The following is a 113,801-nucleotide window of genomic DNA, read 5'->3' as shown; positions in this document are numbered from 1 at the left end:
CCGCCGTCCTCGACCAGCTCCAGCGGCAGTCCGGCGACCCGGGCCGACGCATCCTCTTCACCGGCGCGACCATCGTCACCATGGATCCCGGACTCGGTGTCCTGAACAAGGCCGATCTGCTCGTCGAGGGCGACACGATCGCCACCGTGGGACCGGACCTGAGCCGGGACGGCGCGGTGGTCGTCGACGCGGGCGGCAGCATCCTGACGCCCGGCTTCGTCGACACCCACCGCCATGCCTGGCAGTCCCAGCTGCGGCGGATCATGCCGGACGTCGACGACCTCGGCGCCTATGTCATGTCCACCCTGGCCGGTTACGCCACCGTCTACCGGCCCCACGACATGTACGTCGGGACCCGACTAGCGGCACTGACCGCGATCGACGGCGGGATCACCTGCATGCTCGACTTCTCCCACAACTCCCGCACACCCGAGCACTCCGACGCCGCCGTGCAGGCCCTGATCGACACCGGCATCCGGGGCGTCCACGCCTCCATGGCCCCGCACTTCGGCGACTGGGACAAGCAGTGGCCCGGCGATCTGGCCCGGCTCAGGTCCACGTACTTCAGCAGTGACGACCAACTGCTGACGTTGCGGCTGGCCGCGCTCGGCACCGCCGAGGTCGCCGGCCCCGCTCTGGCCTACGGGCCCGAACTCGCCCGCTCGGCAAGGGAGTTGGGTATTGGTGTGAGTGTGGACGCCGTGTTCGGTGCCGCCTCCTCGCAAGCCATTCTCGGCTGGGCCGAGGACGGTCTCCTCGGCCCCGGCCTCACCCTCATCCACGCGACAGGTCTCACCCCCGAGGCGTGGCGGGCGATAGGGGAGACCGGCACGACCATCGCGCTCGCGCCGACCTCGGACGCGCAGATCGGCCTGGAGACCGCGATCCCCGCGATCGACGAAGCCCTGTCGGCCGGAGTCCGTCCCGGCCTGAGCATCGACGTCGAAGTGGCCCTGGCCGGCGACATGTTCACGCAGATGAGAGCCCTGCACACCATCCAGCGGATGCGCGCGGCCAACGCAGTCTTCGGCACCGAGCGGGAGCCGGAACGCATCACCACCCACGACGTCCTCGACTTCGCCACGCTCCAGGGCGCCCGTACCAACGGCCTGCGGACGACCGGCTCCCTCACCCCGGGCAAGAAGGCCGATCTCCTGGTCATCCACGCCGAGGACCTCAACAACATGCCGCTCAACGATCCGATCGGCACGGTCGTGCTGGGCTCCGACGCCCGCAACATCAGTGCCGTACTCATCAACGGCGAACCCCGCAAGTGGAACGGCCAGGTGCTCGACGTCGACCTGCCCACCCTGCGCGCCGAAGTCCACGCCTCGCGCGAGTACGTGCTGAACGCCACTGCGCGCTGAGTACCGGTCACCTGCCGCCCGCGGAGGCCGCCCGTTGAGCGCGAATCCGTGTCCGGCAACATCGCCGTCGCCCGGATCGACGCCGCGGACCTCGGCCGGTCCTGGACGCTGTCCGCGACCGGCCCCGCGTCCGTGGCAGCGGCGACTCCTGACAACGTATCTGCCCTCAACCGGCGGCTATGGAAGGACGGTCTGCGCGCCGCAACGGTGTGCGACCAGCTCGGCGAACGCGAGGGCCAGCGGGGAGAGGTCGTCCCAGTGACGTACGGCCCAGCCCGCCGTGAGCGCCGGGAGCGCGGGGATCGGGATCAGCCGCAGGTCGGGGTGGCCGGGGCCGCTCCAGGCGGGCAGGGCCGGGACGACGGCATGGCCCAGGCCCAGCTCGGCCAGCAGGATCGCGGTGTCCCAGTCCGTGACGCTGGTGTCGAACACCGGCCGGACCCCGGACTCCGCGAGCCAGGCGCTGAGTTGGAGGCGGGACGTCGAGTTCTCGGGAAGTCCGATGAGCCGGGCGTCCTGGAGGTCGGCCGGTTCCAGGGAGGCCTTGGCCGCCAGCGGATCAGTGGCCGAGACGGCCAGCGACCAGGGAATCTCGACGACGGGATGCTGCTCGATGGCGCGCGTCGCGGGCCTCAGGGTGATCCATGCGAGGTCGACGCCGCCCGCGGCGAGCGCGTCGAAGCAGCCGCGGCTGGAGGTTTCGGTCTGGAATTCGAGGCTGGCCCGGGGAAAGCGCCGCCGGAAATCGACGACGGCCGCCGCCATGAAGTGCCGTACGGTCGTGGCTCCCGTGGTGACCCGGACCGAGCCGCCTTCCGCGCGCGCCACTTCCTCTATTCGGCGCAGCGCTTGGTCGATGCACCCCAGGCCTTCGGTGACCGCCGCGTTCAGCATGCGCCCGGCCGGCGTCGCCACCACCCCGCGCGTGTGCCGTTCGAGCAGGCTCAGGCCCAGCTCCCGTTCCAGCCGCTTCACATGCTGGCTGACCGCGGACTGCGTACAGGACATGTCGCGGGCGGCCGCGCTCAGGGAGCCGGCCCGGCAGACCGCGGTGAAGACACGAAGATCGTCAAGAGTCACGGCAACCCAAGCTATCGCTTGGGTATTTGCCAGCAAACCCGTGGATTGACTTGGGTTTCCGGGATGCATGATCCTCGATGCAGGGCCCAGGGCGGCAACCCGCCCGCCGCTTCACCCGATCCGGACGCGGTGAACGGCGGGCGGGTGTCGACCCGCCTCATGGCCTGTGTCCGCATCCCGGCGGGACCGGATTGCGGCTCGCACACCGACCGGCAGAGCACCGCGGTCCGTCCGCACAGGTCCCTCAAGTACGACAGGAGCGCACGTGACCACAACCAACCTGACGGTGGCCATCCTCGGACCGGGCGGCGTCGGAGGTCTGATCGGCGGGCTGCTCGCCCGTGCCGGACACCGCGTCATCTGCATCGCGGGCGAGGAGACCGCCGCCACCCTGAACCGGGAGGGTCTGCGCATCGAGAGCGCCCAGTACGGGAACTTCACGGCGGAGGTGAAGGCCGACACCGAGCTGAGAGAGCCGGTGGACGCCGTCGTCGTGACGGTCAAGCAGACCGCGCTGGACCAGGCACTCGACCGCGTACCGGCCGCGGTCCTCGGCGATGCGCTCGTGGTCCCGCTGCTCAACGGGCTCGATCACGTCGCGGTGCTGCGCGAGCGCTACCCCTCGGCCAAGGTGGTCGCAGGCACGATCAAGGTCGAGGCCACCCGCACCGCACCAGGGCGCATCAGTCATACGAGCCCCTTCGCCCACCTCGAACTGGCCGCGCCGCTCGACGAGTTCGCGGACCGGCTGCGGCACGCCGGCCTCGGTGTGACACTGCGGACCGACGAGACCGCGATGCTCTGGGACAAACTCGCCTTCCTCGCCCCGTTCGCCCTCCTGACCACCCGGCACCGGACCGATGTCGGAACCGTCCGCACCGACCGGCGCCCGGAACTGCTCGCGGTGCTGGACGAAATCACCGCCGTGGCGCAGGCTGCGGGCACACCGGTGACGACCGACACCGTGCTCTCGTTCTTCGACCGGGCGCCGCACGCGATGAAGTCCTCGATGCAGCGCGACGCGGAGGCAGGGCGCCCGCTCGAACTCGACGCCATCGGCGGGGCGGTCCTCCGCGCCGGGGCCGTCCATGGGATCGGGACCCCGGCCACGGCCCGGCTGGTCGCAGAGGTGGCTCGACAGTCGAACCGGGAGGCCTGATGCGGCCGGACGATGCTCCGGACGAGGCGTGGCCCGCCGTCGAGGAGTTCCTGCGCGCCCGGGGCGCCGCCGAGATGTACCACCCAGGCGGAACCCTCCTGGAACACCTGCTCCGTGTCGCCCGCCTCCTCGGCGAGTGGGGCGCCGATCCGGACCTGCGGGCCGCGGGGCTGTGCCACGCGGTGTACGGAACCGACGGATTCGGCCAGGCCCTGGCGGACACCGCCGAGCGGGCCCTCCTCGTCGAGCTGATCGGCGAACGGGCCGAGGCATTGGTCCACCTGTACGCGAGCTGCGACCGCGGCGTCGTGTACCCGCGACTCGGGAGCGGACGCCCGGTGCTGTTCCGCGACCGCCTCACCGGCCGGGACCACACCCCCTCGGAGCCGGATGTACGCGCCTTCGTCGAAGTGACGGCCGCGAACGAACTCGACGTGCTCACGCACAACGCCGAACTCGCCGACCGTCATGGCCCCGCCCTGTACCGCCTGTTCGCCGCCTCCCGCGACCTGCTCTCCAGCGCGGCATGGGACGCCTGTGTCCGACAGCTCGGGCGGTACGCCCCCGACGCCGGACCGGCGATCCGGATCGCGGCCCTGGACCACCTGGTCCCGGCCGTCGACGGGGAAGACCACCCCCGCTAGCGCTCCTTGGACCTGCCAGGCGAGCCGTCGTCGAGCAGGGCGAGGAGGCGCGTGACCAGGGGGTTCGGGTCGTTCTTGGGCCAGGTGAGCCGTTCGCGCGGGAGCGCTGGGATCGCTGGCGGCGGGAGTCACTGCCGGACTTCCGGACCTGGCGGAGCCCGTTCGGCCGGTCCGGAGCGAGCGAGGCGGAAGCGCTGGGTTACCGGGCTGGTGCGGGAACTTCCTGCTCACCTCCGCCGAGGTGCGCGAGACCATGCCCGCTGTCGAACGGGCGCTGAGTTTCAGCCCGGAGGGGCGTGCCTCGGCGGAGGGCCAGGACTGGCTGTACTACGGCGACGACGAGGAAAGCGTCCTGGACGGGCCGCTGCGGATGTGGCGGCATGCCGGGAAGCACGGGCTCGGCCTGTGCGGGGTGTCTGTCGTCATCTACTGAGGAGGGGCGGGCGGGGCCCTCTGCGCGATGCGCGGCGGCTCTCCGGTTCCCGGTCGTTCACGGCGCGTCGGCCAGCTGCGGCCGGAGATGGTCGTAGGCCCATGCCGCGAGGGTGGTGGGGGTGGTCGTCCGGATGGTGCGGCTCTGTTCGGGGGTGAAGTTTTCGCGCAGGCCGGTCGACATTCCGAGCATCGCTTCGACCGTCGCGTCGGACAGCGCGGCCTGGTGGAGCTGTGTGCGCATGGCGTCGTCCGTGATCTGCTCGACACTGATCTTCCGGCCGGTGGCAGCGGTGAGGATGTCGGCCACCTGATGCCACGACAGGTCGGCGGGGCCATGGACCGCCTGGACGTGGCGTCCGGACCAGTCGGGGGACAGGAGGCGGGTGGCGGCCACCTCGGCGATGTCGCGGGGGGCCACCCAGGCCATGGGCTGGTCCAGCGGGAGGATCACCTGGACAACTCCTGCTCGTAGCGCGGGGAGTTGGGGTTCGAGGTTGGTGAAGAAATAGCCGCAGCGCAGGTGGGTGACGTCGATGTCCAAGTCGTCCAGAGCCGTCTCGGTGTGTGCCAGGCCGTCGATCTCCCCGGCACCGTGACGTTTCTCCGCTCCGATACTGCTCTGGAAGACGACCCGGCAGATCCGGTTCTCGGTGACGGCGCGGACCACACTGCCCGTGGCGCGGGCGCAGTCGGCGAGAGGGTCCTCGCTGTCGCTGGTCGGGTTCACCCAGTACAGGGCGTCGATGCCGTCGGTGGCGGCCACCACCGATTCGGCGTCGTACTGGTCGGCCCGCACCGCATCCACGTGGTGCCGGACCTCGGGAGCCAGCCGGCCGGGGTGGCGCGACAGGACACGTGGGCGGATCCCGGCGCGGATCAGTGTGGCGACGACGTGGTGGCCCACGTTGCCGGTCGGCGTCGTGACGGCGATGCGCATGGCTTCCTCTCCTTCGGCGGCTCCGTTCGGGATCAGGCTAGGAGCAGAGGCGGCCCGAAGCTGTCCTCCTCTCCCGGAAGGGGGAAGGCTGACCCCATGGATCTCGACCCGACGCTCAGGACCCTGACGATGCTGACCCTGCTGCAATCCGGGGGCGAGTGGACGGCCGCCCACCTGGCCGAGCGGCTCGGCGCGAGCATCCGTACCGTACGGCGTGACGCCCAGCGGCTCCGGCGGCTCGGGTACACCGTCGAGGCCCGCCCGGGGCCGGGCAGCGCCTATCGGCTGAGCCCCGGAGTCAAGGTGCCGCCGCTGCTGTTCAGTGCCGACGAGATCACCGCGCTGGTCGCCGGGCTGCACCTGATCCGCGCCTGGCTCCCCGACGACGCGGTCGCATCGGGTGCGCTGCTCAAGCTCGACCAGATCCTGCCCCGCCCGCTGCGCCGGCGCGCCGCGGCCACCGATCTCGCCACCGAGGTGCTGGGGCAGCCCGGCGCCGGCGTGGCGGCGGCAACCGTCGGGGTGATCGCGGACGCGGTGGCGGCGGACGGCCGGCTCCGGTTCCGCTACGCCGCCCAGCACGGCAGGCCGTCGACCCGGCTGGTCGAGCCGTACCGCCACTGCCTGCGCGCCGGGCAGTGGTACCTCGTGGCCTTCGATATCGACCGGGACGACTGGCGCCTCTTCCGGCTCGACCGGATCAGCGACATCTCACCGGTGCCGGGCGCCCATCGGCCCCACGCATTCCCCGATGAGTCCATCGAGCACTGGTTGACCACCGACTTCGGCCGGGCTGCCGGACGCCCGTCACCTGCTGCTCCCAGGTCGGCCGGGTGAGGTGAACGGGCTTATTCTGTCGGCCTGTTGTGTGGGGATTATGGTGATGCGGCTCGCCTGCACGACCTGGGGCCGAGTCGTGGGACGGCGAGTGCGGGAGCAGGCGCGAATGACCGATGTGCTCGGCGGAACCGGGACGGAAGCGGACGGTACGGCGGAGGAGGCGGAGCGGCTCCGCCGGGAGATCCGGGATCTGCGCGCGCAGGTGCGGTCGCGGCCGCTGATCGCCCAGGCTCAGGGGCTGCTGACGGAGCGATACCGGCTGCGCGGGGCCGAGGTGGCGTTCGCGTTGATGCAGCAGGCTTCGCAGCGCTTCAACATCAAACTCCGTGCCGTGGCCGAGGCCGTGATCGCCGTGCCCCGGCCGGACACGGACCAGAGTCTGTGGTTCCCGGGCCGCACCCGGCACGGCGCCCCGCCGCTGGACACGCTGGGGATGGACGGCGCCGACCGTGCCCATCACAGCGAGGTCCTGAGCGCCGTCCTGACGCAGGCGCTGGCCATCACCAGTGCGTCCATGGGCAACGTCCAGCTCGCCGATCGCGCCGGGCGGGTCCTGCGGATGGAGAAGCACACCGGCCTGAGCGCCGAATTCGTCGACTTCTTCGCCGTCGTCGGCGACCGGGGAACGTCCTGCGCCCAGGCCGCCGCGGACGTCGCGCAGACCACGGTGCGCGATGTCGCCACCGACCCCGTCTTCACGCCGCAGGCGAGGGAGACGATCCTCAAGGCGGGCAGCCGCGCCTGCCACAGCATCCCCCTCGCCACCTCCGACGGGACCTGTGTGGGCATGGTCTCCGCCCACCTGGACCGCCCCATCCAGGACCTGCACCCGGCTCAGCTCGCGGCCCTGGAGCAGACCGGCCGGCAGGCCGGCGCGTGGTTGTCCTGGCACGAGCGCACCATCGTGCTGGACGCCCTTGAGTACCTGCACGCCACCGCCCGCGACCCCGCCGCCACGCCCTCTGCGCGCCGCCGCTGAGGGCACTCATGGGGTGGACGTACAGCGGTCCCGCACATCCGGGAGAGGGGTGGATGCGCGGGACCGCGAGCCCGGGCCAGGCCGGGGGTACCTGGCCCTGAGGGGGCTTGGGATCCGAGTGCCCCCGACTCGCCGCCCCATGCATGCGTGCCGCGCGGGACGTCGAATCCGGACAGATCTGCTGCCTTGCGGCGCCTTGACGCCCGCCGCGTCCGATCAGGTGCGGGAGCTTCACGTGCCTCCTCGTGCCCAGGCAGTGGCCACCGGGATCCGGCCAGCGGCACTCGTCCCTGTTTGCCCGCATGCGGCAGGCTTCCCGGTGCAAGGTTCAGCACGCTTTTCATCCAGTAAGCGAGGAATCGTATGCAGTTCATCGTCCGTACGGGTATGGCCGCCGCGTTGGCGGTCGGCGCGCTTGCCGCGGTCGTCGCGCCCGCCTCCGCCTCCGCCTCCGCCGTCGTCGCCGACGGTGCGCACGCGGTGAGCGGCGCCCACCCGGTGGCGGCCAACCCGAAGACGATCAAGCCTGCCGCGTACAACCAGGCGCGGAGCATCCTGGCCAATGCCGGGAGTCAGACGGCGGCCAAGTCGCATCCCGTGCACGGAAAGGACGACGTGCCCGTCAGCTACGGCACGAGCCTGCTCGCGGCCGCGCGCGACGAGTTCCGGCACACGGACCGGAACCTGCCGGCGAAGCAGAAGAAGTCCGACATGTCGATCCCGCACTACAACGCCATTCACAGCGCGGCGAAGACGATGGGCATCGACCGCTGGTGAGTCCGTAGGCGCCTCGTGCCAAGGGCCGCCGGTCGCGGCCGGCGGACCGGGCTCAGGCGCCGCGCGCCCGCTCGAAGCGGGCGCGCCCCTCGGCGAGGTCCACGACCGGGTCCGGGTAGTCGAGTCCGGCCCGGTCCGCCGCCTTGAGCTTCCAGGGTTCATGGAGGAACTTCCGCTCCAGGCCCGCGAGTTCGGGCACCCACCGGCTCACGTAGCTGCCGTGCGGATCGAAGCGCTTGCCCTGGACCACCGGGTTGAGGACCCGGTTGGGCCGGGTGTCCGTGCCGGTCCCGGCCACCCACTGCCAGTTGAGCTGGTTGTTGGCGACGTCCCCGTCGACCAGCAGGTCCAGGAAGTGGCGGGCGCCGATCCGCCAGTCCGCGTACAGGGTCTTGGTGAGAAAGCTCGCCACCAGCATCCGGCCCCGGTTGTGCATCCACCCTTCGTGGGTGAGCTGCCGCATCGCGGCGTCCACGAGTGGATAGCCGGTGCGCCCCTCGCGCCAGGCGGCGATCTCCCGTTCGTCGTCGCGCCACCGGTCGCCGCGCGGCCGGTAGTCCTCGTGCGCCGATTCCGGACGGGCCGCGAGCACCTGGTGGTGGAAGTCCCGCCAGGCCAGCTGCCGGACGAAAGCCTGCGCGCCCGGGGAGCCCTTGTGCCGGGCCAGATGGACGAGTTCGGCGGCGGACAGCGCGCCGAAGTGGAGGAAGGGCGAGAGCCGGGACGTGGCGTCGCCCGCCAGATCGTCGTGTCCGTCCTCGTACCCGGCGATGCCACCGGCGAGCCACCGCCGAAGCCGTCGCCGGCCCGCCGTTTCCCCTCCTTCCATGACGCCGGGCGACACCCCGCCCACGTCGGCGCGCCGGGGCAGGGAGCCGGGCGCCACCTCGGGCACGGAGACCTTTCGCGGCGCGGCCACCCGATCCCGTACGCCGGCTTCGGCCCAGCGCCGGAAGTACGGCGTGAACACCGCGTAGTGGTCGCTGCCCGCCGGGGTGACGGCCCCGGGCGCCAGCGCGGTCACCACCGTGTCGTGCACCGACAGGGTGCGGCCGGTCCGCTCCAGTTCCGCGCGCAGCCGCCCTTCGCGCCGTGCGGCGTACCCGCTGACGCCGCCCGCGAGGTGCACCCGGTCGGCCCCCACCGACGTCGCGAGCGCACAGACCTGCTCCACCACATCGCCGCTACGCACCACCAGATGCCCGCCGCGCGCCCGCAGGCCGGCGTCCAGGTCGGCCAGACAGTCGGCCAGGAACGCCCGCCGGTTCGGGGCGTCGAACCCGGCCGCCCGCACCCCGTCGTCGTCCACGAACAGCGGGACGACCTGATCGGCCCCGCGCACCGCGGAGTACAGCACGGGATTGTCGTGCAACCGCAGATCGGACGTGAACAGGGCTACGGAGACCGTCACTCGCTCGACTCCTCGGGTCGTACGTCATTCAGGGGGCCGGGCGGAAACCCGGCCGGTCCGATCCTCCTGGACGGCAGCCACCGCGGCGGTGATCCGGCGCGGGCGTGGCGAAAGGCCGGGCCGGTCGTCGGCACATCGATCCGGTGGCGCAGTACGTGACCGTTTGGGCCCGGCCCCGGCGGATACCCGACACGACACGACGAGCGGTCTCCGGCCCGCGTGGCCGCCGGAGGCGCCCCCGGGTGGCAGCACCGTCCGCCCGCTGATCCCGGCCATGCCCCACCGGCCCGCCGGACGGGCCGTCGAGCGCAAGGAGTGACATGCGACGCGAAGCCGCCCGTGAACTCGCCGATCTGGGCCAGCAGTTGAGGGTGGACGCGGTGCGCGCGGCCGCCGCGGCCGACTCGGGTCATCCGACGTCCTCGATGTCGGCCGCGGACCTGGCGGCGGTTCTGCTCGCCCGCCATCTGCGCTACGACTTCGACGATCCGGACCACCCCGGCAACGACCGGCTGATCCTCTCCAAGGGCCACGCCTCGCCGCTGCTGTACGCGATGTACCGGGCGGCGGGCGTCGTCGACGACGAGGAACTCCTGACGTTCCGCCGCCGCGACAGCCGCCTGGAGGGACACCCCACGCCGCGGCTGCCCTGGGTGGACGTGGCGACGGGCTCGCTCGGACACGGGCTGCCGGTCGGGGTCGGCATGGCGCTCGCGGGCAAGCGGCTCGAACACGCGCCGTACCGGGTGTGGGTGCTGTCCGGCGACAGCGAGATGGCCGAGGGGTCGGTCTGGGAGGCCGCCGAGCACGCGGGGTACGAGCACCTGGACAACCTGACGCTGATCATCGACGTCAACCGGCTCGGCCAGCGCGGGCCGACCCGGCACGGCTGGGACCTCGACGCGTACGCCCGGCGCCTCGGCGCGTTCGGCTGGCACACGATCGAGATCGACGGGCACGACGTCGAGGCGGTGGACGCGGCGTTCGCCGAGGCGTCGGCCACGCGCTCGCAGCCCACCGCCGTCATCGCCCGCACCCGCAAGGGCCGGGGCGTCGCGCAGGTCGAGGACCGCGAAGGGCAGCACGGCAAGCCGCTGCCGGACGCGGACGCCGCCATCGGCGAACTCGGCGGCCCCCGCTTCGTCCGCGTCGAGGTCTGCTCGCCGCCCGCGGCCCCGGCCCGGCGGCAGCCGGCCGGCGGACACCTGGACCTGCCGCGCTTCGAAGCAGGTGACTCGGTGGCCACCCGCGACGCCTACGGGCAGGCGCTGGCCGCGCTCGGCTCGGCGCGCGAGGACGTGGTGGCACTCGACGGCGAGGTCGGCGACTCCACGCGGACCGAGTTCTTCGCCAAGGCCCACCCCGAGCGCTACTTCGAGTGCTACATCGCCGAGCAGCAGCTCGTCGCGGCCGCGGTGGGCCTCCAGGCCCGCGGCTACATCCCCTTCGCCTCGTCGTTCGCGGCCTTCCTGACCCGCGCGCACGACTTCGTACGGATGGCGGCCGTGAGCCGGGCCGGCATCAACCTCGTCGGCTCGCACGCCGGGGTCGCGATCGGCCAGGACGGCCCGTCACAGATGGGCCTGGAGGACCTGGCGATGTTCCGGGCCGTGCACGGCAGCACCGTCCTCTACCCGTGCGAAGCCAACCAGACCGCCCAACTGGTCGCAGCCATGGCCGAGTTGACCGGGGTGCGCTATCTACGCACCAGCCGGGGCGGCACCCCTGTCATCTACGGCCCCGGCGAGGAGTTCCGGCCGGGCGGCTCCAAGGTGCTCCGCTCCACAGACCGGGACCGGGTGACGGTCGTCGCGGCGGGCGTCACGGTCCACGAGGCGCTGCGAGCGGCCGAGCTCCTGGACCGGGAGGGCATCGACATACGGATCATCGACCTTTACTCGGTGAAGCCGGTCGACGCGGAGACCCTCCGGGAGGCGGCGGAGGCGACGGGGTGCCTCGTCACGGTCGAGGACCACCGGGTGCAGGGCGGGATCGGCGACGCGGTGGCCGAGGCCTTCGCGGACGGCCGCCCGGTGCCGCGCCTGGTCCGCCTCGGCGTCCAGCACATGCCGGCCTCGGCGAGCCCCGAAGAGCAGCTGCACCTGGCCGGGATCGACGCCGAGTCGATCGCGGCGGCGGTACGGCTCCTCGTGGAACGCGCGGTCGTGCGCTGAAGAGGGGGCCGCGCGGTTCCGGTATCCATGGGCCGTGCGACTCCCCGGCGCGCACACGTTCGACCGCGCCGAATCTGGGCAGAAGCCCCACCACATCCATATCCACGGGCAAATCCTCTGGGGGTCTCGAACATGGCTCGCCCGTCTGCCGCCACCGGTCCACCGCCGGGCTCCGCCGTAGGGACCACGGTTCCGGCCACGCCGGCCCAGGCCCGCGACGCGGCCCGCGCGTTCCTCTCCACGCTGGCGCCCCGGCCCACGAGGGAGAGCGCCGAAAACGTGGTGCTCGTCGTCTCCGAGCTCGTCACGAACGCGCTCCGGCACGCGGGCGGCGCCACGGCCCTGCACTTCGCCGCCGACCGCAGCACGCTCCACATCAGCGTGCGGGATCCCAGCCCCGTCCCGCCCCGCGAACGCCCGCCGGACCTGCGCGGATACGAGGGCGGATTCGGCTGGCCCCTCGTCCATCACCTCGCCCGCAGCGTGGCCGTCATGCCCTGCGGTGACGGCGGGAAGAGCGTCTGCGTCGCCCTGCCGCGCTAGGAGGCCGGGCTTCCCGCTCGTACCGCGTACTTCAGCCACGTACGGAACACACATGCATGATCTGGTTCACGAGGGGCACCCGATGACTTCGACGGATGCAGTCACGTGACTAGGGAGGTTGTCCACATGGCAGCGGCGCGGGTGACGGGACGCGAGCGGACGGACCGGACGGCGGCCACGACCATGGAGCCCGGGGCGGGGGAGTTGCCCTGGGTGGAGGATGCGGGAAAGGTCGCGCCGAAGGATGCCCGCGAGCTGTCCAAGGTGTTCTTCGAGCGGCTCCAGGTCCTGGAGGAGGGCACCGAGGAGCATCAGTACGCGCGGAACACACTGATCGAGATGAACCTCTCCCTGGTGCGCTTCGCGGCGAGCCGGTTCCGCAACCGCGGCACCGGCGAGATGGAGGACGTGATCCAGGTCGGCACGATCGGCCTGATCAAGGCGATCGACCGGTTCGAGCTGTCGCGCGAGGTGGAGTTCACCTCCTTCGCGGTGCCGTACATCGTGGGCGAGATCAAGCGGTTCTTCCGTGACACGACCTGGGCCGTGCATGTGCCGCGCCGCCTGCAGGAGCTGCGGGTGGAGATCGCGAAGGCCAAGGAGTGCCTCGCCGTCGCACTGGACCGCGACCCGACGGTGCGTGAGCTCGCGGCGCACCTGGACCGGGACGAGGAGGAGATCGTGGAGGGTCTCGTCGCGGCCAACGGCTACACCGCGGGCTCCCTCGACATGTCCGCCGACGCGGAAGAAGGGGGCGGCGCGGCCGGTGGCAGGAGCCGCGCGTTCGTCGACTTCATCGGCGAGGACGACCCCGGCATGGAGAAGGTGGAGAACCTCCAGACCCTGGCGCCGCTGATGGGCGCGCTGAGCGAGCGCGAGCGGCGCATCGTGAGCATGCGGTTCGGGCGCGAGCTGACGCAGGCCGAGATCGGCCGTGAGCTCGGGGTCTCGCAGATGCAGGTGTCGCGTCTGCTCTCCCGCATTCTGACCAGGCTGCGCGCCGGGATGGTCGAGGACCGGGCCGCACGCGCCTGACCGCCGCCGATCGATTTCCGGGAAAGCCGGCTTCCGCCTGCCCGAGCTGAATGCTGGAGGCGATCCATGAGTTCCCTGTACGAGACCGTGTTCATGAATCTGGAGGCCGACGGGGCGCGCTTCCCGGTGGTCACGCGGTTGCTGTACGAGTCCGACGACCCCTTCGCGATCCGCGTTCTGTTCGAGTTGCAGGAGGACGTGGCCGTCACCTGGACGTTCGAGCGGGACCTCCTGGCCCGAGGGCTCGGGCAGGAGGTCGGCGACGGAGACATACGGATCGCCCCGCACGTCGTCGCGGGGCGGCACGAGACACGCATCGAACTGGCGGGCTGCGGCCTCGACGGGGAATGGAGCCGCGTCGTGTTCTCCCTGTGGGAACCGGCACTGCGGGTCTTCCTGGCCAGGACGTACGAGGCCGTCCCGCCGGGGGAGGAGGAGGTCGACCTGGACACCTTCCTCGCCGAGGTGCTGACCGCGGGCTGACCCCGCGGCCCACCGGACATGGCGCAACAGGTGCGGGCCACGTGATCGGGGCTCGCCGCGATACGGAACGGAAAGGGGACATCCCCGTGATGAACAAGGACCTCTGGGGCTACCAGGACACCAGCGGCCATCTCGCCGGCGTGGACCTGCGCGGCTGGAAGGTCGAGGCCGCCGACGGGAACATCGGCAAGGTCGACCACCACTCCGACGAGGTCGGCTCCTCGCACCTCGTGGTGGACACCGGGCCATGGATCTTCGGCAAGCGCGTCCTGCTGCCGGCCGGCACCGTCACCCGGCTCGACCCGGACGACAAGAAGATCCATGTCGCCCTCACCCGGGACCAGGTCAAGGACTCGCCGGAGTTCGAACCAGCCACCCATCTCGACGATCCCACCTACCGCGACATGATCGGCCGCTACTACGGCGGCCCGCTGTCCTGAACTCCCTTGCTTCACACGCCAGTTGGTGGCTCGCCGGAACGAGGCATTCGGCCTGGGCGAAGTCGTCATCTGTCTGACGGACCTCCAGCAGCGCCGCCTCGTCGCCCTCACCGAGGGGCTCGCGACCCTGGACATCGACGCGTCCGTCGCCGGCTGGTGCTACCGGACGGTCTCCCTGCGCATCGAGGACGCGGACACCGGCGTCCTGTGCCTGTGGCTGCCCGTCGTCGACGGAGCCGAGCGCCTCGGTGTGCTCGGCGTGCGGACCCGCTCCGTCGATGCCGTACGACTGCGGCGCTGCCGGATGCTGACGGGGATCGTGGCCATGGCCATCACCTCCAAACGCGCCTACAGCGACAGCTTCGCCCGCCGGGCCCGGGTCGAACGCATGCAACTGCCCGTCGAGATGCTCCGCGCCTTCCTGCCGCCGCGCACCATCGGCAACGCCCACGTCGTGTCCACCGCCGTGCTCGAGCCGGCGTACGAGATCGGCGGCGACGCCTTCGACCACTCGCTCACCCAGTCCACCCTGCACGCCGCGATCCTCGACGCGATGGGCCACGACCTCGCCTCGGGCCTGACGACGTCGGTCGCGCTTGCGGGCTGTCGCAATGCCCGGCGGGCTGGTGCGGGGCTGCTCGACCTCGTCGGGACCATCGACCAGGCCCTCGCCCAGTGGCTGCCCGACAAGTTCTGCACCGGCATCCTCACCCAACTAGACCTGGCCTCGGGGGTGTTCCGCTGGTGCAACTGCGGGCATCCGCCGCCGGTGCTGATCCGGGACGGACGCGTCGTGGATGGGGCTCTCGAACGCACCGCCCAGCCGCCCATAGGTCTCCCGGCCAGATTCAGCGACGACCCCAGAGCCGTCCACGAGATGCCCCTTGAGCCGGGCGACCGCGTCCTGCTCCACACCGACGGCGTCACCGAGGCGCGTACCGCGGGCGGAGGCGAGTTCGGCATGGACCGCTTCACGGACTCCATCATCCTGGCCACCGCCGCGGGCGAACTGGCCGCCGAGTCACTGCGCCGCCGCCTCATCCACTCCATCCTCGACAGCGAGGACAGCGACCTGCGCGACGACGCCACCATGCTCCTCGTCGAATGGTGGCCCCCCGCCGTGAAACCCGCACAGCCCGCCGCACACATGGGCTGAGCACGCCCACCGTGACCAGGCCCTGGTGACGGGGAGTGATCTGGACGGGCGGGCGTCGGGAAGCGGTCCTACGATGTATCGGGTTGAGCCATATGCCCGGACGGTCGCTCGGGTGCGATCCGGATGCCGAAGTGGCCCTCACCCGGTCCACGGACACGTGGAGGTCTCATGCGTTTCGCCCACACCTGCGCGACGGCGGCGGCCGCCGTCGCGCTCACCCTCACGGGAACCACGGCCGCCATCGGCGCGGCCAGTCCCGCGGCGTCCTCCGACGCGGTGTTCCTGCAGACGATCCACCAGGCCAACCTGGCGGAGATCGCCGCGGGCAAGGACGCCGAAACACACGCGAACAGCGCCTGTGTGAAACGGGTCGCGGCCATCATCGTGCGCGACCACACCGCGCTGGACGCCAAGGGAGCGGCCCTGGCCAAGGCCAAGGGCATCGCCATGGCGAAGGAGCCCACCGCCGCCCAGAAGAAGCAGCTGGACGACCTGAAGCCGAAGGACGGCACCACGGCGTACGACGCCGCCTGGCTGAAGATGCAGAGCGACGGTCACCAGCAGGCGCTCGTGCTGATCGACAAGGAGCTGAGCTCCGGCAAGGACAGCCAGATCCAGGCGGCCGCCAAGGCGGCGCGGCCCATCGTGGCCGGGCACCTGAAGATGGTGGAAGGCGGCGTGTGCCGCATGCCCATGGAAAGCGCATCGCCGCAGCGGTGACCCCGCCGACGGCGCCTGTGCCCCCTCGCCCTTGGTGGCGAGGGGGCACCAGCTGCAGCATCCTCCGGCCGACACCACCGACGACATCGCGCAGGTGCCCATGAAACCAGCCAGGCGGGGGCCCACACCCCCGGCCCATCGAGGTCGCGGATTCGGCTCGGGAAGCCCGCAGACCGAACGCATGGTGCGGACGCTGCTGCGCCGCCGAAAGAAGAGCCTGAGCCCGGACGACGTCAAGGTCGCGGACAAACCCGCCGTGCGCCGCGCCGTGTCCGCGGCTGCGCTCGGCAACACCATGGAGTGGTTCGACTTCGGCGTCTACGCCTATGTCGCCGCCACGCTCGGCAAGGTCTTCTTCCCGTCGAGCTCGCCGGGCGCCCAGGTCATCTCGACGTTCGCGACGTTCGCGGCGGCCTTCCTCGTCCGGCCGCTCGGCGGGCTCGTGTTCGGGCCGCTCGGCGACCGCGTGGGGCGCCAGAAGGTCCTCGCCGTCACCATGATCATGATGGCGATCAGCACCTTCGCGGTGGGATTCCTGCCGGGATACAAGTCGATCGGTCTCGCCGCCCCGATCCTGCTCCTGCTGTGCCGGCTCGTTCAGGGCTTCTCCACCGGAGGTGAGTACGCCGGGGCCACCACCTACATCGCCGAGTACTCGCCCGACCGGATGCGCGGCTTCCTCGGCAGCTGGCTCGACTTCGGCACCTTCGTCGGATACTCCCTAGGCTCCGGCATGGTCACCGTCCTGACCGGCGTCCTGAGCGAGGACCAGATGGTCGACTGGGGGTGGCGGATCCCGTTCTACGTCGCCGGACCGCTCGGGCTCATCGGCCTCTACATGCGGCTCAGACTCGACGAGACACCCGCGTTCCAGGAGGCCGAGGAGCGGGGGCGTGAGGCGGTGGCACGGAGCGGGGCCACGCCCGAGGAGGAAGAGCGCCTGGAACAGGCCCGCATGTCCGGCAAGGGCCGCCTCAAGGAGGTCATCACCCAGCACTGGCAGGCCATGCTCGTGTGCATCGGACTCGTCCTGCTCTACAACGTCACCAACTACATGGTGACGTCCTACCTGCCGACCTATATGAGCACCACCCTCGGCGAACCCGACCTCACCGCCCAGCTCCTCGTCCTCGGCACGATGGTGCTCGTCGTCCTCACCATCACCGCCGTCGGCCGTTCCTCGGACCGCTACGGCCGACGGCCGCTGTTCCTGTGGGGCGGGGCCGCGATGGTCGTGTTCTCGGTGCCCGTCTTCCAGCTCATCCGCCAGGGCGGCATCATCCTCCCGGCCATCGGCTGCGCCATCCTCGGCCTGTTCCTGGTGTGCTTCGCGGGGACGAGTGCCGCGACGCTGCCCGCCCTCTTCCCGACCCATCTGCGCTACGGCGGACTGTCGCTCGCCTTCAACTTCTCCGTGTCGCTGTTCGGCGGCACCACCCCGCTGGTGGCCTCCGCCCTGGTCGATACGACCGGCAACGAACTCGTACCCGCCTACTACCTCATGGCCGCGGGCGCGATCGGTGTCGTCTCGGCCCTGTTCCTGCGCGAGACCGCGGGCAAGCCGCTGCGCGGATCGTCGGCCATGGTCGAGTCCGAGGAGGAGGCACGCGAGATGGTGGCCCGCAGCCGCACCCACGCGGGCCGCCGCGCCCGCGACATATGGCTCCAGCTGCGTCGGGGCCACCTGCCGCACCCGCACCTGCCGCACCGCTCCGACAAGAGCGGCCGGCCGGGCCGGCACGACTGACGCGACCCACCTCCGCGCCGGGACGTCAGGACTCCTCCTGCCTCCCCTCGGCCGGCCGCTCCCAGGCATCCGCGAACATCTCGTGCAGCGGTGCGGTCGGCAGGATCCGGCCGAACGGGGAATGGATCTCACTGCCCCACAGCGGGCGCACGGCGTGCGCCGCCAGTTTCACGGTCTCCAACGGCAGGTGCGGCGCCTTGAGTTCGGTCCATTCCCCGGGCAGGAACAGTGTCCGGCCGGACCGGGCCCGCTTGCCCTCCACGACCACGCCCGCGCCGAGCAGCTCCGTACGGACCTCCGTGTGTCGCTTGGCCGACCAGCCGTTCCACCGCCGCACGTTCCGGTCGGTGGGCGCGGCCAGGGTCGCCAACTGGAGGTACAGCGCCGCCGCGTCGGCTCCGACCCCGAGCTCCCGCGCCACTCGGGCGACCAGGTCGGGGCAGGACTGCCGCGGATCCGCCTCGTACGCACCCACCGGCACCGCTCCCGACCGGGACCGCAGCATCATGCGCTCCAGGCCGCCGCCGGCCAACAGCGGGGCCGCCCGGCGGAGTTCCTCGCCCAGATCGGCTGTCTCGGTGACCCGCCGCCACACCTCGGGGTCGGCGACCGCGGCAGGCCTGAGGAAGGAGGCACCACCGGGGGCACAGACCACCAGGGGCCCGGAGTCGTACGCGGTCACCGGGACCGGACCCTCCTCCTTGCGGGCGTCCATCGCCACCGGCAGCCGCCCGGGCCCGAACCGCTCGGCGATCCGCGCCGAGGTGTCCTCGACCCGGCCGCCCGGCAGCGCCATCAGCAGGTCGGGACGATCGAGCTCGGCCCGCAGCCGCGCGTACAGGGCCGCCGCGCCGGCCACCGCCGGGTCGCCCACGGGCCGGTCCGTCCACGCCCACACCAGCGCGCTCGCCATCTGCCGGAACGCGAGCCCCACCGGGGTGCGGTAGGGCAGTTCGGGTCCGGCCGGCGGCACGGCGCGGACCTCAACTCCTATGCCGTACCGGGTCGCCGCCAGCTCCCAGCCGGCCGCCTCCACGGTCGTGTCCTCGGCGGCTTCGTACCCGGCCGCGAGTCGCCGGGCCCACACTTCGGAGAGGCCGAGGCTCGCCTCCAGGGTGTCGGCCGCCTCGTCGTGGACGGCCGGCACCGCCCCGACCAGCTCCCGCCACACCCCGGCCATCCGTTCCGCTGCCTCCTCCACCCCGCCCGGCTGCCACAGCTCGGCCGGGTCCTCGGGCAGGGCGGCCGCGAGCACGGCCCGGCGGCCGGCCGCCCCGAGCCGCGTTCGCAGGTGCTCGTACGACTCGGCTGTCATCGGGGTCGCCCTGTAGGGAGCCTTGCGTGCCAGGCTCCGGTCCTCGTCCCGGTCGGGCCGGCCGACGAGCCCGGCCATCACGAGCCGCGCCACGGCCCGCCTCACGCCCGTGAGTTCGGCGAAGCGCGTTGCCGCCGACTCCGGCACGGGGACCGGCCCGTGGGCGCCGACCGCCGCCACCAGAGCCCGCATGCGGGCGGCGTCGTCCCGCTCCACCTCGACGAGGCGCGCCTGCGGGATTGCCGCCGGAACCGGGTCGGCGTCCCGGTCCTGCGCGGCGGGCGCCACGAACCAGCGCTGCGAGCCTCCGGCCCGTACCGCTGCGGAGGCCACGGCGATCCCCGCCGCCCGCAATCCGGCCAGGTCCCCGGCATCGGATGTGCGGCCCACCCACCACCGGCTGCCCATACGGGCGAAGGGCTGGTCGGCCCAGGTGTCCAGGAGCGCGAGAAGCGCGGCCCGTTCGGCGTCCGGGGCCGGTGTCACCGCGGCTCGCCATGCCGCGGCGTCGATCGCGCCGAGCAGCTGGGACCAGTCGCACGGCGGCGCCGGTGGCGAGAGCCGCCGCACCTCCTCCCCGATCGTCCGGGCCAGGCAGGCGCCGTCGGCGGCCAGCGCGCTCAGCGTCGCGGGCAGGGCGACGTCCGGCTCCCGCCGCCACGGATCGCGCTCTCCCTCCGAGATCAGCCCGAACAGCGCGGGCATGAGCTCGGTGTCGGGCGCGGAACCGCGCGGCAGCACGGGCGGCGCCTCGGCGAGCAGGACCACACGCTGGTGCAGAGCCCGCCGCCGCTGCTCAACCCGCGCGGCCCGCGAGGCCACCGCCACCACGGCCTCGGCCAGCACCGGATCGGTGAGGTCCGGCAACTCCCGGGCAACGGCGGCACGCAGAGCCCCGGCATCCTCAAGGGCCGCCGTCAGCAAGGCGTCCGCCGCCTTCCGGTCCACGTTCCGCAGCGCCCGGGATCCGGCCGCGTCCCGTGTCCGCAACAGGTACCAGAACGCCGGTGGCAGGGCCACGCCTCCCGACACCGTGACCCGCCGGGCCGGTGCCACATGGGGATTGCGGGGCGAGGAGTGCCCGTCCAGCTCCCAGAGCAGGGTCCCGTCGGCGGCATACGCACGTACTCCCGTCCGGGTCTCCGCCTCGGCGAGGATCACGTCCTCCACCGCTCCTTCCGGCGGAGCCCACAGACCCCAGGGCTCCTGTCCCGGATGGTCGATGTCGAACCGGGCCGTGCGCCCGTCCACGCTCTCCACCCGGAAATGGTCGGGCGCGTGGTCGCGGTGCCGGGTGCGGAACAGCACCCGCGTTCCGACGAGGCCGTCCCGGCAGCCGAGTGGTGAACCCGTCAACTCTGCTGGCAGCGGCGCCAGTTGGAGGGCTTCCGTGGCGAGGGCCATGCCCGTCTCGGACTGGTCGGTGCTCGCGGCGCGACCCGGGAAGTCGGGCAGCGCCTCCGCGCCCCGCCGCTCCCCGGTGACCGGATCCACGACTTCCCAGGGCTGCCTTCCGAAGACGGCGTTGGTCCAGATCCGGGACCCGTCACCCAGCTGCAGCTCGTCCCGGTCGATGCCCTCCGTGCCACCCGGGCGCAGCACCCGCACACCGCCGTGCCGCCCGCCACCGTCGGCGGTCTCGAACTGGAACCCGTACGCCCCGTCCAGGCTGCCGCCGAACGGTACGAGACCGCCCACCTCGTCCGGGGTGAACGGCTCGTCGGGACGGTCGGCCCAGACGGCGGTGTCGCAGTAGTAGGGGCTCGGCTTGAGCGTCCAGCTCGCCAGGAAGGAGCCGCCCACGTAGTGGACGGCGAACATGGTCGCCTCCGCGGGGACCGTGAACCGGCAGGATGCCCGCACCCCGTCCGGAGCGACGGCGACCGCCCGATCGTGGCCGAACACCGTCAGGAACGGCCACGTGGACGTCACCCCGGCGACTCCGGGCAGCACACCCTGGGCTTCCTCCGGCCGGGCGTCCACCGCGAACTGCTCGTACGCCGACTCCAGTGCGGGCCAGGCCAGTTCCTCGGGCAGGCCGGCCGCCAGTGAGCGCCGCAGCGCGCCCGCGGCGCCCCCTTCGGCCAGGGCCTCGGCGATCCCGTCGAGCGCAGCCACCGTCGGCCGGTCGAGCAGGATCTCCAGCTCGGCGACGGACTCCTCGGCCCCCGCCATGCCGCCGCCCGCGACCGTGTCGACGAGCTTGCCGACCCGGGTGGCCACCTCCTGGGCGATGCCCTCGTTCCCCGGGAGCAGCGTCACCGCCGAACCGGGCCGCCGCCGCGCCATCGACCAGTTCGGCAGCAGGTCCGCGTGTACGGTCCCTTCGAGCCGGGGGCCGAACACCGGATCGGCCGCCAGCGCCGCGAGGTCGCGCCGGGACCGCTCGCCCCAGAAGCGCATCCCGATCTCCGGACCCGGATCGACGACCGCGACCTCCGCGGCCAGCAGGGCATCCAGCACGTCCGCGTCGAAGCCCTGGTAATGGTGCCGGGTGGTGTGCACCGTCACCGGGGTGCCCGCCGCCCGCAGCCAGCGCCCCAACCGGCCCACCAGGTCCAAAAATCCGGGCGGCAGCGGCTGCCGCCCGACCCCGCCGCCGGGCTGCGCCGCGTACTGGTACATGCGGACGAAGGTGCCGACCCAGTGGGGCAGCCCGCCCTCCGGCACCACTCGTCCGGCCTCCATGGCCTCCGTGGCGCCGCAGCCGATGAGCATCCGCAGCCAGTCCCCGCCGTCGGTGGCCCCGTCGGGAAACATCTCCACAAGGCCCGCCGCGACCGCGTCCGTTGGCTGATGCACCGTCAGAACCGGGCCTGCGGCGGCCAGCAGGGCATCCGGCACCGACTTCTCCCGGGTGACCGACAGGATCGCGCCCACCAGCCGCGCCACTTCCTCGTCTCCGTGCCCGGCCGCCTTGGCGGAGGCCCGGACCCGGCGCACCAGATCCGCCGGGAGGTCCGCCTTCGACCCCGCCCACGCGGTCAGGAACGCGTCCAGAGCCGCATGCGCCGCTGCCGGCTCCAGTGTCTGGGCGAGGAAGCGCTGATGAGTTCCGAACTCCTTGACCGGCATGGCCCCGCCCTTGGCGAACAGCAGGGCGTTGGCCCTGCGGTACTCGGCATCGACCGGCAGCCCGTGCTCCACCTCGGCCGCCCGCGCCGCCGCATAGGCCCGCCCGCCCGGCCGGCTTCCGTACCCGATCAACCGATGGCCCACCGTGTCCCAGAACCACGGCAGATGCGCCGGAGGCAGCCGCCGTGCCCGGGCCGCCATCACGTCGACGAACCGACCGGGCTTGGCCCAGGACCGGTTGAGCTCGGAGCCCATGTCCCCGACCAGGTCACGCGCGGCCCCGGCCGCACCCGGATCGTGGGCGGCGACCCAGTCGGCGTACGTCGTCGAGACATGCGTACCGGCGGTGGGCAAGAGGGCGGCAAGCGAGGCGATCATGCTTCGGATGGTCGCACGCGCCACTGACAACGCCGGAGCCGAGGCGTCGGCCGGTCACTTCGTACCGGCGCGCCAGTCCAGCCGGGCCGGGGCGGAGCGGCCCGCGGAGTTACCGTCGGTGGCATGGCCGATGATCTCCCAGGATGGCGTCAGTGTCTGCTCGGCGGGGCGGTGTTCGTCGTGTGCATGGTCGGCACCACGCTGCCGACCCCTCTCTACGGCCTCTACCAGGACAAGTTCGGATTCTCCGAGCTGACGGTCACGGTCGTCTACGCGGTCTATGCCTTCGGCGTCATCGGTGTACTGCTCCTCGCGGGCAATGTGTCGGACGCGGTGGGCCGGCGTCCCGTACTGCTGTGGGGCCTGGGGTTCGCGGCTGCGAGCGCGGTCTGTTACCTGTGCGCGAACGGGTTGGGCTGGCTGTACGCGGGCCGCCTCCTGTCAGGGCTGTCCGCCGGTCTGTTCACCGGCGCCGCCACGGCGTACGTGATGGACCTGGCGCCGCGCGGCGGCGCTCCTCGAGCCACCTTCGTGGCGACGGCCGCCAACATGGGCGGCCTGGGCTGCGGCCCGCTGCTCGCCGGAGTGCTCGCGCAGTACGCCCCATGGCCGCTGTACCTGCCCTTCGCCGTCCACCTGGCACTGGTGGCCGGCTCGGCCGCCGTCCTGCTGAGCCTTCCGGAGACCGTACGGGAGCCACAGCCGCTGAGCAGCGCGCGCACGCAGCGGCCGGGTCTGCCCGCCGAGGTGCGGCCGGTGTTCGTGCCCGCGGCGATCGCGTCGTTCGTGGGCTTCGCGTTGTTCGGGGTGTTCACATCGGTCGCCCCCGCCTTCTTGGCGCAGTCCCTGAACGTCCACAATCACGCCGAGACCGGGCTGATCGTCGCGCTGGCCTTCTTCGCCTCGACCGCCGGGCAGTTGGCCGTCGGCCGGGTCGGACTGGGACGCTCACTGCCCCTGGGCTGCGTCGGCCTGCTGGCCGGTCTCGCGCTGCTCGCGGGCGCGCTGCGCTGGGACCTGCTGCCCCTGATGGTGCTGAGCGCACTGGTCGGCGGCTGCGGGCAGGGGCTGGCGTTCCGCGGCGCCCTGTCCGCGGTGGCCGAGGCATCTCCCGCGGACCGCCGCGCGGCGGTGATCTCCACCCTGTTCGTGGTGGCGTACGCGGGCATCTCGGTGCCGGTCATCGGGGTGGGCGTACTGGTGAATCCGCTCGGCCTGGAAGGGGCGGGCCTGGTGTTCATCGGCTGCATGGCGGTCCTGGCCACGATCGCGGCCCTCTACCTGCTGCGGCGGCCGGTACGCGTCAGGGCGTGAGGCCTTCGGCGTACGCCGGCCCTCACATCGCGACGGCTCGCTCCGGATCGCCGTCCCCGGCCGGTGCTCGCCCGTCTCCCCGCCTGCGTGTCCACACGCTCAGGACGAGGGCGACCAGAGTGACAGCCGAGCAGACCCGGCCGACCGCCGAGAATCCGTGCGCCGTGAACAACGGGCCGAGCAGGGCCGACCCCAGGGCCACGGCAAGGTTGGTGGCGAGGCTGTAGAAGGCGAGGACCGTTCCCCGATGGGACGGCGAACTCTCGCTCAGCAGCGTGCTGAGCAGAGTGACGACCAGGCTCTGCATCGCCCCCCACAGGAACAGGCAGAGCACCAGAAGCGCCGTCCAGCGGACGACGAACGGGATGAGTGCCAGAGCGGGAACCAGCCCCGCGAGGAGCGCGACGAGCACCCGCTCCTTGCCTCGCCCGTCGGCCCACCTGCCCGTGACGAAACTCGTCGAGAAGCCCAGGCCGTACAGCAGGACCATGACGCCGGTCATCGGACTTCCGCTGCCGAACCGGAACTGCAGAGCGCTGCCGAGGTAGGTGTACGTCCCGTAGAAGCCGAACATGTTCAAGAACGTGGCCAGCACATACACGGGCACCCTGGGGGCCAGGAGGGCCCGGCCTGCCGAACGCAGCCACCCTTGCGCGGCCGCCGGAGCCCCTCCCGAGGGCCCGGGACTGCTCTCCTCGGCGGCCCGCAGCAGCCCGCAGGCCACGAGGACGCCCAGGACCGAGAGCAGGCCGAACGTCCAGCGCCAGCCGGCCCATTGACCGAGGAAGGACCCCATCGGTACGCCCACGACGAGCGAGACCGACCAGCTCGACACGACGATGCCCATGGCCTTCGCGCGGTGCCGGTACGGAATCTGATCGCCCACGAACGCGTAGGCGGTCGGCACGAAGGCCCCCGCCGCGAGCCCGGCGAGGACCCTGCCCGCGAAGAACAGCCCGGGCCCGGCGGCGAACGCACACAGAACGGTGCCAAGGACGAACGCCGCCATCCCGATCGCCAGACTCAGCCGGCGCGATCTCCTGTCTCCGAGCGGGGCGAAGAGCAGAGCACCGACCGCCGTACCGATGCCGTAGACGCTCACCGACAGCGCCATCACGGCCACCGTCGTGTCGAACGACTCGGCCATGTTCACGAGCAGCGGGGAGACGACCAGCTCCTCCGAGCCGACCGCGAAGATCCCGGCCATCAGCGCGAGAACCGTCAACAGGGGGAATCCGGCCCCGAGTTCTTCGCTGCGCGACCCGTCGGACAGTTCTTGCGCTATCTCCACGCCCCGCCCTCAAACAGCTCCGTCATTCGCCCAGGATTCGTCTGCTCTTCAAATCCGGACGTCACTATAGGCGTCTTGATCTTGAGGCGGTCAAGGCAACGGACCGCCGAAAAGTCTCATGGCGCCCACTTTGCGAAAACCGGAAACCGGACGTTAACGGTCGGGCCATCCGTCTGGGGCCCCGGTCACGAAAACGCCGTGGCCGGGGCCCCAGGATCAGCTACCGCGGAAGGCGCCTACTGCCGCTAGTTCCGGTACCGGAACACGATCCGGCCGCGCGACAGGTCGTACGGAGGGAGCTCCACCAGCACCCGGTCCTCCAGGTAGATCTTGATGTAGTGCTTGCGGATCTTTCCGCTGATGTGCGCCAGTACCTGATGGCCGTTGTCGAGCTCCACGGTGAACATGGCGCTGCGCAGGCACTCGACGACCTTGCCCTGGACTTCGATGACGTCCTTGTTCCTGGTCATCGAACCAGCTCCAGGTTGCTGCTCGTCCGCCGGGCGCCGATGCCCTCGAACAGCGTCGAGGCCGCTCGGTTGGACTCGTGGACCTCGGCCCAGGCCGACAGGAAACCGGAGCGGTGCAGCGTCCCCAGCGCGTGGGCGAGGAGCGCCCGGGCGATGCCTCGGCGCTGCTCGCCGGCCCGGACCGCGACAAGCCCGATGCGCGGCCGCTTCACCGTCACCACCCGGATCAGACCCAGGTAGCCGTCCCGCGTCGCGGCCACCGCGTACTTCGACGGATCGACGATGGTGTCGCCCTCGGGGCGGGGCATCACCTCCGCGGGCATCGACTGCCACCATCCGGCGGTCGCCTCGACTTCGGCACGGATCGCGCGGTCCACCGCCCGCAGCAGACTTTCGTCCGCCTGGCCGGCGGGCACGATCGTCACGCCCGAAGGCGGCAGGACTTCATCCAGCCCTGTGACCCTCGGGTCGGTCGGCACGTCGTACTCCCACTCGCGGCGCCGGACCGTGAAACCGGCCCGCAGCCAGCCGGCCGTCATCTCGGTGTCGGCTTCGTCGACCAGCGTGTACAGCGGCCCCGGCAGTTCCGCCGGTATCACCTGGGCGAGCCGGTCGAAGGCGGCGTCGTGCCAGGCATCGATGCTGACGAACAGGCGTCCGTCGGGCCGGTGCCCGGCATATCCGCTGCCGACCACCAGGTCGCCGTCCAGCGCATGCCATTGCCGGTCCGCGACGCGTGTGACCGTCACCGCGTTCCCGCTCGGGCCAGATGTGAAAGGCTTTGTATTCATCGGAGTCTCCCTCCAGGAGTGCCTCTGTCTCAGGCGCTCCTGGCGACACCGAACGTCAGCCGCCGGACCGTGACGGATTGGGGGAGCACCCATGGGTAACTGTGTTCACGGGTCTCACCTCCTACGACGACTTCACGATCCACCAGGAAAGTAGCAGCGGGGCATCGCCTCGCTCAAACCTTTTTCCGTGGAGGGGTCCGTGCCCTGGCCGCATGGGCCGCCGGGCTCGCGGTGGGCGCGCACGATGTCCGCGTACCGATGGCCGCTGGACTTGAGGGTGCGGGCCTGGGTGGCGTAGTCGACGTGGACGAGGCCGAAGCGCTTGTCATAGCCGTACGCCCACTCGAAGTTGTCCAGGAGGGACCAGGCGAAGTAGCCGGCCAGCGGGGCACCCTTGCGGGCCGCCGATGCGCAGGCGGCAAGGTGGCCCTCCAGGTAGTCGGTGCGCCCGGGATCGTCGACGCCGCCGTCGGGGCGGACCACGTCCGGGAAGGACGAGCCGTTCTCCGTGACGTAGATCTTCCGGGCGCCGTAGTCCTCGGTCAGGCGGAGCAGCAACGACTCGATGCCGTCCGCTTCGATCTCCCAGTCCATTCCGGTGCGCGGCACGTCCTCGCGGCGGATGGAACGGCCGTACGGCACTGGTCCATCGGGGTCGTCCACGACGTACGCCGGGAAGTAGTAGTTGAGGCCGAGCCAGTCCAGCGGGGCGGCGATGGTCGTCAAGTCGCCTGCACGCTCCGGCAGTTCGATGCCGTACACCTCGCGCATGTCGGCGGGGAAGCCGCGGCCGTGGACGGGGTCCAGCCACCAGCGGTTGATGTGGCCGTCGACGCGGCGGGCCGCGGCCAGGTCCTCGGGGCTGTCGCCGGCCGCGTGCACGGGGGAGAGGTTGTTGACGATGCCGACCTCGGCGCCCGGGGCCGCGGCGCGGATGGCCTGGGTGGCCAGGCCGTGGCCGAGGAGCAGGTGGTAGGAGGCGCGGACCGCCGCGGTGAGGTCGGTGAGGCCGGGGGCCATCCTGCCCTCCAGATGGCCGATCCAGGCCGAGCACAGCGGCTCGTTGAGGGTGGCCCAGTGCGGTACCCGGTCGCCCAGGCGCTCGGCGACGACCGCGGCGTACGCGGCGAAGTGCTCGGCGGTCTCCCGCTGGGGCCAGCCGCCCCTGTCCTGGAGGGTCTGCGGGAGGTCCCAGTGGTAGAGGGTGACGCAGGGGGTGATCCCCGCCGTCAGCAATCCGTCGATCAGGCGGTCGTAGAAGTCGAGGCCCTTGGCGTTGACCGGGCCGTCGCCGCCGGGCATGACGCGTGGCCATGCGACCGACAACCGGTAGGCGTTGACGCCGAGTTGCTGCATCAGGGACACATCCTGCGGCCAGCGGTGATAGTGGTCGCAGGCGATGTCCCCGTGATCGTCGTTGTCGATCCTTCCGGGGGTGTGGGAGAAGGTGTCCCAGATGGACGGCGAGCGGCCGTCCTCGGCGACGGCTCCCTCGATCTGGTACGCCGAGGTGGCCGTCCCCCACAGGAAGTCGTCGGGGAACGCGGCGAGGTCGATCGGTTCTGACACGTAAGTCCCTTTCGGAAACCGGGAGTTGGTCACTTGACGGCGCCTGCCGTCAGACCGGCGACGAGGTAGCGCTGGAGCAGCAGGAAGCCGGCGACCACGGGGACGCTGACGACGAGCGAGGCAGCCATGATCTGGTTCCAGTACACGTCGTTGAGCGTGGAATAGCCCTGGAGGCCCACGGCGAGGGTGCGGGTGGTGTCGTTGGTCATCACCGACGCGAAGAGGACTTCGCCCCAGGCGGTCATGAACGCGTAGACGGCGACCGCCACGATGCCGGGCACCGCGGCCGGCACCACGACCCGGAACAGCGCGCCGAGCGGTCCGCAGCCGTCCACGAGCGCCGCCTCGTCCAGGTCGCGCGGCACCGAGTCGAAGTAGCCGATCAGCATCCAGATGGAGAACGGCAGGGAGAAGGTGAGGTACGTCAGGATCAGCCCGCCGCGGGAGCCGAACAGGGCGATGCCGGTGGCATTCCCGATGTTGACGTAGATCAGGAACAGCGGGAGCAGGAAGAGGATGCCCGGGAACATCTGCGTGGACAGCACGGTGACCGTGAAGACGCGCTTGCCGCGGAAGGAGTACCGGCTGACCGCGTACGCGGCGAAGACCGCGACCGCCACCGAGCACACCGTCGCGGCGCCCGCCACGACCAGCGAATTCATGAAGTAGCGCGCGAGCGGCACGGTGGACCAGATGTCGATGTACGGGCGGATCGTCAGCCCGCTGGGCAGCCAGCGGAACGTCCCGGACACGTCCTGGAGCGGCTTGAGCGAGCTGGACACCATGACGTACACGGGCAGCAGCACGAAACCGGTGAGCAGGGTGAGGAAGATCCGCCGTGACCAGCGGAAGGAGCGTGGCGGCGCCATCGGCGACGGCGGCGGCTTGGCGGTGTCAGACATCGGCCGTCTTCCTTCCTCGGGTGGTCAGCAGCAGATAGCCGCCCGTCACGACCAGCAGGAAGAGCAGCAGCAGGACGGACATGGCGGAGCCGGTGCCGAAGTTCCAGGTGACGAACGACGACTGGTAGATGTGGATCGAGATGAGGTCGGCGGCCTCCGGGGCGGACTTGCCGAACAGGACGTACGGCGTGTTGAAGTCGTTGAACGTCCACAGGAAGAGCACCAGGACGAGCACCTGGTTGACCGGGCGCAGCGAGGGCAGGGTGATGCGGCGGATCTGCTGCCACCTGCCCGCGCCGTCGAGCGCCGCGGCCTCGTACAGCTCCGTCGGGATGTTCTGGAGCCCGGCCATGACGATCAGGAAGGCGAAGGGCCAGCCCTTCCACACCGACACGGCCAGCAGGGCGTAGAAGCTGTTGTCGCCGATGAGCCAGAAGGAGGGCTTGCCGGTGAGGTGCAGCTGGTCGTGCAGAACTTGGTTCACCAGGCCGTTGTCGTGCTGGAACATGAACGCCCAGGTGATGACGGCCGCGTAGACGGGCAGCGCGTACGGCACCAGGAAGACGGCCCGCAGCAGGCCCCGGCCGCGGAAGGTGTCCTGGAGGTAGACCGCGGCCGTGGTGCCGATCAGCCAGCACAGGCCGACCGAGAGCAGCGTGAAGACGACGGTGACGAAGAAGGAGTGCAGCAGGGCCGCGCCGACGGCACCGTGGACGTCCACCGACAGGCGGTAGTTGTCGGTGCCGGACCAGGGGGCGCTGCCCCAGTCGCGGATGGAGAACTGGGTGAGTTCCCTGAAGCTCATCGCGATGCCGATGACCATCGGCACCAGATGGACGAGGAGTTCGAGGAGCAGGGCGGGCAGCAGGAGCAGGTACGGCAGTCCGATGCGCCTGATCCGCCCGCTGCGGTGGGGGCGGCGCGCCGGGCCGGGCGGGCGCTCGGCCATCGATCCGGTGTCTGCGGGAGAGGCTGTGGTCGTCATGGGGGCGACCGTCCTCATGTCGCGGGCATCTGCTGCTCGGCCTTGCGGAGCCTGGCCTTCACCGACTCGGTGGTCACCGCACGGCCGGCCGCGGCGTCGGCGAACAGCTCCTTCACGGCTGTGCCGACGGCCGTCTCGAACTGCGACTCGTCCGGCACCTGCGGCAGCGCCCGCGCGCTGATGGCCAGGGTCTGCCGGAGCACCGCCGTGCCCGGGGAGTTGAACGCCGGATCGGCCTGGGCGGCCTTGACCGCGGGGATGGAGCCGTAGGCGGTGTTGAGGATCCTCTGCTCCTCGTCACTGGTCATGAACTTCACGAAGGCGGCCGCGCCGTCGAGGTTGTGGGTGTTCTTGAAGACGGCCATGTTGATGCCGGCCACCATCGAGTTCACCTGGGCGCCGGCCCCGGGCGTCCCGGACTGGACCGGCGCGGGCGCCACGCCCCACTCCGAGTCCTTCATGCCGAGGGACGTGAAGGTGGCGGAAGCCGTCTGCCACAGCACCATCGCCGTCTTCCCCCGGGCGAAGTCGCTCAGTGACTGGTTCTGCGCGTACTCGGCGTTGCTCTCGCTGACGATCTTGTCCTTGGCCATCAGGTCGACGTACTGCTTGACCGCCGCGACCGCCCCGTCACTGGTGAAATCGGGCTTGCCGTCCGTGGTGAAGAAGTCGGCGCCGTGCTGCTGGGCGAGGACGAAGACCTGGTGGATGTTGTTCGACAGGTTCGCCCCCTCGGCGCCCAGGCCGTTCTTGCCCTTCGCCTCGATCTTCTGCCCATCGGCGACCAGCTCGTCCCAGGTGGCCGGGGGCTTCGCTATGCCTGCCTCGGCGAAGAGCCGCTTGTTGTAGTAGAGCGCGTACGACATCGAGTAGAGCGGCACCGCGGCCGGGTCCTTGCCCTGGGCTCCGGTCGAGCCGAGCGCCGATTCGACGAACCGGTCCTTCCCGCCGATCTTGGCGAAGTGCGCCGCGTCCCATGGAAGGAGCGCGTCGGTCGCCTGCAGCGAGGCGCTCCAGGTGTTGCCGATGTTCAGCACGTCCGGGCCCTGCCCCGAGGTGGTCGCGGTGAGGATCCGGTTGAGCAGATCGGACCAGGGCACGACCTCCAGCTTCACCTTGATGCCGGTCCGCTGCTCGAACTTGTCGAGCTCGGGCTTGAGGACCTTCTGGTCGACCGAGATGCTCGCGCCCTGGTTGGAGGCCCAGTAAGTGAGCGTCTTGGGCGAGTCGTTGGACCCGCCGCCGGTCGCCGAACCTCCTCCGCAGGCCGTGGCCGCGAGGGCGAGAGACAGGGTGGCGGCGCCCGTGGCCGCGGTTCGGATCTTGCGCATGGCCCCTGGTGTCCCTTTCCGGGAGTCGAAAACCGTGAGGTCGCCTTCGGAGACGCCAACAGCGCGCTCGACTCCTGAAGGTGCACATTGCTTAATTTAAGACGTGAGTTAAGCGGTGCCGGAAGTGAGACGTCAAGAGGTGGAGCAGGGTGTCCGGGACGGGGACTTCGCCGGGCGGCAGGGTGCGCAGCGGTGGAATGGGGCGTGACCTGCGCGGGGGAGCCGGGTCGGTGTTGTGCAACGGTTGTATTTCGACAGGGCGTTGAGGTTGTTGCACAACTCGCGTGGCTTATAAGGGTGTTGCGCAGAGGGCTTGGGTGTTGCTGGTCCTTGGTCGGGATCGGCGGACGGGTGCAGGGTGGTGGCATGGACAACACACCGGACACATCCACCTCCCCCGTCGGCCAGGGCCTGCTGGCCGGCAAGGTCGCCTTCATCACCGGTGCGGGCCGCGGCATCGGCGCCGCCGCGGCGCGGCTCTTCGCCAGGGAGGGTGCCCGGGTGCTGCTCGCGGCCCGGACGGAAGCGCAGCTCAAGGCGGTCACTGAGGAGGTCCGCGCGGCGGGCGGTGTCGCGGACTACGTACGGTGCGATCTCGCCGACGCTGCCAGTGTGCGCGCGGCCGTCGACCGGGCCATGGACCTTTACGGGCGGCTGGACGTGGCCTTCAACAACGGGGCGACGATCACGCCGCCCGGCCCGATGGACCAGGTGCGCGAAGCCGACTTCGACCACATCTACGCCGTGAACCTCAGGGGCCCGTGGCTCGCCATGACCGCCGAGGTCGCCGCCATCCGGGCCACCGCCGGGACGGGTGCCATCGTCAACAACTCCAGCGTGGGCAGCCTGATCGGCAACCCCGAACTGCCCACCTACGGTGCCATGAAGCGGGCGCTCAACAGCCTCACCGAGTCGGCGGCCATTACGTACGGACCCGAAGGAATCCGGGTCAACGCGATCGCCCCCGGTCCCACGCTGACCGACATGATCCAGGCCTGGGAGGACGACTCACCCGGCGTCATCGAGCGCCTCACGGCTCGCTCCTCGCTGCGCCGCGTGGCCGACCCCGAGGAAATCGCCGAGGCCGCGGCGTGGCTTCTGAGCGACCGGGCGTCGTACGTCACCGGCACGGTCCTGCCGGTCGACGGGGGTGCGCGGGCCTGACCAGGTCGGAGCGGGGCGGACCCGGTGCCTCGGCGCGGTCAGGGCGCGGCCGCGCGCCGGTCACAAGGTGCCGCTCGCCAAACGGCCCGGCAGGAGCCGGTGGGGAGCAGGCCCATCACGGTCGTGCCGACATCGGAGTTCCCGACCCAGCCGTCGTGGTTTCCGTCGCTCACCACCTGACAGCCTGTCAATTTCTCCACGAGTTCGGCCACGTGGCGGCCGTCGCTGAAGATCTCCAGAACCTTCGCCCCCGTATCCGCGGGGCAGTTGACAGGACCGATGGGCACTTCGCCGAGCTTGTTGAGTGAGGTGCGGAGCCGATCGAGGACTGCCTTGTCGGTGACGAGGGCCTGTCCTGTCGTCGCGGCTGGGCCGTGGGCGTAGCCGCACAACAGCAGGCGGTTCGCGACGAGCGGTTCGAGGCTGCCGCCACCGTTGATCATGACGTCCGGGGGTGCCGCGGGGCAGTGGGCGGTGCGGACGGCCTCCAGGGCGGCGTGAAGGGCTGCCCGGTCGCGCGCCTCGGCGGCGGGATCCGTGGCGCACCCCACGGCAGCGACGCCCAGCGTCACGGCGGATGCGATCCACGCCGTCGTACGGTTTCCGACACTCACCTCTGGCACCCCCGAGAGCCGACATGGGTGGGACGTGGCGCGGCCGCGGTCCGTTCCCTCTGACGGGGTGTCAAAAATGCCAGTGGTTGCGACGGGAGAGGCCCCCCCTTGCGTCGGCGAGCGCGTGAAGGGGCGTGGAGCGGGCCTCCCAACCCGTTCCACGCCCCTCCCCACAGCGGCCGCCGGCCCTCTTCCCGGAGGCGAACCCGGGCCCCTCAGCCCCGGTCGTAGGTGTGGAACCCGCGCCCGCTCTTGCGGCCGAGCAGCCCCGCCTCGACCATGCGCTGAAGCAGCGGCGGCGGGGCGTACAGGGGTTCCTTGAACTCCTCGTAGAGGGATTCCGCGATGGCGGCGACGGTGTCCAGACCGATCAGGTCGGCCAGCTTGAGCGGCCCCATCGGGTGGGCGCAGCCCAGCTCCATGCCCGCGTCCACGTCCGCGGGGGTGGCGAAACCGGACTCCGTCATCCGGATCGCGGACAGGAGATACGGGACGAGGAGCGCGTTGACGACGAAGCCGGCGCGGTCCTGGGAGCGGACGACCGTCTTGCCCAGGGTGCGCGTGGCGAAGTCCTCCACGGCTGCCACGGTCTGCTGCGTCGTGTGCAGCGAGGAGACGATCTCGACCAGCGGCAGCACGGGCGCGGGGTTGAAGAAGTGCAGCCCGAGGACGCGGTCGGCACGCCGGGTGGCCATGCCCAGGCGCATGACGGGGATCGAGGACGTGTTCGTGGCGAGGATGGCCTCACCGTCCTCGACAATCTTGTCCAGGCGGCCGAAGATCTCCGTCTTGGCCTCGGTGTTCTCGACGACGGCCTCGATGACGAGCCGGCGGTCGGCCAGGTCGTCGAGGCTGCCGGTGAAGACCATGCGGGCCAGCGCGTCCTCGGCGGAGATGCGGTCCAACTTGCCGCGCTGGACGGCCCGTTCGAGCGATACGGCGATCCGCTCACGGGCGGCGCGGGCGGCGATCGAGTCGGCCTCGCACACCACCGTGTCCAGACCGGCCCGGGCGCACACTTCTGCGATTCCGGCGCCCATCCGGCCTCCGCCCACCACTCCGACCCGGCTGATGGCTGTGGTCATGACTGTCCTTCCGAGCGGTGCACGAGGTGGCGGGTGTAGGCGTCGGGAGTGAAGAAGTCCGGCAACTCCTTGGCCAGGGCCGTGCGTTCGAAGAGGCCGCGGATGTCGTCGACGGCTGCCCAGGGGTACTCGGCGCCCAGCGCGGCGAGTTCGTCCTCGAGGAGTTCCAGTACCGTCGAACGATCGACCGCCCGGTGCCGCAGCCACTGCCAGATCTGCACTCGGGCGATCTCGGCCGTGGCGGCGTCCTCCATCAGCCCATACAGCGCGACGGCCCCTTGCCCGCGCAGCCAGGCGTCGAAGTAGCGCAGAGCGACCGCGATGTTGGTACGGATACCCTCCGGCGTGGGCGGCGCGCTGGTACGGCGCACGGACACGAGCTGTGCCGCCGTCACCTCGACGTCGTTGCGGGTGCGTTCGAGCTGGTGCGGGCGGGTGCCGAGCACTCCGTCGAAGACCTCGCGGCAGACCGGGACGAGAGCGGGGTGGGCGACCCAGGAGCCGTCGAAGCCGTCCTCGGCCTCCCGTTCCTTGTCGAGCCGCACCTTGGCCAGGGCCGCTTGATGCGCGTCCGCGTCCTTGCTCGGGACCTGGGCGGCCATGCCGCCGATGGCGTGGGCGCCCCGCTTGTGGCAGGTACGCACCAGGAGTTCGGTGTACGCCCGCATGAAGGGGGCGGTCATGGTGACCTTGGCCCGGTCGGGCAGCAGGAAGTCGGTGCGGTGGCCGAAGGTCTTGATGAGGCTGAAGAGATAGTCCCAGCGGCCCGCGTTGAGCCCCGCGCTGTGCTCGCGCAGCTCGTAGAGGATCTCCTCCATGGCGACGGCCGCCGTGATGGTCTCGATCAGGACGGTGGCCCGGACCGTGCCGCGGGGAATGCCGAGCAGGTCCTGCGCGAAGACGAAGATGTCGTTCCACAGCCGCGCCTCGTCGCGGCTCTCCAGCTTCGGCAGATAGAAGTACGGGCCGTGTCCGGCGTCGATCTGCCGCTGGGCGCAGTGGAAGAAGTACAGGCCGAAGTCGACGAGCGAGGCGGGTGCGGGGCGGCCGCCGAACTGCAGGTGTTCTTCGGTGAGGTGCCAGCCCCGGGGGCGTACGGCGATGGTGGCGGGTCGCTCGCCCAACCGGTACCGCTTGCCCTCCGGCGTCGTGAAGTCGATCCGGCGCTCGATCGCGTCGAGGAGGTTGAGCTGGCCGTCGACGACGTTGTGCCAGGTGGGTGAGGTGGCGTCCTCGAAGTCCGCCATCCACACCTGAGCCCCGGAGTTGAGGGCGTTGACCGTCATGGCGCGCTCGGGCGGGCCGGTGATCTCCACCCGGCGGTCGGTCAGTCCGGGCGCCGGGGGCGCCACCTGCCAGGACTCGTCCGAGCGGATGCCGGCGGTGGCGACGGAGAAGTCGAACGGGGAACCGGAGGCCAGTCGGGAGGCCACCCGCTTGCGCTCCCGCAGGATGTGCAGACGGCGCTCGCCGAACTCGTCGGCGAGGCGGCCGACGAACTCCAGAGCCTCGGGGGTGAGGATCTCGTCGTGCCGGTGTCCCGGTGCGCCGAGGACCTGGGCACGGCTGGTCGGGGCGGAGATGGACATGCGGGTCTCCTCTGGGGGCGCGGGGATTCGGCTGCCGGTGGGTCGGTGGCCGGTCACGCTGCTCCCCGCGCCCCTCGGGGCGCGGGACCGCAACGGACCTCGGCAATTCGGCTCAGTGGAACTGCTCTTCCTCGGTGGAGCCGGTCAGCGCCGTCGTCGAGGAGGCCGGGTTGATGGCCGTCGAGACCTGGTCGAAGTAACCCGTGCCGACCTCACGCTGGTGCTTGACCGCGGTGAAGCCGTGCTCCTGGGCCGCGAACTCCCGCTCCTGGAGGTCGACATACGCGGTCATGCCGTGCTCGGCGTAACCGCGGGCCAGGTCGAACATGCCGTGGTTGAGGGAGTGGAAGCCGGCCAGGGTGATGAACTGGAAGCGGTAGCCCATCGAGGCCAGTTCGCGCTGGAACTTGGCGATCTGGTCGTCGTCCAGGGACGCCTTCCAGTTGAAGGAGGGCGAGCAGTTGTAGGCGAGCATCTGGTCCGGGTGCTCGGCGTGGATCGCCTCGGCGAACTCGCGGGCCTGGGCGAGGTCGGGGGTGCCGGTCTCGACCCAGATGAGGTCGGCGTAGGGGGCGTAGGCCAGGCCGCGGGCGACGACCGGGGCCATGCCGTTCTGCACACGGTAGAAGCCCTCCGCCGTGCGCTCGCCGGTGACGAACTGGGCGTCGCGCTCGTCCACGTCACTGGTGAGGAGGTTGGCGGCGAGGGCGTCCGTGCGGGCCACGATGAGCGTGGGCACATCGGCGATGTCGGCGGCAAGGCGGGCCGCGTTCAGGGTGCGGATGTGCTGGGAGGTCGGCACCAGCACCTTGCCGCCGAGGTGGCCGCACTTCTTCTCGGAGGCGAGCTGGTCCTCGTAGTGGATGCCCGCCGCACCGGCCGCGATCATGGCCTTGGTGAGCTCGAAGGCGTTGAGCGGGCCGCCGAAGCCGGCCTCGGCGTCGGCGACGATGGGGGCCAGCCAGTCCGTCGTGTCACTGCCGCCCTCGGCGGTGGCGATCTGGTCGGCCCGCAGCAGCGCGTTGTTGATCCGGCGCACCACCTGGGGAACGGAGTTGGCCGGGTACAGGCTCTGGTCGGGGTAGGTGTGGCCGGCCTGGTTGGCGTCGGCGGCGACCTGCCAGCCGGAGAGGTAGATGGCCTGGAGGCCGGCCTTTACCTGCTGGACGGCCTGCCCTCCGGTCAGCGCGCCGAGCGCGTGGATGTAGTCGAGCTCGTGGAGCCGGCGCCACAGCCGCTCGGCGCCGCGCCGGGCCAGCGTGGCCTCCTCACGGACACTGCCCGAGAGCCGCACCACGTCCTCGGCGCTGTAGGTCCGCTCGATGCCCTTCCAACGCGGATCGGTCGCCCACCGCTGCGCCAGCTCCGCCGCTGCCGCCGTCGTCTTTGCCTGTGCCATGACCGTCTCCCGGAGAATCGTGAACTGTGCGAATGCTCGGCACTGGGTGCCGAGGTGATCTCAAGGTGCGGCCCGCCGATCCCCTGAGTCGGCAATCCGAGCAAGGGTGCAGAGTCGGGCGGAGGTGCCGGGATTTCCGACGTCAGGGCCTGAAATAGCACCCCGGTTCCGCTCCGCCCGACGGGAGTCCGGCGGGCCGCACTACGACTCTGGCACTGGCACTCAGTGCCAACAAGTAAGGAAAGATGCCAACTTCTGCGCATCTTCGCCCGGGGATTTGCCAACGTTGTTAACCCCGAAAAGCTCGCCGACACGGCTACGATCGCGAGCAGTGCCGACGATCGTGACCACACAGGAGCCACGGGTGAGCAAGACGTACGCAGGCGCGCGGCTGCGCAGGCTGCGCGAGGAACGCCGCATGAGCCAGGCCGACCTCGCCCGCACCCTCGGCATCTCGCCCAGCTATCTGAACCAGATGGAGCACGACTCCCGGCCCCTGACCGTGCCCGTACTGCTCCGCCTCACCGAGGCGTTCGGCGTCGACCCGGGCTTCTTCTCCGAGCGCGACACCAGCCGCCTCGTCGCGGACCTGCGCGACGCCCTCACCGGCGAGGTCTCGGCGGGCCGGGTGTCCGCCTCCGACCTCTCGGACCTGGCCGCCCGCATGCCGGCCGTGGCGACCGTCCTGGTGGACCTGGGCCGGCGCAACCAGCACTTGGCCGAGCAACTCGCCGAAGTCGCGGAAGGACGGGGCCCGGGTGCGGTCGCACAGCCCCGGTCCCCGCACGAGGAGATCCGCGAGTTCTTCTACCGGCGCCAGAACTACCTGCACGACATCGACCTCGCCGCCGAAGACCTCGCCTCCGAGATCGGCGTACGCCCCGGCGAGGTCGTGCGCGTACTGTCCGCGCGCCTCGCAGAACGCCACGGGGTGCGCCTCGCCACGGACTCGGACCGGATGCTGCACCACTACGATCCCGGCGCCCGCGTGCTGCACCTCTCCAGCCGGCTGCGTCCGGGGCAGCAGGCGTTCCGGATGGCCACCCAGCTCGCGCTCCTCGAACACGCGGAGGGGATGTCCGCCCTCGCGTCGGAGGACTTCGCCCGCGACTCGGCGGCCTGGCCGCTGGCCCGGATCGGCATCGCCAATCACTTCGCCGCCGCGCTGATCCTGCCCTACCGCCGCTTCCACGCGGCCGCCGAGGAATCCCGCTACGACATCGAGCGGCTCACCGACCACTTCGGACTCGGCTACGAGACGATCTGCCACCGCCTCAGCACCCTGCAGCGCCCCCGGCTGCGCGGCGTGCCCTTCTCCTTCGTACGCGTCGACCGGGCGGGCAACATGTCCAAGCGCCAGTCCGCCACAGCGTTCCACTTCTCCCGGGCCGGCGGCACCTGCCCGCTGTGGAACGTGTACGAGGCGTTCGCCGCCCCCGGACGCATCCATGTCCAGGTCGCCGCCATGCCGGACGGCCGGCGCTATCTGTGGACCGCCCGCGCGATCTCGCGGCACCGGGGCGGCTGGGGCGAGCCGGGCAAGACCTTCGCCATCGGCCTCGGCTGCGAGATCCGGCACGCCTCGCGGCTGGTCTACTCCGACGGCCTCGACGTCGACAACACCTCCGCCGCCGTCCCCATCGGCATGGGCTGCCGCCTCTGCGAACGCACCGACTGCCCCCAGCGGGCCGTACCGCCCCTGGACCGGCGCCTCGCCATCGACGAGAACAGCAGCACCTTCGTCCCCTACCCTGTGGCGGGGGAGCGGCCGAGCCTCGGCTGATGAGCCGTCAGAAGTGGCTGGACGTCTCCACCGGATACGCCGAGCGCGCCGGGTTCGTCTCCCGGATCGTGCCCGCCGCCGACCTGGCCGGGGAGGCGCTCGCGGTCGCCGAGACCGTGGCCGGGATGTCCGCGCCCGTCGCGATGATGGCCAAGGAAGCGGCCGCCGGAGTTCACCCACCGGTTGGACGGTCTGCGAACTCCGGCGGCCCGTCAGCGGCTTCGGGCGCTGCCCGCGTCGCGATGCAGCACACAGTCGCCGCACAGCGAACCCTTGTGGCCCGGGGCGGCGCGGTAGATCAGGCAGCAACTCCTGCGCCGGAACGCGCCGTTGGCGGCTGTCGTGGCGGAACCCCGCAGGGGTGGGCTGTCCAGGAGGAGCGCGACCGCCGTGCGGGTTCGCTCCGCGAGCTCCGGCCTGGCGGCGGCGATCATCGTGGCGGCACCGTTGAGAGCCGAGGCGATGTTGCCCTGGAGGATGTGGGGTGAGAGCGAGAACGGCCGTATGGCGGCGGCGAGTTCACCGAGGGGGCGGTCGAGGAAGGTGGTGAGTTCCTCGGGCGGAACGGAGCCGGCGCTCACCGCGGTGCCGGGAACGGACAGGGGGATGGGGCCGCCGAGGACCGGCTGCCAGTGGACGTCGGGGAGGCCGAAGGTGAGAAGGCGTCCGTGCAGCACGAACGCGGCAAGGGCGGGCGACAGCAGCCTGGCGGCCAGGCCGAGATGCGTCACCGAAGCGGCCACCCGCACCTCGACGGCGTCGAGCGGCTGCCCGCCGGCCGCCGCCAGCCGGCCCCGTACGGCCGACACGCGATCTTCGATGAGCCGTCGGGACATCGGGACCCACGGCTCCGCCGGCCGGGCGTCGGGGGCATGGGTGTGCAGGGCGAAGAACGGCCCGAGCGCGGTGATCTCGCAGATCACCGCGCCCGGCGTCGGAGTGAACGTCATGCAGGGAGGGGAGCCGGGCCCTGCGCGGGGGCTTCGGCGGATTCCCGGCGGGGTTCGAGAAGCCGTTCGGCCAAGGGGCCGAAGAACAGCCCGATGGCGGCCCACAGGAGGAGCTGCGCGGCGACGGAGAAGAAGCGGAAGGAGAACAGCACGTCGGCAGGGAAACCGGGGTAGACGATCGTGCCCTTGGCATCGGTCAGGGGCAGCGGAGTCTCGGTGGCCTGGTTGCCGAAGTTCTCCTTGTTGTAGGCCAGATGCCCGAGTGAGGGCAGGACCAGCATCACGATCCCGATCGCGACGACGAACACCGCACCGCCGATGAGCGTCGCGTTCCAGTTGCCGTAGCGGGCCTGGAGGCGCTTGCCGAGCCAGACCGCCGCCACCAGGAAGGCGATCGAGCACACCACCATGATGAGGTAGAGGCCGCTGCGCTGCCCGATGGTCTCCTCGTGACCGATCGCCGGAGGATTGGCCGGGTACTTGAGGAACGGCACCAGGTACATCGCGAGGAACCCGCCACCGGCCACCACCAGCGCCAGCGTACGGGCGCGCAGGGCGCCGGTCCGGCCCAGGCAGACCGTGTAGGCGACGGCGAAGAGCGCGCCCATGGCCATGCCGAAGAAGATCATGCCGACGCCGAGGCCGACATCGGCCTGAATGGTGCGGCTGAACAGGTCCGGGTCGGCCGCCTCGGCGGGCAGACCGGCGGCCTTGTCGAGCGCTGCCTGGGCGGCGTCGCGCCCGCTCTCGTAGTCGATGGCTTTCGCGATCTGCGGCTCGGCGAAGATCCGTCCGAAGACGAACGCGAGCAGCCCTGCCACTGCGCCGACGAGAACGCCGCGCAGTATCAGCTTTTTTTCCATGTCGAGTTGTCCGTACTTCCGTGTGGGTCAGTGGCAGGGGAAGCCGAGGAAGTGACGCCCGTCGTGGACGAACTCGTGGATGTGCATGTCGTTGCCGAAGACCGAGACGGCCCCCTGGTCGACGCCGATGAAGTAGTAGGCGGCCAGTGCGAGGATCGCGGTGCCGACCAGCCACAGCACCGACTTCGAAACCGGCAGGACGATCGGCGTGGAAGCCGGGCGGGATGTGGAAACGCTGCTCAAGGCGAGGCCCTCCTTCTCGGGATCTTGCGTCCCATGGATGAAACGGGGCGAAGCAACGGATAAGTGTCTGACTCACCGGCCACCCTCGCGGGTGGTCGACTCACAGTGGCGCGACCGTGCTGGAATCTCACCAGCTTCCTTATCTCATCACTACACGTGGAGCATAGGGCTGCCTTCTCGAACGGGTCAATCAAGCCGTTGCCAAGTCCTGGCGGGCTCCCCTCACGACCCTGCCCGTCCATCGTGTCAGCGCCGGCCCGGCCGCGCGATCCGGACGGCTGCGCACCGTCACAGGGGCGGCGCCACCTCGCTCGACGGTGCAGGTTGGGCGGGGTGGGGCGGCGGTTCGGAAGGGAGGTCCGGCTCCGTGTACCCGCGCCGTTCACGCAGGCGGTCCTCGATCGGTTCGGGGGCGCCGAGGAGGCGCTCCTCGTACCGGCCGAGGGCCAGCAGCACCCCAAGGAGCAGCGGCGGGATGAGAACGGCCACTATGACCATGACGACTCCTCGAAGCGGACGGTCTGCGGACCGCGTAGCCCCTGTCGCACACCGGAAGCGTTTCGGCAACCGGTGCGGTCGGGAACCCGCACACGGACAGCGGGCCGATGTTTTCCATCGGCGCAGCACGGTTAGTCGTGAAATATGGTGCAAATCGGCTACACAATGATGACTGAGCAGACGGGTCCGCGCGAACTCGTGGCGGATCTGGTCGCGGCGGAGCGAGCCGGGTTCGACTTCTCCGTCACCTCCGACCACTTCTCCCCGTGGCTGGAGAGCCAGGGGCACGCGCCGTACGCGTGGAGCGTGCTCGGCGCGGCCGCTCAGGCCACCACCCGCATCCCGCTGATGACGTACGTGACCTGCCCGACGCTGCGCTACCACCCCACCGTCGTGGCGCAGAAGGCGGCGACGATGCAGATCCTGTCCGAAGGCAGGTTCCGGCTCGGACTCGGCTCCGGCGAGAACCTCAACGAGCATGTGGTGGGCGCCGGTTGGCCCGCCCCGGAGGTCCGCCTCGACATGCTCGAAGAGGCCGTCGAGATCATCCGCGCTCTCTTCGAGGGCGGCAATGTCAACCGTCAGAGCGCGCACTTCGGCGTCGCGAACGCCCGGCTGTGGGACCTCCCCGACGAGCTGCCGCCGATCGGCGTCGCCGTCTCGGGCGAGCGGTCCTGCGCCCTGGCCGGCCGGGCCGCCGACCTGGTCATCGCCACTGAGGCCGAGCCGGAACTGCTCGACTCCTTCGACCGGCACGGCGGCACCGGCAAGCCGCGGGTGGGTCAGCTGCCCGTCTGCTACGACCCCGACCGGGAGGCGGCTGTCGCCCGCGCCCACGACCAGTTCCGCTGGTTCGCCGGGGGCTGGCCGGTGAACTCGGAGCTGCCGGGGCCCTCGGGTTTCGAGGCGGCGACGCGGTTCGTGACCGGGGAGGACGTGGCGCGGTCCATTCCGTGCGGCGACGACGTGGACGCGTTCGTCGACGCCGTACGCCCCTACGCCGAAGCCGGCTTCACCGAAATCGCCCTCGTCCAGATCGGCGGCCCCCAGCAACTCCCGTTCATCGACTGGGCCGAGAAGGAACTGCTGCCCGCGCTGCGCGAGTTGTGAGTGGCGGATCCGATGGCTCAACCATCCCGCGGAACGACGTCGGGATGGTTGAGTGGGGATCATGGACAGCATCGAGATCGATCACACCCTGGTGCGCTCCTTGGTGCGTGAGCAGCATCCGGACCTCGCGGAGCTGGAACTGAGGGAGGTGGCCGGGGGCTGGGACAACCAACTGTGGCGGCTCGGAGGGGAGTTGGCCGTGCGCATGCCGCGCACGGAGCGCGCTCCCTGCCTCCTGCGCAAAGAGCACCAGTGGCTGCCGGTCCTCGCACCGCGTCTTCCGCTGCCCGTCCCGACACCGCTGCGGATCGGTGAGCCCTCCGCGCGCTTCCCACGGCCCTGGACCATCGCATCCTGGGTGCCCGGCGAACCGGCGGACCGAGCCCCCGTCAGCGACGCCCGCGCAGCCGACACCTTGGCGGGTTTCCTCAAGGCGCTCCATACGGAGGCGCCTGTCGACGCGCCGGTCGGTCGGGATCGCGGAGTCCCCCTGGAGACACTCACGGACGGCTTCGCAGAAGGCCTTGAGGAAGTCGCCTCCGGAGGTGATGTCGAGGGGCTCCAGGACGTCCGGGACATCTGGGACGAGGCGCTCGCGGCCCCCGACTGGGAGGGGCCGCCCCTGTGGGTGCACGGCGACCTCCACCCGGCCAATGTCGTCGTCTCCCACGGGACGCTCTCCGGCGTGATCGACTTCGGCGACATGTGCGCGGGCGACCCGGCGGTCGATCTCGCGGCCGCGTGGGTACTTCTTCCCGCGGGCGCGGCCTCACGGTTCTTCGACGCGTACGGAAGCGTGGACGCGGCGATGATCCGGCGCGCGCGCGGGTTGGCCGCCGCGAAGAGCCTCTTCCTCATCCTCATGGGCCGGGCCGGCGTCCGAGGCCTGCCGGGCGGCAAGCCGACCTGGGGACCCGCCGGCCGGGCGGCACTCGACCGCGTGGTGGCACCGGTCTAGGCGGCGGAGTCCCGCGGTTTCGAGCAGGCCGGGTGGGGCTGGCCCCACCTCGAAGTGGTGGCTCGCCCCATGGGCAAAGGTGCCCGTCCGCGGCGACCGTGTCGTAACACGTTTACCGCACAGGTCTACCGCTCATCGGGCGGCGAGACGGCAATCACAGAGAGCCGGCTTCGCCGTCCGATGCCGTGGAAGACCGGGTGAAGGATTACGAAGGGGGAATCGTGAAGCAGCCCAAGGAGCATGCTCTCGCGCGCCGTACGGTGCTGGCCGTCGGGGCGGGAGCCGCCGCGGGAATGGTGTGGGGTACCGCGGGGAGAGCTGCCGCCGACGGGTTCGGGGGGTCGGTGGAGCAGCGGGCGGTGGACGCCGAAGTGGCCCGCCTGGAGCGCGGGTTGATCGAGCTGCGGCGGGACATCCACCGGCACCCCGAGATGCCGGGTCAGGAGCAGCGCACGGCTGCCGTGGTGGCGGGAGAGCTGCGAGCGGCCCGCCTTGAGGTCACCACGGGGGTGGGCGGCAACGGCGTTGTCGGCGTGCTGAGGGGCTCGCGGCCCGGCCGGACGGTCGCGTATCGGGCGGACATGGACGCGGTGCCGCCCAAGGACATCGTCGGGGGCGGTCCGGCGGCGGCCCATCTGTGCGGGCACGACATCCACACCACGGTGGCCATCGGTGTCGCGAAGGTCCTGGTGCGGGTGCGGCGGCAACTGAGCGGAACGGTGGTGTTCCTCTTCCAGCCCGCCGAGGAGGCCCTGACCGGGGCTCGCGCGGTGATCGACGAGGGCGTGCTGGAGCGCACCCGCGCCGAGGAGATCCACGCGCTGCACTGCGGGCCGTTCCCCGTCGGCCAGTTCGCTGTCACCTCCGGCTTCGGGCTGCCGGGCCAGGACAGGGGGGAAGTGACCCTCACCGGGCCGGGCGCGCCCGATGCGGCGCGACGACTGGCTGCCGAGATCGGCGCGCTCGCCACGGTGGCACCGCCGCAGACACCTGCCGACATCGAGCGGATGATCGCCGACGCACGGATACCCAACGGGCCGCTGGCCCGGTTCGTGGCCCTGCGGGCCGGGGCACAGGAGACCAAGGTCGGCGTGTCCTACCGCTGCTGGCCGCAGGAGCGGTACACGGAGGTACGCGAGAACATCCGCCGCCTGGCCTCCTCGTACCCGGGGGCGGAGGTGGCCTTCCCCGCCGACCCGTTCCCCGCCATGGTCTGCCCGGAGCGTGATGGTGACAGGCTCACCCACCACCTGCGCCGCACACTGGGCCGGGACGCGGTCAACGTGCTCCACTCCGCCTTCCCTCCGTTCAGCGGCGAGGACTTCGCCCTCTACCTGGACCGCATCCCCGGCACGTTCACCTTCCTCGGCGTCCACGCCCCCGGCGCACCCATCACCACGGCCTACCCGCACTACCCCGACTTCACCCCGGACGAGCGTGCCATCGGCGTCGGCGTACGGGCGATGGCCGGCTGGCTCGCGGAGCGCACCGACAGGCGCGGCGCCTGACCGACGGAGCCGGTGACTGAGCGGGGAGGCTCCCAGGGCGGCAGAGGGCGGTGTGGCCGGGATGCCCGGCGACACCGCCCTGAAAGCGGCCTGCGGTGGGGCGGCAGAGCAGTTCCGCGTCCCCGTCAGTCGTGGGACACGATCCGGCCGTCCTCGTCGAGCAACGGGTGCAGGCGTACCGGGTCCTGGCTGTTGACGTCGGACGGGCGCGGACCCTCGGGGCCGTCGGGCCCCCATCGCAGCAGGCGACGCGTACGGGCGATCTGGTAGACGGTGCCCTGGAACTTCAGGCGGTTGACGCGACCGGCCCGGAGCGCGGTGGCGGCCTCGGCGTACTCGGCCAGGCCCGCGGCCTGCCCGGCGGCTCCATTGCCCGCGGACTCGGTACGGGCGTCGACATCCACGGCGGCGTCGATCGGGATGAGCCCACGCATGCGCGGCCACGTCCAGGTCAGAGCGAAATCCAGGGACCTGCGGGCAGAGTGCGCGGTCGCATGAGGACCGCTGACCGGCGCCCAGCTGTTCGTCGACTGCTCCACTACCGTGAACGACGGCGGCAACAGCAGAATGTCCGGATGCAGGTCCATGGCGCGGCGCGAGTCGGCGCGTACGTCGTGGGGGAAGCGGTCGCCGGTGTAGCAGAGGTCCCGTAGCGCCAGCTGTTCCGCGACCTGTGTCGGGGTGACCGGCGCCTCCGGGTCCAGGACCAGCGCGTCGTCGACCTCCGGTCCCCTGGACGCGCGCGACCAGTCGGGGACAAGGGGCTCGGGATCGGTCGGGCGCGGCCCTTCCATTGCGCCCCGGTCCCCGACGGCCGCGTACTCCTCGGCGCGCACGATGCGGAACCGCGTCCCGGCCACCGCGAGTTCGTCGACGCGCTCGGTCTCGAGCCGGGTCACTGCCGCCAGCAGGGCGCGCCGCTCCTCGGGGCCGTCCGCGTCGTCCTTCGCGCGGAACCACAGCCGGGAGTTCAGACTGTCCCGGGCCTGTTGAGGACAGCCGAGCGTGATCGCGACGATGACCCGCCATGCCGGTCCGTCACCGTCGTCCTGTGCCGCCACCCCGAACAGAGGGCCTCGCACGACCAGATTCCCCGTACGCGCCACGGCGTCGACGGCATCGGCCTCAACCGCCGCTTCCACCGGCTCCACCGGCACCCGCACCGTGATCGGTCGCGATCGGCCCCGTCCCGCATCCCCATGGTCCATGCCGTCATCCTGCCGATGGCAGCACACCGACGTCTTGGATCCGCGGATTTCCCCCACCTCCCTACAGAAAGGGCGATACCGTGCGCCCTCCGATCAAGGAGTGCCGTCAATGACGGATGCGACAACCACCGGGCGGATTTTCCGTAGTGCGCTCGGAGAGAACCGTACGCACGGGCGTCGATACGATCTTCGATGACGGACACCGGAGTGCGATCCCGGGATCGACCACCACCCCCTATCGGAACGGACCCGACGTGAGCCTGAGGCAGATCGACCCGAAGCAGCGCGGCTTTCTGATCGTCAACTCCCACCCGACCGGGTCCGCGGCGACGGTCACCCGGATGTGGGAGCAGATCCCGCCGCGTGCCGACGGCAGCAGCCCCGTGGTCCTGCTTCTCGGCCACAGCGCGGGCTACGGCCTTGCCACGCTGCTGACCGGGCTCCGTCAGCACGGCATCCGAGGCGTCGGCGTCGCCTACGAGGGTGCGGAGACCGAGCGGCGTACCGCCGGCGCCGGCTGGTACCGCACCGCCGCCGCGGCCCGCCTCGCCACCGAAGCCGGACACGACTTCGTATTCGTCAACACCGATGCCTTCTCCGAGCAGGGCAAGGCGGAGGTCCTCGACCTGGTGGAGCAGCGGTTCGGCAAGGTGGACCACCTGATCTACAGCCTCGCCGCCCCGCGCCGTACCGACCCGGAGACCGGCACCGTCCACCACTCGGTGATCAAGCCGCTCGGCGCGCCCTACGAGGCGCCGGCGCTGGACTTCTCCGACGACATCCCCAAGGTCACCAGCGTCCGCCTGGAGGCGGCCACCGAGGAAGAGAAGCACGGGACCGAGCAGGTGATGGGCGGCGCCGACTGGCAGCTGTGGGTGCAGGCCCTGGCCGAACGCTCCCTGCTCGCCGACCGCTTCACCACCGCCGCACTCACCTACATCGGCTCCGAACTCACTGCTCCCATCTATCGCCAGGGCACCATCGGCGCAGCAAAGGAACACCTGGAACGCACCGCGGGACATCTGAACACGGGCGTCCTCGCCGGCCGTGGCCGTGCCATGACCGTCGTCGCCGGAGCAGCCGTCACCCAGGCCTCCAGCGCCATCCCTTCCATCGCCCTGTACACCACGTTCCTGCGGACCGTGCTCGGCGACGGCTTCCGCACCACCGCCCAGCAGGCGGAGGACCTGTGGGACCAGCTCACCGGCGCCACCCCCCTCGTGACGGACGACGAGGGCCGCATCCGCCTCGACGGCTGGGAACTCGACGCACAGGTCCAGGACCGGGTCCGGGAACTGTGGGCCGACCCGGAATCAGGACTCGACCGATCGGCAGCCGGCGCCGACTGGTTCATCGGCCAGATCCGCGAACTCTACGGCTGGGGCCTCGCAGACATCGACTACGACCGGCCCGTCGAGACCACCGTCGCCTGGCCGACGCCGTAACAGCCATCAGCCGGTCGCGGCGCGGACCTTCGAAGTCGGCGCCTACACCAGGGGCCGGGTCATCACCATGCGCGTGATGTCCACGCGCGACTTGGCGCCGAGTTTGCGGTACGCACGGGTGAGGGCGGCCTCGACCGTTTTCACGCTGAGGACCAGGCCCGCCGCGATTTCGCGGTTGGTGGCGCCCTGCGCGACGCGGGCGACCACGCTGCGCTCGGTCGACGTGAGGTGGTCCGACCAGGAACCCGCCTCGGGACAGGAGCCTCCCTCGGGCAAGCAGGCCGAGCCGTCCTCCGCACGGTCGCGTTCTGCGCGGGTCATGGCGGCCCAGGGCCGGGCCTCGGCCTTGGTGAAGATCCTGAGGGCGGCCGAGAAGGCGGCGCGGGCGGCGGCCTCGTCTCCGAGTCGGCGCCGGACTCGGCCCAGGGCAGCCCTGGCGCGGGCCTCCTCCAGTGGATATCCGATGGCCCGTAGCCGGGCTGCGGCCTGCACCAACTCACCAGCTGCTTGCGGTAGTTGACCGCGCGCGACAGCGACAGCCGCTGCGGCTCTGTCGAGCGTGGCCAGGATGCCGGGGCGGCCGAGCCTCTCGGCCTGTCGGCGGGCCAGGGCGATGACCGCTTCCGCCTCGTCCGGTGCGCCGACGGCGGCCAGCGCCTCCGCGAGGTCGGCGTGCCAGCGTCGGGTCGCCGGGTCCCGCTGCCCCTGCGCCGTCTCCAACTCGCTCACGCGTCTCAGGAGTTCGACCGCCGCACCGCTCTGGCCACTGAACAGTCTGACCCTTCCCTCGGCGTGCAGCGCCCGGGGCAGGAACAGCCGGTCGTCGTCGTCCTCGCTGTACCGTCTGGCCGTCTCGGCCGCGGTGAGTGCCCGGCTCAGACTGCCACCGGCCGTCTCGGCGAGCGAGACCGCGTACCACGCGGGCCCCTGGCTCAGCCCCGCCTCCTCGACGATGCGCAGGCTCTGGCGGGCGATGGTCAGGGCCGGACGGCAGCGTCCGCGCTGGATCTCGACCTGGGCGAGCCCGATGAGGCACTGGCTCAGGCTGTCGGCCGAACCGCGCTGCCGCAGCCGGTACACCAGGGTGCGCAGCTCGGCCCTTGCCTCGTCCAGCTCGTCGCGCACCAGATGGAAGCGGTACTTGAGGTAGACGGGGCCGTTGTGGTGCGTCATCGCGTGTACGTCGTGCGGTGCGGCGAGTGCCCTGGCCAGGGTTGTTTCCGCCTCCGGCAGTCCCAGGAAGAGTTCCAGGGCCGCCTGTTGGGTCAGCGCCATGAGCTCGGTCCGCCGGTCGCCGGTCCGCGCCGCGAGCCCGGCGGCCCGGACGGCATGGCCGTGGGCGCCTGGCGCGGAACCACCCACCATCCACTCGCGCCAGCTCATCCGGTAGTGCAGCTGGGCCAGCAGCTCGGGGTCGCCGGCGGCGTCGCGCACCGCCTCCGGGAAGACGTCCGCGATCTCCGCCATCGCCTGGCCGCAGGAGTCGATGACCACGTTCCAGGCGCGTACCCGGTCGGCGGGCCGGTCGGCGTCACCCAGTACCTCGTGCGCGAGCTGCCTGGCGAAGCCGAGGTCCCCGGCCTCGATGCCGTCCTCGGCGGCGGTGAGCCTGCGCTCGATGTCGGCGTACGCCTGTCCGGCGGGGGTGTACTCGGCGGCCAGACGGCCGAGCCTCGCCGCGGTCCTGGGGGCACCCCGGCGACGGGCCGCCGAGGCGGCCGCGGAGAGCCGCGCGGCCACGACCGGATCCGGGCCCGCCGCCAGCCGTGCGATGTGGTGCGCGCGCTCGACCGCGTCGTCGGACGCTTCGGCCAGCGCGCGGTGCGCCTCAAGGAGGTGTTCGTAAGCCGTCTCGGCCTGGAGCACCATCGGCGTCAGCGGGTCCAGGAACCTGATGGTCCCGTGGTCGGACGCCGGCAGGATGCGGATGATTCCACCCCGTACGCAAGCGTCCAGATCGGCCGAGGCGTGCCGGCGGCCCGCACGTCGTAGCAACTCCACCGTGGGACGTACCGCGGCGCCCGCGACGACCAGCGTCTGCCGGGCACTGGCGGGCAGGGCGCCGATGCGGTCGAGGAGCGGCCGGCGCAGGGATTCCGGGACGGGGAGCGGTTCGGCCGAGTCGGGCAAGCCGGTGCCCTCGAGCCGGACGCGCTCGTCGAGAGCGGAGCTGAGTTCCAGTGCCGTTCGGGGATTGCCGCCGCTCGCCTGATGCAGCCGCGCGAGGAGCGGGCGGGGCCAGGCGGGGTGATCGTGCCGCTCCAGGAGCTCGCCGACCTCATGGGCGGTCAGGGGCGGGACGCACATCCGGCGGACCGGCTGGGAGCACAGTTCCAGTACGGAGCGGTCGGACGAGGCGCCGGGGTCGTGCCCTGTCCGCAGCGTGGCGAGCACCGACAGGCCCGAATCGGCGCGGCGGGCAAGGTACTTGAGGATTTCCGCCGTCGGCCCGTCGAGCCACTGTGCGTCGTCGACGACCAGCAGGACCGGACCGGTGGTGGCGAGCAGAGCGAGGACCTTGCGGACGGCGATCCGCAGGACGACCGCATCGCGCCTGTCGACGGGACCGGCCGACTCGCTGCGCAGCAGGGCCTCTTCGAGTGCGGCGCGTTCGTGGGCGGCCAGTGCGGCGAGGGTGTCGTCGGCGACGTCGGTCAGCAGATCGATGAGCCCGAGGAAGGGGCTGTCCTGCTCGGCGGGGGAGGGTGAACAGTGCATGACCTGGTGGCCGCGGGCTCGCAGTGCTGCGGCCAGCCTCGACACCACCGTGGTCCGGCCGATGCCCGCCGGCCCGGTGAGCAGGACACCGCCTCCGTGGGACAGGTGGGTCCGTATGGTGTCGTGGAGGGCGTTGCGTTCGACACCGGGTGGAAGCGTCGTCGGCTCGGTCATCGCAAGCCCCTCCCGGACACATCCTCGTTCGCGCCTCAGACGTCGATCATGAACCTGCCCTTCATGGTGCCGCGCCGAATGTAGGACTGCCCTCGGTGAAAGGTCAAGACCAATTGAGGAGGGGGAGGAGTCGGCCACAGGTACGCGGACCGGGCCGCCGGTCGGAGACCAACAGCCCGTCCGCATACGTGAGTTGCTGACGCTCAGCAGGCGCCCGCGTCCTTCCAGACGGCCCAGGATCCGGGCGCGCCCGGCTCGGCGCCGGTCGAGTACCACTGGGAGGACCACTTGTGGCCGTTGTACGAGACCTGGTCGCCCGGCACATAACTGCTGGACGCGCTCCATGCCGGGAGGTTGCCGCAGCCTCCCGGCGGGTTGCCGCCGCCGGTGATGGTCCAGGTGAAGGAGGCCGTGCCGGTGGCGTTGTCGGTGTTCTTCGCCGTGACGGTCACGGACGCGGTGCCGGCGGTCGTCGGAGTGCCGGTGACGAGGCCGGTGGAGGAGTTGATCGAAAGGCCCGCGGGCAGGCCGGTCGCACTGTAGGTGAGCGTCTTGCCGGCGGGGTCGCTCGCCTGGATCTGCAACGAGACGGCGGTGCCGACGGTGCCGTTCTGGTTGCCCGGGTTGGTCACCGACGGCGAGCCCGGCTGACTGTTGCAACTGCCCGGGACGGGGTCGGCGCCGGTGACGCTGACGGCTGCCCAGGCCGCGTCGACGGTGTTGTACTCGGTGCAGTGTGTGCCATAGAGATCGGCTGCGGCCTTCAGCGAGTCGATGCGCGCCTGGTGGTAGTCCTCGCTGCTGTTGGCGTACGAGGCAAGGGCCTTGTACCAGATCTTGGCGGCCTTGTCGTTCCCGAGCCCGGTGACGGTGGAGTTGTTGCAGGTCGGGCTGTTGCCGTAGCCGTGGTCGCCGCTGCCGACGGCCGCCAGGAAGAACCAGTGGTTCAGGGGGCCCATCGAATAGTGCGGGTCGAGGCTGCCGTTGCTGCTGTTCCAGCAGTTGGGCGACTGGCCGTCGAGGGAGGGGTTGTACATGTAGCGCAGCGGCCGGCCGTCGCCGTTGATGTTGATGAGTTCACCCATGGTGTAGTCGGGTGTGTCGACCGGGTTGTTGGCATAGAACTCGACCATCGTGCCGAAGATGTCGCTGGTGCCCTCGTTCATGCCGCCGGTCTCGCCGGTCTCGTCCCAGCCGGTGAGCGCGCCGCTCACACCGTGGCTCATCTCGTGGCCCGCGACGTCGAGTTCGACCAGCGGGCGCGCGTTGCCCTGGCCGTCGCCGTAGGTCATCTGGGTGCCGTCCCAGAAGGCGTTCACGTACGCGTTGCCGTAGTGCGTCCGGGACGGCACACCCCGGCCGTCGCCGAAGATGCCGTTGCGTCCCTGGACGTTCTTGTAGTAGTCGAACGTCTCGGCCGCGCCGTAGTGCGCGTCCGCGCCGGCGGATGCGGGGTCGCTGGTGGAGCCGTTGCCGAAGGTGCCGCTGGAGCTGGTGAAGACCGAACCGGTGCCGTTGGTGGCGTGATTGAGGTTGGTCGTGTAGCCGTTCCCGTGCGACGGATCCGTCATGGAGTAGCCGCTGCCGGACTGGGTGACGTCGAGCGAGACCCGGCCGCTGTAGATCGACTGGCCCGTCCCGGCGACCGTCGGTGCGGCGGCCCGGGCCGCCGCACCGACCTTCGAGGCGGTGGCGTGCGCGGCCCCCTCGGCCGCGAACGTGCTCACCTCGTCATTGGTCCGTACGACCTTGCCGGTACGGGCGTCCACCAGAACGTGCAGGCGGCTGGGCGTCCGGTCGGGGCGGGTGCCGCTGACGACGGTCTCCCAGACCAGGGTGGCGCCGGTGCCTGCCATCTGCACAGCGAGGTGCGAGGCGGAGACGGAGTCGACGTGCCCCTTGAACGCGCCGGCCGACACCTTCGCGGCGCTGGGTGCGGGCAGTTGGGGTTCGGTGGACACCGCCCCGGAGGCCTGCGAGCCGGTGGCCAGCGATGCGTACGTCCCGTCCTTCTTCAGGTGCACGACGACGTCGCCGCCATAGGCGGGAAGGCCCTTGTAGGTGCGGTCGAAGCGGACGGCGGCGGCGCCGTCCCGGTCGACCACCAGGTTGCGGACCGAGAAGGCGTCGCCGTCCGCCTTGTGGGCGGCACTCGCGTGGGCCGCCAGCGCCTTCTGCGCGGCGTCGACGACGCGGCTGCGCACGGCGGGGGCCGGATCGGCCGTGTAGGGCGCCGCGGTGAAGGCGCCGGGGCCTGCGGTCGGCGCGGGGTGCGGCGTCGGTGCCGCCGTGGCGGCGGGCAGGGCGATGGCGGACGCGGACACGCAGGCGAGCGCGACCGTCAAGAGCCTCGCGGCTCTTCGTATCTCCATAGGAGTGGGGGTTCCTTTCACTTCGGACACGGGAGCGTCCGCCGCTGGTGCACACGGCAGTTGGGGAGGCAGCGGACACGTGCGGGTGTGCTGGCGGCGCCGCTCGTGGCGGGAGCCGCGCCGACGCATGAGTGTCCGCAACGGGGGCCGCGGCGGCCAGGCAGTCCGGTGAGGGTGAGGGGTTTCCCTATCCCGGAGGGCCTGGATCCGGCCAGGGAGACAGAACCGGGGATGTCTCAGCGCTCGGGGCCGGTGCGCGCGTGATGGCCTTCCCCAACAGGGTGTGCCATCAGGTGAGTTGAGGAGAGATCACCGGCGATCGGCGGCACGGCGTGAACGAGCGCACGCTCGACCGGATCCGCTGTCGTGATGACGCGGTGGGCCTGTACAAGTCCCTTGCCGCGGCGTGCACTTGACTGGGCCCCCGTCCGCCCGGCTTGCCTCGTCGGCACGCCGATCCCCGACGCCGAGCCCCCCGGATCACTTCATCGACGGGGGACTGCAGCGTCCTGGGCCATCCGCCTCCACCTTGCGCGGGAGGCAAACGCGTTGGGCTGACCGACGTCGTGAGGATGCCGTGCTCGTGGCCCGTCACCGCGCACTGCGCGCACTGCAGGCCACTGACTTCAACTGGATTTCGTATGGGTGGAGTTGGCGGCCCGCGACCTCAGCCCGGCGAGGGTTCAGCCGCTTCGGTCGCTTCGGAGGCCTCTCGACGTATCCGCTCAGCTCCCCAGTCGCCGAGCGGACCGAGAGCTCGATTGAGGGTGCGCCCGTGCTCAGTCAGGGAGTACTCCACGCGCGGCGGCACCTCCGCGTACACCCTCCGGTGCACGAGACCGTCCTCCTCCATCTCGCGCAGGTGCTGCGTCAGCATCTTCTCGCTCACTCCCGGCATACCGCGGCGGAGCTGAGCGAAGCGTCGCACGCCATGGGCATCGAGTTCCCAGAGGATCAAGCCCTTCCACTTGCCGCTCACCACGTCGAGCGCGGCGTCGATGCCGCAGATGTAAGGCCCGCGTCTCGGCGTCTTGGCCATCACTGATCCCCTTACTAAAAGGTAAGTACCGCAGAAAATAGTGGGTACTTCCGAGGCTAACGGCGCTCTTCGATCATGGAGCTGTGAACGAACCACAGAACCACACCACTCGGAACAACAGTGCTGTCACCGTGATCGGGCTCGGCCCGATGGGGCAGGCGATGACCCGCATCCTCCTCGGGGCCGGCCACCCGGTCACGGTCTGGAACCGCACCGCCGGCCGGGCCGACGGCGTCGTGACCGACGGAGCAATACGCGCGGAGACACCCGGCGAGGCGGTCGAAGCGAGTGACCTCGTGATCCTCAGTCTCACCGACTACCGGGCGATGTACGACGTCCTCGACGGTGCCACCGGATCGCTCGCCGGTCGGACACTGGTCAACCTGAGCTCCGACACACCCGACCGCACACGCGAAGCGGCAGCCTGGGCGGTGGCCCACGGCGCCGCCTTCGTCACCGGCGGTGTCATGGTGCCCGCGCCGATGGTCGGTACGGAGGCGGCGTACGTCTACTACAGCGGACGCGAAGAGGGGATGCAGAGCCACCTGGCGACGTTGGCGCTGCTCGGAACGCCGAAGTATCTGGGGGAGGATCCGGGTCTCGCCCAGATGATGTACCAGGCCCAACTCGCGGTATTCCTCACCAGCCTGTCCGCCCTGATGCACGCCACCGCGATGCTGGGTACCGCAGGAATGAGGGCCACGGAGGCGCTGCCCGAGCTGCTCTCCTCCGCCGCCTCGATCGGCGACATCCTGCGGGCGGGCGAAGACAATCCCGGCAGCGCGCTCGATGCCGGCGAGCATCCCGGCGACCTCAGCACGGTCACCATGATGGGTGCGACGTCCGACCACATCGTCGAGACCACCAGGTCGCTCGGCCTCGACCTGGCCCTCCCGCTCGCCGTGCAGGCTCACTATCGGCATGCGATCGAGGCCGGACACGGCAGCGACAACTGGACGCGCATCATCGACAGCATCCGAGCGCCGCGCTGACGAGGGGGGTCATCCCGGTGTCTTCGTGGTGGGGGTGCGGGGAGACGACGACGTGCTGGACGCCCCATGATGTTCTTCAACTTGCACTGTCTGTAAGGGAGTTGAAGCGCAGCCGGACCGGCGGTGGGCGGTCTCGACGGCTGGCCCCTGTTGCGGGCCGTGGCCGCCGAGCGGGCCGGGGCTCTGGGGGGTCGCGGGTCCGGCACCCTCCGGGCTGACGCCCCTATGCAGCCCCGCCGGCCAGGGGTGATGCTCCCGGCCCTGGGCGGATGCGTAGGCGAGCAGCTTTTCGCGCGACTCCCAGTACTGCACGACACCGTGCACGCGCGGACCGCCGCCTCCCAGAACCCGCAGCCCCAGCAGCCCGCTTTCGCCGTCGCGCGAGAGCTCCTTGAGCATGCGCGGCATCGCGGCGACGACCGGTAGCCAGTGACGCACGGCCCGCCAGCGGCTGATCCGCATCCCGATGAGGAGGACGACCACGTCCCACTACTGCTGAGCCTGCGCGCATGGCCCACGCGCAGGAATCCGCCCGGCGCCTCTGAGCCTGAGCGGCCCTCGACCAAGGGCCGACCGGATTGTCAGTGCCTGCCTCTAACGTCGATGGCATGGGACCGGACCGGCCGGAGCCATCGAGCCAAGGGAGCGGCCATGGGCAACATCAGCATCGACAAGACGGCGCCGGCGCGGCTCCTCGCCGACAGCTCAGGCAGCCACGGCACCTCGTACCAGCAGGCGTTCGTGGAGCTCGCCGCGACCCACCGCGGCCAGCCGCCCGCCCGGATCGTGCCCCTGCTGCGCGCCGCCGCCGACCGGGCGCTGCTCGGGTTCACCGCGGCGGACCTGCGCGAGCAGGCGGAAGCCATCAGCACCGGCTGGCCCTACGAGCTGAGGATCTCCCTCACCTGAGGCGACCGGCGACGGTCGGCCCTGCAGCAGTCCGAGAGGAAGTGATGCCGTCGGAAGTCCGTCGTGCTCGGTCTCTGTCCCTGTACGCGGCTGGATCTGACGATGCGCGGCTCGCGCCTGGACCAGACCCGCGAGGTGCCGGTGCTGCTCATCACCGATACCGGCCGCGACGGCCGACTCGCCGAGCGCGCCTACCGTATGGGAGCCGCCGGGTTCCTCGTCAAGCCCGTCGACCCCTGGGCGCCGCGCTGCCACGTGCGCGCGCTGGCCGACCTGTGCAGCCGTACGTATTGAGCCATTTCCGCCATCATCCCTCAGCCCGCCCCCGCCCGGTACCGGTGGGGGGTGTAGGACTGGCAAGTGGGGGCACCCGAGAGGGGTGCCCAAGCCGTGCCGACCGGAGGTCTCCCGCCCATGCTCATGGCCCACCCCGCAGTGCTCCGCGAACTCCTCGACGAATACACCGCGCTCCGTGCCCTGGAGGCGAGCGAGGGAAGCGAGGCGACTCGTCAGCGCCTGGACGACGTGGCGTACACCCTGTGCGTGTCGACGGGGACGCGAGACATCGACGCCGCGGTGATCGCCGCCCGGCACCGGCTGCCGGGGGCGCGCACCTTGGACGACTCCGTGCTGGACACCGTCGCCCCCTGAGGCTTTGCAGGCGCCGGTCAGCCGAGCGACACAGGGTCGCCGACCCTGATCGCGCCCGGCTCCAGTACGTCCAAGTACACGCCCACGCAGGCCAGTCGGCCCAGAGTGAGTACGGGCACCCGGTGCTCGCGGGCCACTGTGCGCGTGACGCCAGGGTCGGCGGGCAGCTCGTCGTGGGCCAGGGCCGGGACGACGCAACGGGGTGTGGGCACCGTGACCCGGAACAGCACCTCGCCGACCCGCACGGTCCGGCCTTCCCAGGCGTCCTCGGGGAAGCCGGGTTCGCGGGGGACGTCAACGACCACATTCGGGCGAAAACGGCGGGCGTCGAAGTCCCCCGCGGGATACGAGGACCGAAGCCGGTCCAGGGTCGCCGTGGTCACCAGGTGGACCTTCCCGAAATCGAAGAAGCTCCCCGCCGCGATACGCCCGGCCGTGACGCTCGCCCCGGTCGCGTCGACGTACGCCTGCTCGCGTACGACGTCCGGTACGCCACCCTCGTATTCGGGTACCGCGCGTTCCAGGGTGCCGTCCTGCGGTGGGCTGTCCGACAGCGTCACCCGTCGGCCCAGCAACTCGGAGAGCCGATCGTCGAGTTCGGCGTCACCCGCGTGCAGGGTCGTGCCGTCCGGCAGCTCCACCTGGGGTACGCCCATTCCGCCCCAGCGGCTTCGGCAGCTCAGCAACTTCCCCCATTTCCTGGGGTGTTTGACGCTGCCGACGGCACCTGACGCATCGAGCACGGCGAACGCCCGGTCGCCGTACACGCCGCGCCCGGTGACCCGCAACTCGCCCCCGGTCTCACCGAGCATGGACTTGACCGGATATCGGCGCAGCGCCGTCACAGTACCCATCCGCCGATTATTGATCTTCCGCGCCGATGGGGGAACCGGGGTCGTTGCCTGGCCCCGGACAGCGATTCTTGTGGCCGGGGCGGCAAGCAAGCAGTGGGGGGACTGACCTCATCCGTCACTCCAATCCGGTCACTTGTCCCAGGTGACCGGGAGGTTCTTCACTCCGTAGATGTCCGCGGTCTCCGGGCGCAGGCCGACCTCTTCGGCCGGTACGGCCAGGCGCAGAGTGGGGAAGCGGTCGAGCAGCGCGGAGAGCGCGACCCGCATCTCGATGCGGGCCAACTGCTGGCCCAGGCACAGGTGGATGCCGTGGCCGAAGGCCAGATTCGCGCCGTCCTGCCGCCCGAGGTCGAGCACGTGCGGGTCGGTGAAGCGCTCGGGGTCGCGGTTGGCTGTGTTGTACGAGAGGACGACCGTCGTGCCGGCCTCTACGGTCTGGCCGCCCACCTCGACGTCGACCAGGGCCGTCCTCATGAACGACTTGGCGACGCTCAGATACCGGAGCAACTCCTCCACGGCCCGGTCGATGAGGGCGGGATCGGCACGCAGGGCGGCCAGTTGCTCAGGGTTCTGCAGCAGCGCGAAGGTACCGAGGGACAGCATGTTGGCGGTGGTGTCGAACCCGGCCGCGAGCAGGATCAGGCTGATCCCCTGCAACTCCTCGTCGCTCAGGTCGCTGTCGGTGAGTTCGCTGAGGACGTCGTCGGTGGGGTTCGCGCGCTTGGCGGCCACCAGTTGCGCGAGGTAGTCCTGGGTCGCGGTGTAAGCCGCCATCAGGTCCTCGTCACTCGTCTCCCCGTTCATGAACTTGTCGATCTGCTCCTGGAAGGAGTCCCGGTCCTCGTACGGGACCCCCAGCAGCTCGCAGATGATGATGGTGGGGATGGGCTTGGCGAACGCGGTCACGAGGTCTGTCGGCGGCCCGGCCTTCTCCATCGCGTCCAGGCAGTCGGTGGTGATCTGCTCGATGCGTTCGGTGAGCAGGCGCATGCGCCGGGCGGTGAACTTGCCCACCAGCGGCTTCCGGTAGCGGCTGTGCTGTGGTTCGTCCATGAGGAGGAATTCGCCGGGCGGCGCCGGCGGGATCTCGAAGTCGACCACGTTCAGGAGCTCTTTGCGCGAGCTGAACCGCGGGTCGGCAAGCACCGACCTGACCAGGTCGTAGCCGGTGATGAGCCAGCCGGGCTTTCCGCCGGGGTGGGTGTAGCGGCTGATGGGCCCGTGCCGGCGGGCCTCGGTCAGCTCTGCGGGCGGATCGAAGGGACACCCGGGCCGACGCTCCGTCGGCAGCGTCGTGACGGTGTGGAGGGATTCGCTCATGACCGATCCTCATCTCGCGACAGTACGTGTTTGGTGTGTCCCGAATGCTACGTTGCATTCGTATGTCCATCAATCTTATGAATGGCTAAAGGCCAGGTAGATGGCGGTAAATTGATGCAATGACGCTGACATCGAATGCAATGTTGTGTTGCAATGAGTGATGGCGAAGGCAATACTGGCGGCATGCCAGGAGGACGGTTGACCCAGCAGGAACGCCAGCGCATCGCGGCCGGGCTGGCCGACGGGCTTTCCTACGCCGAGATCGCCAGGCGGCTCGACCGGCCGACCTCGACGATCAGCCGGGAAGTCGCCCGCAACGGCAGCGCCGACGGCTATCGGCCCGAGCAGGCGCAGCGGGCGACGGCCAAGCGGGCGAGGCGTGGCACACCGGCGCCCTCGCGCGCGGCCGCCGCGCCGGGCGGCACGATGGAAGAGGAGATCGTCGAGCTGGCGGTCAGGTCGGGGCTGCCGAGGATGACGGCACGCGTACACGTCGATCTGTTGCTGTCCGACGACGGCAGGCGTACGGCGGCGGAATTGACCCGCAGGCTGAAGGTCAGCCCGGCCTCCGTCTCCGTGGCCGTGAACTTCCTTGTGCAGCAGGGGTATGTCCGGCGGGAGCGCGACCCACAGCGGCGTCGTGACATCTATGTGGTCGACGACGACGCCTGGTACCGCTCGATCGTGATCAGCTCACGGCTCACGCTCCAGTCGGCGCAGGCCGCGATGGCTGCGGCCGAGACGCTCGGCCTCGACACCCCCGTCGGGCAGCGGCTGGCCAAGGTGGGGACGTTCCTGGAGCGAGTCATCGAGGACATGGTGGCTTCGGCCGACCGCTGGCGCGGCCTCCTGGAGTGACGGGGCTCGTTGGCCTCCTTGGCGCACCGTACGGGCCGACAGTGAGGCCCGGCCGCCACCCTAGGAGTCCGCCAGCCACGCCAATAGGCGGCCCTGCGACCAGCAGCGTCCAACGGCCTCGGCGTGCAGGGACGACCCGTCGAACACCGCCAGGCCGATGATGCTGTGGCCCGAGGCGCGGCGATCGCCAAGGGTCGGAATCGTCGGCGCGACCCCGACGCCCTCCACCGACACCCACGCCACCGGCCGCCCCGCCGCCGCTTCGTCGAGGCGGTGCAGGAAGCGCAGGCGGCTCTCCAGCGGGAAGCGCGACAGCGCCCAGGTCGTGGTGACGACGGGCAGTGCGTCCGTGGGCACGTGGGCAAAGGCGTCGGGCATCAGCTCGACGGCATCCCCGCGCAGCAGCAGGGGAGGAGCCGTCGCCGCCAGCGCGATCTCCGCCTCCAGCATCGCGGCCTGCTCCCGCTGATCCGGCCACACGCAGGCCCGCAGCCATCGGGCCTCATCCGCGTCGGTCACATCGACCGGATCGAGGTCGACGCCGACCCGGGCAACAACCTCGGGCAACGCCCGCGTCGGGATGGCCCGGTCTCCCACCGTCGAAGCCGACACCTGTACGGGAGACGACGCGTCGCCCAGCGATGGGCCGTTGCTGTACGAGATGCCCACGCGATCCACGGTGAGATTGAGCCCGGCCGAACAGCCCACGTCGATCAGCCCGAGCGCGTTGACGCCCGCCCGGCGCGCCACCTCGGCGATGGCCGGGTACAGCACGGCGCAACGCCCCGCCTCATTGGTCCGCCTCCGCCGGCGTACGGCGATGTCCACGACCGAGTCGGTCATGCGCACCAGCGTGTCGATCGCCGCACCGGCGGCGGCGTCGCCGTCCGCGGCTGCATAGGCCGCGGCGAGCTCCGGGGCTCGTCCGGCGAGGGCGAGGTCGTGCAACGCCGCGAGGATCAACGCGGGGTGCCGCTTGCGGGCAGGCGCCGCTTCGATGGCGCGCAGCGCCTCGTCGGACTCACTCAGGGCGATGGCGACGCGCTCGTACAACGGCGATGCCTGGGCGGCGTCGACCTCGCCGAAGTGCCGGTACGTCTGGGCGAGCGTGCGGGTCCTGCCCATGGACACGGCCTCCTGGGGTCGGGCTTGGAACGCCGGCGATACCAGCGCTGGATGCAGTGGCTCCCTCGATGCACGGCGTGCGCTCCAGCCTGGCAGGACACCGGAACGGGCATGGCCCGAACCGCACAAGAGGCCAGACACACGCTCACGTCGTGCGTCGCGCCTGCTCGGCCCATCTTGCTGTTCGGCTCGGCCGTTAGGCTGACGTGATCATTCCAGAAGAAAGGCCACGGCTTACGGTGACCGAGTCCCGCCCCCACACCCTGTTTTCCTTCGGCACGCTGTTGGACGAGCGAGTCCAGACCGCTCTCTTCGGCCGGCTCGTACCCAGTTCTGCGGCATCGCTGGCCGGCCACACGACGAGGCCCCTGCCGATCACCGACCAGTCGGTGATCGCCACCAGCGGCATCGACGTACACCTGACCCTGGAGCGAAAGCTCGGCGCCACGGTCGACGGCGCCGTCCTCCACCTCACCGACGAAGACCTCGCCGCCGCAGACGCCTACGAGGTGGACGACTACGTCCGCCGCCGGGTGCTGCTTTCCTCCGGGGAGAGTGCCTGGGCGTACCTGGACGCGAAGCCCCTGCGCCCGGCAGCACGCGTCGTCATCGTGGGCGACAGCATCGCCTACGGACGCTGCGACCCACAGGGTGGCTGGGCCGCACGCCTCGCGGCCGGCCACATCGCCGAAAACGAGGCGGAACACCGGGTCTTCAACCTGGCCATCCCCGGCAGCACCCTGATCGACGTCTGCGAGCAGACGCCCTCACTCCTTGCCGCCCGCCGGCCCGACACCCTTCTTGTCGCCGCGGGCATCAATGACAGCGCCCTGCCGCTCGCCGCACCGCCGGCCCGCCCCGATGGGCTCGCGCACATCGCGGACAGCCTCGCCTCGCTGGCCCACACGGCCCGGAGCCACAACGCACGCCTCGTCGTCATGGGACCGACGTGGGTCGACGAGACACGTACCCGTGACTACGAGGGCCTGCGATTCACCCGGGACCGAGCGGAAGCCCTGCGCGAGTCCATACGGACCTGGTGCGCCCAGAACCACGTCGACCACCTCGACATGTGGGAGCCCCTCCGCGGCAAGGCAGAACTCCTCGTGGACGGCCTGCACCCCACTCCCGAAGGACATGAGGCGCTGGCTCGGCATCTCGACGCGGTCAGCCGCTGAGCGTGGCGGCGGGGGTTTGACCGGGACGACGACGAGGCCCGGCACTTGACGACAGGTGCCGGGCCTCGCATTCGAGCACGTCGGCTCACAGAGCTGTGCGCAAGGTCAGGCGCCGGTGAGCGCTGCCGGTGCGTCGTCCGCCTCCCTCAGGGAGGCGGACAGGGCGCGGGCCTCGTGCTCGGTCATGCGCGGGGTGTCGTACGGCACGGCGTTGACCCAGCGCTGGGTCAGCCGGCCGATCCGCTCGCCGTACCGCTGGGCGGTGATCAGGTCGCCGCGGGACCCGGCCTGCTCCGCCTCCAGGTCGGCGTGGCTCTGGCTCATCAGACCCAGCCACGAGCCGAGCCGGTTCACGTCGTCGCGGGTGCCACCGCTCCAGTTGTTGCCCGGCATGTCGCCCACGCCGATCCACTGCATGCCCAACTGCGCGGCGAATACGGCCAGTTGCTCCAGAACCGCCAGCTTGTCGCCGCTCTGCGAGGCGGACATGGTGAACCCTCCGGCCAGCTTGTCCTTCCACGCCTGCGTCGTGAACGGCGTGAACGCCGCCTCCAAGAACGCCTTGAACACGGCCGACACACTGCCCATCAGTGTCGGGCAGCCGAGGACGATCGCGTCGGAGCGTTCGAGCAGAGCCATCACCTCAGCGTCGTACCAACGGCCCGCGGTGACGTCCTCGGCCCGGATCTCGACCAGATGGACGCGGGCGCCCGGCACGAGACGCGCACCGTCGGCGAGATGCTCCGCCAGGACTCGGGTGTGCCCGTGCACCGAGTGGAAGACCACGGTCACGGTGGCTGTCGGCGCATCGTGCTCACGGTCGACGTCATGGAGTGTCATGTGCTGTTCACTGCTTCCGATAGTGGGGAGGTTCTTGCTCGCCCACCCATCACAGCCTGCGTACGACACCGCATCAACGCCGAACTTCGGCACGCAGCGATCGGTCCCGCCGATCGATGGCGCTAGTCTGCTCCCGTGGACAGGATGGAACTGGAGGCGTTCGTCGTGGTCGCCGAAGAACTGCACTTCGGCCGCGCCGCCGCACGCCTGCACCGGGGGCAGCCCACCGTCAGCGACGCCGTCAGGCGCCTGGAGAGCAGCCTGGGCGGGCGGTTGTTCCACCGCACCAGCCGACGGGTGTCACTGACCGGGCTCGGCGAAGCGCTGCTGCCGGACGCGCATGCCACCCTGGCTCAGCTGCGCCGCTTCGAGCAGCGCGGACGTTCCCTGGCCGCCGGCGACGGGGCCCGCACCACCCTCGTCGTCGGCCACGCCGAATACACCGGCCAGCAGCTGCTGTTGCGCTGCCTGCCGCAACTGCGCGAGCGCTTCCCCGACGTGACGATCGTGCCGGAAGCCATGCCCACGACAGCCCAGGTCACCGCCCTGCGGGCGGAGGCGATCGGGCTCGGCATCGGCTGGGCGACCGGCGACGTCACCGGCGTACGCGCGCGGGTGCTGTCCACCGAAAGGTTCATGGCGCTCGTGCCCGCGGCGCACCCCCTGGCCGGGCACGCCGAGTTGAGCGCGTCCGAACTGTCCACCACCGGCCTGCTCACCTGGCCCCACCAGATCAACAGCGGTCTCTGCGACCGTCTCCTGTCCGCCTTCCGCATCGGCGGCGCCGACCTGCGCATCATCCGAACCGCCGACAGCGTGCACGCCATCGCCGCTCATGTCGCCGCGGGAACGGGCATCGGCATCACCGTCGAGTCGGCGCTCGACCACCGGCCTCCCGGCCTGCGCGTCATCCCGCTTACCGGACCGTCGACCACCGCCGACCAGGTAGTCCTCACGTCGGCTGAGCCGTCGGACACCGCCACGGCCCTGCGCGACCTGCTGCTGCATGCCGCGGCAGAGCCGTCCTCGCCCGATCACTGAGGCTCGCGCATCGCGAATCCGCCCGCACCGGGGGCGGGCCTTGGGATCGTCGGCCTAGTACGAGTCGTGGGCCTGCCAGTACGACCAGGCGCCACACGGGCTGCCGTACCGCTCGTTCATGTAGTTCAGGCCCCACTTGATCTGGGTGGCCGGGTTGGTCTGCCAGTCCGAGCCCACCGTGCTCATCTTGGAGCCGGGCAGAGCCTGGACGAGTCCGTAGGCCGTGCCGTTGGTGGCCCGGTAGTTCCAGCTCGACTCGTTGTTCACGATGTTGCTGAAGCACTGGAACTGGTCGGCGGGGATGATCTGACGGGCGATCGCCTGCACGTCGGAGACCGAGTACGAGCTCTGGACCTGGAAGGTGCTGCTGCTCCGGCTCGCCGAGCGGCTGGCGGACTGGGTCTCCAGATCGCGGGCCTTGGCGTCCTTGTCCGCCTTGTCCTTGTCGGCCTTGCTCTTGTCGGCGGCGCTCTTCTTGGCCTTGGCGTCCTGGGCGGCCCGCAGGCGCGCCGCCTCCTCGGCGGACTTCTTCGCCGCCGCGCTGGCCTGCGCCGACTGGGCGTCCGCCTGCTGCGTCAGGGACGCGGTCTGCACCTGGGCCTGCTGGCCGGCGGGTATGTCCGCGAGGAGCGTGCCATCGGCCGCGGCGGCCTCGGCGCTGTCGCTCGAAGCGGCGGCGGGACCTGCCGCGGCAACGCCGACCACGGCGCCAACGGCGGTCACCGCGGTGGCGGACGCCACCGCGAATCCCCGGACCGAGATCGGGCTCACACGGTTTCCTTCCAGCGGTGTGCGCACGGTGACCTCGCGGACGCAATCGTGCCCCTGTCTTTCTCCTCCCAACTACCGGTCACGGGAAGAACTCACCCGATGGGCAACTCCCTTTCGGAGCCGCCGCGTGAAGCTCGGGCGGCATACGGCTCACCGACGGAGTTGCGTGGACATCGGGGTGCCGTATGCGGGGCCTGACGGATGCAAGAGTCTGCTGGAAGTCGCCGCGAGGCAATTCCCCGCTGCGTGTGAAACCTCACACCTCGTTCACCCCAGGAGTTTCTCCCATTACCTACCCAAGAAGCAGCTGCCCGGATAGAGTGCCCCGCTTCCTGGGCGGTGCCAAGTGATAGGTACTGATTCGGAAGCGAACGCCCCGCGGTACTTCGGTAACGCGCCACTAACGGCCCGGAGTTGGGGCGTTAGCAAGGCGTTGGCGGCTGGTGAAAGGGTTACAGAAGTCCTCCCAGCGGCAGGACGCGTTCGGCGAGGCGGCCGCGAAGTCGTCCGCCGGTGGCGTCGGCATCGGTGAGCCAGTCGGCGGCGACCAGCAGCTCGACGTGCTCGGCGACCTGGTCGGGGAGCAGGGCGCAGAACGCGGCGGCCTGGTTCAGCGGCAGTCCGTCGTCCTCGGGGTGGCCGAGCCGTCCGTCGGGGCTGGTGTGGGCGGCGGCGTACAGCGCGAGGAGCCGGGGGGCGGCGCTCAGCTTCTTCTTGCGGAGCTTCCGGTCGCCGACTGCTTTCTGGGCCCAGCCGGAGAGCTTCGAGCGGGTGGTCTTGCCGAAGGTGAACGGGCGGGGCCGCTCGGGCAGCAGGGTGGGAACGGTGATGGCGGTGGGGTTTTCGGGCTGGGAGGCCAGTGCTTCGGCCACCGTGCCGGGCAGGCGCAGCCAGTCGGCCGCGACCAGTTGGTCCAGCACCCGCTCGGCGTCGCCCTGCAGCCAGCCGGTGAGGTCCTGGCCGGTGACGTTCCCGGTGCCGGCGCGCGCGGCCCGCAGGGTGAGCATGAGTACCGCGAGGCGCCCCTCGGCCTCGGGGTGCGGGGCGTGGGCTTCGACGTACTCAAGCACGGTGCGGGCGTGTACGGCCTGTTTCTGGGTCAGCAACCGTTCCACTACCGGTTCGTCGCCGCTCCCCGTCCCGCCGATGATCCGGCCCACGCGGTTGTTCTGCATCTCCCGGGTGGTCTGCGCGGCCTTCTCGGCGCGCTTCGCCTCTTCGCGCAGCGAGCCGTCGCCACTGGCGTCGGCCCACAGAGCGAACGCTCGGGCCTTGCGCTCGTGGAGCTCGGCGAGGAGGGCGGGGTCGGGTTCGGTGCGCTGCTGATAGGCGCGGAACGCATCGCCCAGCTCGATGAGTTCATTGCGCAGGGCGTCGGGCTGAAGGTCGCGCGGCACGGTCCGCTGTGCGATCTTCCCCCACTGCCTCCCCCGCCCGGACGCAGCGGCGGGCGTGGCGGCGCGGGCGCGCGGGACCGACGTCGGCCCGGTGACCGGGGTGGACGAGGCGGCGTCGGCGGGGGAGGGGAGGCGGTCGGAGAACAGCGCGGCCACACTGTCACCGGCCCTCGCTGTGGTGTCTGCCGAGTCCCGCTCCGGGGCCGGTTTGTCCGCGGCCCGGCCCGGTCGAGCGGGCGGCGGGGCGGTGTCGAGGGTGCGGCAGTCGAGGGTGGCGGCCGCGCAGCGCGCGCACATCTCCGCGATGCGCCACAGCCGCCCGGTGCGGTCCGCGTACACCGTCAGGACCACCGGGCCTCCGCACCGCACCGACCCCGCCACCGGCCGTGCCCCGCCCCGCCGTCCGGCTTCGGGGTCGGGGGTGTGCCATGCGCACTCGGCGGCGCGGCAGGCGCACCATGCCTCACCGCGCGGCCCGCCGCCCGCGCGGATGTGGGCGAGGTGCATGTTGACGTGACCGACCGCGGCCTTGCGCCCGGCAGCGGCTCCGTCGGCGAAGCGCTGATCGGCGCAGGCGGGACGGGAGCAGGAAAGCTTCACCGCGCCGGCGGAAGGGCGGCCGTACGGATCCAGACGCACCGTCCAGACCCGCCCCGCGACGCGCTCCTCCTGCCATGCGCCGGCCTCCACCGTCATATGCGTACTCCCAGCGTTACTTGATGATGTGCCCCGGGCGGTCCCCATCATCGGGGATGGAGCCGAGCATCTCCGGGCGAAACGGAACTTCGAGCCCAGCGTGTCTGATCACCCATGGATCTCCGGCATCAGACAACGAACCGTGTTATTGGCCGCCCCTGTTGCCGGCGCCGGCCGCGGGCGGCAACCGGGATTCCATCCGCCTCGGTTGGGTCGATGAAAAAGCTGACTCATTGCACCTTTCAACTGGGTGTGCTCTTCTGGGGCGGTGCCCGGCACGCGCTCTGCCCGCCCACGACGTGCAGACCCTGACCGGGACGCGCTTCTCCCCCCCGGCTCGCCTCCGGGCCGTTCCACCACGGGCTCGCCTGTAGCCCTGGCTAAAAGCACCCTCAGTCTGAGCTCGGCCCAGGCGCCGATGGCCGGCTGCCTCCGGGCTGTGGGTGGCGGATTGCCCGTCAAATGGATTGGTCTTTGGGGCTGTTGGTGGGGTTGGCCGGAAGGTGCGCAGTGTGGGGAGTGCGGCTTCCTGCATGGTGGTGGGGTGAAGAAGTTCAAGGGTGCTGTAGCGGTACTCGTGTTCGCCGGCGTGGGTGTGGCGTCGTCCTGGACGTCGGCCTCCGCCTCCGCCCCGCCTTCGGTCCGGGCCGCAGCCGTACCGGCAGACGCGGCCCCGGTATCGGAAGTGGTCGCGCCCGGAGTCGAATACCGGGCGTTCACTGTGCCCACGTCGCACGGCAGCGCCAGGGTGCATGTGCTGACGGTGGATCTGGACCGTCGGAGAGTGCGGGCGGGCCTGCTGTTCCCGGGTGCTGTGGCCGCGCGCGAGAAGGTGTCCGTGATGGCCGCGCGACAGGGAGCGGTGGCGGCTGTGAACGGCGACTTCTTCGACATCGAGGAGTCGCAGCATCCCGGCGTGCAGCCGACCGGCGCGACCTCGGGACCGGCCGTGCGGGAAGGGCGGGCGCTGAAAGCCGCCGTCCCCGACGGGCAGCGATTCGGCTGGACGCTGCCTCAAGGCGGCTCCACCGAAGACGTCTTCGGGGTCGGCACCGACGGCCTCGCCCGCGCCGGCCGTCTGACCGTGCAGGGGCACATCCGCACCGCCGCCCACGCCACCCTGCCCCTGCGCGGCCTCAACCAGTACGCACTCCCCGTCGGATCCATCGGGCTCTTCACCCCGAACTGGGGCGCCACGTCCCGCGCCCGCGCCGTCTGCGGCACCGACAACAACCGGGCCGCGCCCTGCACCCGGGACGCCTATGAGGTCACGGTCCGCAGCGGCATCGTCCGCTCCACCTCGTCGACGCCCGGGTCCGGGCGGATCCCGGCGGACGGCGTCGTCCTGCTGGGCCGCGAGGCCGGAGCGCAAGCCCTGCGCGCGCTGACCCCGGGGACGGCCGTGAGGGTGGACTACCATCTTGCGTCCACCACCCGCGCGCCGTTCACCTTCGCCCTGGGTGCCCACCCGATTGTCGAGCACGGCCGACCCTTTCCCGGTCTGGACACGGTGGTTGCCGAACCGCGTTCGGCCGTCGGGGCCGCGCGGGGCGGCCACGTGATGCGCCTGCTGTCGACGGACGGCAGGGAAGGAACGTCCAGCGGCCTGACCGTGAGCGAGCTCGCAGGCCTGCTGGCCACCCTGGGGTGCGATACGGGCGCCTACGTGGACGGCGGCGGGTCCGCCACCTTGGCGACCCGGGACCGCACCGGCCACGTCGTGGTGCGCAATGCCCTCGACCACGGAGAGGAACGCGCGGTCTCCAACGGCGTTGCGGTGTACTCCCGTTGAACAAGTGTTGAACAAGTGCCGAGCTGTGGCCCGAGACCGCGGCCGCCAGGAGAGCCGTACGGTCCAGCCGGATCACCGGGTCCTCCCCGGAGCCGGCCAGGGTTCGGCCGTCGGGAGCGGAGGCCACAGGCGTAGCGCCTTGGGGCGGGCCATCCAGCACTCGCGGGTCCTCACCGGTGCGGACGTTGTCAGACGCGCGGCGAGCAGTTCCTTCAACTGGTAGCGGCCTGCGAGGCAATAGTCACCCGTCATTGCGGCGCGCGCCGCAACTTCCCTGACAGCAGCGCTGGTTGAGCGCTGCCACCACCGCCGGGCTGCCCCCGGCCGGGAGGCTCGCCGACATTCCGCAGCCCTGGAGGTCGATGCTGCGGAGGCGGCGGTGGAGTGCACCCTTGTCCACTTGTCAACCAATTCTTGCGATAAGATGGGCATCTTTCCGTAAATTTCAGGAGTGACGCCACTGTGAGCGAGCAGCCGCAGCCGCCTTTCCCGCCGCCCGGTCACGGCTACCCGAAGCAGGACCCCGGCGCGCCCGGCCACGGTGGTCCCTATGGCCACCCGCAGGGTGGCTACCAACAGGCGCCGGGTTACCGGCCGCCGCCCGGCTTCTACACCGGCGACCCCAACGCGCCCTACGGCTACGACCTTTACGGCCGCCCGTACTCGGACAAGTCGAAGATCGTCGCGGGAATCCTTCAGCTCGCCGTGGGAAGCCTGGGCATCGGCCGCTTCTATGCCGGGTCCATCGGTGTGGGTATCGCTCAGCTGCTCACCTGCGGTGGCCTCGGAATCTGGGCGCTGATCGACGGCATCATGTACCTCGTCAGCGATGACCGCACGGACGACCAGGGCCGGATCCTGCGTGGCTGACTCGGTCCGGTCGACGTCGGCGCGGGGCCGCCTGGCCCGGCATCCTGCGGCGGCACCCCTGGCGGTGCTCGTCGCGGGCGGCGCAGGGGCCCGGTACCTGTGGGGCACCGACCCGCACGAAGCCGGACATCTGCTGCCCGCCTGCCCGTTCCGGCTCGTCACCGGACTGCTCTGCCCGGCCTGTGGCGGCACCCGCATGACGTACGACCTGATGCATGGTCACCTCGCCGAGGCCTGGCTCGACAACCGGGCTCTGCTGCTCGTCGCGCCGTTCGCGCTCGCCCTGTGGGGCCGTTGGACGTGGGAGGGGCTGAGGGGTCGGTCCTGGCGACCGGAGATCGCCCCGGCGCTCCAAGTCGCGATCCTGCTCGGGGCGGTGGCCTGGGCGGTCCTGCGCAACCTCGCCTGAGAAGCCGAGGCGGGGAACGCGTCGCGGACGGGGGAGTGCTCGACCGGCCTCGCTTCCGCCTGCCGCACTTGCGTACTTATGCCCTCTTTGGGTGGGATATGATCATTCTGCGTAGGGGGGACGGCCCGCGGTAGCTAGCGGCTGCCGTAACAGGGTCAGTGCGCCATGAGCGAGGCTCCTCCCTGTGTCGTCCGGGCAGTCCGCCCGGCTGTGTCACACCTTCTCCAGGAGCACCACCATGACCGTCCCCGCCGGCCCCGCAGCGCCCTTCGGCTACGACCCCCAGGGTCGTCCGTACTCGGACAAGTCGAAGATCGTCGCCGGAATCCTCCAGCTCTTCCTCGGCACGCTGGGCATAGGCCGCTTCTATGCCGGTTCTGTCGGTGTGGGTATCGCTCAGCTGCTCACCTGCGGTGGGCTCGGATTCTGGGCGCTGATCGACGGGATCATCTACCTCGTCAGCAACGACCGCACCGACAAGGAGGGCCGCGTGCTGCGCGGCTGACGCCGTGTGGGCCGCCTCGCGGCTCATGGGTACGTGAGCCCCGATGGTGCGGGCCCGTGTCGGAATCCGCCCCGCTGGATCCCATCCGGCGGGGCGGATTGCTGCGACCGGCACGGCCGCCCGACGGCGGACGCCGAGCCCGTCATGTGCTTCACCGAGCGGGTGCAGGTTCAAGCGGTGCGGCACAGAGCGTGGTCGATGGGGTTGCGCAAGGTGTCTTCCTGGCGGGCCGCGGTCTGTGGGTCCGCCGGGCGGGTGTGTGCGGAGACGGTGATGCCGCGTCGGCTGTCCGTGGTGGTCGCGGTCCGGACGACGTATCCGAAGCCGCTGCCTCCGTGTCCCAGGTAATTGCCGCCGCAGGACGCGGAGTTGACGAACAGCCCCAGGCCGTCCCGAGTGCCCGCCGGTTCGCCGCCGTCGGGCGGCACCGGGACCGCGGTCCGCATGGCGGCGAGTTCGGCGGGCTTGAGCAGGCGTCCGCCGGCCAGGGCGCCGAAGAAGCGGTTGAGGTCGTGGGCGGTGCCGGTCATCGAGCCGTCGGCCCCGCTGTCGAAGGGGCGGTAGGGGATCGTGGTGTCGACCATCGGGCCGTCCGGGCTGAACTGCTGGTAGTTGGACGTGTGCGGATCCGGGAGGAACGGCCGGGTGCCGGGGGTGTCGGTGTGCTCCACGCCGAGGGGCTGGAGGACGCGGCTGCGGACCTGCTGTTCCCGGGTGTGGCCTGTGACCTTCTCGGTGATCATTCCGGCGAGTACGTAGTTCGTGTTGGAGTACGCCCAGTGGCTGCCTGCTGGGAAGGCAGGCGCGTGGCGCATGGCCAGACCGACCAGTTCCCCGGGTTTGTAGGCACGCCACCGGTTGGCGAAGCAGGTCTGGGCGCTGGGGTCGGGGAAGACGTCGTAGATGTAGTCGGACAGGCCGCTGGTGTGCCGCAACAGGTCCCGGACGGTGATGGTGCCGCCGTCGTTTCCGGCTCCGGAGACCACCCCGGGGAGGAGCTGCTCCACCGTCTGGTCGAGGGAGATCCGCTGCTCGCCCACCAACTGCAACATGACGGTGGCGACGAACGTCTTCGTGGTGCTGCCCAGCCGCAGGTAGCCGTCCTTCGGGACAGGGCGGCGAGTGATCGGATCCCCCACACCGGAACGGGCCGTGACGGTCCCGCGCGGCGTGTCCAGACGGACCGCCACCCCGGTGACCCTGCATCGCGCAGCGCGTCGGCATCCCGCTGCACCGACCATGAGCTGCCGGAAGGGGGCGGCGATGCCGAAGCCGCGGTGGAGGAGATGGACGACGCGGCCGGCGCCAGCGCATCCGCGATTGGTCACGCGATCGAGCAGCCCGCCGGCATCGACATCGGCGAGATCGTCGTCCGGCCCACCGTGCGGGCCTGATGTCCGGAGACGTCCGTCACGGAGCAGCCGGCCCGAGGCCGACGACGCCCGGGGTGACGGGTGGCCGGTCTCTTCAGCTGCCGTTGGTGTCCGCCGTGCGCATGCTGCTGACCGCATCACTGATGCTGTCGCGATACAGGCCCAGCTTGGGGTGCTGGACGACGGTGGCTCCCTCGTTCATGGGGAAGTTGTGCGTGTCGGCGTTCGGGAAGCGCGTGTCCGCAAGGACGTTGATCTCGTCGATGCCGCCGTTGCTGCCCTTGGCGCCGTTGGGATCGACGTCGAGTACCGCGTAAACGGTACGCCCCGCGTATACGGGCATGGCGGGGGCGCCACCCAGCCCGCTGGGTACGAGCGGGTGGATGTTGTGGGAGCGGTCCGCCGCGTTCTTCGAGCCCAGGTCGACCCTGGGATAGTACGAGGACAGGCCGCACGCGGCCTTGCCGCGATTGGTCACGGAGATGACGTACTGGTCCGGGTTCGAGCCGAGCTCCTTCGCGCCGACCGCGAGCTGGTCGGCTGCGCACAGGTGCTTGTACGCGTAGGAGTCGCTGGTGGCGTCCTTGCCTCCGGTCTTGGTGCCGGCGGTCCCACCCGTGGTTCCGGAGGAGTTGCTCGCGGAGGACGAGCCGCCTCCACCGCCGGTCTTGGCGCCGCCCGAGCCTCCGGATCCCGGCGTGGCCGTGGCCGTGGCGGTGCCCGGGCTCGCGCCGCCGCTGGAGGGGCCGGCGGCCGCGTCGTCCGAGCCGCCTCCGCAGGCAGCCAGGGCCAGCGCCGCGCCGACGGTCGCGAGAGCGAGCGGGATCGTACGACGACGAACGGTCATGGCGGGATTCTCCGATTCAGTGTGCGTTTCGGTCTGCGTGTGACTCCACCGGGCACCGGCACTCCCTGGCCGGAACCGGACTCCGTGCGGCGCGCAACTATGTGCTGCACACCTCTGTACACGGGACGCGAGGAACCGGGGTTGCCCCGCAGATGTCACAACTGCCAAGACCCGACGGTTACTTGAACCGGACACTCCGGATGGCGAGGCTTGCTCACCAGAAGCTCTGGCAGGAGCAGAAGACGGTCACCGTGCCTTCCGTGGTCCATGTATCGCCTTCGGCACCGAAGTGGCGTTCGGTCACGGTGTCTCGGCCGATGCCGGTGTGGCAGCTCACGCCGGAGTGCTGTGATCTGCGGTGGCCGCAGCCGCGGCACGTATCGGTGGTGTTGGAGCGCCAGTTGTCTGGGTAGAAACCCCGGCAGGTGCAGGGGCCGCCGTCCCGGCCGTCCCCCACGTCCTCGCCGTCCCTGCCGTCACAGTGGCCCTCCAGGTGGACCGTCCACAGGTGGCCACAGCGGCACCTGGCTACACGATCTTCTCCCACGCCCGCTCCTCGACTCGTGACGTAGCTTGTCCCGATGTCCTTCATGGCCAGGGTGTCAGAACGCCACGCCGTGCTGCTGGCCTGGGTTTTTGCCCTCGGTGCAGATGCCTCGATCGTCGTGGGGGATCCGCTGTGGCGTTGGGTGGCCGGTCTTGGCCCGCTCTCGGCGCGCTGGCCGTCTGGTTCCGTGCGCCCCGCCGTGCCACGGGGCGACGACGTGCCGGTTCCGCCGAGAAATAGGCGAGGGCTTGCGGAGCGGCGGTCGGCCGGGCCGGGCCGAGTGTCTGACGGTGGGTCAGTACTCGCGCAGTGACGGCCAGAGCACGGACCACGGTCGGTGCGCACCAGTGCACAGCACCACCTCCGCGTGCTGTTCCTGGTTGCCGATGCCGAGGCGCCGGGTAGGCGGCAGCGGTCGGCCGCGCCCAGCGCAGTTCATCGTCGCGGAGCAGTTGGCGCAGGCCCACCACCGCGACCGGAACCAGGATCGGGGAGAACTGGAGCAGTTGGAGCGGAAGGAGCAGCAGCCGTCCCGACACGCCGTCTACGTGGCTGAGCACCCGGGCCACCCTCAGCTCGGGCCAGCCGTGCGTGGGCTGCCGCCAGAGCGTGGGTGCGCTGATGAGGAGCGCGAGCAGGAGTGCGAGCAGCAGCCGGGCTTTGCCGGGCCGGGGGCGCCGCATGGTCTCGCGCCGGGGGCGGGCTGCGGGCAGGCCAACCGGCAGCGGACAGTGCGACCAGTACGACGAAGAGAGCGGCCGTCACCAATGTGGCAGCCCACGACCGCTGCGGCCAGGGGGAGTTGGGCGCCCCGGAAGAGATGACCGCGCGCTGCCAGAGGGCGCCCCGCGCGGTCCCGGTCGCTGAGGTCGTCCCGTACGCCCGTGCCGGCTGGGGCGTGCGGATTCGGGGACGGCCGGTGATGGTCCAGCCCCGCGTACGGTGGGGTGGTGAACATGGCTCGTGCTGTCACTCTCAATATCTGGGGACGGGGCTCGGCCTGGCGCCGTCGGCTGCCCCTGGTCAGGGACGAACTCGTACGGCTCGCTCCTGACCTCGTCGGTCTGCAGGAGGTGTGGCGCAAGGGCTCGCGGTGTCAGGCTGAGCAGATCGCCGATGCCCTCGGCTATCACGTCACCTACGCGCCGGCCCACACGGCGCGCAGCCGCGCCACCCAGGGCAATGCTCTGCTCAGCCGGTCACCCGTTGCTCGGTACGAGGTGCTCCCGCTGACGACGCCGGGTGTCGAGCCCCGGTCGGTGCTGTGCGCCGAGGTGGGCTCGACGACCGTGCTCGTCACGCATCTGACCTGGGAATGGGAGTACGCGCACATCAGGCAGGAGCAGGTGCGATTCCTCGCGGAACTCGCGGCCGGGCCCGCCCGGCACGGCGTCGTCCTCCTGGGCGACCTCAACGCGGCCCCGGACACGGACGAGATCCGGTGGCTGACCGGCCGCATGCAGGACGCGTGGGCGTGCGGCGGGGATGGTCCGGGCCACACGTACACACCCGCCAACAGGCATGCGCGCAAAGCCCGCGAACCGGCGCGGCGTATCGACTACATCCTCACGACCGGACTCCGGGCGGCGCACGCCGAGTTGGCGTTCACCACACCGCACCTCACCCCTCGCGGTTCGCTCTGGCCCTCCGACCACTTCGGCGTGGTCTGCGACCTGGCGTCCGGCCCGCACCGGTCGCCGGATACGGCAGCGGCGACCGAACGGTGACAAGGGGGAGCGTTTGGTCCTGCCCCGGCGTCGGATTCATCGGCGCTGTCGGTCCGCTGTCGGTGGCGTGTCGGGGACTGTAGGTCCGGTGTCGGTGAGGTCTGGCAGCTTTTGAGAGGTCCTGCCGGGGTGCCCATCCCGGCGGTGGGGATGGGGAAGGGGATCTCTCATGCATGACGTAGTGATCGTGGGGGCCGGGCCGGTCGGTCTGTTCCTCGCCTGCGAGCTCGGGCTCGCAGGCTGCTCTGTCCTGGTGCTTGAGCGGGAGCCGGAGCCCGGCTCTCCGTGGCGGGCCGACCCGCTCGGCATGCGAGGCCTGTCCGACGCGTCGGTCGTAGGGTTCTACCGCCGGGGAATGCTGCATCCGCTGACGGCGGCCGCGATCGTCAGCGACGAGCCCGACGCGGACTCCGACACTGACGAGCCGTCACCCCCGCGCATGGCAGGCCACTTCGCCGGCATGGTGCTGGATGCGGCCAACGTCGACGTCACCGCTCTGCCCTACCGGCTGCCCACCCCGGCACCGGGTTTCATGCTGATCAGCCTTGACGCGGTCGAGTCGGTGCTGTCCGAGCGGGCGGCCAAGCTGGGCGTGGAGATCAGGCGTGGCATCACCGTGGACGCCCTCGCGTCGGACGAGGAGGGCGTGCTCGTGCACGCCGGTGATCAGGAGTACGCGGCACGCTGGGTCGTCGGCTGTGACGGGGGACGCAGTGCGGTGCGCAGGCTCGCCGGGTTCGAATTCGAGGGCACCGAGCCGCAGTTCACCGGTTACACCATGCATGCCACCCTCGCCGATCCCGAGAAGCTGAGCCCCGGGATCAATCTGACGCCGACGGGCATGTACGTACGGATGCCCGCCGACGGGCACATCGGCATGGCGGACTTCGACGGCGGCGCGTTCGACCGCTCGCAGCCGCCGACCCGCGAGCATCTTCAGACGGTTCTGCGCCGCGTGTCCGGCACCGACGTGACGGTGAGCGACGTGCGTCTCGCGTCGAGCTTCACCGACCGGGCGATGCAGACGACGACCTACCGGCGCGGACGCGTCCTGCTCGCGGGCGACGCCGCCCACATCCACTCGCCCCTCGGCGGCCAGGGACTCAATACCGGCATCGGTGACGCCCTGAACCTGGGCTGGAAGCTCGCGGCGACGGTGAACGGACACGCTCCGGACGGGCTGCTCGACACTTACACCCAGGAGCGCCACCCGATCGGCGCCCGGGTGCTCGACTGGTCGCGCGCCCAGGTGGCGGTCATGAAGCCGGACCCGCATGCCCAGGCGATCCAAGGAATGATCCGCGACCTGCTCGGAACCCGGGACGGAACGACGTACGTCTTCGAGAGGATCTCGGGGTCGTCGATCCGCTACGACCTCGGCAGCGAACATCCCCTGGTCGGCCGCAACGCCCCGGATTTCCGCCTCGAAGACGGCACCCGCCTCGGCGACCTGATGCAGGACGGACGAGGCGTCGCGCTCGACTTCAGCGCCGACCGTCGCCTGCAGGCTTCGGCGATGGGCTGGGAGAGCCGGCTGCGGTACGCGGCCGGGCCGGCGAGGAACGACCTCGGACTGGGCGCCGTGCTCGTCCGCCCCGACGGGGTGGTCGCCTGGGCAGGCGATCGCAGCCCCGATCCCGAGGTGTTCGAGCGGGCCGTCGGCAATTGGCTCGGCAGCCCGGAAATCTGAGTCCCCATTCCTTTCTCCTCCCCACCCGATTTCGAGGAGCGCACATGACGATCAGACTCCAATCAGGCAGCACCGTGATGTTCACCGGCGATTCGATCACCGACTGCCAACGGCTGGAGAGCGAGGACGGTCTTGGGTACGGCTACCCGTTGCGCGTCGCGGGCGAGTGGGGGCTCCGGCACCCGGACCGGCAGGTGACCTGGCTGAACACCGGGGTCGGGGGCCACAAGGTGATGGATCTCGAAGGCTGCCCCGGTCCGGCTATCGGGGCAGCGAACCGCGCGGGCTCAGGCGGGCTGTTCCGGAGAGCTCGCGGTGATCACCGCGAAGGTGCCGCCCTGCGGGTCGGCGAGGACGGCCATCCGGCCGGCCGCCATGTCGAACGCCGGCGCCTTGACGCTGCCGCCCGCCCGCACCGTGGCAGCCTGGATGCTGTCGACGTCGTCGGCGTGGAAGTACGGCAGCCAGTGCGGTGGAACTCCGTCCGGCAGGGTGGAGAGGTCCATCATCCCGGCGACCGCGCGACCGGCGACCTTGAGCTCCGTGTACCCCTCGGCGCCCGGCATGGCCGACGGGGCCGTGCTGATCGGCAGGACGGCCGAGTAGAACCGGGCGGCGGCGTCGGTGTCACCGGTGCTCAGCTCGCTCCAGATCAGCGCACCGTGCTCGTTGACGATGCCCGCCCCGTCGAACGTGCCGGGCTGCCAGAGGCCGACGACGGCACCCGTCGGGTCGGTGATGACGCCCATCCGCCCGAGCTCCATGACGTCCATCGGGCCCATCATGATGCTGCCGCCGGCGTCGGTGACCGCCTTGAGGGTGGCGTCGATGCCGTCGGTGGTCAGGTAGGTGGTCCATACGGTCGGCGGCATCGGGTCGGGGGTGGAGCCGTCCGGATTCGAGGCGCGCATGATCCCGGCCACCGGTTTGCCCTTGAGCGTGCAGACCGAGTAGCCGCCGGTCTCCGGTGGGCCGATCTCTCCCTGCCAGCCGAAGAGGTCGCTGTAGAAGTCGAGGGCCGCCTGCTGGTCGGGGACCATGAGGTCGATCCAGCAGGGAGTGCCGGGTTTGTAGGGGCCGTTCATGTCGGGCACGGATGCCTCCGGGGCAGTCGTTCACGGGTGGGGAGGGACGACCCGTGTTTCCCCCCGCCCCCGGCTTCGGAACCGGCCCGTACGGGTGAAGGTGCTCCGGTGTGAGGAGGGAGGGCAATCATTCGGCGGAGTGCAGGCTCGGTGAGGTGCTTCAGTAGCCGCTCAGGAGGGTCCGCACCCGGCGCAGTGTTTCCGGGCCGGCTGAGCTGTGCCAGCGCGACGGGTCGGCGGGGCGTCGTCCCCAGAGCAGCAGGACGCGGGTGGCCGCGTCGCTCTCGATGGTGGCGGGGCCTTCCGGGGCGGCGAGGCGGATGCTGTTGCCCTCGGGGCCCGCGGTCACCACGATGTCGTCCGTGCCCGGTGTGTGCAGCCGGCCCTCGACGCTCCCCTCGGGCCCCAGATCCAGGCAGGCACGGCCTTTGGCCAGCAACGGCCGGCCGACGGACACCACGCTGTGCTCGGTCATCCACGGCTCGGTGAGCGCCTGCACCGATGTCCGGTCGTCACCGCTCAGGTCCCAGCGATGCAGGATCAGTTCCTCGCGCATGTGCTCCGCGAAGAAGGGCACGTTCACAGTCCGGCCGGTCCACATCACCTCCGTGTCGGGTGACAGGTCCTGTGCTGCGGCTGCGGAGATCTCGGTGAGATGCTGGCAGCGGCTCATGAACGCCGACCACAGGTCGGAGTCCGACATCCGTCGGTAGGGGCCTCGCGCGGCTCGAAGCTGCGCGTCTGCACCGGCGAGCCCGCGAGGAACGCCTCCAGCACACGTGCCAGTTCCTCGGCATTGCCCGTCTGATGGACGAGGACGTCCCGCACGGTCCACGCCTCGCACCATGTACCCGCGTCGGGCCTTCGCTCCCGCGCCGCGTGGACGAAGGGCGCGAGCTCCGGCAGCGTGGCGTCGACCTGAGAGGGAATCACGTGCCACGGGTATCCCGGTCGGCCGGTCCGCCAAACCCTTGGGATCGAACGGCGCCCGGTCGGGCGACCGTCCGCACGAAACGCACCGCCGGCGGGCTTCGACGGGCCCGGCCCGTACGGACAAGCGATGCGATCACCCGATCGTGAATTCCTCCGGTCATGGCCCGGGCGCGACGCGATGCTGGGCAGTACGGCGTACGACGGCGTCGCCTGGATGTGTTGTGGGTGGGGGATGGATGGCACACGAAGCGGGACGACGCACGGGCCTGGACGAGCAGGCGGTGCTCCTTGCGGCCGGGCTGGCCGACCTTGCGGTGAGCACGCTGGGTTCGGCGCTGGGGGCGGTGCGGGGGCTGCTGCGCCGCTCGGACGCCGCGGACCTTGCGGAGCAGGCCGAGCACGATCTGATGGCGCGCGGCCGCCTGGTGGTGGACCGGTACGCGACTGTCCCCCCGGCCCATTTGGAGATCCTCGCCCGGCACGCCCTGGCTCGGGCGGCCGCCGATGGCGTCTGACCGGTGGGAGCCGGCCGCGTTCAAGGCCCGCGTCGACGACGTATTGCACCACTTCGTCGCCCAGGAGGCCGAGCAACTGTCGGCGATCGATCCTCAACTGGGCCCGGTGGCACACCAGTTGGAGGCAGTGGTAGCCGACGGCAAGCGGCTGCGAGCGGCGTTCTGCTACTGGGGCTGGCGCGCGGTGGGACAGCCGGACAGCGACGCGCTGATGCGGGCGGCCGCCTCGATGGAGCTGGTGCATGCCGCCGCCGTGGTGCACGACGATCTCATCGACGACAGCCCGCTGCGCCACGGCCGGCCCACGGCGCACATCGCGTTACGTGGTGCCGTACGCCGCCGTCCGCGTGCCGTTGCCGCCGCCAGGTCGCTCGCGATGTTGGTGGGGGATCTGCTGATGTCGCTGGCCGGGCAGTTGTTCGCCACCAGCGGTCTGCCCGCCGCGTACCTGGCGCGGGCCCGCCCGTTGTGGTCGGCGCTCGCCCGGGAGCTGATCGCGGGGGAGTGCCTGGAGATCCTGCGCACCGGGGCCGATCCGGACACCGCGGCGTCGCTGAAGGTGATCCGGTACAAGACCGCCAAGTACACGGTCGAGCAGCCCCTGTTGATCGGCGGTGCTCTGGCGGGGGCCGGTGAGCGGCTGCGCGTCGGCTACTCGTCGTACGGGCTTCCGCTGGGCGAGGCGTTCCAGCTCCGGGACGATCTGCTCGGCCTGTTCGGAGACCCGGAACGCACCGGCAAGGCCAACGCCGACGACGTACGCGGCCACCGCCCCACCGCCCTCCTGGCCGAGACCTGGCGGCTCGCAGCCGATGACGAGCGCAAACAACTGAGCGCCCAGCTCGGCCGACGTGATGTCGGGCCGGACGGGCTGGCAGAGGTCCGCCGGCTGATGTGCCGCCTGAAGGCTCCCGAACGTATCGAAGCCATGATCACCGACCGCGTCGAGGAGGCACTCGGCGTTCTGCACCACCTGAACACGCCCGCGCCCGCCGCCGCTGCCCTGACCGCACTGGCACGTTCGGCCGCGGTCCGTCTGTCCTGACCCGTACAGCGGGGTCGCGTGTGCCCCCGCGGCCGCCGTCCCCGCAGGTCGCCGGATGACCGCAGACGACTCATGGATGACAAGGAGCCCTGTCGTGACCTACACCGAGGCATCAATGGACGCCCTGCGGCAGGCCGGTGACGAACTCGCCGACGCCACCGTGGCCACCCTCTTCGAGCGGGGGGAGGTGGGCAAGTTCAACACCCTGATGCGGTACGTCTCCACCGCCGGCGCTCCCTTGCCGGACGGCCTGCCCGACGTTGCCCGGGAGTACCTCCAGGCCACGAGTGTGCCGCCGGCCTGGGTGGACTGGGGGGAGATGGAGAAGGCCCGGCTGTTCTTCATCGACAACAACGTGCACATCTCCACCGCCCTGTCCTTCGCCTCCATGCCCGCGTGCTACGTCGTACCGCACGTGGCGAAGCTCCTCTCGGCCACCCACGGGCTGAAGTACCCGTCGAAACGGATGGCGGAGACCGGCCAGTTCACGGTCTACCTGATGCAGCCCGACGCCTTCGAGGCCGGCAGCCGGTTCATCCCCGCCGCCCAGAAGGTCCGCCTCCTGCACGCCTCCATCCGCCACCACCTCAAGCGTGAGAACCGCTGGGACACCGGCACATACGGAACGCCGATCTGCCAGGAGGACATGATCGGCGGGCAGATGTTCTTCTCCCTGCTGGTTCTGGACAGCCTGCACCGACTCGGCATCCACATGTCGACGGAAGGCGCGGAAGCGTACTACTACGCCTGGCGCGTGGTCGGTGCCATGCTCGGCGTCGACCAGGACGCCGTCCCCAAGTCCCTTGAGGAAGCGCGCCAGTTCCTCGACCTGTACATGGTCCGGCACATGGGACCGTCCGACGAAGGTGCCCACCTCACCCGGCAACTCATCGACCTCTACGAGGAGATCGTGCCCGGCACCTTCTTCGACCCGATCGTCTCCGCCCTGATCCGCCACCTCGTCGGCGACACCTGCGCCGACTGGCTCAAGGTGCCGCGCACCCGATGGGACACCGTGGTCAAAGCGGTGCCCCACCTCCTCGGCGTACTGGAAACCATCGAAGACCGCTCCCCGCTCGGCGCGTGGGCGCTGGACCGCCTCGGTCACCTCACCGCTGTCCTGGAACTGTCCTCCCTCACCCGCGGACGCGTCATGCACTACGCCATCCCCGAACAACTCAAGAAGGACTACGGCATCACCGGCCCACTGCCGCCCACCCACCGGTGGACGCCGCCCGCGGCCACGGTTTCGGGATGACGTCCAGGACATAGACCTTCCTGGGATCGGTGCAGGGTGACGCTCGAACCGAGCGTGCTCGCGTACTGCACCCGGGGCGAGGAGGCCCCCCGGCTGCGTGTGGGCGAGGGGCGCCTGGAGTTCTGGGACAGACGACTGCCGGGTACAGCCGGAGATGCGCGCGGCTGTCACCGAGTCTCCGAGGGCGCTTCCGTGTATCGCGGACGTATCGAAAATCGCATACGCCGCCGCAACCGCCCGCCGTCTCCAATGGGGGCATGAACCACACCACAACCCTGTCGGCGCAGCCCCGCCGTACGCGCAGGATCGTGTTCCTCGTCCTGGCCGTCCTGGGCGTGGCGGGCGCCGTGTCTGTCGTGCGGCGGCCGCTCATGATGTCTGCTCCGAGATGCATGGCCGGGCAGTGGCACGGCTGCTTCGACACGTTCAACGGTGTGGTGCTCATGACGTTGGTCGCTCTGCCGTTGGCCGCGCTGGTGGTGTGGGCTCTGGCGCACCGGCGGCGTGGCGGCGGTGTCGGCTGGGCGTGGCGGAGGTCGGTGGCCGAAGTGGGCATGGTGCACGGGACGGTGCCGTTTCTGTGGCTGACCATGATGCCGGGCGCCGCGGCCGGCACCGCGCCCGCCCGGGTGAGTCTGGTGCCGCTGCGGGACCTGGTCACGATGGGGCCGGTCGGAGTCGTCGGCAACCTGCTGATCTTCGCGGCGCTGGGGTTCTTCGCCCCGATGCGGTTCGCGGCGCTGGCGTCCGTGCCGCGGATCCTGGCGCTCGGGGCGGGCTGCTCGGCCCTGGTCGAAACCGCGCAGTACGTCCTGCAGCTCGACCGGGTGTCCTCCGTGGACGACGTACTGGTCAATGCCACCGGCGCCGTGCTGGCCGCGCTGGCGTCGCGCCGTTGGTGGCGTACTGCGGCGCAAGCGCAGTCGGACCGGCCTCACTCGGTGCCGGAACACGCACCGGCTGCTTAGGCTTCGGACATGCGCGTACTGATCGTGGAGGACGAGCCCTACCTGGCCGAAGCCGTCCGTGACGGTCTGCGGCTGGAGGCGATCGCCGCCGACATCGCCGGCGACGGAGACGCCGCCCTGGAACTGCTCGGCGTCAACACCTACGACCTCGCGGTCCTCGACCGCGACATCCCCGGCCCCTCCGGCGACGAGGTCGCCCGGCGCATCGTCGCCTCCGGCAGCGGCATCCCGATCCTCATGCTCACCGCCGCAGACCGGATCGACGACAAGGCCTCCGGGTTCGAGCTCGGCGCCGACGACTACCTCACCAAACCGTTCGAGCTGCGGGAGCTCGTCCTGCGGCTGAGGGCGCTCGACCGCAGACGTGCGTACGCCCGGCCTCCGGTCCGGGAGATCGAGGGCCTGCGGCTCGACCCGTTCCGCCGGGAGGTGTTCCGCGACGGACGCTACGTCGCGCTCACCCGCAAACAGTTCGCCGTCCTCGAAGTCCTCGTCGCCGCCGAGGGCGGGGTCGTCAGCGCCGAAGAGCTCCTTGAACGGGCCTGGGACGAGAACGCCGACCCCCTCACCAACGCCGTGCGCATCACCGTCTCCGCACTGCGCAAACGGCTCGGCGAACCATGGATCATCGCCACGGTCCCCGGCGTCGGATACCGGATCGACACGCAACCGGGGGCCGGGCCCGAGGGAGGAGACCGTGGATAGAGCGCGCGGGCTGAGCATTCGCTTCAAGCTCACCCTCAGCTATGCCGGATTTCTCATGGTCGCCGGCGTCCTGCTGCTCGCGGCGGTGTGGCTTTTCCTGCTGCGCTACGTCCCCGAGCGTGCGCTCCTCGTCTCCTCCGACACCGCCTCCACTCATGGTGTCTTTCCCATCCGGTCCAACCTTCTGCATGTTTTCGCTCCCAAGGCAGCGGCAGTACTGGCATTCCTGCTGCTGCTGGGCCTCGTCGGAGGGTGGATCCTCGCGGGCCGGATGCTCGCACCCCTCACACACATCACGGATGCGGCGCGGAGGGCCGGGAGCGGGTCGCTGTCCCACCGGATCCGTATGAAGGGCCGCCAGGACGAATTCCGTGAACTCTCCGACACGTTCGACTCGATGCTCGGACAACTTGAGTCCCACGTCGCCGAGCAGCAGAGGTTCGCCGCGAACGCCTCCCACGAACTGCGCACTCCACTGGCGATCTCGCGCACGCTCCTCGACGTCGCCCGCAAGGAGCCCACGCGGGACCGCGGCGAACTCATCGAACGCCTCCACGCCGTCAATACGCGGGCGATCGACCTCACCGAGGCGCTCCTCCTGCTCAGCCGCGGCGACCGCGGAAACTTCACCCGCGAGAGCGTCGACCTCTCCCTCCTCGCCGAGGAAGCCGCCGAAACGCTGCTTCCCCTCGCCGAACAACGCCGGATCACGCTCGACGTCACCGGCGGGGCGGCCTCCACCAGCGGCTCCGCGGAGCTCCTGCTGAGGATGGTGACGAACCTCGTCCAGAACGCCATCGTCCACAACCTGCCCACCGGCGGCACCGTGACCGTCCACACCGAGGCGCACGGCTCCGCGAGCGTGCTGCGGGTCGAGAACACGGGCCGCCTGCTCCCACCGGAACTGGTGCCGACCCTCACCGAACCCTTCCGGCGCGGAACGGAACGCGTACGCACCGACGAGCACGCCGGCGTCGGACTCGGCCTGGCCATCGTGCGGAGCATCGTCCGCGCTCACGACGGAACCCTCGACCTCGCGCCCCGCCCCGCAGGCGGTCTCGTGGTCACGGTCCGGCTCCCCGGCACGCCGTAGGGGTCGGCCTCGGGGGATACGCGGATATCGGCCAACTGCAAGGCCCTGCCCAGGAGTTCAGAGCCCAGGGATTCGGTGTGGACACGATGCGCGAACGTACCGACGAGCGGCGCCCGAAGCGATGCGGAGGCGGGCCAGGGCCACGAGATCCTCCGCAGCCACACCCGCGGTGCTCCCTTCGGCCACGTGCAGGCCAAGGCGTCGGCGCAGTCGCGTGACGCCCGGTCGGTGGCGCTCCGTCAGGCCGCCGACCGGGCCCGGAACATGGCGGAAAGGGGGGTCGAGAATGATGAAGCCGACGCCGGCCAACTACCCCGCAACTATCACATCGTTGGGCGGCCGGAGATGCACCCTACGATTCGATGGCTTCAGCCCCGCATGCTTGGATGTATCGATGATCGTTAACCCGCAGGAAACATCCACACCGCTGGCGTACCTGGACCGCATTCTGGAGCATTGGCACAAGGACGAGGACGCCGAGGCGCTCGTCCAGGGTGAGCAGCGGCTGAGCCGGGCCGAAGCCCGGCGCCGGCTGTTCCGGCTGGGGCACGCGTTGCGGAAACAGGGGCTTGAGCCCGGCGATGGAGTGGGGCTGTTCCTCGCCAACCGTGTGGACTCCGTGCTGGTGCAGCTCGCGGTCCACCTGATCGGCTGCCGCGTCGTGTTCCTGCCGCCCGAGCCGGGACCTGGCGAGCTCGCCGCGCTGGTCGAGCAGTCCGCCGCCCGCGTCGTGGTCACCGACCCGCGCTTCGCGGAGCGGGCCGCCGACGCCGCGGCCCGCAGTGTCCACGCGCCCGTGCTGCTCAGCCTCGGCCCCTGCGAGCAGGAGTGCCAGGACCTGCTGGCCCTGCAGGCCGAGTGCCCGGCGGAGCGCCCCGACGGCGTGCGGGCCCTGGCGGCGGACGAGCCGGTCACCGTCCTCTACACCGGTGGCACCCTGGGCCGCCCCAAGCTCGCCGCGCACAGCAGCCGGCTCTACGACGCCCTGGTGGACCTGGACGCCCCGGCGGACCCGGCCGAGACCGCTTCGGAGAACTCCCGGTCGGCCTTCCCGGGCATGGATCCGGAGACCGACCGGGTGCTCGTCTCCACGCTGCTCACCCACGGCAGCGGCCACCTCACCTCGATCCAGGCGCTGTTGGCGGGGGTCGCCCTCGTTGTGCTGCCCGAGTTCGAGGCGGGCGCGGCGCTGGAGGTGCTGCGCGAGGAACGGATCACCACCACCATGTTCGTACCGCCGATGCTGTACGCGCTCCTCGACCACCCGGAGTGCAAGGCGGGCGCCCTGCCCCGGCTGCGGCGGGTCGTCGTCGCGGGAGCAGCCTCGTCGCCCAGCCGGCTGCAGCAGGCGGTCGACGTCTTCGGGCCGGTGCTCAGCCAGGGCTACGGGCAGTCGGAGGCGCTGGGCATCACCGCGTTCGCCGCCGAGGACCTCGCCTCGAAGGGTGCCGAGCGGCCCGAACTCTGGGGCAGCTGCGGGCTCCCGATATTCGACACGCAGATCGAGATCCGCTCCGAGGACGGCACGGCGACGCTGCCCGCCAGGCAGGTCGGCGAGGTGTGCGTCCAGGGTGAGACGGTGATGCTGGGCTACTACGAGGACCCGCAGCGCACCGCCGAAGCGCTGCAGGACGGCTGGCTGCGCACCGGCGACTTGGGCTACGTCGACGCCGAGGGTTACCTCTATCTCGTCGACCGCGCCAAGGACATCATCGTCACCGGCAGCACCAGCGACAACGTCTACTCCCGCGTCCTGGAGGACTTCCTGCTCACGCTGCCGGGGGTGCGCAACGCGGCGGCCCTGGGCGTTCCGGACGAGGAGTACGGGGAGGCCGTGCAGATCTTCCTGGCGACGGCCGAGGGTGTGGACATCGACCCGGACGAGGTCGGCTCGGCCGTGACCGTAGAGCTGGGCGAGCTGTACAGGCCCCGGAAGACGGTGCTGCTCGCCGAGCTGCCGACGACGAAGGTCGGCAAGGTGGACAAAAAGGCGCTGCGCGCCGCGTGGGTGAACGGGGCCTGAGGGAACGGGTTCCGGCCGGGACCATCCCGGCCGGACCCGCGCCTCGCCTGCCATCGCGAAGTAGCCGTACGGTCGGCAGTCAGCCAGAGTGTCCGGCTCGGCCCGCGCGGCCTCAGTGATGGGCAAAGCCGGGGATGCCTGCCTTGAGGCGTTCGAGTTCGCGGGCGTCGGAGATGCCCTGGAAGTCGACATGATCGCTTTGCGGGACAGGCCGCCGCCGTTGGGGCTGCCGGGGTGCATGTCATGGCGAACCTTGGTGGCGATGACGACGTCGTCGCGGTGGGCGTGAACCTCCTAGAATGGAGAACGAGCCTAAGCGGAGAACTCTCCGATGGCCCGTTCGGCGCTGGCGGGGGAGTTCTCCGGAGAGCGGTCGAACGCCGCCGCCCGCACCGCCAGGAGGACCCGATGGCCGGCGCCCAGCCACAGCGCTCCGACGCGCTGAAGAATCGCGAGGCGATCCTCCAGGTCGCCCACGACGCGCTCGCCGAGTCACCGCACGCCTCGCTCAACTCGATCGCCAAGCGTGCGGGCGTGGGTCCGGGCACGCTCTACCGGCACTTCCCGACTCGCGAGGCGCTGATCCTGGAGGTCCACCGGCATGGCGTGAACCGCCTGGTCGCTTCCGTGCCGGAAGTTCTCGCCGCCCACGCTCCACTGGACGCGCTGCGGCTGTGGTTCGCCACCCTCGCCGCTTATGTGCGGATCAAGCACGGCCTCGGCGAGGCGCTGCATTCCGCCGCCGCACAGGAGGACGTGAGCGCCTCATGGCCTCCGGTGACTGCGGCCGTCGGCCAACTGCTCGACGCATGTGAGCAGTCCGGAGAGGTGCGTTCCGGAATCGACCCGGTCGACGTCATCATGCTCATGAGCTGCCTGTGGCGCACCCCTGCCACCCCGGACGGCGCCGCCCAGGCTGACCGGCTCATGGAACTGGCCATCCACGGTCTTCGCCCCTGACCGTCGGGCGTGAGCCCGAACGGTCCGCTGGTGAGTTGTGTGGGTGATCGAACCTGGCCGCGGCGCCGCCTTGGTCGGGGCGGCACGTCGGGCTCCGCCAGGGGCTGGGATTGGTGCGGGGTGCCGGGGTTGGTGCGGGACGTCAGCCTTCGTCCAAACCGGACAGGGCCCGGGAGATCATGCGGGTGGCGAAGTCCGGGTCTGCGGCAATGCGGTTGATGTGCTCCGCGAGCAGGAAGGCCGTGACTTCCAGGGGAGTCATCTCCTTCTCGGTCCAGTATCCGTACTGTTTGCGCCACAGGTTGGGGCTCAGGTCGGTGCCGGCGGCGATGACCAGGCCGGCCATGGTGGGGATGGTCTCGGCGCCGACGCTCTTGGGCATCTGACGCATCGTGGCCACCAGGGTGGGCACTACGTACTCGATGACGTCCTTGCCGTGTTCTTCGTGGGTTCTGCGGAGCCACGTCATGAACATGAAGATGAGCGTGCACACGCCGTCCAGTACGTCATCGATTCCCCCGGCGTCCAGCGACGCCGCGAAGTGGTCGGTCAGCGCCTGCTGTTCGGCGTCGGTCCCGGGCCTCCCGCTGTGGATGCCTTTGAGCCGGGAGTCGATCATCATGAGGGCTGTGCCCACATCACCGGCGGGAGCGAACTGCGGGTCGTAGGGCGATGACACGGGATCCCCTCCTCAACCGCCGCGTGGGTGTGCGGCGTGTCCGTACAGTAGACGGACCTTCACTGCGGCCCGAGTGACTCCCGACCGTGCTCGCTCTTGAGGGTGAGCCTGCCCCAAGGGCCTTCGGGAGGCGGGCAGTTCGTGCTGATTCGGGATTCGCGGTGCCCCCCGCGAGACGGCCGTGACGATCCGTTCGTGGCCTGCTGCCGTGTCGCGTGACCAACTGACGCTGATCGTCTCCTCCTCTCCGTCATCGCGTTCCCGGCGTCCCGCTCACCGTGGTGGCGAGTGTCGCTGGACAAGCGCCGAGAGGAGCTCCTTAGATTCGATGTCCATATCTGGACTGAAAGTGTTCGCGGCATGCAGGATGCGGCCGGTCTCGTCGGTTCCACCCCCACGGCCCACGCGGCCGAAGACCGCACCGGCGTCACCGAACTGCGCGCCGACAACTACGTCTTCTTCGACCTGGTGATGGCCGGCATCGGCGTCTGCCGCATCGAGGACCTGGCCCTGTCGGTCGTGGTGACCGTCATCGGACACCGCCCCGCGTACGGGTGGATCGTCACCGACGGCGCCCGCCTGCCCGACCTGCCCATCGGCACCCGCCTGCGCATCCTGCCCAACCACGCCTGCGCCACCGCGGCTCAGCACCACGGCTACCACGTCATCAACAGCACCCGAACGACGAACACCGCCCCGGAGATCCAGGACTTCTGGAGGCGCGTGACCGGTTGGTGACCAGGTGGTGCCCTGGATCAGTCGATGGTCAGGCCAGTTTGCGTGTGCGCATGGGGCGGACCCCGGATGCCGGCACCCGGCCGGGGCTCAGTGCACCGGGAAACCGAAGGCGTGGCCTTCCGACTTGAGCCGGGGGAGGAGCTTGCGCAGGGCCTCGACGGTCTGGGTACGGTCGCCGCCCGCGTCGTGGAAGAGCAGTGTCGGCCCGTTGGGCAGCTCTCGTTCGGCGGTGGCGACGATGACGTCCGTACCCGGACGCTCGAAGTCCTTGGTGTCCACGTTCCAGCCCAGCGGGCGCATGCCCCGGGACGCGGCGAGGTCGCGACTGTACGGGGTGAACGCCCCGCCGGGCGCCCGGTAGTACATCGGGCGTACACCACCGGATGCCTCGGTGATCATGCGTTCGGCGTCGAGTATCTGCTGCGACTGGTAGCTCTGGGGCTTCTTGTCCATGGTGGTGTCGTGCGACACCGAGTGGTCGCACAGCCGGTGCCCATCCGCGACCACCTTCTTCACGAGGTCCGGGTGAGCCTTCGCCTGCGTCCCCACCATGCAGAACGTGGCCTTCACCCCGTACTCCCGCAGCACTTCGAGGACTTTGGGGGTCCATACCGGGTCGGGGCCGTCGTCGATGGTGATGTTGACGCCGTGTGCTCCCGCGTCCGAGGAATGCGCGATGGTGTCCGCGACCCGCTGGATGTCGGAGCTCGGCGTGGCCGACGCCTTCGGCTTCGCATCGTCCGAGGTGCCTGCCTGCGCGGTCCACACCGAGGCGCCGGTGGCGAGGATGGTCACGCCGAGCGCGGCTCCGACCATCTTGCCGTACCAACCCCGCCCACCGTTGTGCCGTGCCATGTTCGCCTCTTCTCGCGCAGTCCCCCGCCGGTCCCTGGTCACCTGGCAGGACGAGGCACGGTGGCCAGGGGATGCCTCCGTTACAGATCACGGACAATTCTGAGAGAGTTCGCGGACAACTCCCCGCGAACGGCGGCCGGAATCATGCCGGTTGGCCTGTTCGCGCCGCCCGGCATCCGTGCCACCCGCGACCTGCCGCGCCGCGACTCAGACGGGTTCGGGTTGCGGTTCCGGCCGGAGCGCTGAAGCGGCCTTCGGTTCCCACGTGTTGGTGATGCGCAGATAGCCGTAGATGACCGAAAGCATCGCCGCGATGACCAGTGGTCCGGACGCCCACGGATGTGCGGCCATCTGCATCGGCAGCCAGCGGTACGACACCAGGAGCGCGGCGAAAACCGCCGTGCCGTACGCGACCAGCTGGATTCCCGAGCGGTCCCAGCCGCGGTCGAAGGTGCGCAGCGCCGCCTCGACGGTGAGCGAGAACACCACGCCGGCGACCAGGTCCACGCCGTAGTGGTAGCCGAAGCCCAGCGTGGCGGTGAGCGTGGCGACCAGCCAGAACGTCCCCGCGTACCGCAGAAGCCGGGGGCCTTTGCGGGAGTGGATGAAGATCGCGGTGGCCCACGCCGTGTGCAGGCTGGGCATGCAGTTGCGCGGGGTGATCCCGTCGTACGGAACCGGGTGCGGGACGGTGATCGGTGGCGGTGTGTGCGGCCACAGGTTGGCCACCGCCCACTGCACGCCGCCGGTGCCGGAGGCGCCCGGACCGTAGGCGAAGACCGGTCCGACCACTGGGAAGATCATGTAGATGGCCGGCCCGAGCAGGCCGATCACCAGGAAGGTGCGCACCAGGTGGTGCCGTGGGAAGCGGCGCTCGGCCGCCACATTGCGCAGCTGGTACAGGGCGACGACGATCGCGGCCACCGCGAGCTGGGCGTAGATCAGGCCGAGAGTCTGGGTGCCGATCGACCCGGTGGCGTCGAGTAGGCGGCCTGCCAGCCACGACGGGTTGCCCAGTGCGTGATCGGCGGTCGCCACGTACGGATCGAGTACGGTCGGGCGGGTCTTCGCCGTGATGAGCAGCCAGGTGTCACCGATCTTGCGGCCGGCCACGAGCAGCAGGCCCAGACCGACGCCCTTCAGCAGGAGCGTGCGCTCACGGCCGGTCCGGCGCGTGACCGCGAAGACCGCACAGCCCAGCATCGCCCACAGAGCGCCGTTGCCGAAGAAATGGCCCTCCGGCACCTTGACGTCCCAGGCCCAGCGCGCGAGCACGAAGACGACGTCGATGCCGATCGCCACACCGGCCGCGATGAACCGTTGCCGCCAGGTGAGCACCACCATCATCAACGCCAGGCCGCCGTACAGCGGCCCCGGCTTGGGCGGGAAGATCAATTCGCGCGCCTGGGTTGCCAGCGGCCCCGGAACGCCGCCGTAGCGACGCGCGGTGATCTCCAGAGCGACGAGGAATCCGAGGGCCGCAACGCCCGCCGCCGCCCACAGGATCACGCGCGGCTGACGCCACGAGGCGAACTTCATTCTGCGGCTTATTCGGCTTATTCGCGTAAATCTCTGTGAATCTGTAGGTATCAATTGTTTTGCCGATGTGTTGTCGGGTACTGGTCGCGGCGGATCACCCTCCCTGTGGAACAGCGTCGATTTCCGGTGGAGGAAGGTGAGGCGGGCGCTTGTCGAAACCTCGATCATGCCATCGGCGTGATTCGGGCGGCTGCGCGGGCCTCGTCCGCCTGGAGTGAGACCGGAGGCGCCGGCCGCGGAGGCTGTCCGGGGAGGGCGCACACCGGGGGTGATCGGAGGGGCGGCCGCTCGGTCCGCGTCCCCGTGGATAGGTGTGCTGCGCATCTCCGACCGAACTACTTTGGCTGGATTGTTCGTCTGGCGGGTGTTCGGATATGGCCATACTCGGGGCTGGGCGATCCGTCCCGATCCCTCTGTCCGGAGGCCGCAGATGCCGCAGACCAGTGTTCCTGCAAGCGCCGTGCTCAACGCCTGGCTGTCGGGCGCGGAAAGCGCGTACGGCCAGCTCAACCCGGCCGGTCCGCTCTATGTCGGCGGCGCCGCCGCCGAAGCCGCGCTGACCGATTCGAGCGACTCCCTCTACGGCTTCTGCTCCAGCCCGAGCGGGTCGCACGGCAGCTGGTGTTGCTGATCGTCGCAGAGCACCGAAGGGCCCTTCGTGGAACGCATTCTCACGAAGGGCCCGCTGCTTGGCCGACCGCCCGCCTCGCGGGCTCCTTCAGGCGCGCACTCGCGGTGGGACGGGGACGGTTGATGGTGAGCGGATCGCTGCCGGGAACGTCGAACGAGACGGAACACTTCACCCAACCCGTACGCAGCATCACCCGCCCTTGGCGGGACGAACTGGCCCGGCGCCTGGCCGCGGTGGGATCCCTGGGCCGGCAGGAACGGGACGTACTTCTGGAGGCCGGTCACACGACCCTGCTCCGGTCGCTGCACGCGAAGCTGTCCCGCCTGTTCCTGATCGAGCTCCACGCGATGCGCCTGGCCGGGCCGGGCGCGGATGCCGGGGCCGACGCCGGGAAGGCGACCTGGGACGCCTTCATCGAGCGGGCCAGTGAGGAGGGCTATCTGGCCCGGCTGGCCGGCCGGTACCCGGCCGTGGGCCCCCGCATCGCGGCGGTCGCACGGCTCTCGGTGGCGGCCACGGCGGACTTCGCCGAACGGCTGGCGGCGGACCGCGCGCTGCTGGGCCCGCTGCTCGGCGGACCCGCGGGTGAGGTACGCGCCGTCGAGTTCGGGGCGGGAGACTCCCATCGAGGCGGCCTGACGGTCAGTCGGGTCGACTTCGAGGGGGGAACCGTGATGTACAAGCCCCGGCCCTCGGAAGTCGACGTGGCGCTTGGCGCACTCCTGGACGACCTGTTCGCCGACCTCCCCGACGCACCGGCGCCGGACCGGCGCATCCGCGTGCCCGGAACGCTGGCGCGCGACGGCTACGGCTGGGCCGAGTTCATCCGCCACCGCTACTGCGCGCACCAGAGCGAACTCGCCACGTTCTACCGCAACATCGGCCACTGGCTCGCCGTCCTCCGGTTCACCGGGGGCACCGACATGCACGCCGAGAACATGATCGCCGCAGGGCCCGTGCCGGTGATCGTGGACGCCGAGACCCTCTTCGACGCCCCGGCGCCGTTCCCGCCCAGCGGCCGGGGCGACGCCGTGGACGTAGCGGCGGCGGCCATCCGCCGCACCGTGCTGCGCACCGGACTGCTGCCCGTGCGCGGCACCGGCTTCGCGCTCGGCGGCGTCGACATCTCCGGGATCGGCGCCCTGCCGGGTCAGCAGCCGCTGATCCCGCACCCGGTGATCGCCGACGGCGGCACCGCCGCGGCCCGCTTCGAGGTGGACCTCGTGGCCATGCCCGTCGCGGGCAACCACCCCGCCGCCACTCCGGTCCTCAGCACGTACTGGGACCGGGTCCTGGCCGGATTCCAGGAAATGACCGCCCACCTGCGCCGCCCCGGGACCGACCCGTACCGGCTGCTGTGCCGCTTCGAGGGGGCGACGGCCCGGCGGATCCTGCGGCCGACGCAGGCATACGTCGACATCGGCCGCATGCTGTGGCATCCGGCCTCGCTGCACGACGAGGCGGCGGCGGTCGAGCGGGCCCGGGACATTCTGCGGCGCAATGCCGACGCGCTGCCCGGTGCGCCGACCGACCGCGCGGCCATCGATGCCGAGATAGCGGATCTGCTGGTGGGCGACGTGCCGATGTCCGGCTTCACCGTGGACGCCGCGGCCGTGCGCGGCACCGTCGAGGACTGGCGCACCGCCGACCTGGCCTTCGAGGAGTCGGTGATCCAGGACGCGCTGGTGGGCGCGTATCTCAACGAGCGTTCGCTGCCCGCGCGGGTGCAGGTCGCCGCCCGCGATCCGCACGCCCGCGACCGGGAGCGCCGCCGTCGAGACCTGGCTGCGCAGATGGTACGGAGGCTGTGCGACGGAGCGGTGCGCGGCGAGGACGGCACGGTCACCTGGATCAGCCCCGTCTTCACCCCCGCCGGATGGTCGATCAGGGTGCTGCCGGCCGATCTCTACACCGGCCAGGGCGGCGTGGCACTCACGCTGGCCGAGTACGTGTCCGAGGTGGCGGCCGGGCGGGCCGACGAAGTGCCGGGCGTGCGCGAGACGTTCGAGGGTGCGCTGCGCGTGCTGGTCAGCACCGAGGACCGGACGCCGACACCGTCGGCCGGAGCCTTCAGCGGCGCCGCGTCACAGGTGTGGACGTGGCTGGCACTGCACCGGGTCCTCGGCGAGGACTGGCTCGTGAAGCGGGCCGCCGAGCGGGCCCTGCTGCTCACGGACGGGCCGCTGGTCGAGGACGACGTGGAGGTGGACCTCCTCAACGGCGCGGCCGGCGGGATCGTCCCGCTGCTCAACCTGGCCACCGCGACCGGACAGGCCCCATGGCTGGATGCGGCAGCACACATCGGCCGCCGACTGGCCGCCCTCGCCGTGACCGACGCCGTGGGCGCCCGGTGGCCGACCCGCCTCAACCCGGAGGGCATCGGCGGCTTCGCGCACGGTGCCACCGGCATCGGCTGGGCCCTGACCCGACTTGCTCTCACCGACGCCGGCTCCGCGGCCGACCGCCACGACTGGAGCCGCCTCGCCGAGCGCGCCTTCGCCTTCCAGGAGTCCCTCTACCGCCCTGAGGACGGCAACTGGCTCGACGTCCGCATCGGCGCGGAGGACGACTTCTTCACGAGCTGGTGCCACGGCAGTGCGGGCATCGGCATCGGCATGCTCGACCTCCACCGCCGCACGGGAGACCCCGTGCACCTCGACATGGCCCACCGAGCCGCCGGAGCCTGCACGGCGGAGGGCTTCGGCTGGAGCCACACCTTGTGTCACGGAGACCTGGGCCTCTGGGAGTTCCTGACGTCCATCGGCTCCGGGGCTTCCGAGGACCTCGACGGCGAGATCCTCACCAGCCTCGAACAACGCGGCCCGGTGGGAGGCCTCGCCCGCGAGGCGTTCTCACCGAGCCTCATGTCAGGCCTGGCAGGAGTCCTCCACACCCTCCTCCGCATGCACCCGGCCGCTGCGCTTCCCAACCCCCTCCTCCTCGACTGACTCCACAATCCGTGGGTCGTCAAGGGCGCCATCCGCCACCCCGTTTCGGTGTGGCCAGTACGCGGCTCGTGGCCGTGCCCCTTTGCCGAACCGGCAACAAAGCTGGCCGCGCCCGCGCCGTCCCTCCCATGATGGTGGCGCCGATCTTCGCACGGGCAGACCATGAACCCTGGAGAGTTGATGACGCCGACGACCACAGATGTCACGCACCGGCTGGTCCCCTCGCCCGCGGGCCGGATCCACTTGGCGGAGCAGGGCAGCGGGCCACTGGTCCTGTTCGTGCACGGCTTCCCGGAGTCCTGGTACTCCTGGCGCCATCAGCTTCCCGCTCTGGCGGCGGCCGGGTACCGGGCGGTCGCCATCGACGTACGTGGCTATGGCCGTTCCTCCAGGCCCGGCGATGCGGCCGCGTACCGCATGCGGGAGCTGGTGGCGGACAACGTCGCGGTGGTGTACTCCCTGGGCGAGGAGTCCGCGGTGGTCGTCGGCCACGACTGGGGGTCGGCCATTGCCGCCAACTCCGCCCTGATCAGGCCGGATGTCTTCCGCGCGGTGGGGCTGCTGAGCGTGCCCTATGCCCCGCGCGGCGGGCCGAGGCCCAGCGAGCTCTTCGCGAGCATGGGCGGGGACGAGGAGTTCTACGTTTCCTATTTCCAGGAGCCCGGCCGCGTCGAGGCCGAGATCGAACCCGACGTGCGCGGGTGGCTCGCCGGTTTCTATGCCGCTTTCTCCGCCGACACCATGCCCGCACCGGAGGAGCCGGAGCCGCACTTCGTGGCGGGCGGCGGCACACTGCGCGAGCGGTTCCCGAAGGCCGGGCTGCCCGGCTGGCTCAGCGAAGACGACCTCGACGTCTACGCCGCGGAGTTCGAACGCACCGGCATGACCGGGGCCCTGAACCGCTACCGGGCCATGGACCGGGACTGGGAAGACCTCGCCGACTTCGACGGCGCCCCCCTCACCCAGCCGTCCCTGTTCATCGGCGGTGCCCTGGACGCGTCCACCACCTGGCTGGCGGACGCGATCAAGGCGTACCCCACCACCCTGCCCGGCCTGATGTCCTCTCACGTTCTCGACGGCTGCGGCCACTGGATCCAGCAGGAGCGCAGGGACGAGGTCAGTCGGCTGCTGATCAACTGGCTTGACTCCCTGGGTGGTTGACGGGTGACTCCGGGGGCTCGGGGGCCTTGCCCCCGGGCCGGGGCCGTTGGCCGTCGGCTGGACGAGGAGGTCGAACACTCGGCCTGGATCAAATCGCGCCGATGAGGCCGGCCAACCGCGCCGGGGAGGTCCCGGAACCGCGGATCCGGACACATCGCGCGCCGGGCCGGGGCGACGGCTGCGACGCCGCGTTAGTGGATCTTGGCCCAGAGGATCAAGCCCGGGGCCACCGAAGGCGGTCGGGCGGCCCCGGGGACACGCCCGCCCTATCGTGATCATGCCCCTGGTCAGCGGCTTCCTGTCCGGATCTTGCTGTGTGGCCGATTCGACCGGGTGCCCATGCGTCTTCGACTGCGTACCGTCACCACTCCGACACGCAGGGGAGGGTCTGAAGAGCATGGGACAAGGCAGCGCGAGGAACGATGTGGGCACCGCCTACATCAACGACGTGTTTATGCGCCACCCGCTCACCACGCGGAACCAGCAAGAGCTCGACATTGCCGCCAAGGCCGCTGCCATCCTGCAGCGCAATCTGCTCAGGAACGTGTTCAAGCGAACCCCCGACGGCGGGGGCGAGCAGATCAACCCCATCGGGTTCTCCCTGAACAAGGTGCGCTACGGCGATTTTCCCGAGGCCGAGGCGACCGCGCACGAGCGCGGCTGGCGCGCCTTCATGAATGTCGGCGCACCGGTCATCGAAGAGCGAAGCGACATTCAGCAGCCGCCGCCCGACATGATCTCCAAGCAGACATACATCAATGGCACCGACCCGATCAAAATCACCGTGACGGACACGGTCGAGTTCACGATTTCGAACACGATCAGCTGGTCGCTCCAGGGGGAGGTGAAGCTCACCTTCGGGGCGAAGACCACAGCGGCGCTCCAGCAGCAGCTCCAGAAGAGCATGGAGATGAAGCAGTACCAGAAGACCACCCTGCTCAACAGCAAGGACAACCAGGGTGTCAACACGGAGACCCAGACGGAGGCGACGAGCAACACCACGTCCACGAGTTCCGTCACCGGCACCGGGGAGTTGTGGGGGGAGCTGCTGCTCGGCATCACCGGTTCCGTCAGCGGTTCGCTGACCACCGAATGGAAGCACCAGGCTTCGATGAGCCTGGAACTCGGCAGCCGGGTGGACGTCATGGCCACCACACGACGTCAGATCCGGCAATTCGACTACGAATTCCCCGTCACGTTCGGCGGCTGGGTCGCCCTTTACTACCCCGAGCCGGTGGCGGTCAAGGAAACTCCGCCGCAGGCCGCCGAACCGAAGTACTCCAAGGTCATCGCGTGGAAACTCGGCGAGCGCGACGTCGACCCCAGCCGCTTCGACCTGGCCGACGAAGGAAAGCGGTTCATGCAGAAGGGGACGGCCGAGATCGTCGCTGTCCGCGTCGGGGAACACCGGGTTTTCCAGCCGGAAGTACTCGACTACGAGAACCAGAAGAAGCCCCTCTAAGAGACAAAACCCCCTCTTGGAGGGGACAGGGAGGAAAGCCCATGTCCTTCAAGAACATCTTCGACAACGGCGGGGAGCAGGCCGGTTCCGCCGAAAAGTCCGCCGACGCCCTCAACAAGGACACCCCGGGAGCCGGGGACGTCTCGGAGGCCGTACGAAAACTGGAGAGTGAGCGCGACCCCTGGGTCATGCGCCAGACCGCGCACGGCGCCTTCGATGTCATGGGCTTCCTCGGCCCGCTGTTCCAGAACGCCCAGGGCGCGGCCGCCGCTCAGCGCCAGGCGTCCGAGGACCCCGCCTCGACGTCCACCATGGCCTCGTCGACCACGAAGGCGTTCGGGCCTCCGACGGTGAGCATCAGCGACGACGACGCCCCGAAGCTCGAAGACCTGCAGAAGCTCCTCGGCAACAAGAAGGGCTACGCCCTGATCGCGACGGGTCTGGGGCTGTCCGAAGGCCTGGCGGTCGACCCGTCGGCGGGGAACACGGTGTACGTCGCCGACCGGGGCGGCACGCGGCTGTGCACGGTGAAGGTCGACAACGGAGCCCAGCGCGTGGCCGCGAGCACCCTGGGAGACATCGGCGATGTGAAGCTGGACCGGCAGGGCACGGCCTACACCACCGACTGGTCCGGTGCGCGCCTGCTCGCGGTGGACCTGTCCAGCGGCTCCTCCAGCCTGGTCGTCGCAGTCACCGGCGCGTACGGCGTGGCACTGAACGGGGCGGGCAAGGCGTACGTGGCCAGTTGGACCGACGGGCTCCTTGTCGAGGTCGACCTGAGGGGACGTCAGAAGCGCACGGTCGCCAGCCTGGGCGGGGGCATCGGCGGAGTGGCGCTGGACGGGAAGGGCAAGGCGTACGTCGGGCAGAAGGACAACGGCGGCAACCTGTTCGAGGTCAATCTGGCCGACGGTACCAAGCGCGTCCTGACCAGCCTTCCTTCCGGGGCGAGCACCATCCGCGTGGAACTCGACGGCGCCGGCCGGGCGTACACCATCGACCACCTGGGCGGGCGCCTCCACGAGATCACCCTGGCCGACGGCGCGCAGCGCGTGGTGGCCTCCGGCCTGGGGACATGCGAGGGGCTCGCGCTGGACACCGTCAACGGCTGGATCTACGTCAGCAACCGTGAAGGCCAGCTGTGGCAGATCAGCCGGCGTGCCACTCAGGTGCTGGGAGGCGTCGGCAAGGTCGCGCCGTAGCCGCTCGCTCGGGGGTGTCCGCCGGACACCCCCGGCTTGCTCCTGAAGGCGGCCCGCACGGCCCGCGGCAGCGGGTCGGACCCGGTCACGAGCCCGCCGCGGCGGGCCGGATCAGCGGGCGAGGCCCTCGGCGATGGCCCTGCCGGTGACGGGAGCGGTGAGGTAGCGGCTCGCGGAGTGCACCTCGACGCCGTTGTCGATCTCGTGGTCGTCAACCCCAGGGCCGAAGCGGGGACCGAGTTCCTTGACGAGGGCGACGACATCGCCGGCGTCTGCGATGTTGGTCCAGGCCTGAATCCCGGACGGCCAGGATCCGTTGCCCTCACGCGGCGCCGGGACGAGCCGGTCGAAGATGAGGCCGCGCAGTCCCAGGGGAGAGCCGAGCGTGACCAGCGTGGAGATCTGCCACTGTGGATGTGACGCCCGCACCGCCTCGTTGCACAGCAATTCGTAGGCCGCCACGCTGCCCAGCGAATGCCCCACCAGGACGCGTGTGTCCGGCTCGATGGCCCGGGCCACCGCCTCCTGTACGCGTTCTCGCAGCCCGGGCTCGTTGAAGTACCGGCGAACCTGCTTCAGCCCGAATATCAGCAGGGGTTCGGCGACGCGAGCGAAACAGGGCGCATGTGTCAGCGCGTTGAGCGCGCGGCGCACCATGGGGCGTTTGAGCGGGCGGCCGGCCAAGTACCCGGCCACGCCGCGGGACTTCGCGTCGGGGCCCAGCACCTCCGGGTAGACCCGCGCAGCCTCCAGCCACCACTCGAGGAGCAGCTCCGACTCGTACTCGGCCTCGATGTCGGCCTCGTCGTAAAGCGGCACCATCGTCGCGCGGGTGCCGGGCCGCAGGAACGCGTCACCGTAGAAGGCGCAGGTGATGTCGCCGTCGCCCAGTTCGGGTCCCGCCGTACCGACGGCGGCCGTCACTCCGTCGCGCAGGGCGGGCGCGACCGAGGCGAGGAGTGTTTGGGGGCCTTTGAACTGCTGGGCGATTCCATGCACCACAACGATCCGCGCCATGTGTACTCCTCGGATACCCGCCGGAGCGGTCACCTTACGAAGCGGTCAGCCCAACGACTATAGTCCCTGCGCCACGCCCATGTGGTGTCCCGTCAGTTCACTTGTCCAGCAAGGGAGTTGGCATGCGAGTAGCGGTGACCGGGGGACTGGGCCGGATCGGCCGGGCGGTGGTGGCGGAGCTTGCCGGGCACGGATGCGAAACCGTCCAGGTCGACGTCGCGCCGATGCGGGAGCAGAGCCCCGGTTACCGGCGGGCCGATCTGCGCGAGCTCTGGCAGGCCGTGGACGCTCTGGACGGGGTGGACGCGGTGGTTCACCTCGCCGCGACGGGTGTGCCCGACTCGCACACCGTGCACCCGGAACTGGCGGAGGGCGCGACATACACGGCGAATGCCACGTCCGCGTACAACGTGTTCCAGGCGGCCGCGGTGCACGGTGTCCAGCGCGTCGTCTGGGCCTCCAGCGAGACCGTGCTCGGGCCGCCCTTCCGGATCGGCGGCCCCGCCCATCTGCCCTTGGACGAGACCCATCCGGTGTGTCCGGAGACCTCCTACGCCCTGTCGAAGGCGACAGCCGAGGGAGTGGCCCGACACTTCGCCCACCGTTGTGCGATGACCCTCGTGGCCCTTCGCTTCTCGGTCGTCATGGATGGGACGGAGTACGCGGCCTTGCCCGAGTACTGGGCCGATCCCGAACGCGGGCGGTGGAACCTGTGGAGCTATGTGGACCTCGCCGATGTGGCGGTGAGTTGCCGGCTCGCTCTGACGGCGGAGCTCGTCGGCGCGACAGCCCTGACGGTCGCGGCTCCCGACACCCTGTCGAACAGGCCCACCAGGGAATTGCTCGACTCCTTCTGCCCGGCGGTGAAGGTCACCAGGCCATTGGGGACCTTCGAGTCGCTCCAGTGTTCCGCGAAGGCAGAGGAGTTGCTGGGGTGGCGCCCAGCCCGCTCCTGGCGGGACACGGTCTCCGGCTGAGCTACGAACGGCTGCTCCCGGACAACGGGGCTCAGCGTGAAGTGCCGCGGTTGCCCGCGCGCGAGGGATCGCGGCCGTGCGGCAGATCGGTGAAGAGGTCCCTGAACGTCGGCGAGAGCTGCATGAAGTCGTAGACGGGCTCGTAGCCGAGCAGCTCGCTCGTCGCGGTGATGTCCAGACGCTTGAACCAATTGTTGCTGACCGCGTGGAAAATTCCGAAGCGAATTCCCTCGATCCGGATGGCGCGTTCCAGGATGCGGTACAGATCCTCGTCCGCGACAAAGGTTCCGATCATCCATTCGGAATCCGGTTGCCTTGCCGCATCGGGTTTCTGGAACGCCCCGATGCGTACCGCCATGACCGTGAGCCCGTCGCGTTCGGCCATGTAGCGCCCCAATGCCTCGCCGAAGCATTTGGAGACGCCATAGAGATTCCCCGGGTTCACCGGTGCGTCCGCGGAAATCTGACGACCGGGGGCGTAGCCGGAGACGGCGTGCACCGACGAGGCGAAGACGACCCGCGGACAGCCGGCCGACTTGCCGGCGGCGAACGCGTGGTAGGTGCCCACGATGTTGGCGGCGAGCAGGCTGTCCCACGTCGCGGCAGTGTTCGATTCTGCTGCGAGATGCAGTACGCAGTCGGCGCCGCGGCACAGTTCCGTGAGCCGGGGCAGATCCGCCAGGTCGCAGTGCTCGGTCTGTCCGTGGGCGCCGAGCCCTGAAAGATCGACTCCGGGGCGGTCGAGCAGGAGCAGATCGAAGCGGTCCGCCGCGAATTCGGCGAATCCGCGGCCGATGCGCCCGGCCGCGCCCGTGATGATCACTTTGAGGCGGCCCTCGGTGAATGGCAGGGGTGTTTGAAATTTGACCGCATCGCCCATTTCCGTCCCAGCTGTCGGTGCCGACCCTGAGATCAGTGTCTTCCTGTGCGCGGCGAAATGCTACCGATTCAAACGCATTGGCCGTATCGTACAAGCTCAAGACGTGGGTTCCGAGGGGGCGGAAGCAGTCTGATGATCTCGCATGAGTCAACGGGAGCCGGCTGCGGGGAACCTCGCAGGTTCGTGATCGCCGCGGGGACCGGCAGCTACTCGCAACCGGGCATCGAAGACCTTCCGGGGGTCGAGGGCGATGTGGAACTCATGGCGAGTCTGTTCGCCTCCCTCGGCTACGAACGGGTGCTCCGGGACCGGAGCAGGAATCCGACAGCCAGGGATCTGCTCTCCGGTCTTGAGGAGTGGCTCGGGTCGACGGACCGCCGGCCGGACGACATCGTCGTGCTCTACTACGCGGGCCACGGCGTGCGCGCGAGCGGCGGTCGCCACTACCTGCTCTGCACGGACAGCGCCGAGAACCGCCCGGTGTCGACCGCCATCAGAACGGACGAACTGGCCCTGATGTTCGCCGACGAAGCGGTGCGCGCCCGCGTGCTGATCGTCCTCGACACCTGTTACGCGGGGGCGGGAACGACCGACATCGCCATGGTGGCCAACCAGTTGGCGGCCGGGCGGACGACGGCGGCGGGAAACCTTTGGCTCCTGGCGGGCGCCCGCGCCCGGGACGAGGCCGGCGAAGGCGTGCTGACCGGCGCGTTGACGGGCGCCCTCGCCGCGCCGAGGGCCGGCGCCCACCAGCAGTACATCGACCTGTCGGAAATCACCGAGCGGGTCAACGAGCACTTCCGCGAGCACCATCCGTACCAGCACGCGAGTTGCACATCCGTGGACACGGCCGGAGTCCCGCCGTTCTTCCCCAACCGGAACTTCGTACCCGGTCTGTTCGGCGGGGAGCTGGATGCCGAGACACTCACCAGGATGAGGCGGGAGCGCTCCGCCCACTTCGATCCGCGCGCACGCGGTGTGGAGTACGTCGGGGAGGTGGGCTCGTACTTCACCGGGAGGGCCGCCGCCCTCACGGCCCTGTCCCGCTGGCTGTCACAGCCCTCCCACGACCGCCGCGCGCGGATCGTCACCGGTGGGCCGGGCTCGGGCAAGTCGGCCCTGCTCGGACGGCTCCTGCACCTGGCGGACATGCCGGTGGCCGACGGAACACCCCCCGAAACCGTTCCACCGACCGGATGCGTCACCACGCACCTCCACCTGCGCCGCCGTACCCTCGACGACGTCGTCGCCGAACTGGGCCGCGCCGCGGGCTGCGTGGCCACCACACCGGACGATCTGCTGGGCTTCCTGCGGGACCGGTCCGCGCAGTTCACCGTGCTTCTCGACGCCCTGGACGAAGCCGGCATCGTCGGTGACCAGGCCGAAGCGACGCTGATCGCACGGGCGTTGCTGCGGCCGATGTCGACGATGGCGCAGGTCCGGCTCATCGTCGGCACCCGACGGGGCCCGATCGAGGCCCTCGGTACCGCTGTCGAGCTCATCGACCTGGACCAGCCGGCGTACGTCGGCACCAAGGACGTGGCCGACTATGTGAAGGCCCTGCTGCTGGCCGAGGACGATCCCGACAGTCTCTCTCCCTATCGGGGCCACTCGGCCCTCGCCACCGAGGTGGCCGGTGGGGTCGCGGCCCGGGCCGGTCAGTCCTTCCTCGTCGCCAACATGACGGCACGCTCGCTGATCAACCGTCAGGTCCAGGTGGACCCGACCCGGGCCGGCTGGCACCGCCACTTGCCCAATGAGGTGAAGGACGTCTTCGCCGCGTACCTGTCCCGCTTCGGAGCCAACGAATGGCGGGTGCGCACCCTGCTGACCCCCCTCGCCTACGCCGAAGGGCAGGGCCTTCCCTGGGACAATGTGTGGGCGCCGCTGGCTTCGGTGCTGGCCGGAGTGCGCTGTTCCGACGAGGACATCGACTGGCTGCTGGGAAACGCCGGAGCCTACATCGTCGAGGTGCGCGTGGGTGACCGGTCGGTGTTCCGGCTCTACCACGAGACGCTCGCGGAGTTCCTCCGGGACTCCCGTCGCGTCAAGGAGGCCCATCGCCGGATCACCACCACCCTGCTCGACCAGGTGCTCACCCGGGGCGGGCGCCGCGCCTGGGGCGACGCCCACCTCTACATACGCAGCCATCTGGCCAGCCATGCGGCGATCGCAGGCACTCTGGACGAACTCCTGGCCGATCCGGAGTTTCTGGTGTATGCCGATCCGGTGGTGCTGGCACCGGCCCTGCGCTGGGTCAGCAATGAACAGGCACGTATGGTGCGTTCGATCTACCGCTCCTCGCTCGCTCTGCATCGCCAGTCCGACCCCATGACCCGTCGTCAGATCCTGGCCTTCGATGCCGCGAGCCACCAAGTCCCGGCGCTGGCCAGGGATTTGAGTGCAGACCTGCCCTGGCGCGTGCGGTGGGCCACCGGCTCCCAGGTCAATCCCGCCCTGCAGATGTCCTTCGTCGACCATTCCCACGGAGTGAAGAGCGCCGACTGCTACGAGCTCGACCAGCAGCCCTACGCCGTCACCGCGGACACGGACGGCATGCTGCGGTTGTGGGACCTGAGCAATGGCAACCTGCACGGAATGCTGCGCGGCCACATGGCGGAAGTGAACTCCGTGAGCCACCTGCGGTTCGAGGGCGAGCCGCTCGGGACCAGCGCGAGCAGTGATGGCACGGTCCGGGTGTGGAACTTACGGGACGAGAGTGAACGTGCGGTGTTCAGCGGGCATGTGGGCCGGGTGGGTGTGGCGGCCGGCCTCGTCGTCTCGGGTCGGCTGGTGCTGGTGAGCGGAGGCGACGACCGCACCATCCGGCTCTGGGACTTCGCCACCGGGCAGGAGGAGCAGCGTCTGGTCGGCCATACCGGTGCCGTCCGGGCACTCGCGTGCGGAGAGGTCGGCGGCAGGCCGGTCATCGCCAGCGGGGGGAGCGACGGCAGTGTACGGCTGTGGGGCCCCGCCGAATCGGGGCCTGCGGGCTCGGGTCGGGCAGCGTCCGGCTGGGGTGAACGGGCGGTCCTGAAGGGGCACTCCGGCGAGGTGAACGCGGTGGCCCTCGCCGAACTGGACGGGTTGCCCGTGCTGATCAGTGGCGGAGACGACCGCACCGTGCGCGTCTGGGACATACGGACCCGGGAACAGAGGTGCCTGTTCTCGGGGGACATGGGCTGGGTCAGAGCGGTGGCCTGCATGACGCTCGACGGCCGCAGCGTGGTGGTGTGCGGCACCGACAGCGGCCACGCTCATATTTGGGATGTGCGCCAGGAAGTCGAACTGAGCGTGCTGATCGGGCACACGCACTGGGTGCGCGCCGTGGCGGGCGTGACGATCGAGGGACGCACCGCGGTCGTCACCGGAGCCAGCGACGGCACCATGTGCGTATGGGATCCCAGCGTGGAGGCCAGGTCGAAGGACGTGGTGTGGCACGCGGGCGGAGTGAACGCGGTCGGCGCCGTGAGCGTGCAGGGCCGTGCTGTCGCCGTCAGCGGAGGTGACGACCGCACCCTGCGTGCCTGGGACATCGAGTCCGGCCGCCAACGCGGCGTCATCGAGGGGCACACCGGGTTCGTCCGGGCGGTGGCCTGTGCGCAGCTCGACGACGTGCCCGTGGTCGTCAGCGGGGCCAGCGACGGAACCGTCCGTGTGTGGGACCTGATGAGTCGGCGCCAGCGCGCGGTGCTCACCGGACACACCGACTGGGTCAGCTCGGTGGCCTGTACGCAGATCAGGGGCAGGCCCGCAGCCGTCAGTGCCAGCGACGACTGCACCGTGCGGGTCTGGGATCTGCTGAGCAACAGCGAGCGCGGCATCCTGTCGGGGCACACCGGCGGGATCAACACGGTGGCCTGCACGACGCTGGACGGCCGGCCGGTCGCCCTGACCGGGTCGTTCGACGGCTCGGTCAGGCTGTGGGACCTGGAGACGGGCAGGGCCTTGGCGGTGTTCACCGGTCACACGGGCTGGGTGCGGGCCCTGGACTGCGCCACGCTCGACGGACGCCAGGTGGTGGTCAGTGTCGACGACGACGGCGGTGTGTTCGTCTGGGACCTGAAGGACCGGAAGAGGTGCGTGCGCCTCAGCGACGCGGGGGCCGGCACCAACGCCATCGCCTGTATGCAACTGCGGAACCGGACGGTCGTGGTGACGGCCGGCGACGACCGGATCGTACGGTTCTGGGACCTGCACACCCGGCATCGCCAGGAGGGCTTCGTGCTTCCCGCACCGGGCTGGTCCTTGGCCGCGGCGCCCGACAACCGGCTGGTCGTCGGGACGGGGCGGGAGGTCTGCGTGTTCGACCACTATGGCGGGACGGCGCCCGGGGGAGGTGCGCAGGCGAGCCGTTCCACGTCCTGAACCTGCTGGGCGAGCCAGCGGACCGGATCACCGCCCGCCGCCGCGGCACGCAATCCCGAGGAGCGTCGTCGGCGCTCGTCGGGGGAGAGGCGGAGAGCGTCCCGCAGCGCCCTCGCGGTCATGTCGACGTCGCGAGGGTCGTGCAGAAGTTCAGCGTGGTGACCGAGCAGATCGCTGCTGCCCGCGGCGCGGGAGAGCACCAGTGTTCCGTGCCGCGTGTTGAGCTGGGGCCCCTCCTGCGACACGAGGTTCATGCCGTCGCGCACGGGGTTCACCAGGAGCACGTCGTACGACTTGAGCGCTGCCAGGCACCGGGGCAGGTCATGGCCCAGGTGCACGCGTAGGCAGCCGGGAAACCGGCGGTTCAGGCGCTCGGCCATGTGCCGGATGCGATCGGCGTAGACGCGATATTCCGGGACGCGTTCCCTGGACGGGGTCAGGCAGGCGGTCATGGCCACCCGGCCCCGGAACTCCGGTGAGCGCTCCAGGACGATCTCGAACGCCTCCAGGCCGCGCAGGATGTTCTTGGACGGGTCGACCCGGTCGACCCTGACGATGTGCAGCATCGCCGGATCCAGCGCGAGCTCGCGCTCCCAGGCCCGCACCTCCGCGCTCTGGGCGTTCGCGGCGAGCAGTGCAGAGTCCGAGGGCACTGGGTAGCAGCTGACGGTGGTGGTACGGGTGGTGCCCGGGGACCCGGCGGACTGCGGGGGACCCGAACTCTCCACGACGCCGGTCACGTGCGCGCCGGCACCGCCGCGGTGCACCCGATATCCCCAGGCCTCGCAGCATTCAAGGAAGTTGGCCGCCCAGCGGGGCGACTGGAAGCCGATCAGGTCCGCCGCAAGCATGCCGTCGAGGACTGCGCAGGAGACGGACCGCGGGAGCCGGGCCAGTTCGTCGGGAGTGGAGAACGGCGTGTGCAGGAAGAGCCCGACGGGCTGATGCGGCCGCCGCAGGGCGCGAATGAATCGGGGCGTGGTCGCCAATTGGTAGTCCTGGACCAGGACGGGGGTGTCGGGCCGGGTCTGCCGCACGATCTGCTCCGCGACGCTCCGGTTCACCTGCTGGTAGGAGCGGGTGAAGGTGTCCGGATCCGGAGGCGGGGCGTCCGTACCGGCGACGTCCGGCCACAGGCCGTGCAGTGCCAGCCAGAGCATGCGTACGCCCACGTCGTCGTAGTACTCGCGGTATTGGCGCTCGCTGATGGGTACAGGGGTGTAGCTGTAGCCCAGGTGGCGGGTGAGGCTCGCCTGCTCCGCGACACCGAGGGCGCACCGTTCCGCTTCCGCGCCGGAGGGTGCGACCCACAGTGTGCGCCGGGGGAGCCCTCGGGCGGCGGTGTCGAGGAGGGCGGTAACGCTCCCGGCGCGGCGTTCGATGCGGAGCCGCGGCCCCGGGCCGAGCAGGGCGACAGGGCCGCGGTCGGAGGCGATGGCCAGCGTCTGTGTCATGGCGGAGGTTCCATGGCGAGGTCGACGGCCTCCGCGGCGACCGTCCGCGGTGCGGTCAGCGGGTGTCCGCGCAGGGCGTTGGCCATGGCGTGCACCAGTCCGAGGTGGACGGTTTCCACCACTCCGTAGTCCCAACTGGGCACGTGCAGGGCCACATCGACCCGGTGCAGGGCGCGTCCGCCGTCGGAGCCGAGCAGTCCGATCGTGGCGGCCCCGAGCTCTCGCGCCGTGTCCAGGCCTGCCAGGACGTTCTCCGAGCTGCCGCTGACACTGACGGCGATCACGATGTCCTGCGGGTCGAGCAGGGTGTCCAACTGGCCGGAGAAGCCCTGGGCGCGGCCGTTGTCATTGACCCAGGCGGTGAGCAGCGCGGTGTTGTCGGCGAGTGCGACGGCACGCAACCGCTCATGTCTCGTGCGGCCGATTCCCTTGGCCAGGTCACAGGCCATGTGGCTGGCGGTCGAGGCGCTGCCGCCGTTGCCCATGACGTAGACCCGCGCACGGCGGCGCCGGGCCGTATGGAGAAGTGCTACGGCCTGATTCACCGCGCCCGGGTCGATCGCGTCGAAACCGTTGGCGGCGTCACGCAGGAAGAGCTCGTAGAGGTGCGTGACGTTTCGCGTGTGGTGGTGGGAAGGTGCTTGATTGTTTCGTGCTTGACCGCTTCGGAGAACTGTCGGCTCATCCGACACGTTCGGCAGACCCTGTTCGGAAACGACGGCCACAGGTTGCGCTTTGGTGTCGGAGGACCCAGAACATAGGCGGTGAACTCCTAGCACGCGACGACATGGACGTGCGAACTGTCTGGTGCGCCAAGGATGTTAGCCGACAGGTCACGTGTCCGCAGGCTTGTTGGTGGCTTTAGTTGAGCGCGGGGGATTCCTGCTCGGAGGACTGACGGGTGAGCGCGAACGCACCACGCACGGCGACCTGACGGTCCGTCACCGAGAAGAGGGGGATCTCCTGCATGAGTTCGGAGTGCTCCGCACCCGTCGCGACGAAGCGCTCCAGGAAGGCCGTGTCGGAGATGAGGAGGTCACAGACCCCCGGAGCCTGCAGCACCCCGCTCGTCAACCAGACGGAACCGCCCTCGCTCATGCAGGTCAGCACGATGTTGCGGAGGAACTGCCCCAGGATGGCGCCGAACAGCCGCATGATCTCGCGGCAGCAGGCGTCACCGCCGACGGCGGCCGCGGTGATCACTGGACCGATACCGCGGTGCTCGCGCCGGAAGCGGTCGACGTGTTCCTGGATGTAGGGACCCGGCTTCTTCCGTACGGTCATGAAGTCGTACATGTGGTCGATTCCGCGCAGTCCGCCGATGGACAGCTCGACGGAGATCGGGATGCCCGGCCGAAGCCGCTGCAGCGCGCGGAGGTACTCCTCCTCCAGGACGGTCAGCGGCTGCCAGGTGACGTGCCCCGATTCGGCTGGGCGGGCCTGCCCCGTCCGGTCCACCGAGGCGCTCCCGACGCCGGTGCCGACCGACACGGCCAGCAGCGCCGGACCGGGATGGGGTGCGACGTCCGGGGTCAGCGACACCCAGTCGGACTCGTCGAGGTCGGCGACTCCGGCCGTCGTGGCGACCATGTCGTTGATGGTGACGAGCGTCATGTCCAGGTCGGCGGCGAAGGCGCGGCGCCGGAAGGTCGGCCACTGCGGGTGGTTGGTGATTCTGACGTCGCCGTCCCGTCCGGGCCGGCCGGCCACGCCCGCGACCAGGGAATGGGGCAGGCAGCCTGCCATGTCGAAGCATCCGTAGAAGAGATGCTCCAGAGAGTCGTAGTCGGCGGACCGGGCCTGGACGTGCCTGATCTCTCCGGTGACGGGATCGAGGAAGCGCATGTGCGTCTTGGTGCCGCCGGCGTCGATGCCGGCGATCTCGGTACGTGGAAGGCTGATGATCCGCTCTCGGGAAATGTGCGGCATTGCATTCCTCATATGTAGGTGGCCGGATGTATCCAGCCACACCAGTGGGGCAGTTGGCGGCAAACTACTCGGCGCGACAGCTGCCCGGGGCCGAAGTGCCGGTGACCGCGACGGCGTTCCCGCTTGCGCCAGGGGTGCCGAGGATCTTCAGGTCGACGCCTGCGTCAGGGAAGCAGGTTCAGGCCGTGGTCATGGATACCTTCTCCATGGCAAGGGTAGGGTCCGGGCGGCTCGCATAGAATCCCTCTAATTGGCGAACTTCCGTACGGGCAGCGGCTTTACGCGTCACCGCATTCGGCATCGCGGGTACGTCGAGCCATGAGATTCCGGGGGGCAACGAGCCATGCGTTTCGCCTTCGAGACTCCGCAGGAGCACACCACGTGGGCCGACCTGCTGGCCCTGTGGCAGCGGGCGGACGAGGTCGAGGTCTTCGAGTCCGGCTGGCTCTACGACCACTTGGTCCCGGTACTCGGCGATGCCTCGGGGCCGTGCCTGGACGGGTGGACGGCGCTCGCCGCCCTGGCGCAGGCCACTTCCCGGCTGCGGCTCGGCATTCTGGTGACCGGCACCCACTTCCGGCATCCGGCGGTGCTGGCCAAAATGGTCACGACCGTCGACGTGATCTCCGGCGGACGACTGGAACTCGGCCTGGGCGCCGGCTGGAACCATGAGGAAGCGAACGCCTACGGCATCAGGCTCGGTGACCCCCGGGAGCGCAGTGAGCGCCTGGAGGAAACCTGCGCGGTCCTCACGGGACTGCTCTCCCAGGAGACGTTCTCCTTCACCGGAAACCTCTACCGGCTGACGGACGCCCGCCACGAACCCAAGGGGCCGCAGGTGCCGCATCCGCCGATCTGTATCGGCGGAGGAGGCGAGCGCAGCACGCTGCGCATCGCTGCCCGCTACGCGCGGCACTGGAACTTCGGTGAGGACGACCCGGACGAGTTCGCCCGCAAGCGCGACGTGCTCTTCAGGCACTGTCGCGCGCTCGGTCGCGACCCCGCCGAGATCACGCTGTCCGCCCATGTCCGGCTGGGGCCCGGATACCGGCCGGGGAGCGGCGGCCGCCCCGACGCGCTGAGAAGCCGACTCGTGGCGCTGGCGGACGAGGGCCTGGACCTCGCCGTCATCCAACTGCTTCCGCCGTACGCGCCGGAGATGGTGGGCGCACTGGCTGAGGCGCTGTCACAACTGCCCTGACGCCTCCGCTGCCCTGACGACTCCGTCGGAACGGGCCTCGCAGAGCACGCCGCCTTAAACTCGGCCAAGTGGCGAGAAACGCCCGCCACCATGGCTGTGATCATCTTCACTTGGCGCGCCCCTTAAGCAAGGGTTTATTTCACTACGCAACAACTATTCCCTTTGGCGTGCTCGAAACGTCAATTGTCTTGTTGGAGTGGCGAGTTGCAAGAAAATTTCCTGCCACTCGGGTCCTGGGGGATGTTTATTGCGACCGGCGCGCCGGGAGGCAGCCTCTGTCGGTCAGTGCGAGGCCCGGACGGTGCTCCCGGTACAAGATCGACAAGGGATCGGTTGGGGTTACGTTCGCTCCACCGGGCGTTCAGCTCGTCGGCCGCGGCTACGAGCAGCGCGGTCGCTTCTCTCCCGTTCGCGTCCCGTCGGGTCGGATTCCGTGACCGGCAGGCCGTGAACACCGCACGAGTACGCGCCCAGCGCATGTACACCGCAGTGGAGGATCAACCATGAATGAAGAAGTCGTCACCCCCACTTCCGTAACGCATCTGGAAAGTCAGGGATACATCCACGGAAAGCTCAGCGCGGTGCTGGGTGCTGAGGACTTACAGGGCGCCGAATGGAAGCAGTTCACGGACAGTTGGAACAACCTCAGCCAGGACGGATACATGGCTGACGGGGGCACCTATCGTGAGCGCCGCTATTCGGAGTTCTCGTACGACGCCACTGCCGACAGCATGACCTTACTTCCTCACGTGCCCTACTCCCAGACGAAAGAGGTCAACTATCTGAATGGGGGAATCGAGCGGCACTTCGATCCCTTCGAAGCGCATGTCGCGGACAGCCCGGTACTGCGGTCGGTCTTCCAGTGGTGCGCCAACTCGCTGTCGCAGACCGTGGGAGAAGCCACCTGGAAAATTCAGTCATTCCAGAACCGCATCCTGGCCCGGAGCGGTGAAGATGGACAGCCCACGCCCGAGGGAATGCACCGTGACGGTGTCGATTTCGTGCTGACCTTGCTGATCGAGCGTAATTCCATCGACGGTGGCGTGAGCGCGGTCTATGACGCGCAGACTCGAGAGTGCCTCCAGGAAGTCGCGCTGTCCGAGCCGGGCGAGTTCCTTTTCGCGGACGACGAGCGGCTCCTGCACAGCGTGACTCCGCTCACGCCCTCTGCTGCCGACGTCCAAGGCCACCGGGACGTGCTGATCGCCATGTTCACCCGTACCGAGAGCTGACCAGGGAACCACCGTGATACGAGAGCAGATCATCCGTTCCTTCCGGCAGCTCACGCCCGCGGTCCTGGACCCGGACAGGCCTGTCGTCACTTTGTTCAGCGGCGGATTGGACAGCACCTACCTGCTGCTCCGGTTGAAGCAGGCGGGGTTCCGCGACATTCACGCGGTGAGTGTCAACCTCGGCGAAGACGAAAGCAGCGAACACAAGCAGCGCATCGCCGATGAACTCGGCGCCCGACTGCACATCATTGACGGCCGCCAGGAATTCGTGGAGGAGTTTGTCCGGCCTGCGATCGCAGCCCAGGCGGTCTACCTCGACACTCACCCGGTCAGTTCCACACTGAGCCGCCCCCTTATCGCGCGTCTTGCCGTGGGGCTCGCCGAGGAACTCGGGGCCTCGGCCATCCTGCACACCGCGAACCGTTCGCAGAATACGCTGCGGCGGCTCAACGGGTCCCTGGCTCAGCTGGGATTCTCCGGGCCGTACGGCAGCCCGTACGACCTCGACCCCGTAGACCGCGACCAGAAGATCCAGGAACTCAAGGCCGTGGGCCTGGACCAGATGAGCGAGCGCATCGTCTCCGGTGACTCGAACCTGTGGTGCCGTGAGTTCGAATCCGGAATTCTCGACGACCCCGAAGACCACGCAGTGCCCGAGCACATGTACCAGTGGAGCGCCAGGAAGCCGGAGTTGTCCGGCGACACCCTCGAAGTGCGTTTCCGTGAAGGCGTACCGGTGAGCGTCGACGGGGTGGAGATGCCCCTGCTCGACCTCATCGCCGACCTGAATACCCGCGTCGGAGCGTACGGGATCGGCCGCTACAGCGGTCTGGAGCATCTCGACAACGGCGAGAAGGTCCTGGAGATCAGGGAGATGCCGGCGGCCTGGCTGCTGCTGCGCACCTACCGGCACCTGGAAACCGCCGTCCTTGAGGCGGAAACGATGCGCGAGAAAATACACCTGGAACAGCTGTGGGTGCGTGAATCGCTGGAAGGCCGCTGGTTCGGCGAGCTGCACCAGGCGCTTCAGTCCTTTATCGACGTCTGTGCGGTGCGGGTGACCGGAAGCGTGCGGTGGAGGCTGACGCCCGGCGGGGCCGAAACCCGCTCGATCACAGCGGATGAGCCGCTCTATCTCCGCGATCGCGAGGCATGGGAAAAGTTCTCGATCAACGTCGAGAACGCTCCCTATCAGCTCGTCTGAGAAGCCAGCCCGGTGCGGTTGGGGCCCGGTCGCTGTTTCCGACCGGACCCCAACCGCGCCTCCGCATCACGCCCGAGCTCTCTGCGGCCAGGCAAATTTGCTTCTGCTGGATCGTGGCCCAGGAGCTCCGGTGCCCTTCATGAAAGAGCACAACCATGCCCGAAATCCAATCGCGCATCCGGCTGGTGGACCTTCTTCTGCTGGCGGTGGCAGCCGTCTGGGGTTCCACCTATCTCGCCGCAAAGGAACTCGTCACACCCAGCACCGTCATGGCCATTCTGGCCCTCCGGTTCGTGGTTACGGCGGTGGCACTCCTGCCTGTCTGTCTCCGCAGACTACGAGCCGCCAGGCGCGACGAAGTGGCCACGGGCATGCTCTTCGGCGCCATCCTGGCGGTGGTTCTCCTCTTCGAGACGTTCGGCATCGCTCACACCAGCGCGACGAACGCCGGACTCATCATCAGCCTCACCATTGTCATGACCCCCATCCTGGACAGCGCCGTCGGCAGGTCATGGCTTCCGCCGCAATTCTTCATCGCCGCCGCGGCGGCCGTCGTCGGCGTCGGCCTCCTGGCATCCGGAACAGGCCTGCGCCCCCCGACTGCGGGAGACTGGCTGGTATTGGCCGCGGCGGTGGCCCGTGCCGTTCATGTCACGGTGATGCACCGGAAGTCGGCCCGTAAGCAATATGACTCGCTCAGCCTCACCTACGTGCAAATGGCGACAGCGGCGGTGTTGTTCTGTGCGGTGAGTCCGCTCGCGGGGATACCCGCGTGGACGGTGGCTTCCCGGCTCAGCCCAGGACTCTGGCTCGTCCTTCTGTACCTGGCGCTGATCGGCACGGTCTTCGCCTTCTTCGTACAGATGTGGGCAGTGCGGAAAACCTCCCCGTCACGCGTGAGCCTGCTGCTCGGTACCGAGCCCATCTGGGCCCTCCTCGTGGGTGTTGTCCTGGGCGGAGACCGCCTGGGCGTCTACGGCGCGGTGGGTGCGGCTCTGATCCTTGTGGGAGCCGGCTGGGGTCAGCGCATCGAAAGGAAACACCGGGAGGCAAAGGAGAAGAACGGGTCCGCTGTAGTCGGTGCAGGAATTCCCGAGCCTGCGGAGGAAGGCCGGCCGGTGGCGGGTTGACCTGCCTGTCGACCAGCTTTTCCGCTGCTTGTACGGGTTTGCTGTGTGTGGCGGTTGTGGGTTGGGGTCGGTTGGGGTTTGTGAGGGGCTCTGGTATGCCGGACAGCCCCCTGCGGGGCAGGGGGCTGTGGGGTGGGGTTGGTGGTTGT

At 70.3% G+C, this 113,801-nt stretch carries 98 protein-coding genes, 3 pseudogenes and 1 riboswitch (1 of these 102 running past the window's edge); of the genes and pseudogenes, 56 read left to right on the top strand and 45 right to left on the bottom strand.

Annotation, left to right across the window (positions count from 1 at the left end; all coding sequences use genetic code 11):
- On the top strand, window positions 1-1,367 hold the 3' portion of the coding sequence (locus ABD346_RS03615; protein ID WP_344371415.1) for an amidohydrolase family protein. It extends 25 nt beyond the left edge of the window; the window shows 1,367 of its 1,392 coding nt (coding positions 26-1,392); the start codon falls outside the window, past its left edge; it ends in the stop codon at window positions 1,365-1,367.
- Between the two features lie 177 nt (window positions 1,368-1,544).
- Here ABD346_RS03615 and ABD346_RS03610 read toward each other — a convergent pair whose 3' ends face one another.
- Window positions 1,545-2,447, bottom strand: coding sequence for a LysR family transcriptional regulator (locus ABD346_RS03610; protein ID WP_344371412.1), 903 nt, complete (start codon window positions 2,445-2,447; stop codon window positions 1,545-1,547).
- A gap of 265 nt (window positions 2,448-2,712) precedes the next feature.
- Between ABD346_RS03610 and ABD346_RS03605 the strand changes: the two genes are divergently transcribed.
- From ABD346_RS03605 to ABD346_RS03595, 3 genes are all read left to right on the top strand, one after another.
- Window positions 2,713-3,606: a ketopantoate reductase family protein gene (locus ABD346_RS03605; RefSeq protein ID WP_344371410.1), complete on the top strand. Its 894-nt coding sequence runs from the start codon at window positions 2,713-2,715 to the stop codon at window positions 3,604-3,606.
- Window positions 3,606-4,250 carry a DUF6817 domain-containing protein gene (locus ABD346_RS03600; protein ID WP_344371408.1) on the top strand — a complete coding sequence of 215 codons (645 nt, stop codon included), beginning with the start codon at window positions 3,606-3,608 and terminating at the stop codon, window positions 4,248-4,250. Before ABD346_RS03605 ends, ABD346_RS03600 begins: the two co-directional genes overlap by 1 nt.
- Window positions 4,251-4,503: 253 nt before the next feature.
- Window positions 4,504-4,683, top strand: a complete 180-nt coding sequence (locus tag ABD346_RS03595) for a hypothetical protein (RefSeq protein ID WP_344371406.1) — start codon at window positions 4,504-4,506, stop codon at window positions 4,681-4,683.
- 57 nt (window positions 4,684-4,740) lie between these two features.
- On the opposite strand, the gene ABD346_RS03590 is transcribed toward ABD346_RS03595, so the two are convergent.
- Window positions 4,741-5,622, bottom strand: a complete 882-nt coding sequence (locus tag ABD346_RS03590) for an NmrA family NAD(P)-binding protein (protein ID WP_344371404.1) — start codon at window positions 5,620-5,622, stop codon at window positions 4,741-4,743.
- 96 nt (window positions 5,623-5,718) lie between these two features.
- Here ABD346_RS03590 and ABD346_RS03585 point away from each other — a divergent pair, with 96 nt between their 5' ends.
- The 3 genes from ABD346_RS03585 (at window position 5,719) to ABD346_RS03575 (ending at window position 8,218) form a co-directional block, all read left to right on the top strand.
- The gene (locus tag ABD346_RS03585; protein WP_344371402.1) at window positions 5,719-6,459 is read left to right on the top strand and encodes a helix-turn-helix transcriptional regulator; all 741 of its coding nucleotides are present in this window, start codon (window positions 5,719-5,721) and stop codon (window positions 6,457-6,459) included.
- Window positions 6,460-6,568: 109 nt separating this feature from the next.
- On the top strand, window positions 6,569-7,441 hold the full coding sequence (locus ABD346_RS03580; protein ID WP_344371400.1) for an ANTAR domain-containing protein: 873 nt from the start codon (window positions 6,569-6,571) through the stop codon (window positions 7,439-7,441).
- A gap of 363 nt (window positions 7,442-7,804) precedes the next feature.
- Window positions 7,805-8,218, top strand: coding sequence for a hypothetical protein (locus tag ABD346_RS03575; RefSeq protein WP_344371399.1), 414 nt, complete (start codon window positions 7,805-7,807; stop codon window positions 8,216-8,218).
- A 52-nt stretch (window positions 8,219-8,270) separates the two neighbouring features.
- Here the strand turns inward: ABD346_RS03575 and ABD346_RS03570 are convergent, their stop codons facing one another.
- Window positions 8,271-9,629: a cryptochrome/photolyase family protein gene (locus ABD346_RS03570; RefSeq protein ID WP_344371397.1), complete on the bottom strand. Its 1,359-nt coding sequence runs from the start codon at window positions 9,627-9,629 to the stop codon at window positions 8,271-8,273.
- Window positions 9,630-9,949: 320 nt separating this feature from the next.
- On the opposite strand from ABD346_RS03570, the gene ABD346_RS03565 reads away from it, so the two are divergent.
- The 8 genes from ABD346_RS03565 (at window position 9,950) to proP (ending at window position 17,927) form a co-directional block, all read left to right on the top strand.
- Window positions 9,950-11,803 (top strand): transketolase, encoded by a 1,854-nt coding sequence (locus ABD346_RS03565; RefSeq protein ID WP_344371395.1) that lies wholly within the window; start codon window positions 9,950-9,952, stop codon window positions 11,801-11,803.
- 132 nt (window positions 11,804-11,935) lie between these two features.
- The gene (locus ABD346_RS03560; RefSeq protein WP_344371393.1) at window positions 11,936-12,346 is read left to right on the top strand and encodes an ATP-binding protein; all 411 of its coding nucleotides are present in this window, start codon (window positions 11,936-11,938) and stop codon (window positions 12,344-12,346) included.
- Window positions 12,347-12,472: 126 nt separating this feature from the next.
- Window positions 12,473-13,381 (top strand): SigB/SigF/SigG family RNA polymerase sigma factor, encoded by a 909-nt coding sequence (locus ABD346_RS03555; protein WP_381227128.1) that lies wholly within the window; start codon window positions 12,473-12,475, stop codon window positions 13,379-13,381.
- A 66-nt stretch (window positions 13,382-13,447) separates the two neighbouring features.
- Window positions 13,448-13,864, top strand: a complete 417-nt coding sequence (locus tag ABD346_RS03550) for an SsgA family sporulation/cell division regulator (protein WP_344371391.1) — start codon at window positions 13,448-13,450, stop codon at window positions 13,862-13,864.
- Window positions 13,865-13,953: 89 nt separating this feature from the next.
- Entirely contained in the window at window positions 13,954-14,304 is a 351-nt protein-coding gene (locus ABD346_RS03545; RefSeq protein WP_344371390.1) for a PRC-barrel domain containing protein, read from the top strand.
- 25 nt (window positions 14,305-14,329) lie between these two features.
- Window positions 14,330-15,460: a PP2C family protein-serine/threonine phosphatase gene (locus tag ABD346_RS03540; RefSeq protein ID WP_344371389.1), complete on the top strand. Its 1,131-nt coding sequence runs from the start codon at window positions 14,330-14,332 to the stop codon at window positions 15,458-15,460.
- 168 nt (window positions 15,461-15,628) lie between these two features.
- The gene (locus ABD346_RS03535) at window positions 15,629-16,180 is read left to right on the top strand and encodes a DUF4142 domain-containing protein (RefSeq protein WP_344371387.1); all 552 of its coding nucleotides are present in this window, start codon (window positions 15,629-15,631) and stop codon (window positions 16,178-16,180) included.
- A 181-nt stretch (window positions 16,181-16,361) separates the two neighbouring features.
- Entirely contained in the window at window positions 16,362-17,927 is a 1,566-nt protein-coding gene (gene proP / locus ABD346_RS03530) for a glycine betaine/L-proline transporter ProP (protein WP_344371386.1), read from the top strand.
- Window positions 17,928-17,952: 25 nt separating this feature from the next.
- On the opposite strand, the gene ABD346_RS03525 is transcribed toward proP, so the two are convergent.
- Window positions 17,953-22,695 (bottom strand): hypothetical protein, encoded by a 4,743-nt coding sequence (locus tag ABD346_RS03525; protein WP_344371384.1) that lies wholly within the window; start codon window positions 22,693-22,695, stop codon window positions 17,953-17,955.
- Window positions 22,696-22,818: 123 nt separating this feature from the next.
- Here ABD346_RS03525 and ABD346_RS03520 point away from each other — a divergent pair, with 123 nt between their 5' ends.
- Window positions 22,819-24,009 (top strand): MFS transporter, encoded by a 1,191-nt coding sequence (locus ABD346_RS03520; protein WP_344371382.1) that lies wholly within the window; start codon window positions 22,819-22,821, stop codon window positions 24,007-24,009.
- 22 nt (window positions 24,010-24,031) lie between these two features.
- On the opposite strand, the gene ABD346_RS03515 is transcribed toward ABD346_RS03520, so the two are convergent.
- From ABD346_RS03515 to ABD346_RS03485, 7 genes are all read right to left on the bottom strand, one after another.
- Window positions 24,032-25,300 carry an MFS transporter gene (locus ABD346_RS03515; RefSeq protein ID WP_344371380.1) on the bottom strand — a complete coding sequence of 423 codons (1,269 nt, stop codon included), beginning with the start codon at window positions 25,298-25,300 and terminating at the stop codon, window positions 24,032-24,034.
- 245 nt (window positions 25,301-25,545) lie between these two features.
- A complete protein-coding gene (gene infA, locus ABD346_RS03510) occupies window positions 25,546-25,770 on the bottom strand; it encodes a translation initiation factor IF-1 (protein ID WP_344371378.1) in 225 nt (74 codons plus the stop codon).
- Entirely contained in the window at window positions 25,767-26,561 is a 795-nt protein-coding gene (locus tag ABD346_RS03505; protein WP_344371376.1) for a GNAT family N-acetyltransferase, read from the bottom strand. Before ABD346_RS03505 ends, infA begins: the two co-directional genes overlap by 4 nt.
- Window positions 26,562-26,693: 132 nt before the next feature.
- The gene (locus ABD346_RS03500; RefSeq protein ID WP_344371375.1) at window positions 26,694-28,130 is read right to left on the bottom strand and encodes a GH1 family beta-glucosidase; all 1,437 of its coding nucleotides are present in this window, start codon (window positions 28,128-28,130) and stop codon (window positions 26,694-26,696) included.
- 29 nt (window positions 28,131-28,159) lie between these two features.
- On the bottom strand, window positions 28,160-29,032 hold the full coding sequence (locus tag ABD346_RS03495) for a carbohydrate ABC transporter permease (RefSeq protein ID WP_344371373.1): 873 nt from the start codon (window positions 29,030-29,032) through the stop codon (window positions 28,160-28,162).
- On the bottom strand, window positions 29,025-30,017 hold the full coding sequence (locus ABD346_RS03490; protein ID WP_344371371.1) for a carbohydrate ABC transporter permease: 993 nt from the start codon (window positions 30,015-30,017) through the stop codon (window positions 29,025-29,027). Before ABD346_RS03490 ends, ABD346_RS03495 begins: the two co-directional genes overlap by 8 nt.
- A gap of 14 nt (window positions 30,018-30,031) precedes the next feature.
- Complete coding sequence (locus ABD346_RS03485; protein ID WP_344371369.1) at window positions 30,032-31,348, bottom strand: ABC transporter substrate-binding protein; 1,317 nt, start codon at window positions 31,346-31,348, stop codon at window positions 30,032-30,034.
- A gap of 366 nt (window positions 31,349-31,714) precedes the next feature.
- On the opposite strand from ABD346_RS03485, the gene ABD346_RS03480 reads away from it, so the two are divergent.
- Window positions 31,715-32,512: an SDR family NAD(P)-dependent oxidoreductase gene (locus ABD346_RS03480; protein ID WP_344371367.1), complete on the top strand. Its 798-nt coding sequence runs from the start codon at window positions 31,715-31,717 to the stop codon at window positions 32,510-32,512.
- A 38-nt stretch (window positions 32,513-32,550) separates the two neighbouring features.
- On the opposite strand, the gene ABD346_RS03475 is transcribed toward ABD346_RS03480, so the two are convergent.
- The 4 genes from ABD346_RS03475 to aceA form a co-directional block, all read right to left on the bottom strand.
- On the bottom strand, window positions 32,551-33,126 hold the full coding sequence (locus ABD346_RS03475; RefSeq protein ID WP_344371366.1) for a hypothetical protein: 576 nt from the start codon (window positions 33,124-33,126) through the stop codon (window positions 32,551-32,553).
- A 215-nt stretch (window positions 33,127-33,341) separates the two neighbouring features.
- Entirely contained in the window at window positions 33,342-34,211 is an 870-nt protein-coding gene (locus ABD346_RS03470; protein WP_344371365.1) for a 3-hydroxybutyryl-CoA dehydrogenase, read from the bottom strand.
- Window positions 34,208-35,800 (bottom strand): malate synthase A, encoded by a 1,593-nt coding sequence (gene aceB / locus ABD346_RS03465; protein WP_344371363.1) that lies wholly within the window; start codon window positions 35,798-35,800, stop codon window positions 34,208-34,210. The genes ABD346_RS03470 and aceB overlap by 4 nt, the downstream gene beginning before the upstream one ends.
- A gap of 112 nt (window positions 35,801-35,912) precedes the next feature.
- Window positions 35,913-37,199 carry an isocitrate lyase gene (gene aceA / locus ABD346_RS03460; protein ID WP_344371361.1) on the bottom strand — a complete coding sequence of 429 codons (1,287 nt, stop codon included), beginning with the start codon at window positions 37,197-37,199 and terminating at the stop codon, window positions 35,913-35,915.
- A gap of 364 nt (window positions 37,200-37,563) precedes the next feature.
- Between aceA and ABD346_RS03455 the strand changes: the two genes are divergently transcribed.
- Window positions 37,564-38,982, top strand: coding sequence for a short-chain fatty acyl-CoA regulator family protein (locus tag ABD346_RS03455; RefSeq protein WP_344371360.1), 1,419 nt, complete (start codon window positions 37,564-37,566; stop codon window positions 38,980-38,982).
- A 35-nt stretch (window positions 38,983-39,017) separates the two neighbouring features.
- Window positions 39,018-39,143, top strand: a pseudogene (locus tag ABD346_RS03450) (enoyl-CoA hydratase); the annotation flags it as partial.
- A 51-nt stretch (window positions 39,144-39,194) separates the two neighbouring features.
- On the opposite strand, the gene ABD346_RS03445 reads toward ABD346_RS03450, so the two are convergent.
- From ABD346_RS03445 to ABD346_RS03430, 4 genes are all read right to left on the bottom strand, one after another.
- Window positions 39,195-39,932: a (2Fe-2S)-binding protein gene (locus ABD346_RS03445; RefSeq protein ID WP_344371358.1), complete on the bottom strand. Its 738-nt coding sequence runs from the start codon at window positions 39,930-39,932 to the stop codon at window positions 39,195-39,197.
- Complete coding sequence (locus tag ABD346_RS03440; protein WP_344371357.1) at window positions 39,929-40,795, bottom strand: CbtA family protein; 867 nt, start codon at window positions 40,793-40,795, stop codon at window positions 39,929-39,931. The genes ABD346_RS03445 and ABD346_RS03440 overlap by 4 nt, the downstream gene beginning before the upstream one ends.
- Window positions 40,796-40,822: 27 nt before the next feature.
- Entirely contained in the window at window positions 40,823-41,038 is a 216-nt protein-coding gene (locus ABD346_RS03435) for a CbtB domain-containing protein (RefSeq protein ID WP_189962567.1), read from the bottom strand.
- 40 nt (window positions 41,039-41,078) lie between these two features.
- Window positions 41,079-41,219, bottom strand: a riboswitch (cobalamin riboswitch).
- Window positions 41,220-41,326: 107 nt separating this feature from the next.
- A complete protein-coding gene (locus ABD346_RS03430; protein ID WP_344371354.1) occupies window positions 41,327-41,536 on the bottom strand; it encodes a hypothetical protein in 210 nt (69 codons plus the stop codon).
- Between the two features lie 144 nt (window positions 41,537-41,680).
- Here ABD346_RS03430 and ABD346_RS03425 point away from each other — a divergent pair, with 144 nt between their 5' ends.
- From ABD346_RS03425 to ABD346_RS03415, 3 genes are all read left to right on the top strand, one after another.
- Complete coding sequence (locus ABD346_RS03425) at window positions 41,681-42,646, top strand: LLM class F420-dependent oxidoreductase (protein WP_344371352.1); 966 nt, start codon at window positions 41,681-41,683, stop codon at window positions 42,644-42,646.
- 61 nt (window positions 42,647-42,707) lie between these two features.
- Entirely contained in the window at window positions 42,708-43,604 is an 897-nt protein-coding gene (locus ABD346_RS03420) for an aminoglycoside phosphotransferase family protein (protein ID WP_344371351.1), read from the top strand.
- Between the two features lie 293 nt (window positions 43,605-43,897).
- Complete coding sequence (locus ABD346_RS03415; RefSeq protein ID WP_344372158.1) at window positions 43,898-45,112, top strand: M20 metallopeptidase family protein; 1,215 nt, start codon at window positions 43,898-43,900, stop codon at window positions 45,110-45,112.
- 125 nt (window positions 45,113-45,237) lie between these two features.
- Here the strand turns inward: ABD346_RS03415 and ABD346_RS03410 are convergent, their stop codons facing one another.
- Window positions 45,238-46,320: a DUF5954 family protein gene (locus tag ABD346_RS03410; RefSeq protein ID WP_381227115.1), complete on the bottom strand. Its 1,083-nt coding sequence runs from the start codon at window positions 46,318-46,320 to the stop codon at window positions 45,238-45,240.
- A 254-nt stretch (window positions 46,321-46,574) separates the two neighbouring features.
- Here ABD346_RS03410 and ABD346_RS03405 point away from each other — a divergent pair, with 254 nt between their 5' ends.
- Window positions 46,575-47,765: an enoyl-[acyl-carrier-protein] reductase FabV gene (locus ABD346_RS03405; protein ID WP_344371348.1), complete on the top strand. Its 1,191-nt coding sequence runs from the start codon at window positions 46,575-46,577 to the stop codon at window positions 47,763-47,765.
- A 42-nt stretch (window positions 47,766-47,807) separates the two neighbouring features.
- Here ABD346_RS03405 and ABD346_RS03400 read toward each other — a convergent pair whose 3' ends face one another.
- From ABD346_RS03400 to ABD346_RS03390, 3 genes are all read right to left on the bottom strand, one after another.
- On the bottom strand, window positions 47,808-50,657 hold the full coding sequence (locus ABD346_RS03400; RefSeq protein ID WP_344371347.1) for a helix-turn-helix transcriptional regulator: 2,850 nt from the start codon (window positions 50,655-50,657) through the stop codon (window positions 47,808-47,810).
- Window positions 50,658-50,860: 203 nt separating this feature from the next.
- Window positions 50,861-53,029: a M4 family metallopeptidase gene (locus tag ABD346_RS03395; RefSeq protein WP_344371344.1), complete on the bottom strand. Its 2,169-nt coding sequence runs from the start codon at window positions 53,027-53,029 to the stop codon at window positions 50,861-50,863.
- 667 nt (window positions 53,030-53,696) lie between these two features.
- Window positions 53,697-54,068 carry a winged helix-turn-helix transcriptional regulator gene (locus tag ABD346_RS03390; RefSeq protein ID WP_344371343.1) on the bottom strand — a complete coding sequence of 124 codons (372 nt, stop codon included), beginning with the start codon at window positions 54,066-54,068 and terminating at the stop codon, window positions 53,697-53,699.
- An 83-nt stretch (window positions 54,069-54,151) separates the two neighbouring features.
- Here ABD346_RS03390 and ABD346_RS03385 point away from each other — a divergent pair, with 83 nt between their 5' ends.
- Window positions 54,152-55,060, top strand: a complete 909-nt coding sequence (locus tag ABD346_RS03385; protein ID WP_344371341.1) for an NAD(P)-dependent oxidoreductase — start codon at window positions 54,152-54,154, stop codon at window positions 55,058-55,060.
- 9 nt (window positions 55,061-55,069) lie between these two features.
- Here the strand turns inward: ABD346_RS03385 and ABD346_RS38585 are convergent, their stop codons facing one another.
- Window positions 55,070-55,543 (bottom strand): monooxygenase family protein, encoded by a 474-nt coding sequence (locus ABD346_RS38585; RefSeq protein ID WP_381227111.1) that lies wholly within the window; start codon window positions 55,541-55,543, stop codon window positions 55,070-55,072.
- 168 nt (window positions 55,544-55,711) lie between these two features.
- On the opposite strand from ABD346_RS38585, the gene ABD346_RS03375 reads away from it, so the two are divergent.
- The 3 genes from ABD346_RS03375 to ABD346_RS03365 all read left to right on the top strand — a co-directional run bounded on the left by ABD346_RS03375 (window position 55,712) and on the right by ABD346_RS03365 (window position 56,620).
- A complete protein-coding gene (locus tag ABD346_RS03375) occupies window positions 55,712-55,969 on the top strand; it encodes a hypothetical protein (protein ID WP_344371340.1) in 258 nt (85 codons plus the stop codon).
- Between the two features lie 102 nt (window positions 55,970-56,071).
- Window positions 56,072-56,263 carry a response regulator gene (locus tag ABD346_RS03370; protein ID WP_344371339.1) on the top strand — a complete coding sequence of 64 codons (192 nt, stop codon included), beginning with the start codon at window positions 56,072-56,074 and terminating at the stop codon, window positions 56,261-56,263.
- Window positions 56,264-56,383: 120 nt separating this feature from the next.
- The gene (locus ABD346_RS03365) at window positions 56,384-56,620 is read left to right on the top strand and encodes a DUF5133 domain-containing protein (RefSeq protein ID WP_344372155.1); all 237 of its coding nucleotides are present in this window, start codon (window positions 56,384-56,386) and stop codon (window positions 56,618-56,620) included.
- A 17-nt stretch (window positions 56,621-56,637) separates the two neighbouring features.
- Here ABD346_RS03365 and ABD346_RS03360 read toward each other — a convergent pair whose 3' ends face one another.
- Complete coding sequence (locus ABD346_RS03360) at window positions 56,638-57,474, bottom strand: MOSC domain-containing protein (protein WP_344371337.1); 837 nt, start codon at window positions 57,472-57,474, stop codon at window positions 56,638-56,640.
- Between the two features lie 129 nt (window positions 57,475-57,603).
- On the bottom strand, window positions 57,604-58,794 hold the full coding sequence (locus tag ABD346_RS03355; RefSeq protein WP_344371335.1) for a cytochrome P450: 1,191 nt from the start codon (window positions 58,792-58,794) through the stop codon (window positions 57,604-57,606).
- Between the two features lie 183 nt (window positions 58,795-58,977).
- Between ABD346_RS03355 and ABD346_RS03350 the strand changes: the two genes are divergently transcribed.
- A complete protein-coding gene (locus tag ABD346_RS03350) occupies window positions 58,978-59,652 on the top strand; it encodes a helix-turn-helix domain-containing protein (RefSeq protein WP_344371334.1) in 675 nt (224 codons plus the stop codon).
- Between the two features lie 60 nt (window positions 59,653-59,712).
- On the opposite strand, the gene ABD346_RS03345 is transcribed toward ABD346_RS03350, so the two are convergent.
- Entirely contained in the window at window positions 59,713-60,777 is a 1,065-nt protein-coding gene (locus tag ABD346_RS03345) for a DUF2332 domain-containing protein (RefSeq protein ID WP_344371332.1), read from the bottom strand.
- A 239-nt stretch (window positions 60,778-61,016) separates the two neighbouring features.
- Here ABD346_RS03345 and ABD346_RS03340 point away from each other — a divergent pair, with 239 nt between their 5' ends.
- Window positions 61,017-61,955, top strand: a complete 939-nt coding sequence (locus ABD346_RS03340) for a GDSL-type esterase/lipase family protein (RefSeq protein ID WP_344371330.1) — start codon at window positions 61,017-61,019, stop codon at window positions 61,953-61,955.
- Window positions 61,956-62,060: 105 nt separating this feature from the next.
- On the opposite strand, the gene ABD346_RS03335 is transcribed toward ABD346_RS03340, so the two are convergent.
- Entirely contained in the window at window positions 62,061-62,795 is a 735-nt protein-coding gene (locus tag ABD346_RS03335; RefSeq protein ID WP_344371328.1) for a flavodoxin family protein, read from the bottom strand.
- A 144-nt stretch (window positions 62,796-62,939) separates the two neighbouring features.
- Between ABD346_RS03335 and ABD346_RS03330 the strand changes: the two genes are divergently transcribed.
- The gene (locus tag ABD346_RS03330; RefSeq protein WP_344372151.1) at window positions 62,940-63,836 is read left to right on the top strand and encodes a LysR family transcriptional regulator; all 897 of its coding nucleotides are present in this window, start codon (window positions 62,940-62,942) and stop codon (window positions 63,834-63,836) included.
- A gap of 54 nt (window positions 63,837-63,890) precedes the next feature.
- Here ABD346_RS03330 and ABD346_RS03325 read toward each other — a convergent pair whose 3' ends face one another.
- Both ABD346_RS03325 and ABD346_RS03320 read right to left on the bottom strand, forming a co-directional pair.
- Window positions 63,891-64,607: an aggregation-promoting factor C-terminal-like domain-containing protein gene (locus ABD346_RS03325; protein WP_344371326.1), complete on the bottom strand. Its 717-nt coding sequence runs from the start codon at window positions 64,605-64,607 to the stop codon at window positions 63,891-63,893.
- A 452-nt stretch (window positions 64,608-65,059) separates the two neighbouring features.
- Window positions 65,060-66,700 carry a hypothetical protein gene (locus tag ABD346_RS03320; protein ID WP_344371325.1) on the bottom strand — a complete coding sequence of 547 codons (1,641 nt, stop codon included), beginning with the start codon at window positions 66,698-66,700 and terminating at the stop codon, window positions 65,060-65,062.
- 544 nt (window positions 66,701-67,244) lie between these two features.
- Between ABD346_RS03320 and ABD346_RS03315 the strand changes: the two genes are divergently transcribed.
- The 4 genes from ABD346_RS03315 (at window position 67,245) to ABD346_RS03300 (ending at window position 70,276) form a co-directional block, all read left to right on the top strand.
- The gene (locus tag ABD346_RS03315) at window positions 67,245-68,492 is read left to right on the top strand and encodes a phosphodiester glycosidase family protein (RefSeq protein ID WP_344371323.1); all 1,248 of its coding nucleotides are present in this window, start codon (window positions 67,245-67,247) and stop codon (window positions 68,490-68,492) included.
- Window positions 68,493-68,954: 462 nt separating this feature from the next.
- Window positions 68,955-69,362 (top strand): TM2 domain-containing protein, encoded by a 408-nt coding sequence (locus ABD346_RS03310; protein WP_344371322.1) that lies wholly within the window; start codon window positions 68,955-68,957, stop codon window positions 69,360-69,362.
- Complete coding sequence (locus ABD346_RS03305; protein WP_344371321.1) at window positions 69,355-69,771, top strand: DUF2752 domain-containing protein; 417 nt, start codon at window positions 69,355-69,357, stop codon at window positions 69,769-69,771. Before ABD346_RS03310 ends, ABD346_RS03305 begins: the two co-directional genes overlap by 8 nt.
- 238 nt (window positions 69,772-70,009) lie before the next feature.
- The gene (locus tag ABD346_RS03300) at window positions 70,010-70,276 is read left to right on the top strand and encodes a TM2 domain-containing protein (protein ID WP_344371319.1); all 267 of its coding nucleotides are present in this window, start codon (window positions 70,010-70,012) and stop codon (window positions 70,274-70,276) included.
- Window positions 70,277-70,446: 170 nt separating this feature from the next.
- Here the strand turns inward: ABD346_RS03300 and ABD346_RS03295 are convergent, their stop codons facing one another.
- From ABD346_RS03295 to ABD346_RS03285, 3 genes are all read right to left on the bottom strand, one after another.
- Window positions 70,447-71,466: a serine hydrolase domain-containing protein gene (locus ABD346_RS03295; RefSeq protein WP_344371317.1), complete on the bottom strand. Its 1,020-nt coding sequence runs from the start codon at window positions 71,464-71,466 to the stop codon at window positions 70,447-70,449.
- Window positions 71,467-71,743: 277 nt separating this feature from the next.
- Window positions 71,744-72,496, bottom strand: a complete 753-nt coding sequence (locus ABD346_RS03290) for a hypothetical protein (RefSeq protein ID WP_344371316.1) — start codon at window positions 72,494-72,496, stop codon at window positions 71,744-71,746.
- A 214-nt stretch (window positions 72,497-72,710) separates the two neighbouring features.
- Complete coding sequence (locus tag ABD346_RS03285; protein ID WP_344371314.1) at window positions 72,711-73,043, bottom strand: hypothetical protein; 333 nt, start codon at window positions 73,041-73,043, stop codon at window positions 72,711-72,713.
- A 956-nt stretch (window positions 73,044-73,999) separates the two neighbouring features.
- Between ABD346_RS03285 and ABD346_RS03280 the strand changes: the two genes are divergently transcribed.
- Both ABD346_RS03280 and ABD346_RS03275 read left to right on the top strand, forming a co-directional pair.
- Window positions 74,000-74,770 carry an endonuclease/exonuclease/phosphatase family protein gene (locus ABD346_RS03280; protein WP_344371312.1) on the top strand — a complete coding sequence of 257 codons (771 nt, stop codon included), beginning with the start codon at window positions 74,000-74,002 and terminating at the stop codon, window positions 74,768-74,770.
- A 169-nt stretch (window positions 74,771-74,939) separates the two neighbouring features.
- A complete protein-coding gene (locus ABD346_RS03275; protein ID WP_344371311.1) occupies window positions 74,940-76,460 on the top strand; it encodes an FAD-dependent oxidoreductase in 1,521 nt (506 codons plus the stop codon).
- A 287-nt stretch (window positions 76,461-76,747) separates the two neighbouring features.
- On the opposite strand, the gene ABD346_RS03270 is transcribed toward ABD346_RS03275, so the two are convergent.
- From ABD346_RS03270 to ABD346_RS38580, 3 genes are all read right to left on the bottom strand, one after another.
- A complete protein-coding gene (locus tag ABD346_RS03270) occupies window positions 76,748-77,545 on the bottom strand; it encodes a VOC family protein (protein WP_344372148.1) in 798 nt (265 codons plus the stop codon).
- Between the two features lie 160 nt (window positions 77,546-77,705).
- Window positions 77,706-78,248 (bottom strand): hypothetical protein, encoded by a 543-nt coding sequence (locus ABD346_RS03265; protein ID WP_344371309.1) that lies wholly within the window; start codon window positions 78,246-78,248, stop codon window positions 77,706-77,708.
- Window positions 78,215-78,478 carry a maleylpyruvate isomerase N-terminal domain-containing protein gene (locus tag ABD346_RS38580; protein ID WP_381227100.1) on the bottom strand — a complete coding sequence of 88 codons (264 nt, stop codon included), beginning with the start codon at window positions 78,476-78,478 and terminating at the stop codon, window positions 78,215-78,217. The genes ABD346_RS03265 and ABD346_RS38580 overlap by 34 nt, the downstream gene beginning before the upstream one ends.
- A 236-nt stretch (window positions 78,479-78,714) precedes the next feature.
- Here ABD346_RS38580 and ABD346_RS03260 point away from each other — a divergent pair, with 236 nt between their 5' ends.
- The 7 genes from ABD346_RS03260 to ABD346_RS03230 all read left to right on the top strand — a co-directional run bounded on the left by ABD346_RS03260 (window position 78,715) and on the right by ABD346_RS03230 (window position 86,085).
- Window positions 78,715-78,993, top strand: coding sequence for a polyprenyl synthetase (locus ABD346_RS03260; RefSeq protein ID WP_344371307.1), 279 nt, complete (start codon window positions 78,715-78,717; stop codon window positions 78,991-78,993).
- Complete coding sequence (locus tag ABD346_RS03255) at window positions 78,983-80,038, top strand: polyprenyl synthetase family protein (protein WP_344371306.1); 1,056 nt, start codon at window positions 78,983-78,985, stop codon at window positions 80,036-80,038. Before ABD346_RS03260 ends, ABD346_RS03255 begins: the two co-directional genes overlap by 11 nt.
- Before the next feature lie 94 nt (window positions 80,039-80,132).
- The gene (locus tag ABD346_RS03250; protein ID WP_344371304.1) at window positions 80,133-81,296 is read left to right on the top strand and encodes an oxygenase MpaB family protein; all 1,164 of its coding nucleotides are present in this window, start codon (window positions 80,133-80,135) and stop codon (window positions 81,294-81,296) included.
- Window positions 81,297-81,553: 257 nt separating this feature from the next.
- A complete protein-coding gene (locus ABD346_RS03245) occupies window positions 81,554-82,264 on the top strand; it encodes a VanZ family protein (RefSeq protein WP_344371303.1) in 711 nt (236 codons plus the stop codon).
- A 9-nt stretch (window positions 82,265-82,273) separates the two neighbouring features.
- A complete protein-coding gene (locus tag ABD346_RS03240; protein ID WP_344371302.1) occupies window positions 82,274-82,969 on the top strand; it encodes a response regulator transcription factor in 696 nt (231 codons plus the stop codon).
- Complete coding sequence (locus tag ABD346_RS03235) at window positions 82,962-84,062, top strand: sensor histidine kinase (protein WP_344371301.1); 1,101 nt, start codon at window positions 82,962-82,964, stop codon at window positions 84,060-84,062. The genes ABD346_RS03240 and ABD346_RS03235 overlap by 8 nt, the downstream gene beginning before the upstream one ends.
- Window positions 84,063-84,456: 394 nt before the next feature.
- The gene (locus ABD346_RS03230) at window positions 84,457-86,085 is read left to right on the top strand and encodes a class I adenylate-forming enzyme family protein (RefSeq protein ID WP_344371299.1); all 1,629 of its coding nucleotides are present in this window, start codon (window positions 84,457-84,459) and stop codon (window positions 86,083-86,085) included.
- Window positions 86,086-86,271: 186 nt separating this feature from the next.
- Here the strand turns inward: ABD346_RS03230 and ABD346_RS03225 are convergent.
- Window positions 86,272-86,370, bottom strand: a pseudogene (locus ABD346_RS03225) (aldo/keto reductase); the annotation flags it as partial.
- Window positions 86,371-86,493: 123 nt separating this feature from the next.
- Between ABD346_RS03225 and ABD346_RS03220 the strand changes: the two are divergent.
- Window positions 86,494-87,045: a TetR/AcrR family transcriptional regulator gene (locus ABD346_RS03220; protein ID WP_344371297.1), complete on the top strand. Its 552-nt coding sequence runs from the start codon at window positions 86,494-86,496 to the stop codon at window positions 87,043-87,045.
- Between the two features lie 142 nt (window positions 87,046-87,187).
- On the opposite strand, the gene ABD346_RS03215 is transcribed toward ABD346_RS03220, so the two are convergent.
- A complete protein-coding gene (locus tag ABD346_RS03215; protein ID WP_344371295.1) occupies window positions 87,188-87,724 on the bottom strand; it encodes a hypothetical protein in 537 nt (178 codons plus the stop codon).
- Window positions 87,725-88,093: 369 nt separating this feature from the next.
- On the opposite strand from ABD346_RS03215, the pseudogene ABD346_RS03210 reads away from it, so the two are divergent.
- Window positions 88,094-88,462 (top strand): annotated as a pseudogene (locus tag ABD346_RS03210) (DSD1 family PLP-dependent enzyme); the annotation flags it as partial.
- Window positions 88,463-88,549: 87 nt separating this feature from the next.
- Here ABD346_RS03210 and ABD346_RS03205 read toward each other — a convergent pair.
- Together ABD346_RS03205 and ABD346_RS03200 are read right to left on the bottom strand one after the other, a co-directional pair.
- Window positions 88,550-89,317 (bottom strand): polysaccharide deacetylase family protein, encoded by a 768-nt coding sequence (locus tag ABD346_RS03205; protein ID WP_344371293.1) that lies wholly within the window; start codon window positions 89,315-89,317, stop codon window positions 88,550-88,552.
- Between the two features lie 207 nt (window positions 89,318-89,524).
- On the bottom strand, window positions 89,525-90,856 hold the full coding sequence (locus tag ABD346_RS03200; protein WP_344371290.1) for a phosphatase PAP2 family protein: 1,332 nt from the start codon (window positions 90,854-90,856) through the stop codon (window positions 89,525-89,527).
- Between the two features lie 430 nt (window positions 90,857-91,286).
- Between ABD346_RS03200 and ABD346_RS03195 the strand changes: the two genes are divergently transcribed.
- From ABD346_RS03195 to ABD346_RS03175, 5 genes are all read left to right on the top strand, one after another.
- Complete coding sequence (locus tag ABD346_RS03195; protein WP_053728018.1) at window positions 91,287-91,487, top strand: DUF6229 family protein; 201 nt, start codon at window positions 91,287-91,289, stop codon at window positions 91,485-91,487.
- Between the two features lie 122 nt (window positions 91,488-91,609).
- Window positions 91,610-94,435 (top strand): type 2 lanthipeptide synthetase LanM family protein, encoded by a 2,826-nt coding sequence (locus ABD346_RS03190; RefSeq protein WP_344371287.1) that lies wholly within the window; start codon window positions 91,610-91,612, stop codon window positions 94,433-94,435.
- Window positions 94,436-94,615: 180 nt separating this feature from the next.
- Window positions 94,616-95,596: an alpha/beta fold hydrolase gene (locus tag ABD346_RS03185; RefSeq protein WP_344371285.1), complete on the top strand. Its 981-nt coding sequence runs from the start codon at window positions 94,616-94,618 to the stop codon at window positions 95,594-95,596.
- Between the two features lie 397 nt (window positions 95,597-95,993).
- On the top strand, window positions 95,994-97,058 hold the full coding sequence (locus ABD346_RS03180) for a gluconolaconase (RefSeq protein WP_344371284.1): 1,065 nt from the start codon (window positions 95,994-95,996) through the stop codon (window positions 97,056-97,058).
- 41 nt (window positions 97,059-97,099) lie between these two features.
- On the top strand, window positions 97,100-98,260 hold the full coding sequence (locus tag ABD346_RS03175) for an NHL repeat-containing protein (RefSeq protein WP_344371283.1): 1,161 nt from the start codon (window positions 97,100-97,102) through the stop codon (window positions 98,258-98,260).
- A gap of 111 nt (window positions 98,261-98,371) precedes the next feature.
- Here the strand turns inward: ABD346_RS03175 and ABD346_RS03170 are convergent, their stop codons facing one another.
- On the bottom strand, window positions 98,372-99,277 hold the full coding sequence (locus ABD346_RS03170) for an alpha/beta hydrolase family protein (protein ID WP_344371280.1): 906 nt from the start codon (window positions 99,275-99,277) through the stop codon (window positions 98,372-98,374).
- Window positions 99,278-99,399: 122 nt separating this feature from the next.
- Between ABD346_RS03170 and ABD346_RS03165 the strand changes: the two genes are divergently transcribed.
- A complete protein-coding gene (locus tag ABD346_RS03165; RefSeq protein ID WP_344371279.1) occupies window positions 99,400-100,254 on the top strand; it encodes an NAD-dependent epimerase/dehydratase family protein in 855 nt (284 codons plus the stop codon).
- 31 nt (window positions 100,255-100,285) lie between these two features.
- On the opposite strand, the gene ABD346_RS03160 is transcribed toward ABD346_RS03165, so the two are convergent.
- Entirely contained in the window at window positions 100,286-101,134 is an 849-nt protein-coding gene (locus ABD346_RS03160) for an NAD-dependent epimerase/dehydratase family protein (RefSeq protein ID WP_344371277.1), read from the bottom strand.
- A 183-nt stretch (window positions 101,135-101,317) separates the two neighbouring features.
- Between ABD346_RS03160 and ABD346_RS03155 the strand changes: the two genes are divergently transcribed.
- A complete protein-coding gene (locus ABD346_RS03155; protein ID WP_344371275.1) occupies window positions 101,318-105,502 on the top strand; it encodes a caspase family protein in 4,185 nt (1,394 codons plus the stop codon).
- On the opposite strand, the gene ABD346_RS03150 is transcribed toward ABD346_RS03155, so the two are convergent.
- The 3 genes from ABD346_RS03150 to ABD346_RS03140 all read right to left on the bottom strand — a co-directional run bounded on the left by ABD346_RS03150 (window position 105,448) and on the right by ABD346_RS03140 (window position 108,885).
- Window positions 105,448-106,956: an alpha,alpha-trehalose-phosphate synthase (UDP-forming) gene (locus ABD346_RS03150; protein WP_344371274.1), complete on the bottom strand. Its 1,509-nt coding sequence runs from the start codon at window positions 106,954-106,956 to the stop codon at window positions 105,448-105,450. The genes ABD346_RS03155 and ABD346_RS03150 overlap by 55 nt on opposite strands.
- Window positions 106,953-107,501, bottom strand: coding sequence for an SIS domain-containing protein (locus ABD346_RS03145; RefSeq protein ID WP_344371272.1), 549 nt, complete (start codon window positions 107,499-107,501; stop codon window positions 106,953-106,955). Before ABD346_RS03145 ends, ABD346_RS03150 begins: the two co-directional genes overlap by 4 nt.
- Before the next feature lie 316 nt (window positions 107,502-107,817).
- On the bottom strand, window positions 107,818-108,885 hold the full coding sequence (locus ABD346_RS03140) for a glucokinase (RefSeq protein ID WP_344371271.1): 1,068 nt from the start codon (window positions 108,883-108,885) through the stop codon (window positions 107,818-107,820).
- 343 nt (window positions 108,886-109,228) lie between these two features.
- Between ABD346_RS03140 and ABD346_RS03135 the strand changes: the two genes are divergently transcribed.
- From ABD346_RS03135 to ABD346_RS03120, 4 genes are all read left to right on the top strand, one after another.
- Window positions 109,229-110,086 carry a TIGR03560 family F420-dependent LLM class oxidoreductase gene (locus tag ABD346_RS03135; protein ID WP_344371270.1) on the top strand — a complete coding sequence of 286 codons (858 nt, stop codon included), beginning with the start codon at window positions 109,229-109,231 and terminating at the stop codon, window positions 110,084-110,086.
- A gap of 503 nt (window positions 110,087-110,589) precedes the next feature.
- Window positions 110,590-111,318 carry a 2OG-Fe dioxygenase family protein gene (locus ABD346_RS03130; RefSeq protein WP_344371268.1) on the top strand — a complete coding sequence of 243 codons (729 nt, stop codon included), beginning with the start codon at window positions 110,590-110,592 and terminating at the stop codon, window positions 111,316-111,318.
- A gap of 13 nt (window positions 111,319-111,331) precedes the next feature.
- Window positions 111,332-112,522, top strand: coding sequence for an argininosuccinate synthase-related protein (locus tag ABD346_RS03125; protein WP_344371267.1), 1,191 nt, complete (start codon window positions 111,332-111,334; stop codon window positions 112,520-112,522).
- Between the two features lie 155 nt (window positions 112,523-112,677).
- Complete coding sequence (locus tag ABD346_RS03120) at window positions 112,678-113,652, top strand: DMT family transporter (protein WP_344371265.1); 975 nt, start codon at window positions 112,678-112,680, stop codon at window positions 113,650-113,652.
- The last annotated feature ends 149 nt before the right edge of the window (window positions 113,653-113,801 follow it).

Source organism: Streptomyces mauvecolor (assembly GCF_039532965.1).
In the GTDB taxonomy this organism is placed as follows: Bacteria; Actinomycetota; Actinomycetes; order Streptomycetales; family Streptomycetaceae; genus Streptomyces; species Streptomyces violascens.
This window is presented reverse-complemented; position numbering and strand designations above follow the sequence as displayed.

Bases quoted from the DNA above. Each gene is read 5' to 3' on its own strand.
- ABD346_RS03600 (WP_344371408.1), top strand. From the start codon at position 3,606: ATGCGGCCGGACGATGCTCCGGACGAGGCGTGGCCCGCCGTCGAGGAG.
- ABD346_RS03595 (WP_344371406.1), top strand. From the start codon at position 4,504: ATGCCCGCTGTCGAACGGGCGCTGAGTTTCAGCCCGGAGGGGCGTGCC.
- ABD346_RS03590 (WP_344371404.1), bottom strand. From the start codon at position 5,622: ATGCGCATCGCCGTCACGACGCCGACCGGCAACGTGGGCCACCACGTC.
- ABD346_RS03585 (WP_344371402.1), top strand. From the start codon at position 5,719: ATGGATCTCGACCCGACGCTCAGGACCCTGACGATGCTGACCCTGCTG.
- ABD346_RS03580 (WP_344371400.1), top strand. From the start codon at position 6,569: ATGACCGATGTGCTCGGCGGAACCGGGACGGAAGCGGACGGTACGGCG.
- ABD346_RS03575 (WP_344371399.1), top strand. From the start codon at position 7,805: ATGCAGTTCATCGTCCGTACGGGTATGGCCGCCGCGTTGGCGGTCGGC.
- ABD346_RS03565 (WP_344371395.1), top strand. From the start codon at position 9,950: ATGCGACGCGAAGCCGCCCGTGAACTCGCCGATCTGGGCCAGCAGTTG.
- ABD346_RS03560 (WP_344371393.1), top strand. From the start codon at position 11,936: ATGGCTCGCCCGTCTGCCGCCACCGGTCCACCGCCGGGCTCCGCCGTA.
- ABD346_RS03555 (WP_381227128.1), top strand. From the start codon at position 12,473: ATGGCAGCGGCGCGGGTGACGGGACGCGAGCGGACGGACCGGACGGCG.
- ABD346_RS03550 (WP_344371391.1), top strand. From the start codon at position 13,448: ATGAGTTCCCTGTACGAGACCGTGTTCATGAATCTGGAGGCCGACGGG.
- ABD346_RS03545 (WP_344371390.1), top strand. From the start codon at position 13,954: ATGAACAAGGACCTCTGGGGCTACCAGGACACCAGCGGCCATCTCGCC.
- ABD346_RS03535 (WP_344371387.1), top strand. From the start codon at position 15,629: ATGCGTTTCGCCCACACCTGCGCGACGGCGGCGGCCGCCGTCGCGCTC.
- proP (WP_344371386.1), top strand. From the start codon at position 16,362: ATGGTGCGGACGCTGCTGCGCCGCCGAAAGAAGAGCCTGAGCCCGGAC.
- ABD346_RS03525 (WP_344371384.1), bottom strand. From the start codon at position 22,695: ATGATCGCCTCGCTTGCCGCCCTCTTGCCCACCGCCGGTACGCATGTC.
- ABD346_RS03520 (WP_344371382.1), top strand. From the start codon at position 22,819: ATGGCCGATGATCTCCCAGGATGGCGTCAGTGTCTGCTCGGCGGGGCG.
- infA (WP_344371378.1), bottom strand. From the start codon at position 25,770: ATGACCAGGAACAAGGACGTCATCGAAGTCCAGGGCAAGGTCGTCGAG.
- ABD346_RS03505 (WP_344371376.1), bottom strand. From the start codon at position 26,561: ATGAATACAAAGCCTTTCACATCTGGCCCGAGCGGGAACGCGGTGACG.
- ABD346_RS03495 (WP_344371373.1), bottom strand. From the start codon at position 29,032: ATGTCTGACACCGCCAAGCCGCCGCCGTCGCCGATGGCGCCGCCACGC.
- ABD346_RS03490 (WP_344371371.1), bottom strand. From the start codon at position 30,017: ATGACGACCACAGCCTCTCCCGCAGACACCGGATCGATGGCCGAGCGC.
- ABD346_RS03485 (WP_344371369.1), bottom strand. From the start codon at position 31,348: ATGCGCAAGATCCGAACCGCGGCCACGGGCGCCGCCACCCTGTCTCTC.
- ABD346_RS03480 (WP_344371367.1), top strand. From the start codon at position 31,715: ATGGACAACACACCGGACACATCCACCTCCCCCGTCGGCCAGGGCCTG.
- ABD346_RS03470 (WP_344371365.1), bottom strand. From the start codon at position 34,211: ATGACCACAGCCATCAGCCGGGTCGGAGTGGTGGGCGGAGGCCGGATG.
- aceB (WP_344371363.1), bottom strand. From the start codon at position 35,800: ATGTCCATCTCCGCCCCGACCAGCCGTGCCCAGGTCCTCGGCGCACCG.
- aceA (WP_344371361.1), bottom strand. From the start codon at position 37,199: ATGGCACAGGCAAAGACGACGGCGGCAGCGGCGGAGCTGGCGCAGCGG.
- ABD346_RS03445 (WP_344371358.1), bottom strand. From the start codon at position 39,932: ATGACGTTCACTCCGACGCCGGGCGCGGTGATCTGCGAGATCACCGCG.
- ABD346_RS03440 (WP_344371357.1), bottom strand. From the start codon at position 40,795: ATGGAAAAAAAGCTGATACTGCGCGGCGTTCTCGTCGGCGCAGTGGCA.
- ABD346_RS03430 (WP_344371354.1), bottom strand. From the start codon at position 41,536: ATGGTCATAGTGGCCGTTCTCATCCCGCCGCTGCTCCTTGGGGTGCTG.
- ABD346_RS03425 (WP_344371352.1), top strand. From the start codon at position 41,681: ATGGTGCAAATCGGCTACACAATGATGACTGAGCAGACGGGTCCGCGC.
- ABD346_RS03420 (WP_344371351.1), top strand. From the start codon at position 42,708: ATGGACAGCATCGAGATCGATCACACCCTGGTGCGCTCCTTGGTGCGT.
- ABD346_RS03415 (WP_344372158.1), top strand. From the start codon at position 43,898: ATGGTGTGGGGTACCGCGGGGAGAGCTGCCGCCGACGGGTTCGGGGGG.
- ABD346_RS03410 (WP_381227115.1), bottom strand. From the start codon at position 46,320: ATGGACCATGGGGATGCGGGACGGGGCCGATCGCGACCGATCACGGTG.
- ABD346_RS03400 (WP_344371347.1), bottom strand. From the start codon at position 50,657: ATGACCGAGCCGACGACGCTTCCACCCGGTGTCGAACGCAACGCCCTC.
- ABD346_RS03395 (WP_344371344.1), bottom strand. From the start codon at position 53,029: ATGGAGATACGAAGAGCCGCGAGGCTCTTGACGGTCGCGCTCGCCTGC.
- ABD346_RS03390 (WP_344371343.1), bottom strand. From the start codon at position 54,068: ATGGCCAAGACGCCGAGACGCGGGCCTTACATCTGCGGCATCGACGCC.
- ABD346_RS03375 (WP_344371340.1), top strand. From the start codon at position 55,712: ATGGGCAACATCAGCATCGACAAGACGGCGCCGGCGCGGCTCCTCGCC.
- ABD346_RS03370 (WP_344371339.1), top strand. From the start codon at position 56,072: ATGCGCGGCTCGCGCCTGGACCAGACCCGCGAGGTGCCGGTGCTGCTC.
- ABD346_RS03365 (WP_344372155.1), top strand. From the start codon at position 56,384: ATGCTCATGGCCCACCCCGCAGTGCTCCGCGAACTCCTCGACGAATAC.
- ABD346_RS03360 (WP_344371337.1), bottom strand. From the start codon at position 57,474: ATGGGTACTGTGACGGCGCTGCGCCGATATCCGGTCAAGTCCATGCTC.
- ABD346_RS03355 (WP_344371335.1), bottom strand. From the start codon at position 58,794: ATGAGCGAATCCCTCCACACCGTCACGACGCTGCCGACGGAGCGTCGG.
- ABD346_RS03350 (WP_344371334.1), top strand. From the start codon at position 58,978: ATGCCAGGAGGACGGTTGACCCAGCAGGAACGCCAGCGCATCGCGGCC.
- ABD346_RS03345 (WP_344371332.1), bottom strand. From the start codon at position 60,777: ATGGGCAGGACCCGCACGCTCGCCCAGACGTACCGGCACTTCGGCGAG.
- ABD346_RS03335 (WP_344371328.1), bottom strand. From the start codon at position 62,795: ATGACACTCCATGACGTCGACCGTGAGCACGATGCGCCGACAGCCACC.
- ABD346_RS03330 (WP_344372151.1), top strand. From the start codon at position 62,940: ATGGAACTGGAGGCGTTCGTCGTGGTCGCCGAAGAACTGCACTTCGGC.
- ABD346_RS03320 (WP_344371325.1), bottom strand. From the start codon at position 66,700: ATGACGGTGGAGGCCGGCGCATGGCAGGAGGAGCGCGTCGCGGGGCGG.
- ABD346_RS03300 (WP_344371319.1), top strand. From the start codon at position 70,010: ATGACCGTCCCCGCCGGCCCCGCAGCGCCCTTCGGCTACGACCCCCAG.
- ABD346_RS03290 (WP_344371316.1), bottom strand. From the start codon at position 72,496: ATGACCGTTCGTCGTCGTACGATCCCGCTCGCTCTCGCGACCGTCGGC.
- ABD346_RS03280 (WP_344371312.1), top strand. From the start codon at position 74,000: ATGGCTCGTGCTGTCACTCTCAATATCTGGGGACGGGGCTCGGCCTGG.
- ABD346_RS03275 (WP_344371311.1), top strand. From the start codon at position 74,940: ATGCATGACGTAGTGATCGTGGGGGCCGGGCCGGTCGGTCTGTTCCTC.
- ABD346_RS03270 (WP_344372148.1), bottom strand. From the start codon at position 77,545: ATGAACGGCCCCTACAAACCCGGCACTCCCTGCTGGATCGACCTCATG.
- ABD346_RS03265 (WP_344371309.1), bottom strand. From the start codon at position 78,248: ATGTCGGACTCCGACCTGTGGTCGGCGTTCATGAGCCGCTGCCAGCAT.
- ABD346_RS03260 (WP_344371307.1), top strand. From the start codon at position 78,715: ATGGCACACGAAGCGGGACGACGCACGGGCCTGGACGAGCAGGCGGTG.
- ABD346_RS03255 (WP_344371306.1), top strand. From the start codon at position 78,983: ATGGCGTCTGACCGGTGGGAGCCGGCCGCGTTCAAGGCCCGCGTCGAC.
- ABD346_RS03245 (WP_344371303.1), top strand. From the start codon at position 81,554: ATGAACCACACCACAACCCTGTCGGCGCAGCCCCGCCGTACGCGCAGG.
- ABD346_RS03240 (WP_344371302.1), top strand. From the start codon at position 82,274: ATGCGCGTACTGATCGTGGAGGACGAGCCCTACCTGGCCGAAGCCGTC.
- ABD346_RS03230 (WP_344371299.1), top strand. From the start codon at position 84,457: ATGATCGTTAACCCGCAGGAAACATCCACACCGCTGGCGTACCTGGAC.
- ABD346_RS03220 (WP_344371297.1), top strand. From the start codon at position 86,494: ATGGCCGGCGCCCAGCCACAGCGCTCCGACGCGCTGAAGAATCGCGAG.
- ABD346_RS03205 (WP_344371293.1), bottom strand. From the start codon at position 89,317: ATGGCACGGCACAACGGTGGGCGGGGTTGGTACGGCAAGATGGTCGGA.
- ABD346_RS03200 (WP_344371290.1), bottom strand. From the start codon at position 90,856: ATGAAGTTCGCCTCGTGGCGTCAGCCGCGCGTGATCCTGTGGGCGGCG.
- ABD346_RS03195 (WP_053728018.1), top strand. From the start codon at position 91,287: ATGCCGCAGACCAGTGTTCCTGCAAGCGCCGTGCTCAACGCCTGGCTG.
- ABD346_RS03190 (WP_344371287.1), top strand. From the start codon at position 91,610: ATGGTGAGCGGATCGCTGCCGGGAACGTCGAACGAGACGGAACACTTC.
- ABD346_RS03185 (WP_344371285.1), top strand. From the start codon at position 94,616: ATGACGCCGACGACCACAGATGTCACGCACCGGCTGGTCCCCTCGCCC.
- ABD346_RS03180 (WP_344371284.1), top strand. From the start codon at position 95,994: ATGGGACAAGGCAGCGCGAGGAACGATGTGGGCACCGCCTACATCAAC.
- ABD346_RS03175 (WP_344371283.1), top strand. From the start codon at position 97,100: ATGTCCTTCAAGAACATCTTCGACAACGGCGGGGAGCAGGCCGGTTCC.
- ABD346_RS03170 (WP_344371280.1), bottom strand. From the start codon at position 99,277: ATGGCGCGGATCGTTGTGGTGCATGGAATCGCCCAGCAGTTCAAAGGC.
- ABD346_RS03165 (WP_344371279.1), top strand. From the start codon at position 99,400: ATGCGAGTAGCGGTGACCGGGGGACTGGGCCGGATCGGCCGGGCGGTG.
- ABD346_RS03160 (WP_344371277.1), bottom strand. From the start codon at position 101,134: ATGGGCGATGCGGTCAAATTTCAAACACCCCTGCCATTCACCGAGGGC.
- ABD346_RS03150 (WP_344371274.1), bottom strand. From the start codon at position 106,956: ATGACACAGACGCTGGCCATCGCCTCCGACCGCGGCCCTGTCGCCCTG.
- ABD346_RS03140 (WP_344371271.1), bottom strand. From the start codon at position 108,885: ATGCCGCACATTTCCCGAGAGCGGATCATCAGCCTTCCACGTACCGAG.
- ABD346_RS03135 (WP_344371270.1), top strand. From the start codon at position 109,229: ATGCGTTTCGCCTTCGAGACTCCGCAGGAGCACACCACGTGGGCCGAC.
- ABD346_RS03130 (WP_344371268.1), top strand. From the start codon at position 110,590: ATGAATGAAGAAGTCGTCACCCCCACTTCCGTAACGCATCTGGAAAGT.
- ABD346_RS03120 (WP_344371265.1), top strand. From the start codon at position 112,678: ATGCCCGAAATCCAATCGCGCATCCGGCTGGTGGACCTTCTTCTGCTG.